The organism is Arthrobacter sp. NPDC090010 (assembly GCF_044748305.1).
GTDB lineage: Bacteria > Actinomycetota > Actinomycetes > Actinomycetales > Micrococcaceae > Arthrobacter_E.
The window spans coordinates 57,492-172,834 of record NZ_JBIVFT010000005.1 but is presented as its reverse complement, the minus strand read 5'-3'; the positions used below and the strand labels follow the sequence as shown (position 1 = coordinate 172,834).

Here is a 115,343-nt window from a genome sequence, read left to right as displayed (position 1 = left end):
GTCGGTGACGGCTTTTTCGACCTTGCGCGTCTGCCCGGGATTGGCCTGTCCGGCATTGACGACGTAGCTCATGACTGTGCCGTCCGGCGGATTGACTGGAACCGGGGTGGAAGCGTCGTTGCTTGCGGCGGTGGCCGCTCCTCCGGTGCCGGCCAGAAGCATCCCGAGGGATGCGACGGCACAGGCGACCGGGCGCAGCGGCCAGTGGCGGTTTTTCAACCTCATGGGTGAAGGTCCTCTCCAACGAGTGAGTGCCGGCCGATGGCCGGCGCAGGCGAGTGCCTGTCATCGTTTCTAGTCGCCGCTCCCAGGCTTTTCAATGGTTACTGAAGGATTCATTTCAGGAACCGGGCGTTAAATCCACCCATTCGGTCTGTCCGGGGACGAGTTCAGAGGCGCCCGCGCTGAGGGAGAGAACGGTCTGTTGTGCCTTCCGAAGGATTTCCAGGTCATCCTGGAACGCGATCCGGATGATCGCCCCGCTTGCACCGTAATCCGTGCCGGTGACGTGAAGACCCACCGCGCGGAGTTCGTTCTCCAGCTTCCCGGCCGAGGAGAAGCCTGCGGAGATCTCGCCGAGCCGGAGCCGCTGCCGGGTCACGAGAGCCGCGGCATCCACCGCCTGTGAGACCGAATCCGAGTAGGCCCTGACGAGGCCGCCGGCGCCCAGCAGGATGCCACCGAAGTACCGGACGACGACGGCGCACAGATCACTGAGATCCTGCACGCCCGGTGCCGTCTCGCGTCGGCTGAGCGCCTCGAGCATCGGGATGCCGGCGGTTCCTGACGGCTCGCCGTCGTCGTTCGACCGCTGGGTCATGCGATCGGGACCGAGGATGAACGCACTGCAATGGTGACGGGCGTCGTGAAACTCGCGACGCAACTCGGTGACCAGGGCCCTGGCCTCGTCCTCGCTGCTCACGCGTCGCAGGACTGTGATGAAGCGGGAGCGCTTGATCTCCAGTTCGTGGCGGAAATCCGGCCCGGCAGCGAGTGTCGTATAGCGCGTCGCGCGGCTCTCCTCGGCATGGGGCACCTGATCATCCTAGCCGCGCCGGTGGTTCGGCTCCGGCTCAGACGGTCAGAGCAGAGCACTGATGAAGGAACAATTGCAGTTCCTTCATCACCTGTGGGATCAAGGTCTCGTGGCCCGTTCCCGACAGCAGACGGTTCACCTGGCCCGTGCGTGCCAACTGGTGCGCGCTGATCCCTTGCTGGGCTGCCATCTGAGGCGCATGACCGGTGTCCCGGTGCACGATCATGCTCGCCCCTTCCAATGGCAACGGTGCGAGCCATGCATCGGCCGCTGCGATTGTGTGGCGTGCCGAGAACAGGGCCAGCGCGGCAGCGCCGCAACCTTGCCCCAGAAGCACGGTGGCTGTGGGAACCGTCGCTGCCCGCAGCTCGCCCAGACAGCGGGCGACCTCGCCGGCCAGCGCGCCGTTCTCCGCCCGGGCGGAGAGCTCTGCGCCCGAGGTGTCGACGACGGTGATGAGAGGCAATCCGAGTTCTCCCGCAAGGCGTATGCCCCGTCGTGCGCCGCGTAGGGCCGCCGGCCCGGGGGCGGTGGACGCTGAGCGGTCGTGCCCGACGATGAGGCAGGAACGTCCGGCGATACGGCACAGTGCCATGGCGATGCTGTCGTCCCGTTCTCCTGCTCCCGTGCCGCGCAGAAACACCGGAGAGGTGGTGGCGGCGAAGAGTTCCTGAAGACCGGGGCGGGTTGCGGCACGGGTGCTCAGGACGCAATCCCAGGGATCCGGCGGTCCGTCGACGGCGGTCTGTTCATCGGAGGGGAGTGACGCCGGGGAATCGTTGCCGTCCTGCCCCGGAACGAGACAGCTCAGCACGGCGGCGAGGTGATCTCTCAGCCCTTCCTCCTCGACCAAGGCGTCGAGGATGCCGTGCCGGTGGAGATTCTCGGAGGTCTGGATGTCGTGCGGGAAGGCGGCCCCGTTCAAGGCTTCCGTCACCCTAGGGCCGAGCAATCCGATGAGCGCCCCGGGCGTCGCCGTCGTCAGCTGGCCGAGCGAACCCCAGGAGGCGAAGGCTCCACCGGTGGTGGGGTGCCGGAGGTGCACCAGATAGGGCAGCCCCGACGAGCGATGCCGGTGAATGGCATCGACGACGTCGATCATCCGCAGGAAGGCCGGGGTGCCTTCCTGCATTCGGGTGCCCCCGGAGGACGGAAGGGCCAGGACGGGAAGGCGGTGAGCGGTGGCGTGTTCAAGCGCCGCGACGAGGCGCTGGGCCGCGGTGATGCCCAGCGACCCGCCCAGGAAGCGGAACTCGCTGGCCAGGACCACCAGACGATGTCCATCGAGACGGATCTCGGCGGTTGTCACCGCTTCGTCGCAGCCCGAGCCACTGGCCGCCTCCAGCAGTTCAAGGCGGTAGCCGGCATCGTGACCGTCATAATCGGCCGGCCGGTCCAAAACGCGGATGCTGTCTCGATCGGCGAGCGCGTCCAGGAAGCGCCCGGCGTCCCACCCCCTAGGCATGAGCGGCTTCCGGGGCATCGAGCCAGGCGCGGATGGCCGGACCATGCTGATCGAGGAGCGGGGGAGCCCCGTGCTCGGACCGGATGCGCTCCGTCTCGTCGGCAGCGAAGAACCGCAAGGGGGGACCGGGCAGCCGGACCGGCCCCAGACTTGCGTGGTCAACCTCGATGAGGAGGCCCTGGCTGAGCGTCTGCTCCCAGCTGTAGACCTGATCGAGCGACCGCACGCGTCCGGCAGGGATGCCGAGTGCGTTCAGTTTTCCCAGGAGTTCCACTGAGGTCCAATGAGAGAAGGTTTCCTCGATGAGCCGGACGAGGGCCGCCCGGTTGTGCACTCGGGAGCCGTTGTCCGCGAACTCGGGGTGGTCCGGATCGAGGGTGAAACCAGTGCAGAACGCCCGCCACAGTTTCTCGCTGCCCACGGCGATCTGGACGATTCCGTCGGCACAGGCGAAGGAGCCGTACGGGGCGATGGCCACGTGGTGGTTGCCTTCAGGGACCGGTACGACGCCCGCGACGGTCCAGCGGGTGCCTTGGAAGGCGTGAACTCCGACGGAGGCGGCCAGCAAGGAGGTGCGCACGATCTGTCCTGATCCGCTCGACGTCCTTTCGTGGAGGGCCGCGAGCACACCATAAGCGCCGTACATTCCGGCCAGGAGATCGGCGATGGGTGTGCCCGCCTTGATCGGCTGTCCGGCCGGCCCGGTGAAGGACATCAGGCCGGCTTCACCCTGCGCGATCTGGTCGTACCCGGCGCGCCCGCCTTCCGGGCCGTCGTGACCGAAACCCGTGATCGAGAGGGCCACGAGCGCGGGGTTGCGTTCCAGGAGGGTTCCAAGCCCCAGGCCAAGCCGTTCCAGAACACCCGTCCGGAAGTTCTCCACGAGGACGTCCGCACGGTCCACGAGCCGGAGAAGGACCTCGCGGTCTTCGGCCGATTTGAGGTCCAGGACGAGGGACTCCTTGTTCCGATTCGTGGAGAGGAAGTATGTGGACTCGGCGTCATGACCGGCTTGTCCTTTCACGAAGGGAGGGCCCCAGCCGCGGGTGTCATCCCCTCGGCCCGGAGTTTCGACCTTGATCACGCGGGCACCCAGGTCGCCGAGCATCATGGTGGCGTGCGGTCCGGCCAGTGCACGGGACAGGTCCACAACGAGCATTCCCGTCAGAGGACCACGCGAATTGCCTAATTGGTTCATTGGACTAGCCAATCGAGAAGCGTGAGGCCTGTCAAGTACCCTAGGGGTGTCGATAGGGGAGGAACAGTTGGACAGTCTGAAGCCGGTTGCGAGGCCGCGGCTCTATGAAACGGTGGCCCGTCAGATCGTCACCTGGATGTCGGATAACGAGGTTCGGCCCGGGGACCGGCTTCCTCCCGAGCGCGAGCTCGCCGTCAAACTCGGTGTCAGTCGGGCCACGATCAGTCAGGCGCTCGTGGCCATGGAGGTGGTCGGCGCCATCTCCGTCCGGCATGGCGATGGCGCCATCGTGACCTCCTTGTCGGCCGATGTGAAGCTTGTGGAAGCGATTCGGGAACACGCTCAACGCCTGCCGGACATCCTGGACGCGCGGGATGCACTGGAGAGCAAACTGGCCGCGCTGGCCGCGGAGCGACGCACCGAGGCTGACATGGCCGCCATTGATGCGGCACTGGATTTCATGCTGAGCGAGCTCGACGCCGGGGAGCGCGGCGTCGACGGTGATGAGCGATTCCATGCGGCCGTCACCCAGGCCGCGCATTCTCAGCTTCTGGCCAAGCTGATGGGAGAGATATCCGGGCTCATCAGGGAGACGCGGGTCGAGTCCCTCGGGCAACCGGGGCGCCCGCGCGAGTCGATGATCCAGCACCGGACGGTGGCTGAGGCGATCCGGGCGGGTGACCCGGCTCTTGCTGCCGCGGCGATGCATTCGCATCTCAGTGCGATCCGCAAGGGAAGGGCCCTGGGGGAGGGCTGACCGCATTTTCACAATGGTCCCGTTGACTGGCCGACGGGATCATTGTGATCTTGACCACGATCATGAGGGGCGGTATTACTTGATCAGTGGACAGTCCACTAGGTCATTGACGTAATGGTCGAGGCCTCCCCATAGTCAGAGGTCAATCCAATGTCAGTTTGGACGGGCGAGCATCGCCTGCGGCGCGGACTTCTCCAGCGATTCACCGCGCTCTGTGTTCGTTATGTTGAACGATTCATGCCGGACCCTTATCTGTTCGCTGTGCTTCTCACGATCCTGGTGGTGGTTCTGGTCGCGGTCCTGGTGCCAGGAGCGTCGGCGCCGGGAATGGTGACAGCCTGGTACTCCGGCGTCTGGGGGCCAAAGAACATCTTCACCTTCGCTCTGCAGATGGTGCTGATCCTGGTCACCGGTTACACGCTGGCGGAAGCGCCGGTGGTCAAGAGGGGGCTCAAAGCTCTCGCATCCAAACCGAAGAATCAGGTGCAAGGCGCCCTTCTGTGCTTCGCCGTAGGCTCCGTCTTCTGCCTGCTGAACTGGGGGCTTGGTCTGGTGGCGGGCGCACTTGTGGCGAAGGAGGTGGCGCGCCGTCTTCCTGAAGCTCACTTCGGCTATCTCATCGCCTCGGGGTACATGGGCTACATGGTGTGGACCCAGGGCTTCTCCTCGTCCATCGCCCTGGCCAACACGGATCCCTCCAGCCCCATCAACGTCATCCACCAGATGACCGGGAAACTCGTTCCCTTGGGCGACACCATCTTCCAGCCCTACAGCTGGGTTCCGGTGCTGGTGTCCATGGCGGTGCTCGGCCTCATGATCCGCAGGATGGCCCCCAGCGAAAGCCTTCAGGCCGATCCGGAACTCTTCGTCGAGCCCGAGCCGCCGTCCCGGGCGGCAGGACCCAGGTCCTTCGCCGAGCGGCTGGAGAACCTCTGGATCCTCAACGTGCTGCTCTTCGCCGCCGGCCTTTGGTACTTCATCCAGAGTGGATGGCAATTGAACATCGGTTCGATGATCATGCTCTTCACGGTGACGGGCGCCTTGCTTCACAAGACGCCCATCCGGTTCATCCGTGCCTTCGGAACCGCCGCGAAAGCGTCCGGGCCGCTGCTCCTGCAATACCCGCTGTACGGCGGGATCATGGGTCTGCTCGGCTATGCGGCGGTGAAGGACGGGCCATCTCTCGACGGCGTCCTGGCTCACGGAATCGTGGCGGGCTCCGATCCGTCGACCCTGCCTTTCATGACGTTCATCGGGTCGATCGTCATCTCGCTCTTCGTCCCTTCCGGAGGCGGCCATTGGGGGGTCCAGGGTCCTATCGCGGTTCATTCGGCACTGGCGATGGGTCAGGATTCTGCCGGGTATCTCGGGCTGATGTCCATGGCGGTGGCGTTCGGCGAGGCCATTGCGAACATGATCCAACCCTTCTGGCTGCTCCCGGCACTCTCCATCGCGAAGCTCAACGTCCGTCAGGTCATGGGTTACACGGTCATCGCGTTCCTGGTGGGTTTCGTCATCTTCGGCCTCGCGATCCTGGTGGCGCCTCATGTCATCTGAAACGCGCGATGCCCTGCTCCTTCGTGAGGGCTTCTCTCCCGTGACGGTCCTTGCCGAGCGTCTCAGGGCCGAGCCGGACGCCGTCGGCCCCTTCGTGAACGAGGTGCTCGACCATATCGCCGAGCGTGACGGTGCATTGCGCGCTTTCAGCCGGGTGCTGCCGGAGACCGTGCAGCGCCGTGCCGCAGCCCTGAGCGGGAGAGACGGCAGCTTGCCGCTGTACGGCGTTCCGGTGGGGGTCAAGGACTTGATCGACACGGAGGACGAAGTCACGGAGTACGGGTCCGCGCTGTACCAGGGGCACCGCCCGGAGCAGGACGCGGAGGTGGTGCGGCGCCTTCGCGGAGCGGGCGCGGTGATCGTCGGAAAGACGGTGACGACCGAATTCGCCCTGTTCAATCCGCCGGCGACACGGAATCCGCATGATCCTGCACGGACTCCTGGCGGATCCTCCAGCGGATCCGCCGCTGCGGTGGCCGCAGGGCTGGTTCCCGTAGCCCTGGGAACTCAGACCGCGGGTTCGGTGCTCCGCCCGGCCTCGTACTGTGGGGTCGTCGGATTCAAACCCGGGTTCAACGTTCTGGACAGGAGGGGTGTCCGGGAGCTGTCCCGCAGTTTCGACACTCTTGGCCTCTTCGCCCGTTCGGTCGAAGATCTGAAGCCGTTCTTCGACGCGCTCGGCGGCGGTGCCCCCGACGGATCCCGGCGCAGTCGGGGGCGGCCTCGGGTCGCGTTGGGATCGGGTGGCGCATGGTCCTTCCTCGACCCGGACTGCCGGGCGGTTGTCCGCGGCGCCGGTGACAGGCTCGCAGCGGCGGGCTTCGACGTCGTCGACTCGTCGGTCGACGGGTGGCTCGCCGAATTGGCGGGCGAGCAGTCCATCTTGATGGCCTACGAAGCGTGGCAGAGCCTGAAGCCGCTGGTCGAACGGGACGCCGAGGCCTTGTCACCCTTATTGCGGCGGTATCTGGAAGAGGGCGCCGGGATTCCCATGGACCGTGCGCTGGACGCCATGGTGCGTATCTCCCGGTGGCAATCGGAATGGGGAGCGCGGCTGGGCGGGGTGGACGCGGTCCTGATTCCAAGTGCGCAAGGGGAGGCTCCCCACGCCGCCGGCACCGGCGACCTCTTCCTTTGCCGCGCCGCCACGGCGCTGGGGGTTCCTGCGGTCAGCCTTCCCATCGGGTGCGGTCGACATGGGCTTCCCATCGGCGTTCAGCTGATCGGCCGCCGCGGGGAGGACTGGAGGCTGCTCGACCTCGCGGAGACGATGCTGCATCTCTTCGACGGACGGCCGGTGACTGCCTGACCGCTCAACCGAGGCCCTGCTTCAGCGGATGCGCGGCCAGAACCGTCGCAAGATGAGCAGCGAACGCTTCCGCCCACGTCTTCCGGTCGCCGGGCGGGGGCAGATGCACCTGGGCGTGACGCTGTCCGAGCACCGGGTGATCGATGGCCCGGAGCGTAGCGAAGTCATCCGTCTCCTGATCGAGCGCGAAGTGGCTGAGCAGGGTGGCGCCCGTTCCAGAGCGGACGAATTCCATGAGCACTCCGACGTGATCGGTTTCCATGGCGATCCGCGGCGTCAGTCCTTCCATGCCGACGGCCAGATCGAAGAGTTCCCGCTGTGTGATGCCCTGGGACGAAAGGGCCAGTGGGTACTCACAGAGCGCTGCCAAGGGGATCGGTTCGCCATACAGGCCCTCTCCCGTTTTCCGGGGCAGTACTGCGTGCGCCGGGGCGGGGAAGGACGCGAAGACGCTGATGTCACGGGGCGGAGCGATCGCGTAGACGGCGGCCACATCTGCTTCACCTTCCTGCACGCGATGGGTGGCGAACGCCGACGGCAGCACGGTCAGCCTGATGTCCACGTCGGGATGCTCCTGCTGAAACAGGCACAACGCCTCGGGGATCCTCCGGCGGGCGAGGCCCTCGCAACTGGCCACTCTGAGCACCTGACGCCGCGAGGTGCTGAGAGTGCGCAGCTCCTCGATCAGCCGGGCCCCTTCCTTGCCGGTCCTCCGGACGTGGCTGAGGAGCAGCCGGCCCGGTGCCGTGAGGTCCATGCCGCGGGCATGGCGTTCGAAGAGAGCCACCCCCATCTGGCGTTCCAGAGCTGCGACCTGCCGTGAGATGGCCGATGCCGAGACGTGCAGGGTGTCCGCGGCCACTGCGATGGATCCGGTCCGGGCGACCTCCTGGAAGTAGCGGAGCGAGGTCGGGAGAAGGTGCATGTCTCCATCAAAGGCCAAGGCGTGCGTTTTTTGCAACGAGATGACACAAAACGGCACTGGTTCACGCCACTCGTGGCACATAATCTGAGTCTCTGAACGGCGACGAATAGACGAAGGACTGAGGACCAATGGCGGACGAATTCGGTGAGATGGTGCGGGATCATTTCGACTCCGGACGTTTCTTTGCTGAGCTTTCACACAAGATCGCAGTCCCGACGGAAGTCTCCCATCTGGGCATAAACCTTGCATTGACGGCATACCTTGAACGCGTCCTGGCCCCTGAACTGGGCGAACTCGGTTTCGTGCACGAAGTCCATCCCGACTGGCGGGGCAGTGGCAACAGCTTCCTCATCGCCCGCCGCATGGAGGACCCGGCCGCCCCCACGGTGCTCTGCTATGGACACGGTGACGTGGTCAACGGGATGGCGGGTCAATGGGAGAACGGCCGGGACCCGTGGCGGCTGAGCGACGAGGACGGCAGGTGGTACGGGAGAGGAAGCGCCGACAACAAGGGGCAGCATCAGGTGAACCTGAGTGCAGTCAGGCTCTTGCTGGAGCGGCGCGGAAGTCTCGGCTTCAACCTCATCTTCCTCTTCGAAGGCGGCGAGGAGATCGGTTCGCCCGCACTGGACGAGTTCGTCCGGGAGCACCGCGAGGAACTGCGTGCAGACGTCATGATCGGCTCCGACGGCCCGAGGGTGGATGCGCGGACACCTACCCTGTTCCTGGGGAACAGAGGGGCGTACACCTTCAGGCTTACCGCGGACCTGCGGGCAGATGCCCTCCACTCCGGAAACTGGGGCGGGGTGCTGCGCAACGCCGCCACCACGGTGACCGGTGCGGTCGAATCGATCGTCGACGGTCAGGGGCGTCTGCTGGTGCCGGGTCTGCAGACGCCGCAGCAGTCGCCCGAGACGATGCTGGCGCTGTCCTCGCTCCGTTTCACTCCGGACCCCGAAGATCCGGAGCCGGATCTCGCCTGGTTCGATCCGCGCCTGGACCTCGCGGAACGGGTCTGGGGATCCAACGTCCTGGAAGTCCTCGCCCTGCAGGCGGGAGACGCCGACGATCCGGTCAACGCCATTCCTGGCCAGGCTACCGCCGTTCTCCAGCTCCGCTATCTCGCGGGGAGCGCCCGGGCGGAGTTCCCCGCGATCCTGCGGCAGTGGCTGGATGACCACGGTTACGGCATGGTCGAGGTCAGCGAGATCAACGACTTCCCGGCGAGCCGGACCGAGGTCTCAGACCCCTGGGTCGGCTGGGCTGTTCAGGTGATGCGTGAGGCCATCGGCAAGGACATCGCGGTGCTCCCCAACATCGGGGGATCCTTGCCGAACAAGGTCTTCGCGGAGACGCTCGGGCTGCCCACTCTCTGGGTGCCGCATTCCTATCCGGGGTGCCGCCAACATGCGCCGGACGAACACTTTCTCGAATCGATCGGTCGTGAAGGGCTCCTCCTCATGTGTGCGCTCTTCGACGGTCTCGGCCATTCCGGCAGGCATCCTGCCCCCATCAGCCTCGCTTCATCCGTGAGGACGAGTTCAAGGAGTCATCAGGCATGAAAACCCAGGTCAGCGCACCGCCCCTCACAGACCGTGAACTGGAGCTGCTTCACTCGGTTCCTGATGGGCTCTTCATCGGAGGCCAATGGCGTCCGGCCATCTCCGGGCGGACGTTCGACGTCGAAGATCCCGCGACAGGACGGATTCTCATGAGCATCGCCGACGCCGGGCCTGACGATGCTCTCTCGGCGCTCGATGCCGCCTCCTCGGCCCAGGACTCCTGGGCCCGTACGGCTCCGCGGGAGCGCAGCGAAATCCTCCGTGCGGCCTTTGACGGAGTGCTGGCCCGGAGCGAGGACTTCGCCCTGCTCATGACCCTGGAGATGGGGAAACCCCTGGACCAGGCACGGGGGGAAGCCGCCTACGGCGCCGAGTTCCTGCGCTGGTTCTCCGAGGAGGCCGTGCGCATCGCAGGACGGTTCTCCACTGCGCCCGACGGGCACAACCGATTCCTGGTGCAGAAGCGTCCGGTCGGACCCTGCCTGCTCATCACGCCATGGAACTTCCCGCTGGCCATGGCGACACGCAAGGTCGCCCCCGCCCTCGCCGCCGGATGCACGGTCGTCCTGAAGTCAGCGAACCTCACACCGCTCACCGCCCAGCTCTTCACCCAGGTGATGCAGGAGGCTGGAGTCCCGGCCGGAGTGCTCAACCTGATCCCGACGTCGACGGCGGGGGAGACCACCGGACCTCTGCTGAAGGACGAGCGCCTGCGCAAGCTCTCATTCACGGGTTCGACGACGGTGGGCCAGCGTCTGCTGGCCGCTTCGGCAGAGCGGGTGCTGAGGACCTCCATGGAGCTCGGCGGCAACGCTCCGTTCATCGTGTTCGAAGACGCGGACATCGATGCCGCCGTCGACGGGGCCATGGCCGCCAAGATGCGCAATATGGGAGAGATCTGCACCGCGGCCAATCGGCTGATCGTGCACCGTGGCGTGGTCGATGAGTTCTCCGCGAAGTTCTCCGCCAAAGTCGCGGCTCTGGTCACAGCCCGCGGTACGGAGCCGGGCGTCACCATGGGACCGCTCATCGACGGTGCATCCCTGGCCAAGGTCCACGGCTTGGTGACGGATGCCGTGGACCGCGGCGCCACGGTGCTCACCGGCGGTGCTCCGGTCCAGGGGCCGGGGTACTTCTACCAGCCCACGGTCCTGGCCGGACTCGCTCCCGACTCGCTGATTCTGGAGGAGGAGATCTTCGGCCCCGTGGCGCCCATCCTCACCTTCTCGGAGGAGGAGGAGGCCTTGCGCATGGCGAACGATTCCGACTACGGACTGATGGCGTACGTCTTCACCCGGGATGTCAATCGGAGTCTCCGGGTGGCGGAAGGACTGGAGACGGGGATGCTGGCGCTGAACGCGGGCAATGTCGCGAATCCCGCCGCGCCGTTCGGCGGGGTCAAACTCTCCGGGCTCGGCAGAGAAGGCAGCCACGAGGGGATCGAGGAATACCTGTACACCCAGTACGTGGGTGTGGCGGACCCGTACGCAGCCGGCTGAACCCACCATGCACGATGAGTGAAAGAGGAAAGACGATGTCAATGATTTCCACTCGGCGCTCGCCCCGGGATGGGGCTGGAGACCGGCACCGGATGCCGGTCAAGACCATCATCGCGGCCAGCGTGGGCAATGCGGTCGAATGGTTCGACTGGACCGTGTATGCCACGTTCGCCGTCTTCTTCGCGGGTCAGATCTTCCCCGGAACGGCGAGCGGCGCGTTGCTGGCCACCTTCCTCACCTACGCACTGGCCTTCTTCTTCAGGCCCCTTGGCGGCATCCTGATCGGACGCTTCGCCGACACGCGGGGACGCAAGGCCGGCATGTTGCTGACCATCACCCTCATGGCGGGAGGTTCTCTCCTGATCGCCGTCCTCCCGACCTTCCAGGCGGCCGGATGGTTCGCCCCGGCGCTGCTGTTCATCGCCCGGGTGGCCCAAGGGATCTCGCTGGGAGGCGAGGTGTCCAACGCCTCGTCCTATCTGGGCGAGATCGCACCGCCCGAGCGCCGAGGCAGATACTCCGCCTTCTTCTACATGTCCACCGGGTTCACCGTACTGCTGGCCTCCTTGCTCGGGGCGCTCATGACCACCGTGCTGAGCGCGGAAGCACTCGCGTCGTGGGGCTGGCGGGTCCCGTTCCTCATCGGAGCACTGCTCGGGCTGGTCGGGTTGTGGCTGCGACGCGACATGACGGAGTCTGAGAAGTTCGAGGAGGCCAGAACACTGGCCCAGAGCATCAAGCGGCCGCTCAGGGCCACTCTGAGCAAGCATCCTCGTTCCGTGCTCATCCTGGTGGCGCTGACGATGGTGGGGACGTTGAGCTACTACACGAATTTCTCTGCCTTGGCTCCTTATGCCATCACCTTCCGTGGTGCCGGAAAGGCCGAAGTCTTCTGGGCCCTGTCCCTGGCGACCGCCGTGTTCGTCGCTCTCCAGTATCCGATCGGTGCCTTGTCCGACCGCATCGGACGCAAACCGATTCTCATCACCATGACGGCGGGCACGGCGCTGTGCACCGTCCCACTGTCGCACCTGGTCGGTCCCGGCTTCGGCAACATGTTCGTGGTCTACCTCGTAGGGCTCGGCCTGTACGCCATGCACGCGGCCCTGAACCCGGCATTCGCCTCCGAGCTGTTCCCCACCCATCTGAGAGCCACCGGCATCGGGTCCTGGTACAACCTGACCGTCGCAAGCTTCGGTGGAACGGCGACCCTTGTGGTGACCTGGCTCGGTGGCCTGGGACTCGGACAGCTCTTCTTCTGGTACGTGGCCGTGGCTGCAGCGCTCGCATGCCTCGTGGTCGTCTTCGTGATGCCGGAGACCAAGGGCAAAGTGCTGGATTGAGTCTCCTTCTCCAGAACCCTGGAGAGGGCGGGCTAGGCTTGGAGGCATGCTGAGAATCGGCCTGACCGGAGGGATCGCGTCCGGGAAATCACTCGTCGCGACGCGATTGGCGGAGCACGGGGCGGTCCTGATCGACTCGGATGTGCTCGCCCGCCAGGTGGTCGAGCCGGGGACGCCGGGGCTCGCCGCAGTCCGTGCGGCGTTCGGTGAAGGCGTGATCGCTACGGACGGGTCCTTGGACCGTGCCGCGCTGGGCGCCCTGGTGTTCGCGGAGCCTGCTCAGCGTGCGCGGCTGAACGGCATCGTCCATCCCCTGGTGCGGGAGGCCGCAGCCCAGCTGGTCGCCACGTCGTCCCCGGAGGCCGTCGTCGTGCAGGACATTCCTCTGCTGGTCGAGACGGGACAGCAGGGCGACTTCGATGTCATCGTGGTGGTCGATGCTCCCGATGAGGTCCGGATCGCCCGCATGATGGAGCATCGTGGGATGGCGCGGGAGGACGCGCTGGCCCGGATCGCAGCGCAGGCGAGCCGTGAAGACCGCAATGCGGTGGCTCATGTGGTGCTCGTGAACGACGGCAGCCGTGAGGCTCTCCTGGAGCAGGTCGATGCGCTCTGGGCGAAGCTGCGGTCGAAAGCGGCCGCGGAGTAATTCCTGTCAGGGCGCAGTAGTACATTTGTTCTATGAGCCTCGCCCAGGAGATCAACCGTGTCGTGGCGCCTTTCGAGGTCGTCAGTGAATATCAGCCCGCAGGGGACCAGCCCACCGCCATCGCGGAGCTGACCGAGCGCATCCAGAACGGTGAGAAGGACATCGTGCTCCTGGGTGCCACCGGTACCGGCAAGAGCGCGACCACCGCCTGGCTGATCGAGCAGGTCCAGCGCCCGACCCTGGTTCTCGTCCAGAACAAGACCCTCGCGGCGCAGCTGGCCAACGAGTTCCGAGAGCTGCTGCCCAACAACGCGGTGGAGTACTTCGTCTCCTACTACGACTACTACCAGCCTGAGGCGTATGTGCCTCAGACGGACACCTTCATCGAGAAGGACTCCTCGATCAACGAGGAAGTGGAACGGCTGCGGCACTCCGCCACCAACACCCTGCTGACACGTCGGGACGTCATCGTGGTCGCCACGGTGTCCTGCATCTACGGACTCGGCACACCCGAGGAGTACATCGCGGGCATGGTGACGCTCCGCCGGGGGATGGAACTCAACAGGGATGATCTCCTGCGTCGCTTCGTGGCGATGCAGTACGCTCGCAACGACATCGACTTCCACCGCGGAACCTTCCGGGTCCGGGGTGACACCGTGGAGATCATTCCGATGTACGAGGAGCTGGCGCTGCGCATCGAGTTCTTCGGTGACGAGATCGAGAGCATCTACACACTCCATCCGGTCACCGGGGAGGTCGTCCGGGAAGAGACCGAGATGTACGTCTTCCCGGCGTCCCACTATGTGGCCGGCCCTGAACGGATGGGCCGTGCCATCACCGCCATCGAGGACGAACTCGCCGGGCGGCTGAAGGTCCTGGAGTCGCAGAACAAGCTCGTTGAGGCGCAGCGGTTGCGCATGCGCACCACCTACGACCTCGAAATGATGCAGCAGATGGGTTTCTGCAACGGCATCGAGAACTACTCGCGGCACATCGACGGCCGCGACGCGGGCTCCGCCCCGCATTGCCTGTTGGACTACTTCCCGGACGACTTCCTGCTGGTCATCGATGAATCGCATGTCACGGTTCCACAGATCGGCGCCATGTACGAAGGCGACGCGAGCCGTAAGCGGACTCTGGTGGAACACGGTTTCCGCCTGCCCTCGGCTTTGGACAACAGGCCTCTGAAGTGGGACGAGTTCCTGGAGCGGATCGGACAGACCGTCTATCTCTCGGCGACCCCCGGAAAATACGAACTGGGCAAGTCCGACGGCGTGGTGCAGCAGATCATCCGTCCCACCGGCCTGGTGGACCCGGAGATCGTGGTCAAGCCGACCAAGGGACAGATCGATGATCTGCTGGGGGAGATCCGGGACCGGGTGGAGAAGGACGAGCGCGTCCTTGTCACGACCCTGACCAAGCGCATGGCGGAAGATCTCACGGAGTACCTGCTCAGCCATGGCGTCAAGGTGCAGTACCTGCACTCCGATGTGGACACCCTTCGCCGTGTTGAATTGCTGCGAGAGCTGCGGCTGGGCACCTTCGATGTCCTGGTGGGCATCAACCTGCTCCGTGAGGGCCTGGACCTTCCCGAGGTCTCTCTCGTGGCGATCCTGGATGCCGACAAGGAAGGATTCCTGCGGTCTTCGACCTCGCTCATCCAGACCATCGGCCGCGCGGCCCGTAACGTCTCCGGTCAGGTCCACATGTACGCGGACCGGATCACCGACTCGATGGAGCATGCCATCGAGGAGACGAACCGACGCCGCGAGATCCAGGTGGCGTACAACCGTGAGCACGGCGTGGACCCGCAGCCTCTGCGGAAGAAGATCGCCGACATCACCGATCAGCTGGCCCGGGAGGATGCCGACACCCAGGAGCTTCTGGCCCGGACCAAGCCGAACAGCAAGGGGGCCAAGGCCGCTGCGGAGAAGGGGAACGCCACGGTTCGGCGCGACGGGCTTGCCGCCGCACCCGCCACCGAATTGGTCGGACTCATCGAGCAACTCACCGAGCAGATGCACTCTGCGGCAGGGGAGCTCCAGTTCGAGCTGGCGGCGCGGCTGCGCGATGAGGTCTCCGATCTCAAGAAGGAACTGCGCCAGATGCGGGCAGCAGGACACGCCTGAGTCGTGGCGGGGTCGAACTGGGATAGAATGGAAAACGAGTAGGGGAGTATCCCGCGTGCTCAGTCCGTCAACACGCAAGGCAATGGCGCCTCGCCGGGCTGTGCAGGTCCTGTCGCAACAGGGCCGGAGAGACTTACGGCGATTGTCCGTACCCTGCGAAAGGCACTATTGTGCTTGATCTTCCCGTTTGGTTCGAGGTTGGTTCCTTCATCGTCCTCGGCCTCGTTCTCCTGACCGATCTGCTTCTGGTCCTCAAGCGCCCGCACGAGCCCTCCATGAAAGAGGCCGGGCTCTGGGTCAGTTTCTACGTTCTCCTCGCCCTGATCTTCGCGGGGCTGATGTTCCTCTTCACCGGTCCCGAGTTCGGCAGCCAGTTCGTGGCGGGCTGGGTGACCGAATACAGCCTGAGCATCGACAATCTGTTCGTGTTCATCATCATCATGGCGCGCTTCTCGGTACCCAGGAAGTATCAGCAGGAAGCCCTCATGGTGGGCATCATCATCGCGCTGGTGCTGCGTGGCATCTTCATCCTGCTCGGGGCAGTGATCATCGAGCAGTTCTCCTGGGTGTTCTACATCTTCGGCGCCTTCCTGCTCTGGACCGCCTACAAGCAGGCCAAGGACGACAGCGAAGAAGAGGGCGAAGGCGGGGAGAACCGTCTGGTGGGCTGGTTCTCGAAGATCCTGCCGATGCACAACGAATTCAACGGTGGCAAGGCGACCATCAAGATCAACGGCAAGCGGCACTTCACCCCGATGCTGCTGGTGTTCCTGACCCTGGGCGTCACCGATCTGATTTTCGCCCTGGACTCGATTCCCGCGATCTTCGGGTTGACGCAGAGCCCGTTCATCGTCTTCACCGCGAACATCTTCGCTCTCATGGGCCTGCGGCAGCTGTACTTCCTCCTCGGCGGTCTGATGGAGCGCCTGATCTACCTCAAACACGCGCTCTCACTCATCCTGGGTTTCATCGGCTTCAAGCTGATCTTCCATGCGATGCATGAGAACGAGCTGCCGTTCATCAACGGTGGCCAGCACATCGAGTGGGCGCCGGACATCCCCACCTCCTTCTCCCTGCTGTTCATCCTGGGCACGATCTTCCTGGCCGTCGTCGCGAGCCTCGCGGTCTCCAAGAAGCGTGCCGGGAGGGAGCCGGAGGTGCATGAGATCAGCCGGACGGCCGATCGCGTGGCGCACCAGGCCGAGACGGTCGCGGCTGAGTCGACGAGCACTGAGTCGACGAGCACTGAGCCGATGAGCACTGAGCCGAAGGATGCCGGAACCACGGCTCCCGGGCAGACGACGCCGGCTGACGACGGGCATCGCTCCTGACCGAGCGGCACGAGCCGGAGTCGGACGCACGACGCCGGGCGGAGCATGAAGCTTCCGCCCGGCGTCGCGCTGTTTCCTGCAGCCGAAAGCTCAGGACTCGGGTGCCGCGTCCCGAGCCATGGTGAGGAGCCTGCGGAAGATGGCCTCGCCGTCGTCGGCGATACCGTCATGATGGAAGTCCGGGGTGACCCAGGTCTGAGTGCCGCGCACGGCGGCGGCGGTCTCGAGCGAGAGATCGTGGTCCACGAAGACGTCGTCCGCATAGACCGCAGCGGCAACCGGCACGGAGTTCCGGGCCAGGACCTCGCGATCGAAGAGCCGCGGCCAATCGGTTTTGCCGGCCAGGATGTGGGCGACCTCGGCCAGGGGCTGCAGGCTCGGATCCTGTTCGAAGAGCCAGGGGTAGATCATCTCACCGGTCAGCAGGACCTCGTCCGCATCGGGGGAGAACTGAGGGTTCTCCTGCAGCACGCGCCAGGCGGACCAGTCGCTGGCCTCGCCCTGGGCATAGATCGATTCGTGGATGGTGGCGTAGAGGGGGTTGCCGGCGAAATCGAGATAGGCCGGCAACTGTGCCAGGAACCAATCGGAGAGCCGATCGCCGTCCGGGGTGGTGATGAACGCCTTCTCCAGGAGGTAGTGCAGCGCATCGACGCGAGTGTTGCCGCCGAGGTACATGCCGAGCATCTGGAAGCGTTCCACGGTGAGCCGGTCGCCGCGAGGCAGATACTCGGGCACCTGGCGGAGGTGGTCCGCGATCCGGTTCACCGTCGCGCGGTCCTCGGGATACCAGCCGAAGTACTCGCGGTTGCGGGCTTCGATCCGACGGAAGGTGGCCCGGTAGACCCGGTCCGGCGAGCCGTGCAGTGGTGCCAGGCCGCCGGTGAGAAGAACCTCCCGGAGTGCTTCCGGCGCCGTGGAGAGGTAGGCGAGGGAGCACCAGCCCCCGAAGCTCTGTCCGAAGAGACTCCACTGGGCGACTCCGAGCGCCCGGCGGATGGCTTCGGCATCCGCCACGATGGAATCCTGCCGGAAATGACTGAGGTACTCCGCCTGGGCGGCCGCATCGCCGCGGGACGCAAGGGACTTGGCCTCGACGGGGGTGGACAGACCCGTGCCGCGCTGATCGAGCATGAGCACACGGAAATGCTCCGTGGCCGCTTTGGCCCATCCGCTCAGACCGGTCCAGCGATTGCCCGGGAAGCCCGGTCCGCCCTGGAAGAAGAGGAGCCAGGGCAGCTGCTCGTGCTGCTCCCGGCTCCGCCCGGATGAGCCGTACTCCCGGGCGAACACCTCGATCTGTTCGCCGTCCGGCTCTGCTGGGCGCAACGGCACGGTGAAGAAGTGATCGACCGTCCGGACTCCACGGAACTCGTGTTCCCCACCTTGACGATGGGCGCCCGGTACTGCCGACGCGGACTGTGCCTCGGCGGCGCTCATGCGGGCATCGCCGCCGAGTCCTCGCCCCGAGCTGCCGCATGAGGCGTGGAATCGAACAGGGCCCCGGCCGAGTGCAGGGCGTCGCCGCTGAGACGGAAGGTCGACCAGCCGTCCATGGGGAAGGCACCGAGCGAACGGTAGAACTCGATCGACGGTTCGTTCCAGTCGAGGACGCTCCATTCCATGCGTGCGTAGCCACGGCTCGAGGCCAGGCCTGCAAGGTAGGTGAGCAGTGCCTTGCCGTGCCCCTCCCCGCGGGCCTCCGGCTTCACGTAAAGGTCCTCAAGGTAGATGCCGTGGACGCCCTCCCAGGTGGAGTAGTTCAAGAACCACAGCGCGAAACCACGCGTCCGTCCGTGATCGTCCTCGGCAATGGCGGCGTAGACGGCCGGTATGCCATCGAAGAGGTGTTTCTCCAGCTCTTCCGGAGTGTTCCGGACGGCGTCGGGTTCCTTTTCATACACCGCGAGATCGACGATCATCTGGTGGATTGCGGGCACATCGGCACGGCTTGCTTCACGAATACGGCTCATGAGGATCAGCTTAGTGGGGCCGTCGCGGGCTCAGAGCCTGTTGACGTCGGAGACCTTGATGACGGCGCTTCCGCTCTCATCGGAGGCGGCCAGGTCCACGGAGGCTGAGATGCCCCAATCGTGATTCCCTGCGGGGTCCGCGAAGATCTGCCGCACCTCCCAGCTGCGCGCGCCCTCGGTGATGATGAGCAATTGCGGCCCCCGGGCATCTGCGCCGGTGCTGATGTCGTCGTGCTCATCGAAGTAGTCGTCCAGGGCGTCCTCCCAACGGTCGGCGTCCCAGCCTGCCTCGCCGTCGAGCTCTCCGAGCGCCTTGGAGTCCTCATCCGCGAAAAGCTCCACGCGGCGGAACATCTCGTTGCGCACCATGACTCGGAAGGCCCGGATGTTGTCGGTGAGCTTCGGAGGAGACGGAGGGATGATCGGATCCTCTGAGTGGTTCTGCGGGTGGGTCAGCTCTTCCCACTCGTCCAGCAGACTCGAGTCGACCTGACGGACCAGCTCACCCAGCCAGGCGATGAGATCCTCCAGATCCTCGCGCAGGGCATCCGAAGGGACGGTCTGCCGCAGCGCCTTGATCGCGTCGCTCAGATAGCGCAGAACGATTCCCTCACTGCGGGCGATCCCGTAGAACTGGACGAACTCGCCGAAGCTCATGGCCCGCTCATACATGTCCCGGACCACCGATTTCGGGGAGAGCTCGAAGTCGCCGACCCAGGGAGCCGCCCGGCGGTAGGTGTCGAAGGCGTCGAGCAGCAGTTCGGCCAGCGGACGGGGGTAGGTGACCTCGTCCAGAGCCTTCATCCGTTGTTCGTACTCGATGCCTTCGGCCTTCATCGCGGTGACGGCATCCGTCTTCGCCTTCTTCAGCTGGGCCGAAAGGATCTGGCGCGGCTGGTCCAGCGTGGACTCGATCACCGAGACGACATCCAGCGCATACGACGGCGACTCCGTGTCCAGGAGATCCAGCGCCGCCAGAGCGAAGGGGGAGAGAGGCTGGTTGAGGGCGAAGTTGTCCTGCAGGTGCACGGTCAGCCGGACCGTACGTCCGTCCCTGCCGCGTTCCCCCTCCGGGATGCGCTCCACGACCTCTGCCGCAAGCAGTTCGCGGTAGATGCCGAGCGCCTTGCGCATCAGCTCAAGCTGCCGCGGGCGGGGCTCGTGGTTGTTCTCCAGCAGATGCCGAGCCGCGGTGAAAGGATCGCCGGGCCGTTCCAGAAGGTTCAGCAGCATGGCGTGCGTGACGGTGAAGCTCGAACTGAGCGGTTCCGGAACCGAGTCCACGAGCCGGTTGAACGTCGGTTCGCCCCAGGAGACGAAGCCCTCCGGAGGCTTCTTCTTCACCACTTGGCGCAGCTTCTTCTGGTCGTCACCGAACTTCGCGACCGCCTTGGCCATCGACTTGGCGTTCTCGATCACGTGTTCGGGGGCCTGAACCACGACAGTGCCCGCGGTGTCGAAGCCCGCCCGGCCGGCCCGGCCGGCGATCTGATGGAATTCCCGCGCATTGAGCAGGCGTGTCCGCACGCCGTCGTACTTGCTCAGGGCGGTGAGCACGACGGTCCGGATCGGGACGTTGATCCCGACGCCGAGCGTGTCGGTCCCGCAGATGACCTTCAGAAGGCCGGCCTGTGCGAGCTGCTCCACCAGACGGCGGTACTTCGGCAGCATGCCGGCGTGATGCACCCCGATCCCGTGACGGACCAGTCGATTGAGCGTCTTGCCGAAGCCTGCGGAGAAGCGGAAGCCGGCGATCAGCTCCGCGATCCGGTCCTTCTCCTCGCGAGTGCACATGTTCACGCTCATGAGGGTCTGGGCACGCTCGATGGCCTCAAGCTGGCTGAAGTGGACCACGTACACCGGTACCTGCCGGGTCTCGAGGAGTTCCTCAAGAGTCTCGGGCATCGGCTTCAGGCCGTAGTAGAAGTGCAGGGGGATCGGGCGCTCGGCGGAGCTGACGGTGACGGTCGGGCGTCCGGTGAGTTCCGTCAGACCGTTCTCGAAGCGGGCGACGTCGCCCAGAGTCGCGGACATGAGCAGGAACTGCGCCTGTGGCAGCTCCAGCAACGGAACCTGCCAGGCCCAGCCTCGCTGCGGATCCGAGTAGAAGTGGAACTCATCCATGATGACCGCGCCGAGTTCCGCCTCGGAGCCTTCACGCAGGGCGATGTTCGCCAGGATCTCGGCGGTGCAGCAGATGATGGGGGCGTTGCCGTTGACCGACGAGTCACCGGTCACCATGCCCACGTTCTCGGCGCCGAAGATCTCGCAGAGCGCGAAGAACTTCTCCGAGACGAGAGCCTTGATCGGCGCCGTGTAGTAACTGCGCTGTCCGCGGGCCATGGCGTAGAAATGGGCGGCGATGGCCACCATGGACTTTCCGGAGCCGGTGGGCGTGGCGAGAATGACGTTGGCGCCGGTGGCGAGCTCCAGAGAGGCTTCGTCCTGAGCGGGATAGAGCGTCAGCCCCCTGGACTCGACCCATTCGACGAACGCGGTGTACGCGGCGTCGTCCGTGGAGGCGGACGCGGGCAGCAGTTCAAGGAGCTTCACCGTCTCAGCCTACCGGCCGCCCGCTGCGGAGCGCGGGCCGGCGGGCAGGCGCTGGGGTACGCTCGCACTGAGAGTTGACCCACACCCGCGCCCGCGGGTTTCTTCGGCAGGAGCGGCAATGACCCAGAGCGTTGAATGGGATCCGGTCAAGTACGTCCAGTTCGGAGACTACCGGGACCGCCCGTTCTTCGACCTCACACAGAGGATTCATGCCGAGTCCCCGCGGTTGGTCGTCGATCTGGGCTGCGGGCCGGGGAACCTGACCGCGACTCTGGCCGAGCGCTGGCCGGAAGCGGAGATCGTCGGAGTGGACTCCTCCGAGAGCATGCTGTCCACCGCGGCGGACCACGCGGCACGGCACCCCAAGCTGCGTTTCGAGCTGGGTGACATCTCTTCATGGGAACCGGGCGATGTCGACGTGCTGGTCTCGAACGCGGCCTTTCAATGGGTGCCGGGGCACGAGGCGCTGCTGGCGAAATGGTTCGACCGCATGCAGACCGGGTCCTGGGTCGCCTTCCAGGTGCCCGGGAACTTCGGGGCTCCTTCCCATGTCCTGATGCGGGAGCTGGCGGAGTCTCCGGAATGGTCCGGGAAGCTCGCCGGAGTGCTCCGGCACCGCGATGCCGTGTCCGAGCCGGCGGATTACCTCAGGATCGCTCTGGACGCCGGCTGGCAGGCGGATGCCTGGGAGACCAGTTATCAGCAGCTTCTGGCGGGTCCCGACCCCGTTCTGGAGTGGGTGCGCGGGACAGGCCTGCGGCCCGTTCTGGGTGCCCTGGGACCCGAGGACGCCGAACGCTTCGAAGCGGAGTACGCAGCGCGGTTGCGCACGGCTTACCCTGTGACCCCGCACGGGACCGTCTTCCCGTTCCGCCGGATCTTCAGCGTCGCCCACAAGGGCGTCCCGGCCGGGGCGGGTGAACGCTGAATGGCCGCGTTCCCCGGAAGCTGGCGGCCGAAGCAGGACAACGGCGTCGCACTGTTCGAGCAGATCAAATTGCGAGTGGTGGATCTCGCCGACGGCGGCTCGCTCCCGGCAGGCCAGCGGCTTCCTGCGGTCCGAGCCCTCGCCATGGAGCTCGACGTCGCCCCGCACACCGTGGCGCGGGCATACAAGGAGCTCGAAGCGGCCGCCGTCGTCGAGACCCGCGGTCGTCACGGTACCGTCGTGCTGCCCCGCGACGGAAGGCAGCAGCAACTCCAGGAAGCAGCTGCCGCCTTCGCTGAGGCCGCGCGCGGAGGGGGTCTCAGTCTCAAGGACGCCGTCCGTCTGTTCACGGCGGCCTATGAGGAGCGGGGCTGAGGTCGCTCCCTCAGAGTCCCACCGCGTTGTCGGTTCAGTCCGTCCGGCTGTCCACCGATGCTCTGAAGGCCGCGACGTCCGGACGCGCCCGCCAGGCCTCGGGCCCTTCCAGACGCCGGTACTCGACTCCCGCGGCGGCGAGGCGCTGAAGATGTCCCGCTTCCTCGTCGTCGCCCGTCAGGCGCTCGATGAAATCCTCGAACGCGGGTTTGTCCAGGCACCAGGCCACCTCCGCGAAGGCGCAGAGCCGCGGGAAGGCGTGGTAATCGCGTAGCCGCTGATCGGTGAGGTACTCGCTCCACAGCTGGGCCTGCACTCCCAGGACCCGGCCGCCGTGGAGCTCCTCCAGCCCGGACACGCGTGCCGGGGCTGGGTCGAAGGAATGGACCTTCTCGAGTGGCAATACCGGCCAGAAGGGGCTCGGTTCTCCGGCCAGATCGCTTTCCCGGTAGTCGAGGTAGGTGAACTCGTGCTGGGACACCACGGTGGGGTGGCCCGCAGTGAGACTGAGATCCACCGTGTCCGCTCCGAGCCAGGCGTTCACGACGGCCGTCCGGGGAAGTGCTTCTCCGATGGCCTCATGCCAGACGCCCATGCGACGGCCCCTCGATCCCAGGTGATCGCCGAGTCTGCCGAGGAACCAGCCGTGCAGCGAGCCGACGGAGCTCAGTCCGAGTTCCTCGGCCCGGGCGCGGATCGGGGCGGAGTTCTCCCAGCGGGTGTAGGGGACCTCGTCCCCGCCCAGGTGGATGGTGGGGGAGGGGAACACCTCCATGAGCTCGTCCAGAACGGTCCGGAAGAAATCGAGCGTCCGTTCCGAAGGGTCCAGGATGCAGTCACTGACGCCCCAGCGAGTGCTGACCTCGACCTCAGGGGCCTCGACGCCGAGGAACGGGTATGCGGCGATCGCGGCCACGCTGTGCCCGGGCAGATCGATCTCGGGAACCACGGTGATCCCGAGATGTCCCGCATGTTCGACGACCATGGCCAGTTCCTCCTGGGTGTAGAAACCGCCATGCGGCCGCCCGGCCATGAGTGCGTGTTCCAGCGCCGGGGTATCGAAGGCGACCGGCGTGTCGGCACGCCAGGACGCCACCTCGGTCAGACGGGGATAGGCCTTGACCTCGAAGCGCCAGCCTTGGTCATCGCTCAGGTGCAGTTGGAGGACGTTGAGCTTGTGGGCGGCCATCAGCTCGAGGAAACGGAGCAGTTCGCTCAGTGGCATGAAATGACGTGCGACGTCCAGCAGCACGCCTCGGTGGCCGAAACGCGGCTCGTCCTCGATGCTCAACGCGGGCAACGCCACCGGAGCGACGGAGTTCGGTCGTGCGGCGAAGGCGGTCACCCCGGCGAGCTGGCGCAGAGTCTGCCAGGCATGACGCACCCCGTCCAGATCCGACGCCGAGACCTCGATCCCGTCCCCGATGTCGAGGCGATAGGCCCCGTCCGCCAAGTCCTGGTCCATCAGCACTCTCAGATCCGGCCCACCGGATCGGCCGTCCGTCAGGACACAGCCGAGCCAGTCCTCGGCCTGATGACGCAGGAGCTGCCAGGCAGGATCCTTCGTGTCGACCTCGGTGAGGAACCCCAGCCGGGGCGGAACGGACAGGCTGTCCGCATGCTGACGGACGACGCGCGGGGCGGGAATGAGGGGAGGAAGCTGCACTGATGACCTCGCAGGTTCGGAAGTGATGGTGAACACCACCCTGCCACATGGGTGAGACATGGAAATTCGAACAGGTTTTCGATTAGCATGGCTTCGTGCCTCATGCCAGCGGTGAAGACCTCATGACCAAGACCGAGTCCCATCAGGGCCACGACGCGGTGCACCTCAACGGTGCCGGTGGCCAGGGACACCATCCCTCCTCGCGCCTGGTGGTGAAGGGCGCCCGCGAGCACAATCTGCGTAACGTGGATCTGGATCTTCCGCGCGATGCCATGATCGTCTTCACCGGTCTTTCCGGCTCAGGGAAGTCGTCCCTGGCCTTCGACACCATCTTCGCGGAGGGGCAACGCCGGTACGTCGAGTCGCTGTCCGCTTACGCCCGCCAGTTCCTCGGCCAGGTGGACAAGCCCGATGTCGACTTCATCGAGGGCCTCTCACCGGCCGTGTCGATCGATCAGAAGTCGACCAGCAAGAACCCCCGGTCAACGGTCGGCACCATCACCGAGATCTACGACTACATGCGTCTGCTCTGGGCACGCGTCGGACGTCCGCATTGCCCCATCTGCGGCGAGGAGGTCACACGGCAGACCCCCCAGCAGATCGTGGACCAATTGTTGGAGCTGTCCGAGGGGACTCGTTTCCAGGTGCTGGCCCCGGTGGTCCGGGGACGCAAGGGCGAATTCGTCGACCTCTTCAAAGAGCTGTCGGCGAAGGGCTTCTCCCGGGCGCGAGTGGACGGGGAACAGATCCAGCTCACGGATCCGCCCAAGCTGGGCAAACAGTACAAGCACACCATCGAGGTGGTCGTGGACCGTCTGGTGGTCAAAGACGGGATCAGGCAGCGCCTGACGGATTCCGTTGAGACGGCACTGGGTCTTGCGGAAGGCCGCGTGCTCGCCGACTTCGTTGACCTGGACGTGGACGACGACGGTCGCGTGCGTGCATTCTCCGAGAACCTCGCCTGCCCGAACGAGCATCCCCTCGCCATCGACGAGATCGAGCCGCGGTCCTTCTCCTTCAACAACCCCTTCGGCGCCTGCCCGGAATGCACCGGCATCGGCACGAAGCTTGAAGTTGACGAGGAACTGGTGGTGCCCAACTCCGAACTCAGCCTGAACGAGGGTGCCATCGCGCCGTGGTCTCTGGGAACGGCGACCCAGGAGTACTGGAATCACCTGCTGTCGGGGCTCGCGGACGAGCTGGGCTTCTCCATGGACACCCCGTGGGAGAAGCTCGACAAGGCCGTTCGCCAGACGGTGCTCAACGGCAAGGACCACAAGGTGGTGGTCCAGTACCGCAACCGCTTCGGGCGGGAGCGCAAATACAGCACCGGGTTCGAGGGTGTCGTGCAGTACGTGCACCGCAAGCACACCGAGACCGAATCGGACTTCGCCAGGGACCGCTACGAGGAGTACATGCGGCAGATCCCGTGCCCGGCCTGCAACGGCGCCCGTCTGAATCCAGCCTCCCTCTCCGTCCTGATCAACGGCCGGTCCATCGCCGAGGTGTGCGCCATGCCGATGCGGGACTGCGTGGACTTCCTCGGGAGCCTCGAGTTGAGCGCCCGCGAGGCCCAGATCGCTGCGCAGGTCCTCAAGGAGATCCACGCGCGGCTGACGTTCCTGCTCGACGTCGGGCTGGATTACCTCAATCTGGAACGTCCGTCGGGAACCCTGTCCGGTGGCGAAGCCCAGCGCATCCGCCTCGCCACTCAGATCGGTTCCGGTCTGGTGGGAGTCCTCTACGTCCTGGATGAGCCGTCCATCGGCCTGCACCAGCGCGACAACCGCCGCCTGATCGAGACGCTCACCCGGCTGCGCGGCCTCGGCAACACGCTGATCGTCGTCGAGCACGATGAGGACACCATCCGGGAAGCCGACTGGATCGTGGACATCGGCCCGGGAGCCGGTGAGCACGGCGGCCAGGTCGTGCACTCCGGCACCTACCGTGAGCTGCTCGCGAACACCGATTCGTTGACCGGTGACTATCTTTCCGGCCGTAAGGGCATCGCCATTCCCGGCAAACGGCGTCGCTATGACAAGAAGCGCGAGCTCGTCGTGGTCGGAGCCCGGGAGAACAACCTCAACGACGTGACCGCGAAGTTCCCGTTGGGGCTGCTGACGGCCGTGACGGGTGTCAGTGGTTCCGGCAAGTCCACGCTGGTCAACGAAATCCTGTACAAGGTGCTGGCCAACAAGCTCAACGGCGCCCGGCAGGTGGCCGGCCGGCATAAGAGGGTCGAAGGCCTGGAGCACCTGGATAAGGTGGTCCATGTCGACCAGAGCCCCATCGGCCGGACTCCGCGTTCCAACCCGGCCACCTACACCGGCGTCTTCGACAACATCCGCAAGTTGTTCGCCGAGACCACTGAGGCCAAGGTCCGCGGTTATCTGCCGGGTCGCTTCTCCTTCAACGTCAAGGGCGGCCGCTGCGAGGCCTGTTCCGGTGACGGCACCCTGAAGATCGAGATGAACTTCCTGCCGGACGTCTACGTGCCGTGCGAGGTCTGCCATGGTGCCCGCTACAACCGGGAGACTCTGGAGGTCCACTACAAGGGGAAGACGATCGCCGATGTGCTGAACATGCCTATTGAGGAAGGTGCGGAGTTCTTCGCGGCGTTCACCCCGATCGCGCGACACCTGAACACCCTCGTCGACGTGGGGCTCGGCTACGTCCGGCTCGGCCAGCCCGCAACGACCCTCTCGGGTGGTGAGGCGCAGCGTGTCAAGCTCGCGGCTGAGCTCCAGAAGCGTTCCAACGGACGCAGCATCTACGTTCTCGACGAACCGACCACCGGTCTGCACTTCGAGGACATCCGCAAGCTCCTGATGGTTCTGCAAGGGCTCGTGGAGAAGGGGAACACGGTGATCACCATCGAGCACAACCTCGACGTGATCAAGAGCGCGGACTGGATCGTGGACCTCGGTCCCAACGGCGGATCGGGAGGCGGAAGAATCATCGCCACGGGCACCCCGGAGCAGGTCGCCGAGACTGCGGGCTCGTTCACGGGCGAGTTCCTCGCGGAGATCCTCGACACCTCGTCCCGGAAGTAGTCCTGCCCGGGCATGTATTCTCCGATGCATACGCGGCCGTTCATACGTGTTTTCCGTCTCCGGACGGGGCATGAGAAACTACCTCGGTGACTCTCACTCGACCCGCCGTGATCTTCGACCTGGACGGGACTCTCGTAGACCCGGCGGGCGGAATCACGGGCGGTATCGCCCTGGCACTGACTGAAGCGGGGCTCCCCGTACCCGAGGAGACGGCTCTGCAGGCCATGGTTGGCCCGCGGCTGAGCCACGCTCTGCAGGAATTCGCCGGAGTTCCGGCGGACCGCGTAGAGGAGGTCATTGCTGCTTACCGACGGCATTACCGCTCTGCGGGCATGGCGGCCAGTCTGGTCTACCCCGGAATCCGCGAACTCCTGGAGCGCCTGAGGACCCAGGGTTTCGCGGTCGCAGTCGCGACTCAGAAGCCGCGGACGTTGGCGCGTGATCTTCTGGCACTCCACGGCCTCGCCGATGCCTTCGACACCATTCAGGGCTCGTCCGATGACGAGACCCTGGCTTCGGCCGAGGGGAGACCGTTGGGCAAGCGGGAGATCGTGGCGGCTGCCCTCGCCGAACTCGGCACGGACACGGCCATGATGGTCGGTGACAGGTACCAGGATGTCGAGGGTGCTTCGGCCAATGGCCTTGACTGTGTAGGGGTGAGCTGGGGCTTTGCTCTTCCCGGCGAATTGGAGCAGGCGGGGGCAGTCGCCGTCGTCGACTCCGCGCAAGAGCTTTTCGAGCAGCTGAACGGCACCCGCCGTTCGGAGGGTGCAGTGGTGGAGGGAGCCGACCATGGCCGTATTTGATGCAGTGCGCTTCACGACCCGGACCCTCATCAAGGGCTCCTGCCGGCCAACGGTCACGGGGCTGGAGAACGTGCCCACGGACGGCCCGTTCATCGTGGCACCCAACCACCTCTCGTTCTTCGACAGCGTCATCGTGCAGGCACTGATGCCGCGGCCCGTCGCTTTCTTCGCCAAGGCGGAGTACTTCACAGGGAAGGGTTTGAAGGGCAAGGCCATGAAGGCGTTCTTCGAATCCGTCGGATCGATTCCGGTGGAGCGCGGCGAGCAGGCCGCCAGCGTGCAAGCTCTCAAGACCCTTCTGGGCATCCTCGAGGACGGCAACGGCGTCGGCATCTACCCGGAGGGCACCCGCTCACGTGATGGTCTGCTCTACCGGGGACGGACCGGCGTCGGCTGGCTTGCGCTGACCACGGGCGCCCCGGTGGTCCCCGTCGGTCTGATCGGCACGGACAAGCTCCAGCCCGCCGACAGCAACGCCCTGAAACCCCAGCACTTCACGATGGTGGTTGGAGAGCCGTTGTACTTCGAGAAGACCGGCCCGGACCACTCGCTTCCTGCTCGTCGGCAGGCCACGGACAGGATCATGGACGCCATCGCAGCCCTGAGCGGCCAGGAGCGCGCCTCGGGCTACAACCAGACACGATCGGCGGAGTGACCGCCTGCAGGAACAAGGAGAGCCATGGCTGATCCGGCGAGCTACCGGCCGAAGCCGGGGGAGATCCCCACTGAGCCCGGGGTGTACCGCTTCCGGGATCAGCACGGCCGCGTCATCTACGTGGGCAAGGCCAAGAGCCTGCGCGCGCGGCTCAACTCCTATTTCGCCAAACCGGCGGGCCTGAGTCCGAAGACCTTTGCGATGGTCCATGCGGCGTCGAGCGTCGAATGGACGGTGGTCGGCAGCGAACTCGAATCCCTGCAACTGGAGTACACCTGGATCAAGGAGTTCAAACCGCGCTACAACGTGGTCTTCCGGGACGACAAGAGCTACCCCTACCTCGCCGTCACGATGGGCGAGAAGTTCCCGCGAGTGCAGGTCATGCGAGGGGAGCGGCGTAAGGGGACGAAGTACTTCGGACCCTACACGGCCGGGGCGATCCGGGAGACCATGGACACCCTCCTCCGGGTCTTCCCAGTGCGCAGCTGCAGCGCCGGCGTCTTCCGCCGGGCGGAGGCCAGCGGGCGTCCGTGCCTGCTCGGCTACATCGACAAATGCTCCGCACCCTGTGTGGGACGGATCAGCGAGGTGGACCACCGTGCGCTGGCGGAGGACTTCTGTGCGTTCATGGGTGGGGAGGCCACCCGGTTCCTCAACCGTCTCGAATCAGACATGAAGGCCGCCGTGGCCGAACTCAATTACGAGCAGGCGGCCAGGATCCGCGATGACATCGCCGCCATGCGCAAGGTCTTCGAGCGTAACGCCGTGGTGCTCTCCGATTCGACCGATGCCGACCTCTTCGCCATCCACGAGGACGAACTGGAGGCGTCGGTCCAGGTCTTCAACGTCAGAGGTGGACGCATCCGCTCCCAGCGTGGCTGGGTGGTGGAGAAGGTGGAGGACACCACTCCCGGCGAGCTCGTGGAACACCTGCTGCAGCAGGCCTACGGTGAGGAGGCCGGCAACACGGACCGGATCCCTCGCGAAGTCCTTGTTCCCGTGCTGCCGCCGGACACGCTCCAATTGGCCGAGTGGCTCAGCGGGCTGCGCGGCGCGCGCGTGGACGTCCGGGTCCCGCAGAGGGGGGACAAGGCCCAGCTTCTGGACACCGTGCGGGCGAACGCCGAGCAGGCACTGAAGCTTCACAAGACGCGCCGGGCAGGCGACATCACCACACGCTCCCTGGCGATCCAGGAGCTCCAGGAGGCCCTGGAGCTGGACGAGCCGCCGCTGAGGATCGAGTGCTTCGACATCTCCCACGTCCAGGGGACCAATGTGGTCGGCTCCATGGTGGTCGTGGAGGACGGTCTGCCGCGCAAGAGCGAGTACCGGAAGTTCACCATCACGGGCGCCGCCGCCCACGATGACACGGCAGCCATGGACGATGTGCTCACCCGGCGTTTCAAGGCTTACCTCAGGGACCGTGTGCACGTGCCCACGGACCTCGATGCTGCACCGGATGCCGACGGGGCCGAGACGGCCGCGGAGGACGCGGTGGGGACGGATCCTTCGGTTCCTGCGCAGCCTGGAAAGTTCGCCTACCCGCCCAACCTCGTCGTCGTCGATGGCGGCAAGCCCCAGGTGGCCGCCGCCCAGCGCGCGCTCGATGCACTGGGCATCACCGAGGTGACGGTGGTCGGACTGGCCAAGCGACTCGAAGAGGTGTGGATCCCGGACAGTGACTTCCCGGTCATCCTGCCACGGACCTCGCAGGGGCTCTATCTTCTGCAGCGCATCCGGGACGAGGCCCATCGCTTCGCCATCACCTTCCATCGTCAGCGGCGCGGCAAGGCCATGACGGTCTCGGCGTTGGACGGCGTGCCGGGCCTGGGTGAAAGCAAGCGGAAGGCGTTGCTGAGCCATTTCGGTTCGCTCAAGAAGATCAAGGCTGCGAGCGTCCAGGAGCTGACCGAGGCCAAGGGCGTCGGGACGGTGCTGGCCACCGCGGTGCACGCACATCTGCACAGTGCGGAGGCGCAGGAGACGGCGCCCGCGATCAACTACACCACGGGCGAGATCCTGGAACCGTAGCCTCCGGCGGGCACGCGGGCCGCGGAAGTTCGCTAGGCTTGAGAAGACCGCGGCATCGCGCCGGCGGCATCGCCAGCAGTGAGCAAGGAGCAGCAGATCCATGTCTGACGACCAAGTGACAGGCCCTGTGTCCGAGGAAGGGACCGACGTCCCCGTGGAGAACAACGCGGAACTGCTCATCATCACCGGGATGTCCGGGGCAGGACGCAGCACCGCTGCCGACGCCCTCGAGGACCACGGCTGGTACGTCGTGGACAACATCCCGCCGAAGATGCTGAACATGCTGACCGAGATCGTCTCGCACGCCGGGCCGGCGATTCCCAAACTGGCCGCCGTGGTGGATCTGCGCAGCAAGGGCCTCTCGGCCAACATCCTCGAGTCGCTCAGCACCCTGTCCGCGAGCGGTGTGAAGTACCGCGTCCTGTTCCTCGACGCCGCGGACGACGTCCTGGTGCGGAGGTTCGAACAGGGCCGCAGGCCTCACCCGCTCCAGGCCGGAGGCCGCATCCTGGACGGGATCTCCGCGGAGCGTGAGCTGCTGCGGGATCTCCGCCACAAGGCCGACATCGTGCTGGACACGTCCAGCCTCAACGTGCACGGTCTGGCCAACGAGGTCACGGAGCTCTTCGCCGAGTCCGGCCCTGTGGTGCTGCGTCTGAATGTCATGAGCTTCGGTTTCAAGTACGGCCTGCCGGTGGACGCCAACTACGTGGCCGACGTCCGCTTCCTGCCGAACCCTCACTGGGTGCCGGAACTGCGCCCGCACACGGGCCAGGACGCCGATGTGCGCGACTATGTGCTGGCTGCGGCCGGCGCGTCGGAGTTCCTGGACCGCTACGTCAAGGCACTGGAACCCGTGCTGGCCGGGTACCGCCGTGAGAACAAGCACTACGCCACCATCGCCGTGGGGTGCACGGGCGGCAAACACCGCTCCGTGGCCATGGCCGAGGAGATCTCCAAGCGCCTCGCCCAGCTTCCCAAGGTGACCGTCACCACGAGTCACCGGGATCTGGGGCGCGAGTAGTGTCGATCTTCACGGGGCAGCTCCCGCTGGTTCCCCCCGGGGGCCGCAAAGGAGCGCAGAAGGACGGCGGCCCCGCGGTGGTCGCCCTGGGCGGGGGCCATGGTCTCTCGGCCACGCTCGGCGCTCTGCGGCTGCTGACGACCTCTCTGACCGCCGTCGTGACCGTCGCCGACGACGGCGGTTCCTCCGGGCGGCTGCGCAAGGACTTCGGCGGCCTGCCGCCGGGGGACCTGAGGATGGCTCTGGCGGCGCTCTGTGATGACACCGACTGGGGCCGGACTTGGCGTGATGTGATGCAGCATCGTTTCAAGGGGCGTCCGGGAAGCAGCGGAGCCCTCGACGAGCACGCGATGGGGAACCTGCTCATCATCACGCTGTGGGAGCTGCTGGGGAATCCGGTGGACGGGCTCAAATGGGCCGGCGCGCTGCTGGGTGCGCGAGGCCAGGTCCTGCCCATGTCGACGGTCCCGCTCACGATCGAGGGGGACACCCACTCGATCGGGGAGGACGGCAGCACCGTGAGCCGGACCATCCGCGGCCAGGCCGAGTGCGCCGTCGCGGGCCGGCTCGACGATGTGAGACTTCTGCCGCAGAGCGCTCCGGCGTGTGCTGAGGCACTGAGCGCCATCGAGCTGGCGGACTGGGTGGTGCTCGGGCCGGGGTCCTGGTACACCTCGGTGCTGCCCCATCTGCTGTTGCCGGAGTTGAGGTCGGCCCTGGCCGGAACGGCCGCGCGCCGTGCTCTCGCCATGAACCTCACGACGGAGACGAAGGAGACGGCCGGCATGAGCGCCTCGGAGCATCTTCGCGTGCTCCGTAAACACGCGCCCGACGTCGGCTTCGACGTGGTCATCGCGGATCCCGGCTCGGTGGGGGACCGGGACGAGTTCATCGCGGAGGCCGGACGGCTGGGCGCCGAGGTGCATTTCGCCACGGTACGGAGTCCGCGCTCGGCGGCCGTGCACGACAGTCTGCGGCTGGCCACCGCGTATCACGAAGTTTTCAACGGGAAGTAGGAGCACGCGTGGCGCTGACGGCATCCGTCAAGGAAGAACTGTCCCGGCTCGAGGTGAAGAAGGTCTCGGAGCGGAAGGCGGAGGTCTCGGCCCTCCTGCGATTCGCCGGGGGACTGCACATCATCTCGGGCCGGATCGTGATCGAAGCGGAGGTGGACCTCGCGGCCACCGCGCGGCGCCTCCGGGCGGCGATCTTCGAAGTCTACGGTCATCAGAGCGAGATCATCGTGGTCTCCGGCGGAGGTCTGCGACGCGGCTCGCGTTATGTCGTGCGAGTGGTCGTCGACGGTGAGTCGTTGGCCCGGCAGACCGGGCTGCTGGATTCCCGGGGCCGGCCTGTGCGCGGGTTGCCTCCTGTGGTGGTGAACGGTTCGGCTGCCGATGCCGAGGCCGTCTGGCGGGGTGCCTTCCTGGCCCATGGTTCCCTGACCGAACCGGGGCGTTCTTCGGCACTCGAAATCACGTGCCCCGGTCCGGAGGCTGCCCTGGCGTTGGTGGGCTCCGCCCGTCGGCTCGGCCTCGCCGCCAAGGCCCGCGAGGTGCGGGGTGTGGACCGCGTCGTCATCCGTGACGGTGACACGATCGCGGCTCTGCTGACCCGTATGGGGGCGCACGACGCCCTCATGGTGTGGGAGGAGCGCAGGATGCGCAAGGAGGTGCGTGCCACGGCGAACCGGCTCGCGAACTTCGACGACGCGAATCTGCGCCGCTCGGCTCAGGCGGCCGTGGCCGCCGGTGCGCGCGTCGAGCGGGCCTTGCACATCCTGGGGGAAGACGTGCCGGACCACCTCAAGTACGCTGGGGAATTGAGGGTGGCACACAAGAACGCCAGTCTGGACGAGCTGGGCCGGCTGGCCGATCCGCCCATGACCAAGGACGCCATCGCCGGCCGGATCCGTCGCCTGCTGGCCATGGCCGACAAGCGCGCGATCGAGCTGGGGATACCCAATACCGAGGCGAATGTGACACCGGAGATGCTGGACGAGTAGACAAGCCCCCCGCCCGTCACATGAAGTAGTGCAAGGAAGCGTGGAATGACCACCTCTGCCACGGTGTTGTGCGAGGTGGGGTCCACACCCCATGGATTTCCGGGGCTCGTTCCCCGGATCGGCAACGAGTCACCACAGGACTCAACCTTACGAATATTGGAGGAATCAGTGACTGAGTACGTACTCCCCGAACTCGGCTACGACTACGCCGCGCTTGAGCCGAACATTTCGGCCCGCATCATGGAGCTGCATCACAGCAAGCACCATGCTGCGTACGTGGCCGGTGCGAACGCTGCACTGGCAGGCCTGGCCGAGGCTCGTGAAAAGGGCGACTTCGCCAACATCAACCGTCTCTCCAAGGATCTGGCCTTCCACACCGGTGGCCACATCAACCACTCCGTGTTCTGGAACAACATCTCCCCGGACGGCGGCGACAAGCCCGAGGGTGAGCTGGCCGCCGCGATCGACGACGCTTTCGGTTCCTTCGACGCCTTCCGCGCGCAGTTCACCGCCGCTGCTCTGGCGCTGCAGGGCTCCGGCTGGGCCTTCCTGGCCTACGAGCCCATCGGTGGCAACCTGGTCATCGAGCAGCTCTACGATCAGCAGGGCAATGTCGCCGTGGGCACCACCCCGCTGCTCATGCTCGACATGTGGGAGCACGCCTTCTACCTGGACTACGTGAATGTCAAGGCCGACTACGTCAAGGCCTTCTGGAACATCGCCAACTGGGCCGATGTCGCCAAGCGCTTCGAAGCCGCCCGCACGGGTGCTTCGGGCCTGATCACCCTCTCCTGAGGTCTGATTCCTCGACGTACGGAAGGGGCCCCGTCCTGATGGACGGGGCCCCTTCCGTAACATAAATCACATTTTCCGGGCCTTTCGAGCGCCCGCTTGCCCCAGGGGGACCCCCAGTCCGTAAGATGGATCACGGAAGGCCTCGTGCCTTCAGCAACGTGGCTGCGGGACCTTTCATCTGTAATTCTCTCTGCCCAACGACGTGCGGGGTCTTTATGTCGGAGCTGCTCCGACTCGATACGTGCGTCCTGGGGGCGCATGAAGGAGATTGCACAGTGACCACCCGTATTGGCATCAACGGCTTCGGCCGCATCGGTCGCAACTACTTCCGCGCGGCACTCGCACAGGGCGCGGACCTGGAGATCGTGGCCGTCAACGATCTGACCAGCCCCGAAACCCTCGCGCACCTGCTCAAGTACGATTCGGTCACCGGCCGTCTGGGCGTTTCCGTCGAGGTGGACAACGGCGACCTGGTGGTCGACGGCAAGCACATCAAGGTGCTGGCCGAGCGCGATCCCGCGAACCTGCCCTGGGGCGAACTGGGCGTCGACATCGTCATCGAGTCCACCGGTTTCTTCACCAAGGCCGCCGACGCCCGCAAGCATGTCGAGGCCGGCGCCAAGAAGGTGCTGATCTCCGCACCCGCCTCGGACGAGGACATCACCATCGTGATGGGCGTGAACGACGAGCTGTATGACAACGCGGCGCACACCATCATCTCCAACGCGTCCTGCACCACCAACTGCCTGGGCCCGCTGGCCAAGGCCATCAACGACGCCTTCGGCATCGAGCGTGGCCTGATGACCACGATCCACGCCTACACCGCGGATCAGAACCTCCAGGACGGCCCGCACCGCGATCTGCGCCGTGCCCGCGCCGCCGCGATCAACATGGTTCCCACCTCCACCGGTGCGGCCAAGGCCATCGGCCTGGTCCTGCCGGAGCTCAAGGGCAAGCTGGACGGCTACGCCATCCGCGTACCCGTTCCCACCGGCTCCGCCACCGACCTCACCGTCACTCTTTCCCGCGAGGTCACCGTGGACGAGGTCAACGCCGCGATGAAGTCCGCCTCGGAGTCCGGTCCGCTCAAGGGCTACCTGACGTACACCGAGGACCCGATCGTCTCCTCGGACATCGTGACGGATCCGGCGTCCTCGATCTTCGATGCCGGTCTCACCAAGGTGATCGGCAACCAGGTCAAGGTCGTCTCCTGGTACGACAACGAGTGGGGCTACTCCAACCGTCTTGTCGACCTGACCGAGCTCGTCGCCTCCAAGCTGGGCTAAGCTCTAAATCATGACGTCTCACACCCTCAACGAGCTCCTCGCTGAAGGTGTCCGCGGGCGGCACGTTCTGGTCCGAAGTGACCTGAACGTGCCGCTCGACGGCTCTTCAGTGACGGACGACGGCCGCATCCGCGCCTCCCTTCCGGTCATCCGGAAACTGGTCGACGGGGGTGCCCGCGTTCTCGTCTCGGCACACCTCGGTCGTCCCAAGGGCACGCCCGAAGCGAAGTACTCTCTGAAGCCCGCCGCGGACCGCCTGGCCGAGCTGGCCACCTTCCCGGTCAGCCTTGCGGCTGACACGGTGGGGGAGTCGGCACGCGAGCTGTCCGCCGGCCTGGCCGACGGCGAGGTGCTCGTCCTGGAGAACGTGCGCTTCGACGCCCGGGAAACCAGCAAGGACGACGCCGAGCGGCTCGCCTTCGCGCAGGAACTCGCCGCGCTGACCGGTGAGAACGGCGCCTACGTGGACGATGCCTTCGGCGCCGTCCATCGCAAGCACGCCAGCGTCTACGACATCGCCACGCTCCTGCCGTCCTACCAGGGAGATCTGGTGCGCACGGAGGTCGAGGTGCTGCAGAAGCTCACCGCGTCACCGGAACGCCCCTATGTGGTGGTTCTCGGCGGTTCGAAGGTCTCTGACAAGCTGGCCGTCATCGACAATCTGATCGGCAAGGCCGACACCCTCCTGGTGGGCGGCGGCATGCTGTTCACCTTCCTGGCAGCGGCCGGCCACAAGGTGGCCTCCAGCCTGCTGGAGGAGGACCAGATCCCCGTGGTCCAGGACTACCTGGCCCGCGCGGAAGCCGCTGGCAGCCGCTTCGTGGTGCCTACCGACGTCGTCGCGGCCAGCCGTTTCGCCGCGGACGCGGAGCATGAGATCGTCGCCGCGGATGCGATCGAGGAGAGCGCCTTCGGGGCCTCCGGGATCGGCCTGGACATCGGTCCTGAATCGGCAGCTGCTTTCGCTGATCAGATCAAGGGCGCCCGGACGGTGTTCTGGAACGGGCCCATGGGTGTCTTCGAGTTCGAGGCCTTCGCGGCCGGCACCCGTGCCGTCGCCCAGGCACTGACGGAGACCTCGGGCTTCACGGTCGTGGGCGGCGGCGACTCCGCGGCCGCGGTCCGCACCCTGGGCTTCTCCGATGACCAGTTCGGCCACATCTCCACCGGTGGCGGCGCCAGCCTGGAATACCTTGAAGGCAAGGAACTCCCGGGCCTGAGCGTCCTGGACCGCTGAGTCACGGGCCGGCGGAGGTCTGATCCTCCGCCGGCCTTCTCACACCCATATATTTCTCGTACCTCACGGAGGCCATTGTGACCACCCCCGCGCGCACCCCGCTCATCGCCGGCAACTGGAAGATGAACATGGACCACCTGCAGGGCATCGCCCTGCTCCAGAAGCTCGCTTGGACCCTGGAAGACAAGAAGCACGACTACGCCCGTGCAGAGGTGGCCGTGTTCCCGCCGTTCACGGACCTCCGCGGTGTCCAGACTCTCGTGCAGGGTGACGACCTCGACGTCGTGTACGGCGGGCAGGATCTGTCCCAGCACGACTCCGGGGCATACACGGGGGACATCTCCGGGGACTTCCTCGCCAAGCTCGGCTGCCGTTACGTCCTGGTCGGACACAGTGAGCGCCGCACCATCCACCAGGAGAGCGATGAGGTTCTCAACGCCAAGGTGCAGGCGGCCTACCGTCACGGGCTGGTTCCCGTGCTCTGTGTCGGCGAAGGGCTCGAGATCCGTCAGGCGGGCACCCACGTCGAGCACACGCTCGCGCAGCTCCGGGCCGGCGTCGCGGGTCTGACCCCTGAGCAGGGTGCCACCCTCGTCGTCGCTTACGAGCCCGTCTGGGCGATCGGCACCGGCGAGGTGGCCGGTCCGGAGGACGCTCAGGAGATGTGCGCAGCGATCCGCGCGGAGCTCGCCACGATCTTCGGCGCCGAGATCGCAGACCGCACGCGCCTGCTGTACGGCGGTTCCGTCAAGGCCGCGAATGCCGCCGCGATTCTGGGCCAGAACGACGTCGACGGCGTGTTGGTCGGCGGGGCGAGCCTGGACGCCGGCGAATTTGCTAACATTGTCAGGTTCGAGGAGCACGCCGGGGCCTGAGCCCGCGGCTTCCTCCACCACGACGCAGAAAGGCCGATGTGGGCGTTCTTCAAGTGATCCTGCAGATCCTCCTGGGTGTGACGAGTTTCCTCCTCACCCTGCTGATCCTGCTGCACAAGGGCCGCGGTGGCGGCCTGTCCGATATGTTCGGCGGCGGTATGACCTCCGGGCTGAACTCCTCCGGTGTGGCCGAGAGGAACCTGAACCGCTTCACCGTGATCCTGGGCGTGACCTGGGCCGTGGTGATCATCGGCCTCGGCCTGATCATGAAGTTCAGCGGCGCCGGTTCCTAGGAACCGTCTGAGCCTGCGAAGGCCTCCCGGCACGTGTGCCGGGAGGCCTTCGTCGTCTCGCAGGATATGCGAAGGGGCGGGAGCCCATGGCTCCCGCCCCTTCGCATATCCGTGCGGCTCGGCTCAGAGCCCGCGGGGCTCTTTGCGGATCAGCTTCTCCGGGACCTTTGCGGCTGCGGCCTCGTCGACCAGCCAGAGCGTCCTGTTGCGGCCTCGCGGACCCGCCGCGGGCACCTGGACGGTGCCGGCACCGGCGAGGGCCAGCCCGACCGCTCCTGCCTTGTCCTCGCCTGCCACGACCATCCAGACCTCATCGGCCGTATTGATGGCGGGGAGCGTCAGCGAGATGCGCTGCGGAGGCGGCTTGGGGGAGTCGTGCACACCGACCACGAGAGCTTCCTGCTCCCGGATGCCTGCCATCTCGGGAAAGAGCGACGCCACATGGGCGTCCGGTCCGACCCCGAGCAGCAGCACGTCGAAACGCGGCAGGGCGGGCGCCTCGTCCGGACGTGCATCCGAGACATCGGCGGCATGCTCCGCCCGGGCCGCCTCCGCGAGCCGGGCCGCATAGTCCGCTGCCGCCTCCTCGACCGTGCCGACGTCGTCCGTGGAAGCCGGAACATGCACCCGCGAAGGATCCACATTGAGGCTGTCGAGCAGGGCCTCGTGTGCCTGCACCGCGTTGCGATCGGTGTCCGCCGCAGCGACGAAACGTTCATCGCCCCACCAGAAGTTGACCTTCCGCCAATCGACGGCCGGTGCGGCCGCGGAAGCCGCCACCGCCCGCAGGGTACCGATGCCGACGGTTCCACCGGTCAGGACGACCGTCGCCTCGCCGAAGCGGTCTTGGGCATCCACCAGTTTGGTGACCAGCCGGGCCGCGATGGCCGCCATCAGCACCTGGGAATCCGGGTGGACGCTGACTCGGGGTTCCTGGGTCATTTCATGCGCTCCTTTGCACGATGCGGGGCAGTCCTTCGGTCAGGACCTCGCCGAAGACCTCGTCCGGATCCAAGCGGCGCAACTCCTCGGCCAGGCAGTCCTGAAGATTCCGACGCGGCAGGGAGATCCGTTGCAGCGGCTGGCCCGGCTGGGTCAGCTCGGCGACGGTCAGGCCGGGCCGGTGCAACTGCACGTCGCCCGAAGCCCGGCGGATCAGCACCCGGCGGATACCGGTGCCCGCGGGGTCCTCGACGATCGTCACGGGGACCTCGAAGGCCAGTCCAAGCCAGGAAGCGAGCAGCATCGTGCTGGCCGAGTCACTGGCGCCCTCGACCTCCAGAGCCGTGACAGGGGACTCATCGACCTGGTCGAAGGCCGCCGCCAGCTGGATCCGCCAATTGGTCAGGCGAGTCCAGGCCAGGTCGGTGTCTCCGGCCGCATAGGTGCGACGGATGTTCTCCAGCGCGGAGACGGGATCCGACTCGTTCGCCGAATCGGTGATGCGACGGTGGGCGATCCGTCCGATGGAGGTGCCCGAAGTGTCCTGCGGTGCACCATGGGGCCACCAGGCGACGATCGGGGCGTCCGGAAGCAGGAGCGCGGAGACGAGCGATTCGCTCTCTTGGGCGAGCCGGCCGAAGCCCCGCAGGACGATGACCTCGGAGGCGCCGGCGTCGCCGCCGACCCGGATCTCGCCGTCGAGACGGTCGGGACTGTCAGCCTCGCCCGCCGCCAGGACGATCACACGGCAGGGATGCTCCCTGCTCGCCTCATTGGCCGCCTGGATGGCTTCGTCTTCAAGCCCGTTCCTGGTGATGACGACCAGGGTCAGGACGCGTCCGAGGGCGATGACACCGCCCTGCTCACGCATCTTCGTGATCTCCTTGGAGATCTTGGATGTGGTGGTGTCGGGAAGTTCAACGATCATGGCCTTCTCCAGCTGCGTCCGTCCCGGGCGAGGAGCTCATCGGCGGAGGCCGGCCCCCAGCTTCCAGGAGCGTAAGGTTCAGGTTGCTCGGACAGGCTGGCCCAGTACTCCTCGAAGGGATCGAGGATCTTCCAGGACAGCTCCACTTCCTGGTGCCGCGGGAAGAGGGGAGGCTCGCCGAGCAGTACATCGAGGATGAGTCGCTCGTAGGCTTCGGGGCTGGACTCCGTGAAGGAGTGCCCGTAGCCGAAGTCCATGGACACGTCCCGCACCTCCATCTGGGTGCCGGGAACCTTGGAACCGAAGCGGATCGTGGCGCCCTCGTCGGGCTGGACGCGGATCACCACGGCGTTCTGTCCGAAGTCCTCGTCGCCGTTCTCGCGGAACAGCAGATTGGGTGCCTTCTTGAAGACGACGGCGATCTCCGTCACCCGGCGCCCCAGACGCTTGCCGGTCCTGAGGTAGAACGGTGCCCCGGCCCATCGACGGGTGTTGATGTCCAGACGGATGGCCGCGTAGGTCTCGGTGGTGGAGTCCGCCGGGATGCCGTCCTCCTCGAGGTAGCCCTGGACTTCCTCGCCGCCTTGCAGACCCCCGGCGAACTGGCCGCGCGCCGAGTGCAGCGAGAGGTCGTCCGGAAGCTTCACCGCGGCCAGAACCTTCTCCTTCTCGGCCCGGAGATCCTCGGCGTTGAAGGAGATGGGCTCCTCCATGGCGGTGAGGGCGAGCAGCTGAAGCAAGTGGTTCTGGATGACGTCGCGGGCGGCGCCGACGCCGTCGTAGTAGCCTGCACGGCCACCGGTGCCGATGTCCTCGGCCATGGTGATCTGCACGTGGTCCACGTAGTTGGCGTTCCAGATCGGTTCGAAGAGCTGATTGGCGAACCGCAAGGCCAGGATGTTCTGGACGGTCTCCTTGCCCAGGTAGTGGTCGATGCGGAACACCGAGTCCGGGGGGAAGACCGATTCGACGATGTCGTTCAACGCACGAGCCGACTCCAGATCGTGGCCGAAGGGCTTCTCGATCACGACACGGCGCCAGGTGCCGGGTTCGGCCTGAGCGAGGCCGTGCTTGGAGAGCTGGGTGCAGACCAGTTCGAAGGCCTTCGGCGGGATCGACAGGTAGAACGCGTGGTTGCCCCGCGTGCCCCGTTCCCGGTCCAGTTCCTCGATGGTGGCCTTCAGACGCAGGAAGGCATCGTCATCGTCGAACTCACCCTGGACGAAGCGGATGCCCTGGGAGAGCTGGTCCCAGACGCTCTGGTCGAAGGGGGTGCGGCAATGCTGTTTGACGGAGTCGAGAACCTCGGCCGCGAAGTCCTCGTCCTCCCACTGCCGGCGGGCGAAGCCCACCAGCGCGAAGCTGGGGGGAAGGAGCCCTCGGTTGGCGAGGTCGTAGACGGCGGGCATGAGCTTCTTGCGGGCGAGGTCGCCGGTGACGCCGAAGAGGACGAGCGACGATGGTCCGGCGATCCTGCTCAGACGGCGGTCCCGCGGATCCCGCAAGGGGTTCCTGGGACCGCCGGCCTGAGCGCCGGGTTCAAAGGTTGGCATGATGCGTGGTGAGCCTTAGCTGAGTGGGGAGGCGGGGCTTATGCGCCGAGCCGGCTGATGAGGTCGAGGAACTGGGCCACCCCCGCGGCCCGGTCCGTGAAGTGCAGACGCAGGACCGGCAGACCGTGCTCGGTCAGCACCTGCGCGTCGCCCGCCGCCTGAGCGGTGATCAGTTCTCCGAAGGTGAACGGCCGTTCCGGGATGGTGACATCCGTGGAGCTCGCCGCGGTGATCTGCAGGAAGACGCCCTGAGCGGGGCCGCCCTTGTGGAACTGACCGGTGGAGTGCAGGAAGCGTGGCCCCCAGCCGAAGGTCACCGGACGTCCGGTCGCGGCGACCAGCGGATTGCGGACGTCCGCGAGCTGCGGGTAGGCGATCCGGTCCAGATAAGCCTGGACGCTCACATAGCCGTCGTCACCGAGCCGTCCCAGCAGTGCCTTGAGTGCGGACTCGACGGTCTCGTTCACCTCGGCATCGGCCAGCCACTGACCACCGCGCACCTCGATGACCCCGTCCGTGAAGTCGGCGGGGACGGGTGCGGGCTGGGCATCGAGGAGACCGCGGGCAGCCACCTTGGCGGCTTCGACATCGGGCTGATCGAAGGGATTGATGCCGAGCAATCGCCCGGCGACGGCGACCGCGAACTCCCAGACGACCATCTGGGCGGCCAGGCCGCCTGCGATGGCCACCTCGTCACCGGTGGCCGCGGCGTCGTCGTCCTCCGAGGAGACCAGCCGCACCACGAGCACATCGGGCGCGTCCAAGGTGAGCTCCGGCGCGTCGGTGGGTGCGACGACGGGCAGCAGACCCCTGCCGATCTTCCCGGTGGACTCTGCGATGAGCTGCTCAGCCCAATCGGCGAAACCGACGATGCCGGAGCCGTTGTCGACGATCACGATCTTGTTGCGCAGGGGAGAGGTGCCGCCCAGTGCTGCGCCGAGAGCCAGGCCGATGTTGTCAGAGTCGTCCTCGTTGAGGATCTCCAGAGTCTCCTCGGCTTCGTCCAGCAAGGCTTCGACGTCCACGCCGGCCAGGCCGGACGGCACGAGACCGAAGGCCGTGAGGGCGGAGAAGCGGCCGCCGACGTTCGGATCGGCGTTGAAGACCGCCCGGTAGCCTGCCGCGCGGGCGGAAACGTCCAGCGGCGAGCCCGGATCGGTGACGATCACGACGCGCCGCTTGGCATCGATTCCCGCTGCCTCGAAAGCCGCCTCGAAGGTCCGCCGCTGGGAATCCGTCTCAACGGTCGAACCGGACTTGGAGGAGACCACCACGACCGTCTCCTGAAGGCGGTCGGCAAGTGCCGCCGCCACCTGCTCCGGATCGGTGCTGTCCAGCACCGTGAGCTCGACGCCTGCCGTCGCGGTGATCACCTCGGGAGCCAGCGAGGAACCGCCCATGCCGCACAACACGACGTGGGAGATCCCTTCGTCCTGCAGCTCCGCACGGAGGGCGAGGATCTCCGCCACGAGGGGTCTTGACACCGTAGGGGTCTCAACCCAGCCGAGACGGATCGCCGACTCGGACTCGGCCTCGGGACCCCAGAGAGTCGCGTCCTTGGCCAGGATGCGCGTTGCGACCCGGTCCTGGACCAACTCATCGATGTGACGGGACTTGGCATCTGCTGCCGCGCCGGCGGCGTCGTAGCTCAGGGTGCTCATGGACTTCTCAGCCTTCTTTGGGTGCGGTGTCGAGGGCGGCCTGGACGTCGGTGAGGAGTTCCTTCCAGCTGGTGACGAATTTTTCGAGGCCTTCGGTCTCGAGTTTGGTCACGACGTCGTTGTAGGAGATCCCGAGTTTCTCCAGGGCGTCCAGGGTGTTGTTGGACTCCTGGTAGGTGTTGGTGATGGTGTCGCCGGTGATGACGCCGTGGTCGGCGACGGCGTTCAGGGTTTTCTCCGGCATGGTGTTCACCACGTCTGTGGCGATGAGTTCGGTGACGTAGAGGGTGTCGGGGTAGGCGGGGTCCTTCACCCCGGTGGAGGCCCAGAGGGGGCGTTGGGGGCGGGCCCCGGCGTCGGCGAGCAGGCCCCAGCGTTCGGAGGAGAAGAGTTCCTGGTAGAGCTGGTAGGCCAGGCGGGCGTTGGCGAGACCGGCCTTGCCTTTCAGGGCGGTGGCTTCGTCGGTGCCCAGGGTGTTCAGGCGCGCATCGATTTCGGTGTCGACGCGGGAGACGAAGAACGATGCCACGGAGTGGATCGTGGACAGGTCCAGGCCCTTGGTCTTGGCTTGTTCCAGACCGTTGAGGTAGGCGTTGATCACGGCACGGTAGCGGTCCAGGGAGAAGATCAGGGTCACGTTGACGCTGATGCCCTCGGCGATGGTCGCGGTGATGGCTTCCAGGCCTTCCTGGGTGGCGGGGATCTTGATGTGGACGTTGTCGCGGCCGACTTTGGCGTGCAGTTCCTTGGCTTCGGCGATGGTCCCGGCGGTGTCCCAGGCCTTGCGCGGGTCGACTTCGATGGAGACGCGACCGTCGACACCGTCGGTGGCTGTGGCGAGTTCGGCGAAGACGTCGCAGGCGTCCGCGACGTCGGCGGTGGTGATTTCGAAGACGGCCTTTTCGGCGTCGGCCCCGGCGGCGGCGAGTTCAGCGATCTGGGTGGCGTAGTCCTGGCCGCTGGTGATGGCGGCTTGGAAGATGGACGGGTTGGTGGTGACACCGACGACGTTCTTGGTGGCGATGAGTTCTTGCAGGTTCCCGGTGTTCAGGCGTTTGCGGGAGAGGTCATCAAGCCAGATGGACACACCGGCGGTGGACAGTTCAGCTGTGGGAGTAGTCATGGGGTGTACTTAAACCTTCTCTGAATACGTGGGGTGTGGTTCAGGCGGTCGCGGCGGCGGCCAGGGATTCCTTCGCAGCGGCCGTCACGGCCTCAGCGGTGATACCGAACTCGGCGAACAAGGTCTTGTAATCCGCAGACGCACCAAAGTGTTCCAGTGAAATGGAACGTCCGGCATCCCCGACGAATTCCTTCCAGCCAAGGGCCAGACCGGCCTCGACGGAGACGCGCGCCTTGACCGCGGCAGGAAGCACGGACTCCTGGTAGCCGGCGTCCTGAGCCTTGAACCATTCGACGCACGGCATGGAGACGACGCGGGTCGGGATGCCCTCGTTCTGGAGGCTCTCACGGGCCTGGACGGCCAGCTGGACCTCGGAACCGGTGGCGATCAGAACGACCTCCGGTGCGACAGAAGCACCATCCTTGCTCGCGTCAGCCAGGACGTAACCGCCACGGGCCACCCCCTCGGCAGAGCCGAAGACGTCGCCGGAGGCGTCGCCTTCGCCGCGCTCGTAGGTGGGGATGTTCTGACGGGTCAGCACGATGCCGGCCGGGTGATCGTGCTGACCGAGCATGGTCTTCCAGGCGACGGAGACTTCATTGGCGTCGCCCGGGCGGACCACGGCGAGTCCGGGGATCGCACGCAGCGAGGCGAGCTGCTCGACCGGCTGGTGCGTCGGGCCGTCTTCGCCCAGACCGATGGAGTCGTGGGTCCAGACATAGAGCGAGGGGACGCCCATCAGTGCGCCGAGACGGATCGCCGGACGCTGGTAGTCCGAGAAGATCAGGAAGGTTCCCGAGAAGGCACGGGTGTGACCGCCCAGGGTGATGCCGTTGACGATCGACGCCGCAGCGTGCTCACGGATGCCGAAGTGCAGCACCCGGCCGTAGGGGTTGCCCTTCCATGCGCCAGTGGAACGGCGTTCGGGGATGAAGGAAGGCGAGCCCTCGATGGTCGTGTTGTTCGATTCCGCCAGGTCGGCGGAACCACCCCAGAGCTCGGGCATGACCGGGCCGATGGCGTTCAGGACCTTGCCCGACGCGGCACGGGTCGAGACATCCTTGCCGGCTTCGAAGACCGGGAGTGCGGAGTCGAGCCCGTCAGGCAGTTCCTGGCCGGCCATGCGCTCCAGAAGGGCAGCGCCCTCAGGGTTGGAGGCCTGCCACGCCGAGAACTTCTCGTTCCAGGCGGCGTGGGCCTCGGCGCCGCGATCGGCGACTTCGCGGGTGTGTGCCAGGACTGCGGGGTCCACCTCGAAGGACTTCTCCGGGTCGAAGCCGAGAACCTCCTTCAGCGCCTTCACCTCGGTGCCGCCCAGCGCGGAGCCGTGGATCTTGCCGGTGTTCTGCTTGTTCGGGGCCGGGTAACCGATGATCGTGCGCAGAGAGATGATGGACGGCTTGCCGGTCTCAGCCTTGGCGGCCAGCAGAGCGCTGTAGAGCTCCTGGACGTCCTCGACGTATTCGCCGGTCTTGGTCCAGTCCACGCGCTGGGTGTGCCAGCCGTAAGCCTCGTAACGCTTCAGGACGTCTTCGGTGAACGCGACGTCGGTGTCGTCTTCGATGGAGATGTGGTTCTCGTCGTAGATGACGACGAGATTGCCGAGTTCCTGAAGGCCGGCAAGGGAGGAAGCCTCGCTCGTGACGCCTTCCTGCAGATCACCATCGGAGGCGATGACCCAGATGTTGTGATCGAAGGGGGACTCGCCGGGTGCGGCGTCGGCGTCGAAAAGGCCCAGTTCGCGGCGCTGGGAGTAGGCGAAACCGACCGAGGACGCGAGTCCCTGGCCGAGAGGGCCGGTGGTGATCTCAACGCCCGCCGTGTGCTTGTACTCGGGGTGACCTGGCGTCAGCGAACCCCAGGTGCGCAGAGCCTCGAGGTCGGACAGCTCCAGGCCATAACCGGAGAGGAAGAGCTGGATGTACAGCGTCAGGGAGGTGTGGCCGGGGGAGAGGATGAAGCGGTCGCGGCCGATCCACTGGGGGTCCTTCGGATCGTGCCGCATCAGCTTCTGGAAGAGCAGGTACGCCGCCGGGGCCAGGCTCATCGCCGTGCCGGGGTGTCCGTTGCCGACCTTCTCCACCGCATCAGCGGCCAGAACGCGAATGGTGTCAACCGCACGCTGGTCGAGATCGGTCCAGGACAGTTGCTGTTCTTCCACTTGTGACACGTAAACCGGGCCCCTTCTCTTTGTGTCCTCGAGAGTGCGGCCACCCTGCAGGCCCTGTGCCAGGGGCACTGTTGTGGCGCCCGCCGGGAGATTAGTCCGCACCCTCGTTCACCATTGAATAACCAGCGGCTTCCAGTCCGGGACCCGGCGCGAATGCGCTGAGCCGGCTCGGGAAGCCGAGTTGAGATCAGCTTAGCCCGATCCGTCGGACTTCTGGTGGCATCCCTCTGATTAAGTGTGATTTATGCCAAAGATGAACGCTGCTTCCGTAGTGATGTCCAAGCTCACGGGGCGCCGGGTGCGCCTCGGGTCCCGACTTTCTCTATGCGCGGTAGAATAAACAGCGGGTCAGGACTGTGCGCTCCCCAGTGGGGCGGGTGCGGATGGCCTTTCATCAATCGCGAAGCAGAAACTAAGGTCAACGCAGCCGTGAGCACATCAGAACCCGCCATCCAGACGCCGTCATTGCCTCAGGGAGGCGGTTTCAGCCGCAAGCTCAAAGCGTATGTGGCTCTGACCAAGCCGCGGGTCATCGAACTTCTCCTGGTGAGCACGCTGCCGACCATGTTCTTCGCGCAGCGCGGCTTCCCCTCGATCGGCCTCATGGTGGCGACCATGGTGGGCGGCGCCTTCGCGGCGGGCAGTGCTGGGGCGTTCAACTGTTACATCGACCGCGATATCGACAAGGTCATGAAGCGGACGAAGAACCGTCCCCTGGTCACCGGTGAAGTGACGCCGCGTGAAGCACTGATCTTCGCGACCCTTCTGGGAATCGCCTCCATCCTGATCCTCTGGTTCGGAGCCAACGGCCTGTCCGCGCTGCTGGGCCTCGGAGCCATCTTCTTCTACGTGGTCATCTACACCCTGATCCTCAAGCGCCGCACGGCACAGAACATCGTCTGGGGCGGAGCGGCAGGATGCTTCCCGGTGCTGATCGCCTGGGCCGCGGTCCGCGACACGGTCGAATGGCCGGCGCTCGTGCTGTTCATGGTGATCTTCCTCTGGACCCCGCCGCACTACTGGCCGCTCTCCATGAAGTACGGCGAGGACTACCGTAAGGCTGAGGTGCCCATGCTCGGTGCCATCGCGGGGGCCAAGGTCGTCTCCGTTCAGGTGGTGCTCTACGCGTGGGCCATGGTGGCGTGCTCGCTGCTCCTCGTGCCGGTGGGCGGCGCGGGCTGGGTGTACACCGTCGTCGCCCTGCTTTCGGGTGCGTGGTTCCTGTGGGAGTCGCACTCCCTGTACAGCCAGGCCCAGCAGGAGAACGTGGACAACAAGCGGGCCATGAAGGTCTTCCACGGATCCATCAGCTACCTCACGGTGCTGTTCCTGGCACTGGCGGTCGACCCCTTCGTCGGTGCGCCGCTCATGTCCGGCTTCTGAGAAGCCCCATCACTCTGAAGTGACGAAGGCCCGGCCTGACGGCCGGGCCTTCGTCGTGCACACCTGATATGCCGACCGGACGCACGGAGGGCCCCGCCTTCCGGCGAGGCCCTCCGTATCGGGAGAGTACGTGCTTTATCAGGCCTTCGGGCTCCACCGGCCGATGTCGGCCAGGTTGGTCGCCGCGGCCATGAGCAGGGCGCCGACCACCATGTGACTTCCCACCAGAAGTGCCGGAATGCCGTTGTAGTACTGGATGAAGCCGATGGTCGCCTGCAGCAGGGTCACGAACAGCAAGATCAGGGCACCCGTGCGGAACGGGCCACGGATGCCGCCTCGGAAGGCGAGCACCACCGAGACGAGCACGCCTGCCGTCACGAGATAGGCCGGAACCGCGTGGAAGTGACTCACCAGATCCCAGTCGAGGTTGTTGCGCGGAGCATTGGCGTCACCGGCATGCGGTCCGGCGCCGGTGACGATGACCCCGAGCACCACGGCCAGCGCCGCGAAGAACGCGGTGGCGGCGGTGACCGGGGCCGCGGCACCCGGGAGGGGGGCGAGAGCACGTGTCATGAAGTGCCCCGTGCGCCCATAGGCCCGGTTGACGAGGAGCATCGCGAAGATCACGAGAGCCATGGAGACAAGGAAATGCAGACCGACGACCCACGGATTGAGCTGGCTGAGGACGGTGATGCCACCGATGATCGCCTGGGCGGGGATGCTGGCCAAAAGGCCGAGTGACAGGAGGAAGAGATCCTTGCGCTCTCGCCGGATCCGCCACAGTGCAACGAGCATGAGAAGGGCGATCAGCGCGAGAACGAAGGTCAGCGTCCGGTTGCCGAATTCGATGATGCCGTGAATGCCCATCTCCGGGGTGTTGACCAGGGAGTCAGAGGTGCACCTGGGCCAGGTGGGGCAACCGAGCCCGGAGGAGGTCAGACGCACCGCGCCGCCGGTGCCGATCAGGATCACCTGACCGACGAGTGAAGCGATGGACAAGCCCCGGACGCGGGAGTCCACCTCTGTCGGCAGCGACTGGACGAACCGGCCGATCAGGCCGTTCGTGCTGGTCCTCGTGTTCATGCGGATACCTCATCCATCGTCTTCAACTTCATCAATTCCATTTGAACCACTTCACCGCGAGTACACCGGCCACGGCCGTCCAGAGGAGCAGGACGATCACGGCGGTGAGGTCCACGGCGCCATGCTGCAGCGCCGCGCGCAGGGCGTCACCGAGTGCCCCGGAGGGAAGGAACGGGGCCACCTCTCCCAGCAGCCCGGGCAGTCGGCCGGGAGGAACCACGATTCCGCCGAGGGCGCCCAGAATGATCCACAGGAGATTGGTCAAAGCCAGGGTCGCCTCGGGGCGGACCGTTCCGGCCACCAGGAGACCCAGCGACGTGAAGGCCGCGGCGCCGAGCACCAGCAAGGGGACGGCGAGCAGCAGGCCACCCAGTGCGGGAGCCCAGCCGAGGATCAGACCGATGGCGGAGACCACCACCGTCTGCAGCACGAGGACTGAAAGGACGGCGATGACCTTCCCGGAAATCAGTCCGGCGCGGCCCAGGGGAGTCGTGGACAGGAACCTGAGAACCCCGTAGCGGCGGTCGAAGCCCGTGGAGATGCCCTGGCCGGTGAAAGCCGTGGACAGCGTGCACAGGGCGAGGACGCCCGGCACGGCTATGTCGATGCGGGTTCCGGGCAGTCCGTCGAGGAGAGGGGTGAAGCGCAGGGCGAACAACGCCATGAGCGGCATGATGATCGCGAGAACGAGCTGCTCGCCGTTGCGCAGCATGGTGATCGTCTCGTAGCGGCCCTGCGCCAGGATGCGGGCCGTCGTCGTTGCCGGGCGCTGGGCGCCATTCAGCGACGGGAGAAAGGGGGACTGGGTCTGACTCACTGCCGGTCTCCTTCCGCTGCGGCACCCGTATCGGCGCTGCGGGCTGCGATATCCAGGAAGACCTCTTCCAGGGTGGGCGTGGACATGGACAGTGCGCGGGGGAACACGTTCGCATCCTCCCAGGCCTGAGCGATGGCCTTGAGGTCTCCGGGAGCCGTGATGCCTTCGACCGAGTAGAAGCCGGGGCGGCCCTCGCGTATCCGCAGCGACTCCGGGAGGTTCAGGCTCAGGCCGGGGGCGGCTTCGAATTCCACCGTCCTGGAGTCGTCATCGTCACCGGACGGTCTGGCGAGCAGCTGCGGCACGGTCCCCTCGGCGACGATGCGTCCAGCATCCACGATGTAGACGTAGTCCGCCAGCTTCTCGGCGTCGTCCATCAGATGCGTGGTGAGGACGATGCCCATGCCGGCGTCGCGCAGCTCCTGGATGAGGCGGAAGACCAGCTGACGCGACTGGGGGTCCATGCCGGCGCTCGGTTCGTCGAGGAAAAGCACTTCGGGGCGGCCCACGAGTGCCGCAGCGAGGGCGAGGCGCTGCTTCTGACCGCCCGAGAGACGACGGACGTTCGTGCGGGCGAACTCGGCGATGGAGAGCCGCTCCACGAGGTCGTCGACAGGCCACGGGTCCTGGTACATCCGCGCCACATGACGCAGGAGCGGGATCGGATGCGCCGACGGCGGCAGCCCGCCGTCCTGGAGCATCACGCCGACCCGGGCGCGAAGAGCAGGGCCGGCGACGTCGGGGTCCTCGCCGAGCAGTTCGACGCTCCCCTCGGTGCGGCGCTGGAGCCCTTGGGCGCATTCCAAGGTGGTGGTCTTCCCGGCTCCGTTCACCCCCAGAAGTGCAGTGACCTCTCCGGCATGGGCGGTCATCGAGAGGCCCGCGACGACGCGCATCATGCGCCCGTCGAGGGCGGTGACTGGACCGACATCCTTGACAAGGGAGTCGATCACGAGGACGGGGGGAGCAGCGGATCGCACCATAGCATTCTACGTGAGGTAGAAGGGGTGGCCGACGGGGCCCGCGCAGCGGTCAGGGAACAGGTGTGACGAGGGTCTCTGGTCACAATCGACAGGTCAGCCTAGCCTTAGTGGAAGGCGGGAACTTATTTGATGATGATTGTGTTGTGTATTCCATGGACACTTCCACGAACGGGCAGCCCCGGAGCCTGAACGCGGACCCTGGCAAGGGTGCCGCTCAGACCGGTGTGCGCCCTGCGCGCGGATCCGCGCAGGGTTCCCTCGTCGAAGCCGAGGACCGCACCCGGGGCAAGGTGCGCGCCGCCGTGCTGGAACACGGCCCCATCAGCGCCGCTGAACTGGGCAGGCTGCTCGGCTACACGCCCGCCGCAGTGCGGCGGCACCTGGACCAGCTGGAGCGCGACGGCGTCATCGAGGTCAAGCGCATGGTCAAGTCGGGCGCCGGTGCAGGCCGGCCTGCGCGTCGCTACGTCATCAGCTCCCAGGGGCAGCAGCACTGGGGTGACGACTACCTGGACATCGCCAGGACGGCTCTTCAGGAGCTCGCTTCGCTGGGCGGGGAGGCTGCGATCGCGGCGTTCGCCGAGCGGCGTTTCGCAGAGATGGAAGCCCGCTACGCCCCCGCTCTGCAGGCTGCCGGGCCTTCCGTCGAGGAGAAGTCCAAGGCGCTGGTCGAGGCGCTCAATCAGGACGGCTTCGTGGCCAATGCGAATGTCCTGAGCATCCATCCGGTGAGCAAGAAACCTCTCCCGCCGCAGCTGACGGCTGTTCAGCTGTGCCAGGGGCATTGCCCCATTCAGAACCTGGCCGCCGAATTCCCGGTCTTCTGTGACAAGGAGACCGAGGCATTCGAGCGGCTGCTCGGTGTGGACGTGCGTCGTCTGTCGACTCTGGCCAACGGTGGCCACGTCTGCACCACTCACATTCCTACCGGACGCAACCACCAGCAAGAAAGGCCGTGATGACGGACCAACTAGCAGAAAAGCCAGTGGCTGAGGGTACGGTGATCTCCGAGATTCTGGAAAAGAACCCGGAGCTGCACGGTATCGGCAACTACGAATACGGCTGGGCCGACAAGGACGACGCCGGTGCGAACGCACGCCGTGGCCTGAACGACGACGTCGTCCGGGACATCTCTGCCAAGAAGAACGAACCCGAGTGGATGCTCGATCTCCGCCTGAAGGGCCTCAAGTACTTCGACCGCAAGCCCATGCCCGCCTGGGGCGCGGACCTCTCCGGCATCGACTTCGACAACATCAAGTACTTCGTCCGTTCCACGGAGAAGCAGGCCGGGTCCTGGGAAGAGCTCCCCGAGGACATCCGCAACACCTATGAGAAGCTGGGCATCCCGGAGGCTGAGCGCAGCCGCCTCGTGGCCGGCGTCGCCGCTCAGTACGAGTCCGAGGTCGTCTACCACCAGATCCGTGAGGACCTGGAGGCCCAGGGTGTCATCTTCCTGGACACGGACACCGCGCTCAAGGAACACCCGGAGATCTTCCAGGAGTACTTCGGCACCGTCATCCCCGTGGGTGACAACAAGTTCGCCTCGCTGAACACGGCGGTGTGGTCCGGCGGCTCCTTCGTCTACGTCCCCAAGGGCGTGCACGTCGAGATCCCGTTGCAGGCCTACTTCCGTATCAACACGGAGAACATGGGCCAGTTCGAGCGCACCCTCATCATCGCCGACGAGGACTCCTACGTGCACTACATCGAGGGCTGCACCGCCCCGATCTACACCTCGGATTCCCTCCACTCGGCCGTCGTCGAGATCGTCGTGAAGAAGGGCGCCCGCGTCCGCTACACGACCATCCAGAACTGGTCGAACAACGTGTACAACCTGGTCACCAAGCGCGCCATCTGCGAAGAGGGCGCCACCATGGAGTGGATCGATGGCAACATCGGCTCCAAGGTCACCATGAAGTACCCGGCCGTCTACCTCGTGGGCGAGCACGCCAAGGGCGAGACCCTGTCCATCGCCTTCGCCGGCGAAGGCCAGCACCAGGACACCGGTTCCAAGATGGTGCACATCGCTCCGAACACCAAGAGCTCCATCATCTCCAAGTCGGTGGCCCGTAATGGTGGCCGTGCCGCCTACCGCGGCCTGGTCCAGGTCCGCGAGGGTGCCAAGCACTCCGCCAACACGGTGCGCTGCGACGCACTGCTGGTGGACACCATCTCCCGCTCGGACACCTACCCGTACATCGACATCCGTGAGGACGATGTGCAGCTCGGCCACGAGGCGACCGTCTCGCGTGTCTCCGAGGAGCAGCTGTTCTACCTCATGTCCCGCGGTATGCCCGAGGACGAGGCCATGGCCATGATCGTGCGCGGCTTCATCGAGCCGATCGCCCGTGAGCTCCCGATGGAGTACGCTCTCGAGCTCAACCGCCTCATCGAACTCCAGATGGAAGGATCCGTCGGTTAATGACTGCCGAAGCAACTGAGAAGGCCCGCATCGGCGCACCGTCGATCGCCGGTTTCACGGAGGAGGGCGAGCAGCTCGTCTCCAGCAAGGTCGACCACAAGCACAATGACGGCACCACCGTCATGGCTTCCCGTGCCGAGCGTCTGACCAGCCATAACGTGGCCGACTTCGCCCTGCCTGACGGCCGGGAAGAGGAATGGCGTTTCACCCCCGTCCGTGAGCTGCTCCCGCTGCTCGAGGACGGCGCGTCCGACGACGACGCTTTGCGCACCGTCGTGGAGGCCCCGGAAGGTTTCCAGGCCGCTCCGCTGGCCATCGCCGAAGCTCCGCGCGGCACCACCCTGGTCCCCGCTGACCGGGCCGCAGCGGTGGCTTCCGCCAACGCGCCCGAGGCGCTGCACGTCGTCGTGCCCGTCGGTGCCGAGCCGGCAGAGCCGATCCGTGTGGTTTTGAGCGGTCAGGGCGCGGGCAAGCGTTCCAACAGCCACATCGTGGTTGAGGCCGGGGCGGGTTCCAAGTCCGTCGTGATCCTCGAACACGAGGGTTCCGCGAACCACAACGGCAACGTCGAGATCTTCGTGGGCGAGGCTGCGGAGCTCACCGTCGTTTCCGTGCAGCTCTGGGAAGACGATGCGCTGCATCTGGCCCAGCACGACGCCGTCGTGGCCAAGGAGGGCGTGTACAAGCACATCGCCGTGACCCTGGGCGGCAAGGTGGTCCGCCTGAACTCCAACGTCCGCTTCTCCGGCGAGCAGGCCGAGGCCGAGCTGCTGGGCCTGTACTTCGCGGACGCCGGTCAGCACCTGGAGCACCGTTCCTTCGTGGACCACAATGTGCCCAATTGCACCTCGGACGTGCTCTACAAGGGCGCGCTGCAGGGCAAGGGCGCACACACCGTCTGGGTGGGCGACTGCCTCATCCAGAAGCAGGCCGTGGGCACCGACTCCTACGAGAAGAACCAGAATCTGGTGCTGACCGACGGTTGCCGGGCGGACTCCGTGCCGAACCTGGAGATCGAGACCGGCCTGATCGCGGGTGCGGGTCACGCCTCCTCGACCGGCCGTTTCGACGACGAGCACCTCTTCTACCTCATGGCCCGTGGCATCCCCGAGGATGTCGCCCGCCGACTGGTGGTGCGCGGCTTCCTGAACGAGATCGTCCAGAAGATCAAGGTCCCCGCCCTCGAAGAGCGCCTCACCGAGGCCATCGAGAGCGAACTGGCCGCAGGCGACAACTAGGAGGAATGCAGTGCCGGAAACGCCGCAGGGGACCTTGGTGTGCAAGAGCACCGAGATCTCGCCCAAGCAGGCCCTCAGGGTCCTGATCGACGGTTACCCCGTAGCCGTGGTGAAGGACTCGATGGGGGAGATCCACGCCATCGGTGACACCTGCTCGCACGCCGACGTCTCCCTCTCGGAGGGTGATGTGGAAGGCTGCACGATCGAATGCTGGGGCCACGGCTCCCAGTTCGATCTGCGTTCCGGCCAGCCCCTCCAGCTGCCCGCTTACGATCCCGTCCCCGTCTTCGCCATCCAGATCGAGGGCGAGGACGTGTACGTCGACACCAGCAACGTTGTGAACGGCGCGCGGGTTCTCTAGATCCCGTCCGCGCAGTCAAGCTTCCAAGGAACAAGAAAGAACAGCATGTCTACTCTTGAAATCAAGGACCTGCACGTCAGCATTGAGACCGAGCAGGGCGAGAAGGAAATCCTGAAGGGCGTCTCCCTGGTCATCAAGACCGGCGAGACCCACGCCATCATGGGCCCCAACGGCTCCGGCAAGTCCACCCTGGCCTCCACCATCGCCGGGCACCCGCGCTACACCGTCACCAGCGGCTCCATCACCCTGGACGGTGAGAACGTCCTGGAGATGAGCGTGGACGAGCGCGCCCGCGCCGGCCTCTTCCTGGCCATGCAGTACCCGGTGGAGGTCCCCGGTGTGACCATGACCAACTTCCTCCGCACCGCCAAGACCGCCATCGACGGCGAAGCCCCGGCCCTGCGCACCTGGACCAAGGACGTCAAGGCGGCCATGGACCAGCTCCGCATCGATGCCGACTTCGCCCAGCGCAACGTCAACGAGGGCTTCTCCGGTGGTGAGAAGAAGCGCGTGGAGATCCTCCAGCTCGAACTCTTCAAGCCGAAGTTCGCGATCCTCGACGAGACCGACTCCGGCCTCGACGTCGACGCGCTGAAGGTCGTCTCCGAGGGCGTCAACCGCGCCCATGCCGGTGGCGAGATGGGCACCCTGCTCATCACCCACTACACCCGCATCCTCCGCTACATCAAGCCCGATTTCGTTCACGTCTTCGTGGACGGCAAGGTCGTGGAGCAGGGCGGCCCCGAGCTGGCCGACCGTCTCGAGGACGAGGGCTACGATCGCTACGTGGCCGGCGCCGGCACCGCCGCCGAGCCCGCAGCAGTCTGACCACCACCGCCATTCCCGGAAAGGGAGAGAAGATGACCGAAGTGAATGCGGCCAGGACAAGTCTTGAGGACATCGAAGAGGCCCTCAAGGACGTCATCGACCCCGAGCTCGGCGTCAACGTGGTGGACCTGGGCCTGCTGTACGGGCTCAAGTACTCCGAGGACGACGGCGCGCTGCTGATCGACATGACGTTGACGACGGCGGCCTGCCCGCTCACCGATGTGCTCGAGGAGCAGGTGGGCAAGGCTCTTGACGGTGTCGTGGACGACTGGCGTCTGAACTGGGTGTGGATGCCGCCATGGGGTCCGGAGCGGATCACCGATGATGGCAAGGACCAGATGCGCGCACTCGGCTTCAACATCTGAGTAGCGTGAACGACGACGGCGGCGGCCGGGAGAAATCCCGGCCGCCGCCGTCGTGTTGTGGCAGGTCTGCCGTGCGGGCGCCCGAGCTCTGCCCGTCCTTCCCGCTCCTTCCGGCGAGTCCGCTATCTGGGGCGCGAATCCGCTACCCGCGGTAGCTGATTCACGCCTTGCATAGCGGACTCGGCCGAGGGCGAGGCGAGGGCGAGGCGACCCGCACGATAAACGGCGTCCCAGGGGTGACCTCAGGGCTTGACGGTGTAGTGGCTCGTGATCGCGACCCGGTTGTATGCGTTGATGGTGATCGCGAGCCAGGAGACGGCGGAGATCTGTTCTTCGCTCAGGACCTGGGAGACGGGGACGTAGACCTCGTCGGGGACCTGATGCTCAGAGACGGTGGTGATCGCCTCGGTGAGGGTCAGGGAGGCTCGCTCGACGGCGGTGAAGTAGTCGCTCTCACGCCAGGCCGGCAGCACCGCGAGACGGTCCTGCGTCTCACCGAGCTTGACGGCGTCCTTCGTGTGCAGCTTGAGGCAGTAGGCGCAGCCGTTGATCTGGGAGGCCCGGATCTTGATGAGCTCGCAGAGCAGAGGGCTGAGGTCGGCGGCGGCAGCTGCCTTGGTGGCGGCCTTGCTCAGCTTCCCCAGGGCCTCGAAGGTGTCGGAATGGGCTTTGCTGATGTTCACTCGACGGTTCATGTCTGCATGGTAGCCGTGCTCACGGAGCCCGGACATCCCCCGGGCGGCTTATTCATGTGGAGTTCGACGACGGTTCAGCGCGAGCGCCAGGAGGACCACCATCGCGGCGATACCGAGGTCCAGCAGGGCGCCGGCGGTGAACTCGGCCTTCCCCGTGAAGCCGCCCGCCGTGCTGATTCCGCCGATCACGATCACCCCGAGTGACAAGGCCAGCTGCTGCACTGTGCCGAACAAGCCGCCGGAGAGGCCCGCGGCTTCCACCGGGATCTCCCGCACCACGGCCTGGGTGAGCGGCGAGAAGATGAGTGCCTGACCGGCACCGAGAAGGAGCAGACTGGGCTGCAGCAGCAGGGGCAACGCAGGGGACCATCCGAACAGGACGGTGCAGCTTATCGCCACAAGCGCCGCGGTCTGCAGCAGGACGCCCCAGAGGAGCGTCCGTTCGCCGAGACGGCGCTGGATACGGGCGAGGTTGAGCGAAACGATCGTGAACACGACGGCGAAAGGGAGCAGGAGCAGACCTGCGCCCAGCGGTGTCAGGCCGAGTCCTTGTTCCACGGCCCGCGGGATGACATAGAGGATGGCACCGTAGCCGGCGAAGAAGAGCCCGGCGGCGAGCAGGCCGAGCTGCAAGGGACGCAGCCTGAGGATGCTGGGCGGCAGAAGTGGAATGCGTCCTGATCGTTCGATCCTGTTCTGGTGCCTCCAGAGCGCCAGGAGCAGGACGCAACCGAGGAGAATCGCCGCGATCACCTGCCAGGGCCAGCCCAGGGACGGGCCGAAGGTCAGTCCGGCGGCCAGGAGCAGTAGACCGCCCCCGAGCTGCAAGGTGCCGGCGAGGTCGATGTCGACCGATTCGTGGGCGCTGCTGCGCGGCGCGAGGCCGGCGAGCACGATGGCCAGTACCGCGATCGCCGCGGCGAGCCAGTAAACGGCACGCCATCCGGACATCGCGCCGAACGACACACCCGCGAGTGCCCCTCCGGCGACCTGGCCGAGTGCGGCCCCGATTCCACCACTGGCTCCGAATGCGGAGACCGCCCGGACTCGTGCCGCCCCTGTGCTCGTCGCCTGGATCGTGGCGAGCACCTGTGGGGTGCACAGTGCGGCGCCAACCCCTTGCGCGATCCGGGCCCCGATGAGGACGGCCATGCTCGGTGCGAAGGAGCAGGCCAGCGCAGCCAGGAAGAACGCCGCCATTCCGACGGTGAACATCCGATGACGCCCGTAGCGGTCCCCGAGACGCCCTCCGAGGATGAGCAGGGCTGCGAAGGGGATGCCGTAGCCCGCGACGACGAGCTCCAGTTCGGCGTCGGAGGTGCCGAATTCCGTGTGCAGCTGTGACATCGAGACGGTGACGGCGTTGAAGGCGTAAGACCCGACCCCGGGCCCGAGCACGAGACCGAGATAGCGCCACGTGGGAGTGGCCTGCGGTGCTGCGGGGTGCAGATGTACTGCTCTGACTGTGGTCATGCGACTACTCTCGTCTCGTTCGGATCCTGGTGCCAGGAGCCTGCTTATCCTGGTACTGGGAGCACCTGCCTGGCGCTTGGGGTGACAGCCCTGACATGAGACGATCACGAAGGAGGAAGGCGGATGTCGATGGCGGATCGTCGCAAGGAGTTTGCTGATTTCCTGTGTTCCAGGAGGGCTCGTCTGCGGCCGGAGGATGTCGGTCTCGTCCGCGGTCCGCGACGGCGTGTCTCGGGCCTGAGGCGCGAGGAGGTCGCGCAACTGGCCGGGGTCGGATTGACCTGGTACACGTGGCTCGAACAGGGCCGGCCGGTGGCCGCATCCGAACAAGTGCTTGCATCAATCGCGCGGGCGCTGAGGCTCAGCGACGACGAACGGGACCACCTCTTCGCTCTGGCGGGTGTGGCGATTCCCGAACGTGCTCCTCTGAGGTGTGTGCACGACGCCCATCTCGAACTGCTCGCCAAGCTGATGCCGTTTCCCGCCGCGGCGCAGACGGCCCGCTTCGACATCCTCGCGTACAACCGTTCGTACCGGTACCTCTTCGGCGATCTTGACGAAATCCCGGTTGCTGAACGCAATTGCGCACGCCTGCTCTTCACCGATCCCGAGTGGCAACAGGCCTATTTCGACCTGGAACACGCCCAGGGCCGCATCGCTGCGAGGCTGCGTTCCTCGTACGGTCGCCACAGGGAGTACCCGGAGTGGCAGCGGTTCATCCAGGAACTCCAGGGATCCTCTCCGGCCTTCCGCGAACTGTGGTCCCGTGGTGAGGTGGCGAACGAGCGCAACTCGCTCAAGCGGATCCGTCATCAGCGACTCGGTGAGTTGCGGCTCAACATGACGAGCCTCTGGACCGACGAGACGCTCGGCACCCGGATCGTCTGGTTCGCTCCTGCCGATGCGGTGACCGCCGAGCGGCTCGATCGCCTGGCGAAGGTTTCGGCCGATCAGCCGGTGACGACGGCGGCGGCGTAGGCGCCCCTCGCCGTCGGGGGCGCGCTCTCGTACTAGACTGTTCGGTGGCTGGCTGTGGTCCCGTATGCCGCAAGTCATGAAGCCGCTACATGAATAGGAGACACCGTGTCAGAAGCCCAACAGATCACCCTCAGAGTCGATTCAGAAGAGACCCGGGTGACCACGGGGACCACCGGCGCGGAGCTCTTCTTCGAGCGGCGCGACGTCGTCGTCATGCGCGTGGACGGGGTCCTGAAGGACCTGGACCAGCCCCTGGAAGACGGCGCCGACGTCGAATCGGTCACCATCGGATCCCCTGACGGCCTCAACGTCCTGCGGCACTCCACCGCCCACGTCATGGCTCAGGCGGTCCAGCAGCTGCGCCCCGACGCCAAGCTCGGCATCGGGCCGTACATCAAGGATGGTTTCTACTTCGACTTCGACGTCGCTGAGCCGTTCACTCCCGAGGATCTCAAGGCCCTCGAGAAGATGATGCTGAAGATCGTCAACCAGAACCAGAAGTTCGTACGCCGTGTCGTCTCTCCGGAGCAGGCGCGCGAGGCCATGGCGCAGGAGCCGTACAAGCTGGAACTGCTCGGCAAGGCCGACTCCGCTGACTCCGCGGGCGAGGGCGTGAATGTCGAGGTGGGTGCCGGCGATATCACCGTCTACGACAATGTGGACCGCAAGAGCGGGGAGACCGTCTGGTGCGATCTCTGCCGCGGTCCGCACCTGCCCAATACCAAGCTCATCTCCAACGCTTTTGCCCTGACCCGTTCGTCAGCGGCCTACTGGCTGGGAGACCAGAACAACAAGCCGCTGCAGCGCATCTACGGCACCGCCTGGCCCACCAAGGAAGACCTCAAGGCCTACCAGGAGCGCCTGGCCGAGGCGGAGCGCCGCGACCACCGCAAGCTCGGCGCGGAGCTGGACCTGTTCTCCTTCCCGGACGAGCTCGGATCCGGCCTGCCCGTGTTCCATCCGAAGGGCGGCGTGATCAAGCGCGAGATGGAGGACTACGTCCGCCGTCGGCACATCGAAGAAGGCTTCGAGTACGTGGGGACCCCGCATATCTCCAAGGACGGCCTCTTCCACACCTCGGGCCACCTGCCGTACTACGCGGACACCATGTTCCCGGCCCTGCACGTGGACGAGGAACGGGACGAGGACGGCAACATCACCAAGCCTGGTCAGGACTACCGGCTCAAGGCGATGAACTGCCCGATGCACAACCTGATCTTCCGCTCGCGCGGACGTTCCTACCGTGAGCTGCCCTTGCGGCTCTTCGAATTCGGGCATGTCTACCGCTACGAGAAGTCCGGCGTGGTCCACGGTCTGACCCGCGTGCGTGGTTTCGCGCAGGACGACTCGCACTCCTACGTGACCAAGGAGCAGGCCCCGGCGGAGGTGGAGCACCTGCTCGGCTTCATGCTCTCGCTGCTGCGCGACTTCGGCATGGACGATTTCTACCTGGAGCTCTCCACCCGGGACCCCGAGTCGGACAAGTTCATCGGCAGCGATGAGCAGTGGGCCGAGGCCACCGAGGTGTTGGAACGCGTGGCGACCGAGTCCGGAGTCGAACTGGTACCGGACCCCGGTGGAGCCGCCTTCTACGGCCCGAAGATCTCGGTGCAGGCGAAGGACGCGATCGGCCGCACCTGGCAGATGGGCACGGTGCAGTACGACTTCAACCAGCCAGCACGCTTCGGCCTGGAGTACCAGGCTGCCGATGGCACCCGCCAGGAACCCGTGATGATCCATGCCGCCAAGTTCGGCTCGATCGAACGCTTCCTGGGCGTGCTGACCGAGCACTACGCGGGAGCATTCCCGGCGTGGCTTGCTCCGGTCCAGGTCGTCGCGATCCCGGTCGCTGAGGCCTTCAACGACTACCTCTACGACGTCGCCGCCAAGCTCAAGAAGCAGGGCATCCGCGTCGAGGTGGACTCCTCCAGCGATCGCTTCCCGAAGAAGATCCGTACCGCCAGCAAGGACAAGATCCCCTTCGTCCTCATCGCCGGTGGCGAGGACGCGGAGAACGGCGCGGTCTCGTTCCGCTTCCGTGACGGCAGCCAGGAGAACGGCGTCGCCGTGGATGAGGCCGTCCGCCGCATCGTCGAGGCCGTGAAGAACAGGACCAACCAGTAATGACGGAGTCCACAGGCGCCATCCCGGCGAACGGCGGTCAGTCCGCGGCAGATGAATCCGTCACGGATGACTTCCAGCTGGCCGGGGTGCCGGACGCGTTCCAGCGCCTGTGGACTCCTCATCGCATGGCCTACATCAAGGGCGGTCAGGAGCAGTTCGACCACCCGGACGCCTGTCCGTTCTGTGTCGGCCCGTCCCGCAGCGATGAGGACTCACTCATCGTGCACCGTGGCCGGCTCTGCTACGTGGTGCTGAATCTGTACCCGTACAACCCCGGGCACGTCCTGATCAATCCGTACCGGCATGTCTCCTTCTACACCGATCTCACAGTCGAGGAGACCGCCGAGTTCTCCGCTTTGACCCAGACGGCCATCCGCGTCCTGCGGAAGGTCTCCGGACCGGGCGGGTTCAACATCGGCATGAACCAGGGCAAGGTCGGGGGAGCGGGGATTTCCGAGCACCTCCACCAGCACGTGGTCCCACGGTGGGGAGGCGATGGGAACTTCCTGCCCATCATCGCCCAGACCAAGGCCATCACCCAGACTCTGGGCGAGGTGCGCGAACTGATGGCGCAGGCGTGGCCCGCTGATTCCGCACCCGACGGCGAGGACGGCTGACCCTCATGCTCAACCGTGGCGCGCGTGCTTTCTTCACGCGCCTCTTCACCCCGCTCGCAAAAGCCCTGCTGAAGGCCGGTATCGGGCCGGACACCGTGACGATCACGGGAACACTCGGAGCCGTGGTCTCGGCGCTGGTGCTTTATCCGATGGGGCAGCTGTTCTGGGGCACCGTCGCAATCACGGTCTTCGTCTTCTCCGACGTGGTGGACGGGATCATGGCCAGGCTGTCCGGCCGTCACAGCATCTGGGGGAGCTTCCTGGACTCCACCCTGGACCGCCTGGTGGACGGGGTACTGTTCGGCTCGGTGGCCTTCTGGTTCTTCACGGGTGGCGGGAACCCGGTCATCGGCGGCACCGCTCTGGCCTGCCTGGTGCTGGGAACTCTTGTCTCCTATGCGCGGGCCAAGGCCGAGTCACTCGGTTTCGAATGCAATGTGGGCATCGCCGAACGCGCCGAACGGCTCTTGGCGCTACTGCTCATGACCGGTCTGACGGGACTGGGCCTGCCAGAGGTCGTGCTGCTGGTGACGTTGCTGCTTCTGGCGGTGGCCTCGTTGATCACCATCGGCCAGCGGATGGCCACGGTGCACCGTCAGGCGTCGCAGCCCGCGAAATGACTCCTGCAGGACGTCATCCGTGAGGCACTCTGTTACGCGTGTTCTTCTCGGTCCTCGAGCCCCTGCTCCCGCGTAATAGACTTTGTTCTTAAGTGGTAGCAGCCACCGGTCGGGGGACATGCGTGGGGTTGACCGCATGTCCCGTGACGTACGTCTTTCTCTGATACCCATAGGGGTTTTTGTGTCTACAGCTGAACTGAACGGCGAAAACACCAACGGCAGCGCCGCCGATGCGAAGCAGCGAATCGTGACCGGCAGCAGCCGGGTCAAGCGCGGCATGGCGGATATGCTCAAGGGCGGCGTCATCATGGACGTCGTGAACGTCGAGCAGGCCCGCATCGCCGAGGATGCCGGCGCCGTCGCCGTCATGGCTCTCGAGCGCGTCCCCGCGGACATCCGCGCACAGGGCGGCGTGTCCCGCATGTCCGACCCGGACATGATCGACCAGATCATCGGGGCCGTGTCCATCCCGGTCATGGCGAAGGCCCGCATCGGCCACTTCGTCGAGGCCCAGGTCCTGCAGTCCCTCGGCGTCGACTACATCGACGAGTCTGAGGTTCTGACCCCGGCCGACTACGTCAACCACATCGACAAGTGGGCCTTCGACGTTCCCTTCGTCTGCGGTGCGACCAACCTGGGCGAGGCTCTGCGTCGTATCAACGAGGGCGCGGCCATGATCCGGTCCAAGGGCGAGGCCGGCACCGGCGACGTCTCCAACGCCACGGGACACATGCGCAAGATCCGTTCCGAGATCGCCAAGCTCTCCGCCCTGCCCGAGGATGAGCTCTATGTGGCGGCCAAGGAACTCCAGGCCCCGTACGAGCTGGTCAAGGAAGTCGCCGCGACCGGCAAGCTGCCCGTGGTGCTCTTCACCGCAGGCGGCATCGCCACCCCGGCCGACGCCGCCATGATGATGCAGCTCGGCGCCGACGGCGTGTTCGTCGGCTCCGGCATCTTCAAGTCCGGCAACCCGGCCCAGCGTGCCGCCGCCGTCGTGAAGGCCACCACCTTCTTCGACGACGCCGATGTCATCGCCAAGGTCTCCCGCGGCCTCGGTGAGGCCATGGTCGGCATCAACGTGGACGAGCCTGCGCGCTCCATCCAGTTCGCCGAGCGCGGCTGGTAGGCCTCCTCATTGAACGACGACGGCGGCCGGTCACCTTCGCGAAGGTGACCGGCCGCCGTCGTTCATCCATTGCTGCGTGGTTGTCGTTTTGAGCACTCAAAACGACAACCACGCAGCAATCGATGGGGGTGGAGGGGAGAACCGTCAGGCGAGGCCGCGGCGCTTCAGCAGGGGTGCGACGTCGGCGTCTCTGCCTCGGAAGGCACGGAAGCTCTCCAGCGGTTCACGGCTGTTGCCGCGGCTCAGGAGCTCTTCCCTGAAGTGCTCGCCGTTCTTCCGGCTGAGACCGCCGTTCTCGCGGAACCATTCGACCGTGTCGGCGTCCAGCACTTCGCTCCAGATGTAGGAGTAGTAGCCTGCGGCGTACCAGCCGCCCGCGAAGATGTGCTGGAAGTAGCCGGAACGGTAGCGCGGCGGGACCAGCTCCCAGGCCAGCCCCGCGCTCTCGAGCGAGGCCTGTTCGAACTGTTCGACGTCGTCGGGCACTCCGCCGGTGCCGAAGGAGTGCCAGGCCAGATCCAGCAGCGCCGCGCCCAGGTACTCCATGGTGCCGAAGCCCTGGCCCCAGAGGCTCGCATCGTCGAGCCGCTTGAGCACGGCAGGATCCAGGGGCTCGCCCGTTTCGTGATGCTTCCCGTAGCTCTCCAGCACCTCGGGGTCGAACATCCACATCTCGTTGACCTGGGACGGGTACTCGACGAAGTCCCGCGGGACATTCGCCCCGGAGAACCGCGGGTACTTCACCCGGGACAGCAGACCGTGCAGGGCATGGCCGAACTCGTGGAAGACGGTGCGCAGCTCATCCAGGGTCAGCAGGGCCGGCTCGCCTTCTGCAGGCCGGGCGACGTTAAGGGTGTTGAACACCACCGGGGACGTTCCGGCGAAGGTCGACTGCTCCACCAGAGAGTTCATCCAGGCGCCGCCGCGCTTGGACGGACGGGTGAAATAGTCACCCAGGAACAGGCCCAGGGGAGTGCCGTCCTCTTCGAAGACCTCCCAGACCCTGACATCCGGGTGGTAGGCCGTCAGATCGGTGCGTTCGGTGAAGCTGAGGCCGAAGAGCTTGCCCGCGGCGAAGAAGATGCCGTTCTCGATCACATTGTTCAGCTCGAAGTACGGGCGCAGGCCCTGTTCGTCCACCTGGAAGCGCTCGTTGCGGACGCGGTCGGAATGGAACTGCCAATCGGCGGCGGTCAGCTCACCTCCGGCGGAAGCGGAGAGGGCTTCGGCTTCGGCGCCCGCATTGGCCCGGGCCGCGGGTGCCATACGGTGGAGCATGTCCAGCACGGGGCGCAGTCCTGGTGCCGTCTGATTCTGGACGGCGAGCTCGGCGTAGTCGCTGAAGCCCAGCAGTTCCGCCTTCTCCGCACGCAGGCGCGCCTGTTCCAGGATGTTCGTGCGGACGTCCAAGGGGCCGTCCTGCACGCCGCGACCCGTGGAATTGCTCAGCAGCGTGGCGCGGGTACCGGGTTCCTCCAGAATGGAAAGCGCCGGCTGGCTGCTCGGCTGGATGAGGGGCACCAGATATCGCCCCTCGTGCCCGGCCTCCGCCGCGGACTGAGCAGCGGAACGGACGGCGTCGTCGTCCATGCCGCGCAGTTCAGCGGCCGTCTCCACGACCAGGGCTCCGGCGTTGACAGCCTCCTTCGCCTTCTGAGAGAACTCCGTGCCGAGGGCCGAGAGGCGGCTGTTGATTTCGCGGAGGCGTCCCTGACCGGCCTCGTCCAGGCCGATGCCGGCCAAGCGGAACACCCGGAGGTAGTCCTCCAGGAGGCGGGCGTCCTCACCGTCGAGGCCGGAGCCGTCGACCGCGGCGAAGCGGGTGTAGAGCGGGCCGTTGAGGTAGATCCCGTCCTCGTGCTCGGCCATGAGCTTGGTGATCTCGGTGTCCAACGCGTCGAGTTCCGCGCTGCCGTCGGCTCCCACCACGGTCTCGAAGGCACGTACGGCCCGGTCGAGTAGATCACCTGAACGCTCCATTGCGAGCACGGTGTTCTCGAAGTCGGCGGGCTGGGGGTTCGCAACGATGGCCGCGATCTCCTCGCGGTGCTCGTGGAGGCCTTGCTGAACGGCTTCCTGATAGTGCTCCGGACGGAGCTCCGCGAAAGGGGTCAGCCCATACGGCAGTGTGCTGGGCGCGAGGAGTGGATTAGTCATGAAACGACCATTTCACAGCTATGGCGCAGCTCACAAGAGCGACGCTCCTCGATGACAGAATGGGACGGAAAGGGGGCGTTCATGAGGATCGCTATCATCGGGGCCGGAATCGTGGGACTCACGGCCGCTGCGGGACTTTCCCGGCTGGGCTTGCGGCCAGAAGTGTTCGAGAAGGCACCCGCCGACACGGTCGCCGGGGCAGGCATCTCCTTGTTTCCTTCCGCGCGGAAAGCATTCGCCCGCCTCGGGCTGGCCGAGGGGTACGACTCCCTTCCGCACGGACCGGCAGCGGATCTCCGAACGGCCATGAGACGCCCGGACGGCTCGATCAGATTCGCCTTCCCGGCAGCGGTCAGGCCGGATGTCCGCATGCACCATCGTGAGGAGCTGAGAGACTTCCTGCTCGCCGAATGCGCCGGAGTGCGGTTCCACTGGGGCACCAGGGCCACCGTGCTCGACGACGGCGGTCCTCTGCGCCGGGCGGAACTCGCCACGGATCCGGGCGGAACCAGCCAATGGGATCTGATTCTCGCCGCGGACGGACTGCGCAGTCCCACCCGCACGATGCTGGGTCTGGACCCCGGCCTGAGATATACGGGCTACAGTGCGTGGCGCGGTGTGACGGCGGCGGCGATGGGCACTCAGGGCACGGCCGGTGAGGACTGGGGCGACGGGCAGCGTTTCGGCACCGTTCCGCTGGGGGACGGCCGCGTGTACTGGTTCGCCGTCACGTCGAGTCAGGAGGGCAGGACGGCGACGACACGAGGTTTCGGCAGCGAGCGGGAAGCCGCGCTGGCCGAGTTCCAGGACTGGTATCCGACGGCCCGTGGATTGATCGCGGGAACGGAACCCGGTGCGGTGCTCCGGCACGATCTCTATGACCTTCGTGAACCCTTGAACCGTTTTCACCGGGGGAGGGTCGCGTTGCTCGGCGACGCGGCGCATGCCATGACGCCCGATCTCGGGCGGGGCGCCGGAACCGGTCTGGACGATGCGGCCGAACTCGTCGGCTTGCTGAGGGCCTCTGGGGCGGGTGATCCGGATGGCGAGACAGTGAACCGGATCCTGAGCCGCTACTCTCAGCGGCGTGCTCCGCGGGCCGCGCGGATGCTGCTGGCCTCCCGCTGGATGGGCAGGCTGGCCCAGCGGCGTCGTGGCGATCGATGACTGACAGGACGGGAAAGGGCCCCGCCGGGTGATCCGGCGGGGCCCTTCGACGTGCTCGGCTCAGGCTTCGGTGACCACCAGGGACATCGGAGTCGCCTGCGAACCCTGACCCTGCGGGTTGTCCTTGAACATCCCGGCGATGGTCTCCGTGGGCAGTGCGGTGTCGTGACCCATGACGACGACGCCGAGGTCGTTGGCGTCCATGATCGCCACGCCGCCGAAGTTCTCCACGGCCTCTGCCGGGAGGGCGGCGCGAATGGAGGCGCTCAGGCTGCGGGCGACCCCTTCCGGATCCTTCGGGGCGAGCTTCACGGAATTGCTCGCGGCCCCGAGGCTGTACGGCGTCGCGCCGTCGATCGCATTGATGTTGTGTCCGACGACGTCGTAGAAGACGCCGCTCTTGCCCTGGAACTTGCCCACCACGGAGGCCAGCGCGGCCTTGACGATGAGGGGCAGGCCCACCTCGTTGATGGCGATCTGCATCGACCAGGGGCTGCCGAGTCCGATGCCGGCGGGCGTACGCGTCACGAACTTGCTGAGCACGCGGGCCGCAGGAGAGACCTTGATCTCCCAGACCGGGAAGGAACGGCCCTGGGTGATGGCCACGATCTTCTCACTCACCAGCAGATACCACTTGCGGCCATCGGCACGAGCTGCCTCGACGGCGGCACGGGCTTCGGCGGGCGCCGTATCGAGACCGGCGAAGAAACGCTCGGGGTACTGGGTCACGGCGGGTGCCAGCTCGGTGTCCTTGGCGAAGACCTGGGTCTGCAGCGGGAACCGCAGGAAGGCCGTCCCCGCGGACTCGATGGCCAATTCCTTGCCCGGGTTCGGCTCATAGTCGCTTTTGTTGAGCTTCACATCCGCCGGGGTCTCATCCTGGTCGATGAACTCGCGGAACCACAGTTCGACGTTCATGAGACGCCAGAACACCATGGTGTCGGCGTCGTTCTTGTCGTTGAGGTACTCCTCGAAAGCCGTCAGCACCGCTTCGCGATTCCAGTACGGCCGGTTGTAGAAGGAGTTGGACATGAAGATCTTGTAGATCCGCTCATTCATCAGCTTGAACCACTCCGCCTCCGGAGTGGTGAAACCGATCTTGTTGCGGCGGTTGCTGATCTTCTCCGGCAGCAGGCCGCGTGTGGCATCGCGCAGGATGCGCTTGTTCCAGCCGCCCTTGATGATGGCTTCGTCGGAGAGGCTGAAGAGGAACTTCACCACTTCCTTGTCCAGGAACGGCACACGGCCTTCCAAGGAGAAGCGCATGGTGTTCTTGTCCTCGTAGCGCAGCAGTGACGGCAGCGACTTGTGGAAGAGATCGTCGATCAGACGGAGCTTCATGTTGTCCGGGACGTTGCTGAACTTCTCACCGCGGTGCGCAGAGGTGAAGTCCTTGTTCAGCAGCTGCCCCATGCCGAGCTGCTTCTTGGCGGTCAGCTTCGACTTCAGGCGGAAGCGGCCCAGCCGGTAGAAGATGTCCAGGGACTGGCCCGCCTCACGGATGAGCGTGCGGTAGTCGCCGGCCTTCTTGAGCTGACGCAGGTAGGCGAAGTAGTACGGGATGTACCCGGCCATCATCTCGTCGGCACCCTGACCGTCCAGCAGCACGGTCACATGCTTGCTGGCCTCCTTCATGACGCAGTACTGCGCGTAGGGACCGGAGGAGATGATGGGTTCCTCCATGGTGCGGACGAAGTCGTCCAGGTCCTCGTTGAAACCTTCCGGCGTGGGCAGGATCTTGTGGGCCTGGATGTTGCCGCTGCACTTGGCGATCGCGGCGTCCGCGTAGTGCTCCTCATCGTTGATCGAGTTGGGGAACACGGCGCTGAAGGTGTTCTGCTTGGCGCCGATCGAATCGACGGCGTCGGCGTGCTCCTGCATCAGCTTGTTGATGGTGACCACCACTGCGGAGGAATCCAGGCCTCCGGAGAGGGCGGAACCGACAGGGACTTCCGACTTCAGACGCATCCGCACGGCCTCGGTGAAGCGCTGCCGGTACTCGTCGGTGACTTCCGGCGTGTACGGACGGTTCTGTGTGGAGAGCTCTTCGAGTTCCTGGCGCAGACGTGTGAACGTCTCGATCGTGAACCGGCCGGTGGCGTTGTCGATCGTCATCATCTCGCCCGGCATCAGCTTGTTCACGCCGGCGAAGAACGTCTCGGCGCTGTCATCGTGAATCCGGTACTGCAGGTAACGGTAGAGGATGCGCTCGTTCGGGGCGGCCTTCAGCTCGCCGGTGGCCAGGATCGGCTTGATCTCCGAGGCGAAGAGCACCTTCGGGGCTTCGTCCGTGCCTACATTGGCCCAGTAGAGCGGTTTGATGCCGAAGTGGTCGCGGGCGAGGACCGTGACATTGCGCTTCTTATCCAGGATGGCGAGACCGAACATGCCGTTGAAGCGGTCGAAAGCCTCGGTGCCCCACTGCTCATAGGACTGCAGCACCACTTCAGTGTCCGACTGGGTGCGGAAGCTGCGGCCCAGAGCTTCGAGTTCCGCGCGCAGCTCCAGGTAGTTGTAGACCTCGCCGTTGTAGACCAGCACGGTGTCGCCGTCGGCGCTGATCATCGGCTCCTGGCCGTGCGCGACGTCGATGATCGACAAACGGCGGTGCGCGAGTCCCACGTTCGCCTCGGTGAAGTAGCCCTCACCGTCGGGGCCCCGATGGACGATGCAGGCGCTCATGGCCTTGAGCATCTCCTCGTTCTCCCCAAAGCCGTGGTAACCGGCGATTCCGCACATACTGCGCACCTCTTCAATCGATAACAGGTCCTCACCCATGCTACTGGCTGAGCGGGCCCGGACCGGCGAGCGACGGAGGGTCGGGAAGGTCACAACTCGGCGGCCAGGGCGCATGTCCCCATGAGAAGGCCGGTGAGAGCCGCGTACTAAACTGTTGCAGTGCAGAATCCTCCCCATGACACCCCGCTCGTCGGCGTCCTGGCGCTCCAGGGCGACTTCCGCGAACACCTCCATGCGGCCGAGACGGTCGGCGCCCGTGCCATCGCCATTCGCCGGCCTGCCGAGCTCGCCGCAGTCGACGGCCTGATCATCCCTGGCGGCGAGTCGACCGCCATCGACAAGCTGGCCCGTGCGTTCGAACTCGCGGACCCCTTGAGGGAACGCATCGCCGAGGGCATGCCCGTCTACGGATCCTGCGCAGGAATGATCCTGCTGGCCGATCGGCTCCAGGACCCGACGCTGGATCTTTCGGGCCGTCCGCAGGGGACCTTCGGCGGCATCGACATGACCGTGCGGCGCAACGCCTTCGGCCGTCAGCGGGAATCGTTCGAGGTCGACCTCGACTTCGGTGGACTGGACTTCTCCGCGGGGCGTGCGGGCGACGGCGTCGCTCCCGTTCACGCCGTCTTCATCCGCGGGCCCTGGGTGGAAGAGGTCGGTGACGGGGTCGAGATCCTCGCCCAATTGCATCCCGACGAAATGCCCTCCGCGGCCACCGTCGATTCACGAGCTAGAATTGTTGCGGTTCGCTCTGGCAACGCGCTGGCCACGTCCTTCCACCCTGAGGTGACGGGGGAGCTGCGCGTTCACGAACTGTTCATCCGGATGATCAAAGGAGAAGCGTAGGCATGTCGGGCCACTCCAAATGGGCTACCACCAAGCACAAGAAGGCCGTGATCGACGGCAGGCGTGCCAAGGCGTTCGCCAAGTTCATCAAGAACATCGAGGTCGCATCGCGGATGGGCGGGCCGGATCTCTCCGGTAACCCGGCGTTGGACCTGGCCGTCTCCAAGGCCAAGAAGAACTCCGTCCCGAATGACAACATCGACCGCGCCATCAAGCGTGGTGCCGGTCTGACGGGCGAGGTCGTCGACTACACCGAGATCACCTATGAAGCCCGTGGTCCTCAGGGCTCCGCACTGCTCATCGAGTGCCTCACGGACAACAAGAACCGCGCAGCCTCCGAAGTCCGTCTCGCCATCACCCGTAACGGCGGCACCGTGGCCGACCCCGGTTCGGTGGCGTACCTCTTCACCCGTCGCGGCGTCGTCAGCCTGCCCAAGAACGGCCTGAGCGAGGACGATCTCCTCATGGCCGTCCTCGAGGCCGGTGCCGATGAGGTCAAGGATCAGGGGGAGAACTGGGAGATCCACTCGGAGCCCGGAGATCTGCAGCCGATCCGCGACGCTCTCAACGAGGCCGGCATCGAGTATGAGACCGATGAGGCCGAGTTCATCCCCTCCATGCAGGTTGAGCTGGATCTGGAAGGCGCCAAGAAGTTCCTGAAGCTCGTGGACGCCCTTGAGGAGCTGGACGACGTCCAGAACGTCTACACGAACGCCGACCTGAGCGAAGAAGTCCAGGCTCAGCTCGAGGCCGAGTAGTCATCGCCGTCGTTCTGGGGCCATGCGCATGAGCCTGCGCGTGCTGGGTGTGGACCCGGGCCTGACCCGTTGCGGTCTGGGTGTCGTCGACGTCGCGGGGGACCGGCGAGCCACCATGGTTGCGGTCTCGGTCGTCGGGACGTCAGCGGATCAGCCGCTGGATGCCCGCCTGCTGGTGATCGCCAATGCCATCGACGAATGGCTGGATCGGCACACCCCCGACGTCGTCGCCATCGAGCGGGTCTTCTCGCAGCAGAACGTCAGTACGGTCATGGGCGTCGCCCAGGTCTCAGGCGTGGTGATCGCGGCGGCCGCCCGCCGCGGCATTCCCGTCGCGCTGCATACGCCCTCCGAGGTGAAAGCGGCCGTGACCGGCAGTGGGCGGGCCAATAAAGAGGCGGTCACCAAGCTGGTCACCAAGATCCTCCGGCTCTCCGAGGCTCCTCGTCCGGCCGATGCCGCCGACGCCCTGGCCTTGGCGATCACCCACGCCTGGCGGGCGGGCAGCGGGGCCGCGGTCGCGAGTTCCGGACCCGGCCGGGACTCCCTGACGCCGGCGCAGCGTGCGTGGGCGGAAGCGGAAGCCCGGGCGCGGCGCGGACGCTGAGCTTCCGGGTGTCTTGCTAGGCTTTTCGTAGAAATGTTCGAATGGCAGACATCCTATTGAGGGGTTAACACACGTGATCAGCTCGCTCCGTGGCACCGTGGCGCATCTCGGCCTGTCCAGCGCTGTCCTGGAAGTCGGGGGAGTCGGCATGGCAGTGCAGGCCACGCCGCAGACGCTCTCCGCACTCCGGCTCGGCGAAGAGGCCAGAGTGAGCACGGCCTTGATCGTGCGGGAGGACTCGCTGACGCTTTTCGCCTTCGCCGACGACGACGAGCGTGAGGTCTTCGACATCCTCCTCACTGTGAGCGGGGTGGGCCCGAGGCTGGCGCTGGCGGTGCTCGCCGTGCTGGATCCCGAATCGATCCGGGTGGCGGCTCACACCGAGGACAGCAAGGCGTTCACCAAGGTCCCCGGCATCGGTCCCAAGGTCGCGGGTCGCATCGTGCTGGAGCTGAAGGGCAAACTGGTGCCGCATGGTACCGGCGAGTCCGGTCCCGTCGCGGTCGTCACGGCCGGGACGGAAGCCTGGAAGCCGCAGGTCGTTGAGGCGCTCAGCAGTCTTGGCTGGAGCGAGAAGGACGCATCGGCCACCGTGGATAAGGCGCTGAAGGACAGTCCCGGGTTGGCTGAACGAGGCGATGTCCCGGAGATCCTCCGCGCCACCCTGCGGTGGCTTGGCCAGGACGGTGCCAGGATGAGGGGCGGACGTGGCTGAGAACCCCTTGGTCGACGGCGGCGAAGAGCCTGAAGAGCGGGCCATCGAGGCCGCTCTGCGGCCCCGTCACCTCGATGACTTCGTCGGGCAGGGCCGGGTCCGGCGACAACTGAAACTGGTCCTTGACGCGTCCCGGCTTCGTGGCAAGAGCGCCGACCATGTGCTGCTGTCGGGCCCCCCCGGGCTCGGCAAGACGACCCTCGCCATGATCATCGCAGCCGAGATGAACGCCCCCTTGCGGATCAGCAGCGGCCCCGCGATCCAGCACGCCGGGGACCTCGCCGCGATCCTCTCCTCGCTCAGCGAGGGCGAAGTCCTCTTCCTCGATGAGATCCACCGTATGTCGCGGCCGGCGGAGGAAATGCTGTACATGGCCATGGAGGACTTCCGTGTGGACATCGTGGTCGGCAAAGGCGCCGGGGCCACGGCCATCCCGCTGGATCTCCCGCCGTTCACCCTGGTGGGGGCGACCACTCGCGCAGGCCTCCTCCCGGGGCCGTTGCGTGACCGTTTCGGTTTCACCGGTCATCTGGAGTTCTACACCGTCGAAGAGCTGGAACTCGTGCTGCGCCGCTCCGCGGGACTGCTGGACCTGAAGGTCTCCTCGGCGGGCTTCCACGAGATCGCCGGACGGTCCCGGGGTACGCCCCGTATCGCGAACCGCCTGCTTCGTCGTGTCAGGGACTGGGCTCTTGTGCACGGAACGGAACAGATCGATGCCCGGGCGGCCGGCGCGGCCCTCGATATGTACGAGGTGGATTCGCGTGGCCTGGACCGGTTGGACCGCTCCGTGCTGGAAGCGCTCGTGACCAAATTCGGCGGGGGACCGGTGGGCCTGTCCACCCTCGCGATCGCGGTGGGCGAGGAACCCGAGACGGTGGAGACCGTCGCCGAGCCGTTCCTGGTGCGTGAGGGATTGATGGGCCGTACTCCTCGGGGCCGGATCGCCATGGCGGCCGCCTGGACGCACTTGGGCTTCGCGGTTCCGGACGGTGTGTTCGGCCAGGAACAGCTCACGGCGGCGGGGCTGACGGAGGAGTCGTTCCAGCCGGTCCTGCTCGAAGACGAGGGACTGCTCTAGTCGGGCGCGTTGGCGCTTTCACCGTGCCCCAGGGTTTTCCCTTTAGACTGTTATGACGCCCGCCACCTCCGGGTGCGGGAACCGCATGTCTGAAACGCGACGAATGGAAGTGATCCGTGGATCCCACAATGCTCTTGATGCTGGCCGCCTTGGCGGTGCTCATGTTCCTCATGATGCGCAGGAACAAGAAGACGCAGCAGCAGCAGAAGGAGATGCAGTCCAAGTTCGGTCCCGGTGTGGATGTCATGACGAGCTTCGGCCTCTTCGGCACCATCCGCTCCATCGATGAGGAAGAGAACAAGGTCGTCCTGGAGCTCTCTCCCGGCAACCTGGCCACGGTGCACCGTCAGGCCGTCACCAAGGTCGTCGAGCCGCCGGTCCCTGCAGAGGCTGATGCCGATGCCGAGCCCGCGCTCACCGAGACCGTGGAGGCCCCCGCGCTCAAGGCGGACAGCACTCCCGACGTCGTCGTGCAGGATGAGAATGGACTCTCCGCTGAGAAGCTGGCGGCAGAGTCGCCCGAGGAGACGCTCAAGCGTCTCAACGGTGAGAGCAAGTAAGTAGACCCTGAACGTTCCCGTGGCTCTGCCACGCATCCCAAAGGATCCCATCAATGGCTAAGACCGGCCCCACAAGGGTGGCGCGCAGAACGCTGCTCTGGCTTGTCGCATTGCTCCTGGCCATGACCGCGGTCATGGCCGGAGGAGCACTCTCCGGCGCTTCAAGCTGGACCCCCAAACTGGCACTCGATCTCGAGGGCGGAACCCAGATGATCCTGGCGCCCAAGGTCGAAGGCAGTGCCTCGGTGAATGCCGATCAGCTCAACCAGGCGGTGGAGATCATCCGCCAGCGTGTGGACGGTTCCGGCGTCTCCGAGTCGGAGATCAGCACCCAGGGCGGCCGCAATGTGGTCGTAGCCATGCCGGGTACCCCGTCCAAGGAAACACGCGATCTGATCCAGGCCTCCGCGGACATGAACTTCCGCCCGGTCATCACCTCCGGTGCCGGAACCCCGGTGCCGGAGGCGCAGCGCACTCCCGCCAGCAAGATCCCGAAGCCGACCACTCCGAAGAACGCCAGCGACACCGCCTGGCTGACCGCGGATGTCGTCAAGGAGTTCGAGGCGATGGACTGCGCGTCCCTGGACAAGGGCGGGGCACAGCGCTCCGATCCGAGCAAGCCACTGGTGACCTGCCAGGCGGCCCAGGACGGTCAGCCCGCTGTGAAGTACGTGCTGGGTCCGGTCGAGGTCAAGGGCCAGGACATCGTCACGTCCTCCTATGGTCTTCAGCAGGGCCGCCAGGGCGCGGTGACCAACGAGTGGGCCGTCAACATCCAGTTCAACGATGAGGGCACCCGCGTCTTCAAAGACGTCACCCAGCGGCTGAACCAGTTCTACGTCCAGGCCGGCGGCGATTCGGGGACCGATCCGCGTTCCCAGTTCGCGATCGTTCTGGATGACAAGGTGCTCTCGGCACCGCGTTCCCTCGCGGTGATCACCGACGGGCGTCCGCAGATCACGGGCAACTTCACCGAGGCCAGTGCCAAGACGCTGTCCGATCAGCTGCGCTACGGAGCTCTCCCTATCAGCTTCGAGATCCAGTCCGAGGAGCAGATCTCCGCGACGCTGGGTGGCGAGCAGCTGAAGATGGGTCTGATCGCGGGTCTGATCGGTCTGATCCTGGTGGTCATCTACTCGCTCTTCCAGTACCGCGCCCTCGGTTTCGTGACCGTGGTATCGCTGCTGGTGGCGGGTGTCCTGACCTATCTGGCGATCACGCTGCTCGGCTGGGCGCAGAACTACCGGCTCTCCTTGGCCGGTGTGGCGGGCCTGATCGTGGCCATCGGGCAGACCGCGGACTCGTTCATCGTGTACTTCGAACGCATCCGCGACGAATTGCGCGAGGGCCGTGGCCTGGTGGCGGCCGTGGAGAACGGCTGGCGAAGGGCCAAGCGCACCGTGCTGGCCTCAAAGGCCGTGAACCTGCTCGCCGCCGTCGTGCTCTACTTCGTCGCGGTGGGCAATGTGCGAGGGTTCGCCTTCACGCTCGGCCTGACCGCCATCGCGGACCTCCTGGTCGTGTTCCTCTTCACCCACCCGACGCTGCTGCTTCTGGCCCGTACCCGCTTCTTCGGCGAGGGCCATCGCTTCTCGGGCCTTGATCCGAGAAGCCTCGGCGCGATCCCGTTGTACCGCGGTGCGGGCCGCATCCGCCGTCCCGACGAGCTCGAGCCGGTCGGCGCGGGCGCGCCGGCACGCAAGAGCGGTGCCCGGGCGGAGGCCGAACGACGGCTCACCATCGCCGAGCGCCGCCAGGCCGAACGTGAGGCCGCCCTCGGGGCGGACGAGTCCGGAAAGGACGGTCAGTGACCATGTCGACAGTCTTCGCACGTTTCGGCAACGAGCTCTACACGGGCAAGCGTTCCTACGACTTCGTGGGGCGCAAGAAGATCTGGATGCTCATCGCGGGCGCCCTGGTGGTGCTGTCCATCCTGGTTCCCGTGCTCAAGGGCGGGTTCAATCTGGGCATCGATTTCCGCGGCGGATCGGAATTCACGGTCTCCAAGGTCAAATCGACCGATCAGCGCCTCGGTGAGGACGCCGTCCGCCAGGTGGTTCAGGGTGCCGCTCCGCGCGTCGCCAACATCGCCGGTGACACCATGCGTATCCAGACCGACAAGCTCAGCGATCAGCAGACCTTGCAGCTCAAGGAAGGCCTGGCCAAGGCCTACGGTGTCGGCCCGGACCAGGTCACGTCCACCTTCGTGGGCCCGACCTGGGGCGCGGATGTGAGCCAGCAGGCTCTTATCGGTCTGATCGTCTTCGTCGTTCTGGCGGCGGTGCTCATGGCGCTGTACTTCAGAACATGGAAGATGTCTTTGGCGGCCATCGCGGGTATGGCGGTGACGCAGATCATCACGGCCGGCGTCTTCGCGATCAGTGACTTCGAGGTCACCCCGAGTGCCATCATCGGCTTCCTGACCGTGCTCAGTTATTCGCTCTACGACATCGTGGTGGTCTTCGACAAGATCCGTGAGAACACCGCGGACCTGGCGACCTCCACACGGCGGACCTTCGCCGACGAGGTCAACCTGGCCGTCAACCAGACCCTCGTGCGCTCCATCAACACGAGCATGGTGGCCGTCCTCCCCGTGGCGGCGATCCTGTTCATCGGAGCCGGGCTGCTGGGTGCTGGAACACTCCGGGACCTCTCGCTGGCGCTCTTCGTGGGCATCATCGTGGGCACGCTGGCAACGCTGTTCGTCGCTGCACCGCTCTACGCCTGGCTTCGCGAGGGCGAGGCATCCCTGAAGGCTCAGGCGGAGAAGGTCCGGCTGCGGCGCGACCGTGCTGAGGCCGTCGGCGCCTGATACCGCAGTGCTCCTCCACCGAGGGCCGCTTCCACCTGGTGTGGAAGCGGCCCTCGGTGCGTTTAAGCTGGTCGGGCGGCGTAGAATTGACGAATTAACTCCCTGGGGAAGGAACAACTGTGGTGGATGGTTCTGTATCGGGTCCCACACCGGATGAGCAGGGGCGGATCGCCGCGCCCGCAGCCGGGGACCCCGGGGAACCGTCGACGACGCTGGACGGTTCGCTGGAACCGGCACCGGGGCACACCGTGGTCGGCGTCCCCGTCGACAACTCGGCGGCCAAAGCCACCTTCCCCGGACGCCGCGAGCGGACCCTGTCCCGGCTGGCGCGCCTCACGGGCCGGGGCGGTTTGAGCTACTCACCGATCCTCGAACCCCTCATGCGGACGGTCCGGGTCAACAATCCCAAGGAAGACCTCGAATACCTCCAGAGGGCCTACGACACCGCGGAGTTCCACCACCGGGGTCAGAAGCGCAAGAGCGGTGATCCCTACATCACGCATCCGGTCGCGGTCGCAACCATCCTCGCCGAACTCGGGATGAGCGGCACCACCCTGGCTGCGGCCCTGCTGCACGACACGGTGGAGGACACCGAGTACACCCTGGACCAGCTTTCCAAGGACTTCGGCCCCGAAGTGGCGATGCTCGTGGACGGCGTCACCAAGCTGGACAAGGTCACGTACGGCGACGCGGCGCAGGCGGAGACCGTCCGCAAGATGGTGGTCGCCATGGCCAAGGACATCCGGGTGCTCATGATCAAGCTCGCAGACCGCCTGCACAATGCACGGACCTGGCGCTTCGTCTCCGCGGAGTCCTCGGCGAAGAAGGCCCGTGAGACGCTGGACATTTTCGCACCGCTGGCCCACCGGCTCGGCATGAACACCGTGAAGTGGGAACTGGAGGACCTGTCCTTCGCGGCCCTCTATCCACGGGTCTACGAGGAATTCGTCAGGATGGTCAGCGCCCGGACGCCGGAGCGCGAGGAACTGCTCAGCAGCATCCGGGAGACGGTGGCCGAGGAACTGCGGGAGTCCCGGATCAAGGCGACGATCACGGGCCGTCCCAAGCACTACTACTCGATCTACCAGAAGATGGTGGTGCGCGAGAAGGAGTTCGACGACATCAACGACCTTCTGGGCGTGCGCGTCCTGGTGGACACGGTCAAGGACTGTTACGCGGCGCTCGGCGCAGTGCATTCGCTCTGGAAGCCCATTCCGGGGCGTTTCAAGGACTACATCGCGATCCCGAAGTTCAACATGTACATGTCGCTCCACACCTCGGTGATCGGGCCCGGCGGCAGAACCGTCGAAATTCAGATCCGCACCCACGAGATGCACCGCAACGCGGAGTACGGTGTCGCGGCACACTGGAAGTACAAGCACCAGGCCCGGGCGGCTCAGGCCCCTCGCGAGGGTGAGATGGGCTGGCTGCGTTCCCTCGTGGACATGCAGCGCGAGACGGTGGATCCGGGGGACTTCCTGGACAGCCTGCGGCACGAGATCAGCACCAATGAGGTGTTCGTCTTCACTCCCAAGGGCGAGATCATGACGCTTCCTGCCGGAGCGACGCCCGTGGATTTCGCCTATGCGGTCCACACCGAGGTCGGGCACCGGACCATCGGCGCCCGGGTCAACGGCAAGCTCGTGCCATTGAACTCGGAGCTGAACCACGGTGACCGGGTGGAGGTCTTCACCTCCAAAGCCGAAGGTGCCGGACCCAGCCAGGACTGGCAGCACTTCGTCAAGAGCGCGCGGGCACGCAACAAGATCCGGCAGTGGTTCAGCAAGGAGCGCCGCGAGGAGTCCATCGAGAAGGGCAAGGAGATGCTCACGCGCGCGATGCGCAAGCAGAGCCTGCCCCTGACGAAGGTGCTCACCCCGGAGAACCTCGCCTGGCTTGCCGAGTCCTTCAAGTACGTCGACGTCGCCGGGCTGTACGCGGGGATCGGCGACGGTCACATCTCCACCCAATCGGTGATGGAGAAGGCGCTGGACCGCCTGACCGAACCGGAGGAACCCTCCGAGGAGGAATTCACTCCGGCGCGCACCCACACGCCGAGCGGGCGGGTGTCCGACGCCGGGGTGATCGTGCGCGGCGTCGACGATGTCTGGGCGAAGCTGGCGCGCTGTTGCTCCCCGGTCCCGCCGGACGACATCACCGGGTACGTGACCCGTGGCTCGGGGATCTCGGTGCACCGCAGCGACTGTCCGAACGTCCAAGCGCTCTCCTCGGAACCGGAGCGTTTTGTGGATGTGGAATGGGCGCCGACCCGCACCAGCATCTACCTGGTCCAGATCCAGGTGGAGGCGCTGGACCGCAAGAGTCTGCTGATGGACGTCACGCGCGTGCTCTCCGAGAACCACGTCAATATCCTGGAGGCGAGTGTCCACACCTCCAAGGAACGCCTTGCGATTTCGCGTTTCGCCTTTGAGATGGGCGATCCCAAGTATCTTGACCACATCCTCAACGCGGTCCGGAGGATCGACGGCGTCTTCGACGTGTACCGTACGGGCGGTGGGCAACGCCGCTGAACCGCGGTGCGGGCCCCTGCCGCCGGCGGGATCAGTGAAGGCAGGCATCGACCTTCTCCAACGCCGCGGAAAGCCGCTGGACTGGAACCGTGTGTTCCACCGCGAGACGGAGGATCCTCCAACTGATCCCCGCATCGGGGGAGTCGATGAGGCTCCGTAGCGTCGGCACCGCGAGCTCGGGCCTCAGAGCCGTCGCGACGTCGACGGCCGTTCTCAGCGGGGTGGTGACCAGCAGACCGCCCAGGCTCACCACGTCATGCGGGCCCAGCCGGCCTTCGTAGTAGTCCGCTCGCACCTTGCGCCGCAGACCGGAGACCCGGTGCCGCTGATCGACGAGGAGCACCGGCCGCAGCGGCTCCGCGGGATGCCCATGAATCCAGGCGGCGCTGAGCCGTCCGACCACGATCCGCTGCCGGAAGGCGAGAGGAATACGCTCGGCCAGTGCACGGGCCCTGGCCCTGGCGTCCACCACCGCTGTGCAGGGGACGTAGGCGTCCCGGGCCACCACTCTGAGCAGCCCGTCCAGCACCATGGCGTTGAGCTCGGCAGTGGAGAACGGCATGCCGGGCTGCAGCATGGCCTGACGCCCGCTGAACTGACTGACCGAATAGTCCATAGGGCCATCCTGCCTGCCTGGGCAGCCGGGAGGAACGCCCGTTTGCCGGCCTGTGGACAGCACGGACCCGCAGCACAGGGACACGCCGGGGGAGGGCTCCCGCTCACGCGAAAGGCCGCCGTCGTCCGGATGTCCGGATGACGGCGGCCCCCCAGTGCTTCAGCCTCGGCTCAGCGTTCGCTCAGCCGAGATCCTTGGCGGAGTTCTGCACGACCTCGAGCCACTGCTGACGTGCGGCCAAGGCGTCCTGGGCGGTCTTGATGGCCCGTGCGTCGCCCTTGCTCTCAGCGACCGACAGATCATCGCGAAGCCCGGCGATGGTCGCCTCAAGCTGCTCGATCATGCTGGTGCTCCGGGCCTTGGCCTCGGGATCGCTGCGGCGCCAGTTCTCTTCCTCGGCCTCGCGGACGGAATCCTCGACGCGTCGCATGGCTGCTTCGATCCGGCCCATGTCTGCCCGGGGGACGCGGCCCGCCTCTTCCCAACGGTCCCGGATGGACTGCAGGGACTTCTTCGCGGCGGCGAGATCCGAGACCGGTACGAGTTCCTGGGCCTCAAGGAGGAGCTGCTCCTTGACGGTCAGGTTCGCGGCGTAGCTCGCGTCGATCGCGTCATTGGCAGCCTGGCGCGCATTGAAGAACACGTCCTGAGCGGCCCGGAAACGAGTCCACAGGGCGTCGTCGTCCTTGCGGTTGCCGCGCGGCGCGGACTTCCACTGATCCATCAGGCGGCGGTACTCGCCGGCGACGGCACCCCAGTCGGTCGATTCCTGAAGCTGTTCCGCCTCGGCGATGAGCCGTTCCTTGACGGCCTTGGCCTCGGCGTTGTTCGAGTCGAGCTGGGAGAAGTACGCGCGACGGTGCCGGTCGAAGACCGTGCGAGAGGTGCGGAATCGCTTCCAGAGACCCTCTTCGACGCTCTTGGACAGGCGGATGCCGGACTTCTGAGCGGCCTTCCACGCATCGAAAAGCTCGTTCATGCGGGTGCTGGAGCTCTTCCACTGCGTGTTGGCAGGGTCCTGACCGGAGATCGCTTCAGCTTCCGCGACGATGGCCTCACGGGCTGCGAGTTCGGCGGCCTTGGCGGCGTCGTGCTCGGCCTTCTGCTCGCTCACCAATGCCTCGGCCTTGACATCCAACGCGGAGATGCGGTCCAGGGCACCGCGGATGTCACCGAGGACGTTGTGGGCCTCGAGCTGTTCGCGAAGATGCTTCAGGCTCGTCGGGATGTCACCGGCAGAGGCCCTGGCCTCGACCCGGCTCTCCAGCAGCGCGATCTGCGCGGCGATGTCCTCGAACTTCCGCGCGAAGTACGCCAGCGCTTCGTCTGCGGAGACTCCGGGGTACTGGCCCGCGACGTGCTCTTCGCCGTCGACGGTCACGAAGACATGGCCGTCACCTTCCACCCGCCCGAAGGCGCGCGCAGCCTCAAGGTCCACACTCGCCTCAGGGGCGTGCTGGGCCAAGGGCGCCACACCTGCTGCCTTGGGACGCGCGGCGAAGGCCGCAGGGCTGGGAGCCGCAGGCTGCGCGGCGGGGGCCACCGGAGTGGTGGCTTCGTCGGGTCGCTGACTGTCTGTCACCGCTGGAACTCTTTCCTTCGTTGGAATGTGCGCACTCCCCGGGCGCGCCGGGGATCAGAAATGCCGCTTCGGAAAAGCGGAATCACTTCAGAGTAAACGAGTCTATCGTTACTGCCGTGGCAGGGGGACCGTCCGTGGCGGATGTCCCGCCGGCCTTGACACCGGCGGCGGCCGCCTTCGTGACGGTGTCCAGGCCGCTCGTGACCTTGCCCATGACGGTGTAGCCGCCACCGTCGGTGGGAAGCACGCTGTCACGGTAGACGATGAAGAACTGTGTGCCGTTGCTGTAGGTACTGGTGGAACGTGCCACCGCGATCGTTCCCGCGGGGTACTTGCCGTCTGCCGGTGCGTTCTCCACCGGTCCCCACTGGAAGTTGGGGTCCGAGGCGCCCTTGCCGTCCTTGGAACCGCACTGAAGGACGTAGATGGACGCAGTGGTGAGGCGGTGACAGTTGTTGGCCTTGAAGAAGTCCTGGTCGGCAAGGGTCTTGAAGACGGAGACGGCCTGAGGGGCCTTGGAGCCGTCCAGCGTGACACCCAGTGCATGACCGTTGAGGGTCAGGGTGCCGTTGAAGGTCTTCCCTTTGGCGATGTCGGCGCTCGGGATGTTGCCGATGTTGCTGCCTTCGGCGGAAGGGCTGGCACTCGGCGTGTCAAGGCCGGCCTGCAATGCCGCATACTCCTGCGGAGTGGGGTTGCTGGAGAAGACCGTCAGCTGGAGTACGACGCCGAGGGCGACGGCGACCGCGCCCGCCCCGATGGCCAGGAGGTTGTCCCTGCGGCGGCGTTGCTGCTGAGCATCACGCAGCGAACGCCGGGCTTCCATCTGCCGTACCCTGCGGCGCTGTTCGCGCAGCTGGTCCTTGCTGCTAACCACCCAATGACCTCCTGGAGTGCCGTGTCCCGCCGCGCTGGTTCGTGCTGAGGCTCGACCACGGCTTAAACTGACTGACGCACCTAGTTTAGGCACGGCGCACCGCCCACCCGCGGACAAGCCGCACGTCGAAGGAGTTTCTCAGCATGGCACGCACCGCATCCCTGTCCGGATTCCCCGAGTGGCTTCCCCAGGAGCGTGTGGTGGAACAGCATGTGCTGGACACCCTGCGCCGCGTCTTCGAACTGCACGGCTTCGGTTCCATCGAGACCCGGGCCGTCGAGACGGTCGGTCAGCTCCTGCGCAAGGGGGAGATCGACAAGGAGGTCTACGGGCTCAGCCGTCTCCAGGACGACGACTCGGCCGCCAAGTCGGACCCCAACGCCCTCGCCCTGCACTTCGACCTGACCGTGCCGTTCGCCCGCTACGTGGTGGAGAACGCCGGCTACCTGGCGTTCCCCTTCCGCCGTTACCAGATGCAGAAGGTCTGGCGCGGTGAGCGCCCTCAGGAGGGCCGCGCCCGCGAATTCACCCAGGCCGACATCGATGTGGTGGGCGACGGCGAGCTGCCGTTCCGCTACGACGTGGAGATCGTCCTGGTGATTGCGGAAGCGCTCTCGGCCCTGCCGATCCCGGAATTCAGGCTGCGGGTGAACAACCGGAAGCTCTCCGAGGGCTTCTACCGCGGCATCGGCCTGGAGGACACCGCCGGCGTGCTGCGCAGCATCGACAAGCTGGAGAAGGTCGGCGAGGCGAAGGTTGCGGAGCTGCTGCGCACTGAACTCGGCGCCACGCAGGAACAGGCCGAGGCGGCGCTCAAGCTCGCCACGATCCAGACCACTGACACCTCCTTCGTGGAGCAGGTTCGCGCGCTCGGCGTGGAACACCCGCTGCTGGAGGAGGGGCTGACTGAGCTGGAGCAGGTGGTGGCAGCGGCGTCGTCACGCGCCCCGGGCAAGGTGGTGGCCGACCTCAGCATCGCCCGCGGCCTGGATTACTACACCGGCACCGTGGTGGAGACCGTCCTGGTGGGACACGAGCAGCTCGGATCCATCTGTTCCGGCGGCCGCTACGAATCCCTGGCCACCAAGGGCAACAAGACCTTCCCCGGAGTGGGCCTGTCCATCGGCGTCACCCGTCTGGTCTCCCGCATCCTGTCCCAGGAGTTCGCCGCCGCCAGCCGCAGCGTCCCGACGGCCGTGCTCGTGGCACTGAACGATGATGACTCCTGGTCCTCCGCGCAGGACGTCGCGGCGCAGCTGCGGGCCCGTGGCATCGCCACGGAGGTTGCCGCGAAGGCGGACAAGTTCGGCAAGCAGATCAAGTTCGCCGACCGCCGGGGCATCCCGTTCGTCTGGTTCACCGACGCCGAAGGAACCCACCAGGTCAAGGACATCCGCAGCGGGGAACAGCTCGAGGCGGACCCGGCCGTGTGGACTCCGTCCGAAGAGGACCTCCGCCCGCAGGTCATCGCACGCACCGCCGGATAGGCGCACCGGCCGCGCCCGGTGAGAGCCGTTCGGGGTACCGGGTAAAATCGTCACATCAGATCGGGATTGATCCGCGATCCCCAGAGTTTTCCCGCCCGGGAGGCGCCATCCGCGTATCCGGGGGAAGAATCCGCTCCACTCGAAAGGAATGCTGTGCTGCGCACACATGACCTCGGCTCCCTGCGAGCTGAGCACATCGGACAAACCGTCACCCTGGCAGGCTGGGTCGCCCGCCGGCGCGACCACGGCGGGGTTGCCTTTGTGGACCTGCGTGATGCCTCGGGCGTCGCCCAGGTGGTGGTGCGTGAGGAAGAGGTCTTCCACGGTCTGCGCAACGAGTTCGTCCTGCAGGTGACGGGAACCGTGGAGCGGCGTCCGGAAGGCAATGAGAACCCGGCCCTGGCGACCGGTGAGGTCGAAGTCATCGCCGAGACCGTCGTCGTGCTCAACACGTCAGAGCCGCTGCCGTTCCAGATCGACGAACACGTCGAGGTCGGCGAGGAAGCCCGTCTCAAGCACCGCTACCTGGACATGCGCCGTCCCGTGCTGTCCCGCAATCTCCGTCTCCGTTCCGAGGCCAGCCGTGTGGCGCGCGAGGTTCTTCATACGGACGGCTTCCTGGAGATCGAGACCCCGACCCTCACCCGGTCCACCCCCGAGGGCGCCCGCGACTTCCTGGTGCCGGCCCGGCTCGCCCCCGGCTCCTGGTACGCCCTGCCGCAGTCGCCGCAGCTCTTCAAGCAGCTGCTTCAGGTGGGTGGTTTCGAGAAGTACTACCAGATCGCCCGCTGCTACCGTGACGAGGATTTCCGCGCGGATCGCCAGCCGGAGTTCACCCAGCTGGACATCGAGGCCAGCTTCGTCGACCAGGACGACATCATCGCGCTCGGCGAGAAGCTCGTGGTCGCCCTGTGGAAGCTCATCGGAGTGGACATCCCCACGCCGATCCGCCGCATGCCCTACGCCGAGGCCATGGCCAAGTACGGCTCGGACAAGCCGGACCTGCGCTTCGGCCTCGAGCTGACCGAACTCACCGAGTTCTTCAAGGACACCAACTTCGGCGTCTTCAAGGCGCCGTACGTGGGCGCCGTCGTCATGCCCGGTGGCGCCTCGCAGCCCCGCCGTACGCTGGATGCCTGGCAGGAATGGGCCAAGCAGCGCGGTGCCAAGGGCCTTGCGTACGTGCTCATCAAGGACGACGGCGAGCTGGCCGGCCCTGTGGCCAAGAACCTCACCGATGCCGAGCGAGAGGGCCTCGCGGCCGCCGTCGGCGCCTCCAACGGCGACTGCATCTTCTTCGCCGCCGGTGAGAAGAGCGCCTCCCGTGCGCTGCTCGGTGCCGCCCGCGTCGAGATCGGCCACCGCACCGGACTGGTCCAGGACGGCGAATGGGCGTTCGTCTGGGTCGTCGACGCGCCGATGTTCGAGCCGGCCGCAGCCGCAGTGGCGTCCGGTGACGTCGCAGTGGGCGCCGGCAAGTGGACGGCTGTGCACCATGCGTTCACCTCGCCGCGTCCGGAGTTCATGGACACCTTCGACACCGACCCGGAGTCGGCACTCTCCTACGCCTATGACATCGTCTGCAACGGCAGTGAACTGGGCGGCGGATCGATCCGTATCCACCAGCGTGACATCCAGGAGCGAGTGTTCGCGGTCATGGGTCTGAGCAAGGAAGAGGCCGAGAGCAAGTTCGGGTTCCTGCTGGAAGGCTTCAAGTACGGCGCTCCGCCGCACGGCGGCATCGCCCTGGGCTGGGACCGTGTGGTGTCCTTCCTGGCGGGCGCCGAGTCCATCCGTGACGTGATCGCCTTCCCCAAGTCCGGTGGCGGCTTCGATCCGCTCACGAGTGCTCCGGCACCGATCACGCCGCAGCAGCGCAAGGAAGCCGGTGTCGACTTCAAGCCGGCGCCCAAGGCCGCCAAGCCGGAAGACGGCGAAGAGACGGCCGCGGTCTAACCGTTCCGTGTCTGATCTGACCACCGTCTCAGGCCTGGTCACGCTGCAGAACGCGGCGTGGCCGGGCCTGACGACGTTCGACACCGGGTCCTGGCTGTACCGCACGGCGTCCGGCGTGACGCAGCGGGCCAACTCGGTCTGGCCGTACGCACCCGTGGAGTCCCTGGACGCGGCGATCCGCGAGGCTGAGCAGTGGTACCGGGGCCGACGGCAGCCGGCGCTCTTCCAATTGACGTCCTCCCCGGAGGACGCCGCCCTGGATGAGCGGCTCGAGGAACTGGGCTATCGCGTCCGTACTCCCACGATGTTCATGGTCCGCGGAGGAGCCGGGACTCTTCCGGTGCCCTCGCACAGCGTGGAGCTGTATCCCGAACCGGTCCGGGACTGGTTCGATGCCTGGTGGCTGACCAGCGGGCACGGCGGGCCCCAGGACGCCGACACCGCGCGGGCGATCCTGGAACGGGGCCGGTCCAGCTACGCCCTGGTCCGTGGCGGGGACGGCGGGGTGGTGGCCGTGGGCCAGGCGATCCACGTAGGAACACTCTCCGGGATTTACGGAATGGTGACCCGGGAGGCTCGCAGACGCCAGGGCCTGGCCCGTTCCATCGTGAGTTCTTTGGTGAACGCCGTGCCCGGAGGGGACGGTTTCTGGCTCAGTGTGGCTCGCTCCAACACGGGCGCCCAGGCGCTCTATCGCTCGCTCGGTTTCCGTGAGGCGGGGGAGTACTGGTACCGCAGCGCCCCTCCCACCAGAGCTCTGGGCGCCTGCTGAAACGGCGCTCGGCAGTATTCTCCGCATCAGGGCCCGGCGCCGACGGTGCCGGGCGCGTGCGGTACTAGGCTTGGGGCATGGCCGATCTCTTTTCCCAGGACGACGCCGGAGAGTCCCCACTGGATGAGAACGGCCGCCCTGCATACACGATGGCACCTCTGGCGGTGCGGATGCGTCCACGTACCGTCGACGACGTGGTCGGGCAGCAGCATCTCCTCGGCCCGGGGCAGCCACTGCGGACGCTGGCGGAATCCTCCGGGGAGCCGTCCGCGGTAGGACCTTCCAGCATCATTCTCTGGGGCCCTCCGGGGACCGGCAAGACGACCCTGGCCCATGTGATCGCGAACGCCCCCGGCAGGAAGTTCGTGGAGCTCTCCGCGATCACGGCGGGAGTCAAGGATGTGCGGCGGGTCATGGACGAGGCGCTCCAGCGCCGGGACCTGCATCGGCAGGGCACGGTTCTGTTCCTCGATGAGATCCACCGTTTCAACAAGGCGCAGCAGGACGCCCTGCTGCCAGGGGTTGAGAACCGCTGGGTGATCCTCGTCGCCGCCACCACCGAGAACCCCTCATTCTCGGTGGTGTCGCCGCTCCTTTCGCGTTCCATCCTCCTGACGCTCAAGCCGTTGCAGGAGACGGATATCAAGGGCCTGCTGGAACGGGCCATCCGTGATGAGCGAGGCCTGGGCGGCAAGATCGACGTCGACGCCGATGCGCTCGATTACCTGGTGCGGATCGCGGGCGGGGACGCGCGGCGCGCCCTGACCTCCTTGGAGGCTGCGGCCGGCGTCGCACTGGGGGAGGACAACGGCGAACGGTCGGTGCTGCATCTCGCGCAGGCGGAACAGGCCATCGACAAGGCTTCGGTCCGCTATGACCGGCAGGGTGATCAGCACTATGACGTGATCAGCGCCTTCATCAAGTCGATCCGTGGTTCGGACGTCGACGCGGCTTTGCACTATCTGGCCCGCATGATCGAGGCGGGGGAGGATCCGCGGTTCCTGGCCCGGAGGATCATCATCTCCGCCTCGGAGGACATCGGCATGGCGGACCCGACGGCTCTCCAGACCGCTGTGGCCGCCGCCCAGGCGGTGCAGCTGATCGGCATGCCGGAGGGCCGCATCATGCTGGCCCAGGCGGTGGTCCATCTCGCAACGGCTCCCAAGTCGAACGCCTCGTACATGGCGCTGGACCAGGCGATCGCGGATGTCCGTTCCGGAAAAGGGACCGATGTCCCCATGCCGCTGCGGGACGCCCATTACCCGGGGGCCAAGGGGCTCGGGCACGGCAAGGGCTACATCTACGCCCACGATGCGCCCCATTCGATCGCGCCGCAGCAGTATCCTCCCGATGATCTGGTGGGCCGGGACTACTACGAGCCGACGCACAACGGTGCTGAGCGCGAGATCAGCGCACGGCTGGAGCGCCTGAGGGGGATCGTCCGCGGACAGGGCTGATCGGGCATCCGTCGTGCTAAGATTAGAGATCGTCTGGCAAGGTCCTGCCTGAAGTCTGTCCTCCTGTCGTCAGGAGGTGGATTGCGTTCTGGACCCAGCAGCACGGCCGCGGTTTGCCGATGCTCTCCACACGGGAGGCCAGTTAACACCACGAAAACCGCATCATTGGAAGGACACAAGTGGCTAACAGCACTCGTGCTCGCCGTCAGGCCCGCCTTTCGCGGTCCCTCGGCATCGCCCTGACTCCCAAGGCCGCCAAGTACATGGAGCGCCGTCCCTACGGCCCCGGTGAGCATGGCCGTGCCCGCAAGAAGCAGGACTCCGACTACGCCGTGCGTCTGCGTGAAAAGCAGCGTCTGCGTGCTCAGTACGGCATCCGCGAGGCGCAGATGACCCGCGCCTTCGAGGAAGCCAAGCGCACCAAGGGCCTGACCGGTGAGAACCTGGTCGAGCTCCTGGAAATGCGTCTGGACGCCCTGGTGCTCCGTGCAGGCTTCGCCCGCACCATCGCCCAGGCCCGTCAGCTCGTGGTGCACCGCCACATCATGGTCGACGGCGCCCGCGTGGACCGCCCGTCGTTCCGCGTGGCCGAGGGTCAGCTGATCCACGTGCACCCGCGCAGCATCCCGATGGTTCCGCTGCAGCTCGCCGCTGCCGGCGCCCACCGCGACGTCCTGCCGGCCGTTCCGGCCTACCTGGACGTCAAGCTCGAGGCCCTTCAGGCGCGCCTGGTGCGTCGCCCGAAGCGTGCTGAGGTTCCCGTGACCTGCGAAGAGCAGCTCGTCGTGGAATTCTACGCTCGCTAAGAGTTCCTGGAGAGAGCCCGTGGCCCTGGCCGCGGGCTCTCTCTTTTTCCGCCTGGCATCGTCCTCCGGCGGTCACCGCTAAGGTAGGACAAGCGCATGCCCACGATCCACAAGGAGAAAAGTCATGAGTGGCGGTGACATCGCCGGACTGGTGGCAGCCGGTGTCTTCCTGCTGTTGGTCCTGTTCCTCGCAGTGCCGATCCTCAAACTCGGGAAAGTTCTCGATGAGGTACGGCACTCCATCAAGGACCTCAGCGACGGCGCCCAGCCGTTGATGACCGAGGTGACCGCAACGGTCTCCACCACCAATGAGCAGTTGAAGAAGGTGGACGGGATCTCCAACAACGTCGCCGACGCGACGGCCAATCTCTCGGCGCTCTCCTCGCTGGTTTCCGCGACCGTGGGCAGCCCCCTGATCAAGGTCGCGTCCTTCAGCTACGGTGTCCGCTCCGCGCTTTCGGCGCGCAAACAGGGTGGCAGCCGGCCTGCCGGCCGACGCAGCCGTTGAAAGGGAGGCATCTGTGATGAAGAGGATTCTCTGGTTGTCCGTGGGCGCCGCGATCGGCGTCATCGTCGTTCGCAAGGTCAATGACGCCCGTGGTGCCATCGGCCCGGAAGGGCTCAACCGTGCCGTCGGCCGTCTTGCCGACAGCGTCTACCATTTCGCCGATCAAGTCCGTGACGGCATGAAGGAACGCGAGGACGAGCTGCGTGCCGCCCTGGCACTGGATGAGAAGCGCCCCTGAATAGGCAGTGAACCGCTGAATGCCGACCGGGACGTCAGACCCGGGAACAGCGGTCCGGGATTCGCCCTCGTGGCGGCCCGGGAGGCACAATTGAACGCGGCGGATGCACGATCCGCCAGTACGCAACGCCGGGCATGGCCCGGAAACGCCGAAGGGACAGACACTTCCTCATGAAGTCGCAGGAGATCACCAAGCGCTGGGTGGATTTTTTCGTCAGCAAGGGCCACACCGCCGTGCCATCGGCGTCGCTGGTCTCGAGCGACCCCAGCCTGCTCTTCACCGTGGCCGGCATGGTGCCGTTCATCCCGTATCTGACCGCGCGTGAGGTACCGCCGTACAGCCGTGCCACGAGCGTCCAGAAGTGCATCCGCACGGGCGACATCGAAGAGGTCGGCAAGACGGCGCGGCACGGCACCTTCTTCCAGATGTGCGGCAACTTCTCCTTCGGCGACTACTTCAAAGAAGACGCGATCAAGTTCGCCTTCGAACTGCTCACCAGCTCCGTGGAGGCCGGCGGTTACGGGCTGCCTTCGGAGAAGCTGTGGGTCACCGTCTACGAGGACGATGACGAGGCCCGCGAACTTTGGCTGAAGAACACGGGCATCCCTGCGGAGCGCATTCAGCGGATGGGCAAGGAGGACAACTACTGGTCCACCGGCCAGCCCGGCCCGGCAGGCCCCTGCTCGGAGATCTACTACGACCGTGGCCCGGCCTACGGCATCGAAGGCGGCCCGGCCGCCGACGACAACCGGTACGTGGAGATCTGGAACCTCGTCTTCATGCAGTATCAGATCGAGAACGTCCGGTCGAAGGTCGAGTTCGACATCGTGGGCGAGCTGCCCAAGAAGAACATCGACACCGGTCTCGGCATGGAACGTCTGGCCATGATCCTCCAGGGCGTCGAGAACATGTACGAGACCGACCAGGTCCGGCCGGTCATCGACAAGGCTTCCGGGCTTTCCGGCCGGGAGTACACCTCGGCCGAGAGCGCCGACGATCCGCACCACACCGATGACGTGCGCATGCGCGTGGTGGCCGATCACGTCCGTTCGGCTCTGATGCTCATCGCCGACGGCGTCACGCCGTCGAACGAGGGCCGTGGCTACGTGCTGCGCCGTCTGATCCGCCGGGCCGTGCGTTCGATGCGCCTGCTCGGTGTCGAGGAGGCCTGTCTGCCCGAGCTGCTGCCCGTCTCCCGCGACGCCATGAAGGGCGTCTACCCGGTGGTTGAGCTGGAGTTCGACCGGATCTCCCGTATCGCCTACGCCGAGGAGCGGGCGTTCCTCCGTACGATCGCTGCGGGCACCGCGCGGCTGGATGAGGCTGTCACGCAGGCCAAGGCCGGCGGCTCTTCCCTTTCCGGTGAGGAGGCCTTCACCCTGCACGACACGTACGGCTTCCCGATCGACCTCACGCTCGAGATGGCTGAAGAGGCCGGCGTCGCCGTGGACGAGGGGCAGTTCCGCGCACTCATGCAGGAGCAGCGTCAGCGTGCGCAGGCGGATGCGAAGTCCAAGAAGGGCGGCCATGCCGATCTGACGGTCTTCCGCGAGGTCCTGGCCGGGGGCGAGACCGTCTTCACCGGTTATGACGAGCTGGAGAGCGAGTCCCGGGTGCGGGCCTTGCTGAGCGGCGGTTCGCTGGCCGGACACGCGTCCACCGGTGACGAGATCGAACTGGTGCTCGCCGAGACCCCGTTCTACGCCGAAGCCGGCGGCCAGGCCGCCGACACGGGTCTGATCACCGGCGACGGTTTCGTGGTGGAGGTTCTGGACGTCCAGCGTCCAGTCAAGGGCCTCTCGGTGCACAAGGCGGTCGTCCGTGAGGGCGAGATCGCTTCCGACGCACTGGTGCACGCCGCTGTCGACGCCGAGCGCCGTCACGCCGGCGAGCAGGCTCACACCGCCACCCACCTGGTGCACGCGGCACTGCGTCAGATCCTCGGCCGCGAGGCCACCCAGCGCGGTTCCTTCAACAAGGCCGGCTACCTGCGTTTCGACTTCGCCTGGGGCGAGCAGCTCTCCAACGCCACCAAGAGCGAGATCGAGGAGGTCACCAACCTGGCCATCCGCAACAACTTCCGGGTGGACACCAAGGTGATGGGCCTGGACGATGCCAAGGCTCTCGGAGCCATGGCGCTCTTCGGCGAGAACTACGGCAGTGAGGTGCGCGTCGTGGAGATCGACGGCGCCTGGTCGCGCGAACTCTGCGGTGGCACCCACGTGGCCTCCACCTCGCGGATCGGCACGCTGAATCTCCTCGGCGAGCAGTCCGTGGGTTCCGGCAACCGTCGCGTCGAGGCTTTCGTGGGCATGGAGGCCTTCCGCCACTTCGCCGCGGAGCGCGCGCTGGTGACAGAGCTCAGCGAGATGTTCAAGGTGCCGTCCAACCAGCTCAGCGAGCGGATCGGTGCGACTCTGGGCAAGGTCAAGAGCCTTGAGAAGGAATTGGAGCGGTTGCGCAAGGAGCAGCTCGCGGCCCAGGCCTCGTCGATGCTCGCCGCGGCCGTCGATGCCGGAGGCGTGAAGGTCATCGCGCACGACGCCGGCCAGATCGGCGGTGCCGACGATCTCCGTTCGCTCGCACTGGACCTCCGCACCCGCCTCGGCAGCGAAGCCGCTGCTGTGGCCGTCGCCGGCGAGTCCGGCGGGCGTCCCGTCATCCTCGTGGCCGTGAACGATGCGGCGCGTGCCGAGGGGGTCAAGGCCGGTGCCCTGGTCCGCCTCGCTGCGGGAATCCTCGGTGGCGGTGGCGGCGGCAAGGACGACATCGCCCAGGGCGGTGGCACCGACGCAGGCAAGATCGCAGCGGCGCTGGCCGCCGTCGTCGACGCCATCCGTACGCGCTAGCCCGTATGGACGAGCAAACGCCTGATCCCCAGCCGGAAGCGCCTCGCGGCGTCCGGCTGGGGATCGACGTCGGCATGGCCAGGGTAGGGGTGGCGGTCAGCGATCCCGACGGCATCCTGGCCACGCCGTTCAAAACGCTGCAGCGTGATGCGAAGAAGAATTCGGACATCGCGGTGCTCGTCAGGCAAGCGCAGGAACGCGAGGCCCGCTGGGTTTTCGTGGGTCTTCCGAGGACGCTTCGAGGTGGCGAGAGCTCCTCGACCCGGATGGCAGTGGACTACGCGCAGTTGTTGGCGGATCGGCTGGCCGAGGCTGGGCAGAACGCCTATGTGGCCCTGGTCGACGAGCGTCTCAGCACTGTAACGGCGCACCGAGCACTGCACGAAGCTGGAGTCGACAGCCGGGAACACCGTAAAGTGGTTGACCAAGTGGCGGCTGTCAACATCCTTCAGCAGGCGCTTGACATGCAGAAACGCCACGGCGCAGAAGTGGGGACGCGCGTGAGTGCCCGGGAGTTCCGTGGCACGGTGAATGACGGAGGCACCCAGAGTTGAGCACGGAGAACAGCGGCCCCACGGACTCCGGCGTCCCACAGAACGAGGGCATGCCTCTGACCCGCCGTGAGCTGAGAGCGCGGGAGCGGATGCTGGCCGAGCGTCGCGAGCAGGAACGCGCGGCACGTGCTTCGGCTCCTTTCGACCAGGAACTCGAGGAATTGCCGCGCGGCAATCCTGAAAAGCCTGCGGAAACCCGAGACACGCCGGCCGCCAGGCAGCCCGCTGCACGCGACTCCGAGGCCACGCCCGGCCTCCCGCAGCAGTCGGTTCCCGTGTCACGCCCGTCAGAGCCGGCGAAGGGACAACCCGCCGAGCCGCATCAGCTGCGCCGCCCGCGCGATGTCCGCCGTGCCTCTGAAGACCAGACGGAGGCTCCGGCCGTCCAGCCCGCCGCCGTGCAGGGTCCGGTTCCTCCGGCGTCGTCCGCGCCGTTGGATGAGCCACGCACTGCACGGATCTCTCCGGTTCCCGCGGCATCCCATGCGCAGCACTTCTACCCGGCCCCGGAACCGGGACGCCTGGCTCCACGGGCTCACGGTCACAAGACGGCCACCGGACAGCATCCCATCGTGGAAACCCGGCCCGGCAGCACGACCGAGCCTCAGACGGCGGCGGCCGGCACGGTCACCGAGGAACACCACGGCCTTCATGAGGCGGCGCCGGACCACAGCTTCCATTTCCTGCATTCGGCAGAGCCCGAGCAGGAACCCGTCCACCCGGGCAAGACCGCGTTCCACGAGGAATCCGCCAGCCCGCGTAAGCATCGTCGCTTGCGAGGCTGGATCGCAGTGCTCCTCTCCCTCCTGCTGGTGGGAGGTGGCGGATTCGCCGCCGTTCAGGTCATCGGCCCGAGTCTGGGCTGGAACCGGGTCACCGATTTCCCGGGCCCGGGCACCGGAAGCGTGGCCATCGACGTCCCTGAGGGCTCGTCGGTCACGCAGGTGGCCAATTCTCTCAAGGACGCCGGAGTGGTGGCCGATGCCGGCACCTTCACGAAGGCCTTCGCCGCGGCGGAGGTGACTCTCCGTCCCGGCAAGTACACCTTCAAGGAAGGCATGCGTGCCTCGGATGCCGTCACGGTCCTCTCCGGCGGCGGCAATGACAAGGTCTCCTACGTGGCCCTCTCGGCGGGCCTGCGCGTCAACGAATCCCTGGACGCCATCGCCAAGGGCACGGGACTGGCGCTGAAGGATCTTCAGGCCCTCAACAGCAAGCCGGCCCAATTCGGGGTGTCCACCAAGGCGAAGAACCTGGAGGGCTACCTCTTCCCGGGCGAGTACCGCTTCCCGCTCGGGGCCACGGCCAAACAGGTCATCGCCGAGCTCGTCAAGGGCACGCAGGACGAACTGAAGTCGCAGGGCATCACGGATCCGGACAAGCAGTACCAGAGCCTCACCATTGCCTCGATCGTGCAGGCCGAAGCGGGCCGCGCGGACTACCCGACTGTTGCCGGCGCCATCATGAACCGCCTGCAGCACAACCCGGAGACGCTCGGCTACATCCAGTCGGACGCCACCGTGACGTATGGTCTCGGACGGAAGAGCTATGAGCTCACCGCGGAGGAGAAGGCGGACAAGAGCAATCTGTACAACACCTACGCCAACCCCGGCCTGCCGGTGGGCCCGATCGGTTCGCCCGGCAAGCTGGCCATCGATGCGGCGGCGCACCCCAAGTCCTCGGACTACCTGTACTGGGTGACGATCAACCTCGACACGGGCGAGACGCGCTTCGCGGCCACCCTGGCGGAGCACAACAAGAACGTTCAGCTCTACCAGAACTGGTGCAGCGCCAACGCCGGACGCTGTCAATGAGCCGTCGCGCGGCGGTCCTCGGCCACCCGATCTCGCACTCGAAGTCGCCACTGCTGCACCGCGCGGCATACCGGGAACTCGGCTTCGACGCCGACTACACGGCCATCGACGTGGATGTGGAGGACTTGCGCGGCTTCATCGCGGAGGTCCGCCGGGATGCATCCTGGTGCGGGCTGTCGGTGACCATGCCGTTGAAGAAGGCCATGACGCTCGAGGTCGACGAATGTGTCGGTGCGGCGGCCGAGCTGGGCGTGCTCAACACGGTGACCTTCGGGCACGGACCCACCGGACCCAGGCTGACGGGCCACAACACCGATGTCATGGGGATCGTGAACGCCTTGCGGCACGCGTCCGGCCTGGACACTCTGCACGGGGCGGACGCCCCGGCGACGCTCGGCCGGAAGTCCGCGGTCCTGGGCGGCGGAGGGACCTCCGCCGCCGCGATCGCCGCCCTGGCGCGGCTGGGGCACGAGACGGTCCGGCTCTTCGTGCGAGACACCGCACGGGCCGCCGAGGCTCACCGGGCCGCTGAGGCCTGTGGCATCCGCCTGGAGGTCCTGTCGTACGACGGCGCGGCAGAACGCCTGGGGGAGTCCGACATCGTCATCTCCACCTTGCCGCCGCGGGCTGCGGACCCCCTGGCCGCGGCCCTGGACCAGGGCGTCTTCGGCACGGAGCTGCGCCCTCTGCTCCTGGACGTCGCCTACGATCCGTGGCCCAGTGCTCTGGCCGATTCCTTCGCGCGTCAGGGCGGGATCGTGGTCCCAGGACTGGAGATGCTGCTGTACCAGGCCGTCGAGCAGGTGCTTCTTTTCACCGGTGCCGGAGCCGACTCGGCTGCCCGCGTCATCGATGTGATGTGTGACGCAGTGAACGCGCCCCGACGCGGATGATCCGTTCCCAACATGGCAGGATGGAGCTATGTTTCGTTGGTTAACCGCTGGTGAATCCCATGGCCCTGCGCTGGTCGGGATCGTAGAAGGCGTCCCTGCAGGAGTCGAGCTGAACAGCGAGGACGTCCGTGACGCCCTCGCCCGCCGTCGTCTCGGCTATGGCCGCGGCGCGCGCATGAAGTTCGAGCAGGACGAGGTCACCATCATCGGCGGTGTCCGGCACGGCCTGACTCAGGGCGGCCCTGTGGCCATCCAGGTCGGCAACACCGAATGGCCCAAGTGGGAGCGGGTCATGTCCTCCGACCCCGTGGACCCCGAGGAACTGGCGACGTCCGCCCGCAACGCGCCTCTCACCCGCCCGCGTCCCGGTCATGCCGACTTCACGGGCATGCAGAAGTACGGCTTCGCCGAGGCCCGCCCCGTCCTGGAACGTGCCAGCGCCCGCGAGACCGCCACGCGTGTCGCGCTCGGCACGGTCGCGGCCAAGTTCCTCGCTCAGCTGGGCATCGGACTGATCAGCCACACCACGGCCGTGGGGACCGTATCGGTTCCGGATGGCACCGCGCTGCCGCGTCCTGAGGATCTCATCGCCCTCGACGCCGACCCGCTGCGCTGCTTCGACCGGGCGACGTCGGACGCGATGGTCGCCGAAGTCGACGCGGCACACAAGGAGGGGGAGACCCTCGGAGGTGTCGTCGAAGTGCTCGCGTACGGCCTTCCGCCGGGGCTCGGCAGCTACGTCCACTGGGACCGTCGTCTGGATGCACGGCTGGCCGGCGCGCTGATGGGCATTCAGGCCATCAAGGGCGTCGAAGTCGGCGACGGCTTCGCGACCGCGGCCCGGCGGGGTTCCGCCGCCCATGATGAAATCGTCAAGGACGAGAGCGGACGTATCGCCCGGGTGAGCAACCGCGCCGGCGGCATCGAAGGCGGCATGAGCATCGGTACCGTGCTGCGGGTACGGGCGGCCATGAAGCCGATCGCCACCGTGCCGCGGGCGCTGCAGACCGTGGACGTCACCACCGGTGAGGCCGCGAAGGCCCATCACCAGCGTTCGGATGTCTGTGCGGTTCCGGCCGCGGGCGTCGTCGCGGAGGCGATGGTCGCACTGGTCCTGGCCGAGGCCGTGCTGGAGAAGTTCGGAGGGGACTCCGTCGCCGAGACCCGGCGCAATCTCCAGCAGTACCTGGCCGCCATCCCGGAGGAGCTCGGCTCCTCCGGCAACTGACACCGCAGGGAGCCCAGATGCCTTTGGACAAGGCTCACGAGAGAATCGCGATCGTCCTGGTCGGCCCCATGGCCGCCGGGAAGAGCGCCGTCGGCCGTGCCCTCGCTGCATTGCTGCAGGGGGAGTACGTTGACACGGACGAGGTCTTCGTCCAGGAGAACGGTCCCATCAGCGACTTCTTCGAAGCGCGCGGAGAGGAAGCATTCCGTGCTCTGGAGGCCGAGGTCGTGGCGCGTGCCGTGGCCGGTGACATCGCCGTGTCCCATCCGGAAGCCCCCAGGATCGTCTCTCTCGGAGGCGGTTCTCTGGGCTCCGAACGGTCCCGTGAGGCCATCGCCTCCTCGCACGTCGTCTACCTTGAGGCGGACCTGGCCACCGTGTTGCCGAGAATCGCCCGCGACACCGGCCGCCCCATGCTCACCGGCGACGCCGCGGAACGCTGGCTGGCCCTTTTCGACCAGCGCCGGCCACTTTACGAGGCCGTGGCGGACCTCACGGTGGATGTACGGCACGGCAGCCCCGAGGACTTCGCATTGCAGATCGCCCGGGCGCTCGAAACGCCCGGAACCCCAGCAAAGGAGGGCACAGAGTGACTCAGCCCGAAACCATCATCAAGGTGACCGGATCCCGCCCGGAGGACAACTACGACGTCGTGGTGGGCCGCGGTCTGCTCGCCCAGCTGCCGCAGCGGCTGGGGGAGCGCGTCAAGCGAGTCCTGGTGATCCACCCGCGGGCTCTGCGTCTGACGGGCGACGCGGTCCGCGATGAGCTTGAGAACGCGGGCTTCACCGCGGTCACCGCCGAGATCCCGGACGCCGAGGAGGGCAAGCACATCCAGGTGGCCGCCTTCTGCTGGCAGGTCCTGGGTCAGAACGACTTCACCCGGAGCGACGCCGTGGTGACGGTGGGCGGCGGAGCCGTCAGCGATGTGGGAGGCTTCGTCGCGGCGACCTGGCTGCGCGGTGTGCGGGTCATTCACATGCCCACCAGTGTTCTGGGCATGGTCGATGCGGCCGTCGGGGGAAAGACCGGCATCAACACGGCCGAGGGCAAGAACCTGGTGGGCGCGTTCCACCCTCCGGCGGCGGTCCTGGCGGATCTGGACACCCTGGCCACGCTGCCCCGCAATGAACTGGTCTCCGGACTGGCCGAGGTCATCAAGTGCGGTTTCATCGCCGACCCGCGGATCCTGGAATTGCTCGAAGAGCACGGACAGGACGTGCTGGATCCGGCGTCTCCCGTGCTGCGCGAACTGATCGAGCGTTCGATCGCGGTCAAGGCGAAGGTGGTGTCTGAGGATCTCAAGGAATCCGGGCTGCGGGAGATCCTCAACTACGGGCACACCCTCGGGCACGCCATCGAACTCAGCGAGCGCTACTCGTGGCGACATGGCGCCGCGATCTCCGTCGGCATGGTGTTCGCGGCGGAGCTCGCGCGCAGCGTGGGCCGCCTCAGCGACGCCGACGCCGACCGGCACCGGGCCATCCTGGAGAGCTTCGGCCTGCCTACGAGCTACCGCAACGACCGCTGGGCGGCGTTGCTGGACGGTATGCGCCGCGACAAGAAGTCCCGCGGCGATCTCCTGCGATTCGTCGTCCTGGACGGCATCGGCAAGCCGGGTCTGCTGGAGGTGCCCGACACCTCCCTGCTCTTCGCCGCCTACCAGGAGGTGGCCGACGCATGAGTGAGCTGGCCTCGGACACCTCGGAATGGCCCGAATCGGGGTTCCCGGGCATCAAGGTGAACCCCTTGACCCGGCGTTGCGAAGTGGTCGATGAGGACCTGGTCGATCAGACGCTGGCCGGCGACACGCGTCCGTGGGCCGAGGTGTTCGTGCTGATGGTGCGGGGCCGGGGGAATGAAGCCGCCGAGCTGCTCGCCGAAGCCCGCATCGTGGCCCCGGAATCGTACGAGTTGCTCCTGCTGGACACCGAGATCCTGTACACCCGGGGTCGCTTCGAGGCCGCCTTCGAGAGGCTCAGGCGCCTCCTTGCGCAGTACCGGGGCACCGATCATGAAGCGGAGATCTTGCAGCATCTCGGCAACACGTACTTCAGTTCCGGGGACTTCGCCCGGAGCGCCGACGCCTTCGAACAGGCGTTGGAACTGCGGGTCGCGGCGCACGCCAGCCCGGAGCTGATCTACTCCTCGACGGTCGCTCTGCAACAGGCGAGGCATTCCCGCGAACAGGCCTGATCGAGCCCGTGCCCGGGGCACCGTGTGCGACACGGTAGAATGGTTAACGGTTTTTTGACAATTAAGGGCTGGACGCGTCTTCCCGGCGCCCCGGCTGGCATCGGGAAAGAGGCTGCAGTGGCAACCACGAACGACATCAAGAACGGTACGGTCCTCAAGCTGGAGGGCAACCTCTGGAACGTCATCGAATTCCAGCACGTGAAGCCGGGCAAGGGCGGCGCCTTCGTCCGCACCAAGCTGCGCAACATCCTCTCCGGCAAGGTGGTCGACAAGACCTTCAACGCCGGCCTGAAGATCGAGACCGCCACGGTCGACCGTCGTGACTACACGTACCTGTACCAGGACGGCGTCGACTACGTCTTCATGGATGTCCAGGACTACGACCAGCTCACCGTGACGCCCGAGATCGTGGGCGATGCCAAGAACTTCATGCTGGAGAACCAGCAGGTCATCATCGCCATGCACGACGGCGCCCCGCTGTACCTCGAGATGCCTGCCAGCGTCATCCTCGAGATCACCTACACCGAGCCCGGCCTGCAGGGCGACCGCTCCTCCGCGGGCACCAAGCCCGCCACCGTGGAGACCGGTTACGAGATCCAGGTGCCCCTGTTCCTGGAGCAGGGCACCCGCGTCAAGGTCGACACCCGCGACGGCAGCTACCTGGGTCGGGTCACCGACTAGTGAGTGCCCGCGGCAAGGCCCGGAGCAGGGCCCTCGAGATTCTGTTCGAAGCCGAGCAGCGTGCTGTCACGCCGTATTCGGTCATCCAGGAGCGCCGCCTGCACACTGAGCAGACCATCAACCCGTACACCGTCGAAGTGGTCGAGGGCGTGACTGCTTTGCAGGAGACGATCGACGAGTTCCTGACCACCTATGCACAGGGCTGGACCTTGGACCGCATGCCGAATGTGGACCGCGTCATCCTGCGCATCGGAACCTGGGAACTGCTGTACAACGAGGAAGTCCCGGACAGTGTCGCCGTCAGCGAGGCCGTGAGTCTCGCCCGGACGCTCTCCACGGACGATTCTCCCGCCTTCATCAACGGCCTGCTGGGCCGGTTGAAGGAACTGAAGCCCACGCTGCTGGCCTGAGCCGGCAGCGACGACGACGGCGGCCCACCCCGGCAAGGGGTGGGCCGCCGTCGTCGTCAAGCGGCTGTTGTGCCGCGGACTCAGCCTGCGACGACGCCGCGGAGTTGTCCCAGGCGATCCAGCAGCCGGTGCTCGTCCTGCTGCAGGCGCACCAGGTCTCGCCCGCTGAGGATCCGTTGCCGGGTGTACGCCAAAGCGGTGGCGGTGCGGATGAGATCCCGCATCGGCTTCTGACGGCCCCATTGCGATGCCCAGTGTTTGGCCGCCCGGCGTCCCGAACCGGTGGCGAACAAGCCGACCTCCGCCCAGGTGAGCCAGCCCGCAGCGGCGTATTCGCTCAGCCGCGCACGGGTGAGTTTCGCCTCGGCGACCCGGAGAAGGATGAATCCGACGACAGCCAGGAGGAAGAGCGGCATCTGGATGACGATGTAAAGCCAGAGGAAGTCCTCGCCCATGCTGTTCCACTGGTGATGCAGGAACATCGCAGGGAGCAGTCCGACGAAGAAGGCGGCCACGGTGAGGCCCCGGCTCCAGCGACGTGCAGCGAACCCCATCAGCAGGCCCGTGGTGCCGGTGAACAGGGCATGGGCGAAGGGGGAGAGGATGCCGCGCAGGAACACGATCGTCCAGAAAGTCTGCCCTGCACCCTCCTCCTCGACGTAGATCCGGCCGAAATAGAGGATGTTCTCGGTGAACGCGAAGCCCGCCGCGATCGTGAAGGCATAGACCAGTCCGTCCACCGGGCCGTCGAAATACTTCCTGGCGAGCAGTGCCAGCAGCAAGAGACCGAGGGACTTGGAGAACTCCTCCACGATGGGCGCCTCGACCGTCGCGAGGAACGTCTGCAGATCGTCCTTGGTGGATCCTTCAGGTGCCAGCGTCAGAAAGAACGGCTGGATGATCACGGTTGTGGCGACGGCCACGGTGGCGCCCCAGAGCAGCGCGAACAGCAGGAGTTTACGGGGCTCCGGTTCCCAGCGGTCCATGAAGTAGACGGCTGTGAGAACGATCGCCAAGGGGATCAGAGAGGCGAAGAACCCGCCGAGGAAGCCCTGGCCGCCGACGTTCGAGAGCAGCAGGGGCAGGACCAGCACCAGGCTCAGGAAGGCGAGGACGCCGCCGATGATCATCAGCGTCAACGTGGCCGGGTTGATGTTGCGGTGTACGCGGGCTCCTGCCAGCAGCCGGGGATCCTGGAAGGGATAAGCCGCGGCCTGTTGATACTGCGGGGCCGGCTGATGCGGGAAAGGCTGCTGCCAGCCCTGTCCTGAGGGCGCGTTCTGCGGGGTGGCATGCTGGAAGCCCTGGGGTCCGGCCTGCCAGTACCCCTGCTGCTGCCACCCTGGGTTCGGGTTCCAGGCCTGGTCCTGCTGCCAGCCTCCCTGCTGGGGCCACTGATCCTGCACGGGACTCTGCTGAGGCAATGGCAGCTGAGGCAACGGCGGTGCGCCCGGGACGGTGGCACCAGGCTGAGTGTAGGAGTCAGGATCGACCCGCCCGATCCAGCTCGGGTTCAGGCTCTGCTCGTCCGGAACAGGGCTCGTCGGGGCACCGGGTCCCGGTTGTTGCCAGAATCCAGGCTGCTGGCCGGGAGAGCCCGAAGGGTCGTGGAATGGAGTGCTCATGGTGCTCCCATGCTATTGAGTCCTCCTCCTGCGGGCCAGCGGGCACAGTGTTCCGGGCGTGCCGTTCCGGGTGGGGCGGATCACTCCGGGAGGGGTCTGAGGCGCCCTGAGGAAGGCCGTCCGTGTGATAGATTTTGGAGCGCAAGAATCCTTTTTTAATTCCGTCCTGTGAGGCGGGGAAAGGGGAGAGAGGCATGACTGACGCCACCAGTGCATCATCTGCCGGGACCGGCTCCCAGCGCGTCGTCCTCAATTCCGATGACATCGACCGTGCCATGACGCGGATCGCCTTTGAGATCATCGAATCCAACAAGGGAACGCAGGATCTCGTTCTCCTCGGCATCCCTCGCAGGGGATATCCCCTCGCCCAGCGCCTGGCCCGGAAGATCGCCGACGCCCAGCCCGGCTTCGACGCCCAGGCAGCCCTCGGTCAGCTCGACGTCACGATGTTCCGGGACGATCTGGCCCGGCAACCCACCCGCTCGCCTCTTCCCACCCAGCTGCCCAAGAGCGGTCTGGACGGCAAGGTCGTGGTGCTCGTGGACGACGTCCTGTACTCCGGCCGCACCATCCGGGCAGCCCTCGACGCGCTGGTGGATCTCGGCCGGCCGCGGGTCGTGCGTCTTGCCGTGCTGGTGGACCGCGGTCACCGTGAACTCCCCATCCGTGCCGACCATGTCGGCAAGAACCTGCCCACGGCCAGCAGCGAGAAGGTGAGGGTCCACCTCAGCGAGATCGACGGCTCCGTGGACGAAGTCGTGATCGAGGCCCGCGCATGAAGCATCTTCTCTCCACTCAAGACCTCAGCCGCAAGGACGCCCTGGACATCCTCGACACCGCCGAGGAGATGGCGCAAGTGGGCCAGCGTGAGGTCAAGAAACTTCCGGCCCTGCGCGGCCGGACCGTGGTGAACCTCTTCTTCGAAGACTCCACCCGGACCCGGATCTCCTTCGAAGCGGCTGCCAAGCGGCTCTCGGCCGACGTCATCAATTTCTCCGCCAAAGGCTCCTCCGTGAGCAAGGGCGAGTCGCTGAAAGACACCGCCCAGACCCTGGCCGCCATCGGAGCCGACGCCGTCGTGATCCGTCACTGGGCGTCCGGAGCCCCGCAGCGTCTGGCCAACACGGACTGGATCGAAGCCAAGATCCTGAACGCGGGCGACGGGACACACGAACACCCGACTCAGGCCCTCCTCGACGCTTTCACCATGCGCAGGCACTGGGCCCGCCTGGCGGGCGTCGCCTCCACGGGCACGGATCTGAGCGGCATGCGTGTCGCCATCTCCGGGGATGTGCTGCACTCCCGTGTGGCCCGTTCGAACGTCTGGCTGCTCAGGACGCTGGGAGCCAGCGTCACCCTCGTCGCACCGCCCACCCTGCTGCCGGTCGGCGTCGAGAGTTGGCCGTGCGAGGTCAGCTACGACCTCGACGCCACCCTGGAGATGGGTATCGACGCCATGATGATGCTGCGGGTGCAGAGCGAACGGATGAACGCCTCCTTCTTCCCCTCCGCCCGTGAGTACTCCCGGCGCTGGGGTTTCGACGATTCCCGTCTTGAGGCCTTGGACCGGCACGGGCTGAAGGACACGATCATCATGCACCCGGGTCCCATGAACCGCGGTCTGGAGATCTCCTCGGCCGCCGCCGACTCACCGCGGTCCACCGTCCTGGATCAGGTCAGCAACGGCGTCTCGGTCCGGATGGCATCCCTGTATCTCCTGCTCGCAGGAGGCCGGGAGGCCGAGCAGAACACCACCCATGCAGCCACGGAGGGAATCCCCGCATGAGCACCCAGAACCATCTCATCACCTCCGTCTCCCTGCTGGGCGGCGAGCCCCAGGACATCCTTCTCGCCGACGGCGTCGTGGCTGCGCTCGGTGCCGGAGCCTCAGACCATCCCGCCGCAGCCGATGCCACGGTGATCGACGGCAGCGGCCTGGTGGCACTGCCAGGCCTGGTCGACGTCCACACCCATCTGCGCGAGCCGGGCCGGGAGGATGCGGAGACCGTCGAGACCGGCACCCGGGCCGCTGCACGCGGCGGATACACCGCAGTCCACGCGATGGCCAACAGCTCGCCGGTGGCGGACACCGCGGGCGTCGTCGAGCAGGTCCACCGTCTCGGTCAGGACGCCGGATGGGTGGACGTCCGTCCGGTCGGTGCCGTGACCGTGGGGCTGGCCGGTGAACGCCTGGCAGAGCTGGGCGCGATGGCCGAGTCCCGGGCCGAGGTCCGGATGTTCTCAGACGACGGCATCTGTGTGCACGATCCGGTGCTCATGCGTCGCGCGCTCGAGTATGTCAAGGCGTTCGACGGCGTCATCGCACAGCATGCCCAGGAGCCGCGCCTGACGGAGGGCGCCCAGATGAACGAGGGCGAGGTCTCGGCGGTTCTCGGTCTCGCAGGCTGGCCCGCTGTCGCGGAGGAGAGCATCATCGCCCGCGACGTGCTCCTGGCCCAGCATGTGGACTCGCGTCTGCATGTCTGCCACGTCTCCACGGCAGGAAGCGTCGAGATCATCCGCTGGGCCAAGCAGCGCGGCATCAAAGTCACTGCGGAGGTCACACCGCACCACCTGCTGCTGACCGATGAGCTGGTCCGCAGCTACGATCCGGTCTACAAGGTCAACCCGCCGCTGCGCACCCAGGAAGACGTGCTGGCGCTGCGGCAGGCGCTGGCCGAGGGCGTCATCGACGTCATCGGTACGGATCACGCCCCGCATCCCAGCGAGCACAAGGAATGCGAGTGGGCACAGGCCGCCATGGGCATGACCGGCCTTGAGACCGCGCTGTCCGTGGTGCAGCACACCATGGTGGAAACGGGACTCATGGGCTGGGCCGATGTAGCACGGGTCATGTCCGAGGCGCCCGCCGGGATCGGACGGCTTTCGGACCAGGGGCGGCCCGTGGCCGTCGGAGAGCCGGCCAACCTGGTCCTGGTCGATCCGCAGGCCCGCTGGACCGTGGACGGCTCCGCGATGGCCACCAAGGGGCGCAACACCCCGTTCCAGGGGATGGAGCTGCCGGGCCGGGTCCGCGCGACCTTCTTCCATGGGCACCCGACCGTGCTGGACGGCGAGCTGAACACGCCTCGCCGTCCCTCCGAGGCCTGAGCCGTGGACAAGATCCTGCCGGGCGTGGCCATGCTGGCCGTCGCCGCCCTCGTGATCGTGCTGCTCTTCATCGGCTGGCGGAACAGGCGACGACGTCAGGACGCCCTGGAGCCGCTGCCCGCCGTCCCTGAACTCGGTGAGCCGCAGCTCGCCGTCGTCGGACAGTACGTCACGACGACGACCGAGGGAGACTGGCTGGACCGGGTGGCCGCCCATGGCCTGGGTATCCGGAGCCAGGCCGGGATCGCCGTTCACGACGCGGGAGTGCTGATCAGCCGGCCGGGCTGCGAAGAGCTCTTCATCGCGGCAGATGCGCTCCAGGAGATCCGGCTGAGCAGCGGCATGGCCGGGAAGTTCCTGGGCAAGGACCGGATCCTGGTACTGAGCTGGCGACTGGGCGACAACGTCCTGGACACCGGCTTCCTGCCCCGGAACGAAGCCGACACAGAACCACTGCAACAAGCCGCCGAGCGGCTCCTGGGCCAGGCCGCGGCCTGAACCCCACACCTATTCGAGATGACAGACCACACTCCAGCGAACACAGAGGACACAGTGAGCATTCAAACGCCTGAGGCGAGCACCGGCGCAGCAGTTCTCGTCCTTGAAGACGGCCGCATCTTCCGCGGTCAGAGCTACGGTGCAGTAGGCACCACCCTCGGTGAAGCGGTCTTCACCACCGGCATGACCGGTTACCAGGAGACCATCACCGACCCCTCCTACGCCCGGCAGATCGTCGTGCAGACGGCACCCCACATCGGCAACACCGGCGTCAACGGCGAGGACGCCGAATCGCGGCGTATCTGGGTGGCCGGGTACGTCGTCCGCGACCCCGCGCGACGTCCCTCCAACTGGCGCAGCGAGGCGAGTCTGGACGAGGAATTGGTCCGGCAGGGCATCGTGGGCATCCAGGGCATCGACACCCGCGCGCTGACCCGTCATCTGCGTGAGCACAAGACCATGAGGGCCGGCATCTTCTCCGGCGAGGCGGCGCAGGCGAGCGACGCCGAGCTGCTCACCGCCGTGCGGGACAGCCAGCCGATGGAAGGCTCCCGTCTGGCCGAAGAAGTCAGCATCGACGAGGCCTACACGGTGGAACCGTCCGAGCACGGCTGGGAGGGGGAGCCCCGCTTCACCATCGCGGCCATCGACCTCGGCATCAAGGCCATGACTCCTCAGCGCTTCGCCGAGCGCGGCGTGCGAGTGCATGTCCTGCCGGCCACTGCGAGCCTGGAGGACGTCAAGGCCGTCAACCCGGACGGTTTCTTCATGTCCAACGGCCCGGGCGACCCCGCCACGGCGGACGCCCAGGTCAGCCTGCTGCGCTCCGTGCTGGATGAGAAGCTGCCGTACTTCGGCATCTGCTTCGGCAACCAGATCCTCGGACGCGCCCTCGGCTTCGGCACCTACAAGCTGAAGTACGGCCACCGGGGCATCAACCAGCCCGTCATGGACCGTCGGACCGGCAAGGTGGAGATCACCTCGCAGAACCACGGCTTCGCCGTGGACGCCCCCATGGAAGGCGCCAGCCAGGCACCTGAAAGCCGTTTCGGACGCGTCGAGGTCAGCCACGTGAGCCTGAACGACCAGGTGGTCGAAGGACTCGCGTGCCTGGACATCCCGGCCTTCTCCGTGCAGTACCACCCTGAGGCCGCATCGGGTCCCCACGATGCCGCCTACCTGTTCGACCGCTTCATCGAGCTCATGGAAGCCCAATCGGCTGTTCCAACCCAGAGCACCAAGTCCACGACCAACGACAAGGACGCCTGAGCATGCCCAAACGTACCGACCTCAAGAGTGTCCTCGTCATCGGCTCCGGACCGATCGTCATCGGTCAGGCCGCCGAGTTCGACTACTCCGGGACGCAGGCACTGCGTGTGCTGAAGGAGGAGGGCCTGCGGGTCATCCTCGTCAACTCCAACCCGGCCACCATCATGACGGACCCCGAGTTCGCCGACGCGACCTACGTCGAGCCCATCACCCCCGAGGTGGTGGAGAAGATCATCGCCAAGGAGCGCCCGGACGCCGTGCTGCCGACCCTCGGCGGCCAGACCGCGCTGAACACCGCCATCGCACTGGACAAGAACGGCGTGCTCGCGAAGTACGACGTCGAGCTGATCGGCGCCAACATCGCCGCCATCGAGCTCGGTGAGGACCGCGAGAAGTTCAAGGGCGTCGTGGAGCGCTGCGGCGCCGAGAGCGCCAAGAGCCACATCATCCACACCATGGAGGAGGCACTGACGGCGGCTGATGACCTCGGCTATCCGATGGTGGTCCGCCCGTCCTTCACCATGGGCGGCCTGGGGTCCGGCCTCGCCTACAACGAGAATGATCTGCGCCGCATCGTGGGCCAGGGCCTCCAGTACAGTCCCACCAGCGAGGTGCTGCTCGAAGAGAGCATCCTCGGCTGGAAGGAGTACGAGCTGGAGATGATGCGCGACAAGAACGACAACGTCGTGGTCGTCTGCTCCATCGAGAACTTCGACCCGGTCGGCGTGCACACCGGCGACTCCATCACGGTGGCGCCGGCGCTGACCCTCACGGACCGCGAGTACCAGAAGCTGCGCGATGTCTCCATCGCCGTCATCCGTGAGGTGGGCGTCGACACGGGCGGCTGCAACATCCAGTTCGCCGTCAACCCGGAGACCGGCCGCGTGGTCGTCATCGAGATGAACCCGCGTGTCTCGCGCTCCTCGGCCTTGGCGTCCAAGGCCACGGGCTTCGCGATCGCCAAGATCGCCACGAAGCTCTCCCTGGGCTACACCCTGGACGAGATCCCCAACGACATCACCCAGAAGACTCCGGCCAGTTTCGAGCCGACCCTGGACTACGTCGTCGTCAAGGTGCCCCGCTTCGCCTTCGAGAAGTTCCCCGCAGCGGATCCGACCCTGACCACCACCATGAAGAGCGTCGGCGAAGCCATGGCCCTTGGCCGCAACTTCACCGAGGCCCTGCAGAAGGCCCTGCGCTCCCTGGAGCAGAAGGGCGCCTCGCTGGACTTCAGCCCGGTTCCCGAATGGGAGGTGGAGGAACTCATCGAGAAGGCCAAGCGCCCGACGACCGAGCGCCTGCACCAGGTGCAGCGCGCCCTGCTGGGCGGTGCCACGGTGGAGCAGCTCTTCGAGGCGACCAAGATCGACCCGTGGTTCCTGGACCAGCTCCAGCTGCTCAACGAGGTGTCCACGGACATCCGTAAGAGCGAGGCCCTGACCCCGGAGATGCTGCAGCTGGCCAAGCGTCACGGCTTCTCCGACGCGCAGATCGGCTCCCTCACCCACAACAGCGAAGCAGTGGTCCGCGGCGTCCGCCAGGCGCTGGGCATCCGTCCCGTCTACAAGACCGTGGACACCTGTGCTGCGGAGTTCGCCGCGTACACGCCGTACCACTACTCGTCCTACGACGAGGAGGACGAGGTGGGCCTGCACGCCAAGCCGTCCATCATCATCCTCGGCTCCGGCCCCAACCGCATCGGTCAGGGCATCGAGTTCGACTACTCCTGCGTCCACGCCTCCATGGCGTTGCGCAAGGCCGGCTACGAGACCGTGATGATCAACTGCAACCCGGAGACGGTCTCCACGGACTACGACGTGTCCACCCGGCTGTACTTCGAACCGCTGACCCTTGAGGACGTCCTCGAGGTCATCGCCGCGGAGGAGCGCACGGGCGGCGTCATGGGCGTGTTCGTGCAGCTCGGCGGTCAGACCCCGCTGAAGCTCGCACAGGAACTGGCCGACGCCGGTGTGCCGATTCTCGGCACGCAGCCGGAGGCGATCGATCTCGCGGAGCACCGTGGCGCCTTCGCCAATGTGCTCGACCGGGCAGGTCTCGTCTCGCCGAAGAACGGCACCGCGGTGTCCTTCGAGGACGCCAAGAAGGTGGCCGATGAGATCGGCTATCCGGTCCTGGTGCGCCCGTCCTATGTGCTCGGCGGCCGTGGCATGGAGATCGTCTACGACGAAGCGAACCTTCTGCGCTACATCACCAACGCCACGGAGATCACCCCGGATCACCCGGTGCTCATCGACCGCTTCCTGGAGGACGCGGTGGAGATCGATGTGGACGCCCTGTTCGACGGCAAGGACATGTACCTCGGCGGCGTCATGGAGCACATCGAGGAAGCCGGGGTGCACTCCGGCGACTCCGCCTGCGTCCTGCCGCCCATCACCCTGGGCGCCACCGTCGTGGAGCGCGTGCGTGAGGCCACCCGTGCCATCGCGGAGGGTGTCGGCGTGCGCGGCCTGATCAACATCCAGTTCGCGCTGGCCTCCGACGTCCTCTACGTTCTTGAGGCGAACCCTCGCGCTTCGCGCACGGTTCCCTTCGTCTCGAAGGCGACGGGTGTCCAGATGGCCAAAGCCGCGGCCCTGATCGGCGCCGGCGTGACCATCCATCAGCTGCGCAGCGCCTACAAGATGCTGCCGGAGGAGGGCGACGGCGCGAACCTGCCCCTCGAGGCTCCTGTTGCGGTGAAGGAGGCCGTGCTGCCGTTCAGCCGCTTCCGGACCGAGGACGGCCACGTCGTCGACTCCCTGCTGGGCCCGGAGATGCGTTCCACGGGCGAGGTCATGGGCATCGACAAGCACTTCGACACCGCCTTCGCCAAGAGCCAGGCCGGCGCCAACAACCCGCTGCCGCGAGAGGGCCGCGTGTTCGTCTCGGTGGCGAACCGGGACAAACGCGCCGTGATCCTCGCGGTCAAGCGCCTCTCCGACCTCGGCTACGAGATCGTCTCCACCGGCGGCACTGCGGATGTTCTGCGCCGCAACGGCATCCAGGCCACCCTGGTGCGCAAGGTCGCCGAAGGCCAGGGTGCCGGTAAGGGCGAGAACACCATCGTCGACCGCATCGTGGCCGGTGAGATCGACATGGTCTTCAACACGCCGTCCGGTGGCGAGGCCCGTGGTGATGGTTACGAGATCCGTGCCGCGGCCACCTCGATCGGCATCCCGTGCATCACCACGGTGGCGGAGTTCAACGTGGCCGTGCAGGCCATGGAGGCGATCCGTACCTACGAATGGGATGTGACCAGCCTGCAGGAGCATGCTGCGGTGCTCGCGGCGGTGCGCAATGGCTGACCAGACCACGACGAATCGCCGCTCCGCGTCGGCGGGCGCCGGTTTCGGTGCCCGCCTGGCGGAGGCCATGGCCTCCCTCGGGCCGCTCTGCGTGGGTGTCGACCCGCACCCTGGTCTCCTGGAGGCCTGGGGGCTGGAGGACTCGGCCGCGGGGCTGAAGGAGTTCTCCACCCTGGTGCTGGAGGCGGCCTCCGGTCGTGTGGCCGCCATCAAGCCTCAGGTGGCGCTCTACGAGCGGCACGGCTCGGCGGGCCTGGCCGTGCTGGAGACATTGCTGGCGGATGCCGCGTCGGCTGGTGTGCTGACGATCGCCGACGCCAAGCGCGGTGACATCGGTTCCACCATGGCGGCCTATGCGGACGCCTGGCTCTCGCCGTCGTCGCCGCTGGCCGCTGATGCGGTGACTCTGAGCCCGTACCTCGGATTCGAGTCGCTGCGTCCCGCTCTGGACTTGGCTGCGGCTCACGGCCGGGGTGTCTTCGTACTGGCGCTGACCTCGAACCCTGAGGGCGCCGGGGTGCAGCACGTCGGGGGAGAGGCTTCGGTCGCCCGTCGCATCGTCGAGGCCGCCGCAGCGGAGAACGACGGCGTGACGCCCCTGGGCTCCGTCGGCCTCGTGGTCGGGGCGACGGTCGGTTCCGCCTTGGAGGAACTGGGCATCGACCTGGCCGGGCTGAACGGGCCGGTTCTCGCGCCGGGGCTCGGCGCGCAAGGCGCGACGGGGGAGGACCTGAAGCGCACTTTCGGTGCCGCCTACCCACAGGTGCTCGGAACGTCCAGCAGGGACATCCTGAAGGCCGGGCCATCCGTTCCGGCGCTCGTCTCCGCCATCGGCCGGACCCTGGAGGGACTGCGCTGAGAACGACGCGCAGAGCCGTGTAACACCATGTCAGCCAGGAGGCCACCGGAATCGGTGGCCTCCTGGCTATGGTGCCGGGACTCACTTTCCGGTAGGTTCGCATCAACCGTCAGTTGCATCCGTGGCCGCGGATGCCGGAAGGTGGGAGAAGCCATGAGTCTGCGAGTCCTGACCAGCACGGAGCGAAGCGCCGCCCTAGCCAAGGCGGCTGCGGCACGCCAGACGCGCGCCCGTCTCAAGGAAGCCCTTAAATCCGGCGAGCTGACGGTTCCCCAGGTGCTGGAACAGGCGGAGCAGGATCCCGCCATCGCCCGCCTGAAGGTCTCCGAACTGCTTGAAGCGTTCCCTGGCATCGGCCGGGTCCGTTCGCAGACGATCATGACCCAGTTGCGGATCGCCGCGTCCCGCCGGGTGAGGGGCTTGGGCGTGCACCAGCGCAAGGCCCTGATAGATTTTCTCGAAGAGAAATAGCCCAGGCGGCCCACGGGCGGCCTATGACCAGAGGAATCCGTGAGCTCACTTTCCGGCCTCACCGTGCTTGCCGGCCCCACCGCCGTCGGCAAGGGCACGGTCTCCACCTATATTCGTGACAACTACCCTCAGGTCTGGCTGTCCGTTTCAGCCACGACTCGTCCTCCTCGTCCCGGGGAGCAGGAGGGGACCCACTACTTCTTCAAGTCGCCGGAGGAGTTCGACCGGCTCGCGGGCGACGGGGAGTTCCTCGAATGGGCCGTGGTGCACGGGGTGAACCGGTACGGCACGCTGCGCAGCACCGTCGAGGCGGCATTGGCCGACGGCAAGCACGTACTGCTGGAGATCGATCTGCAGGGCGCACGCCAGGTGAAGGCGGCCGTCCCGGACGCACGCTTCGTGTTCCTGGCACCGCCGAGCTGGGACGAAATGGTCCGCCGCCTGGTGGGCCGTGGCACGGAAACCCCTGAGGAACAGCAGCGTCGGCTGGAAACCGCTAAACTGGAACTTGCTGCCGAGCCGGAATTCGATCACACCGTGGTCAATGACGACGTCCGGAGGGCGGCGGATGAACTTGTCCAGCTCATGGGTTTGACTCCGAACCCTCGCTGAGAAGCCACCATTGAGCGGAACCTGCCCGGCGGGCTCCGCACCGGATCCTTGCCGAGGACCCGGGACGATTGAACGAGAAGATCCTGGAGAACACCGTGTCCACCAACCTTGAGGGCATCATCAACCCGCCGATCGACCAGCTGCTCGAAGCGGCTGATTCGAAGTACGGCCTGGTCATCTTCGGTGCCAAGCGCGCGCGCCAGATCAACGCCTACTACGCGCAGCTGAACGAAGGCCTCTTCGAGTACGTCGGTCCGCTCGTCGAGACCCGTATGAACGAGAAGCCGCTGTCGATCGCACTGCGCGAGATCAACGAGGGCCTGCTCGAGTGCAAGCCGGCCGAGGTTCCGGCCGAAGACGCCGAGTAGTCCAGGCACCAGGTCAGGAAGACGCGCATGCGGATCGTCCTTGGCGTCGGAGGAGGGATTGCAGCCTTCAAGGTTGCATCCCTCCTCCGTCTTTTCACCGAAGCCGGCCACCAGGTCACCGTCGTGCCCACGGAGGCGGCGTTGAACTTCGTGGGGCAGGCCACCTGGGAGGCGCTCTCCGGCAGACCCGTGAGCACGTCCGTCTTCGATCACGTGGATCAGGTGAACCACGTCAGGCTCGGCCAGGAGGCTGATCTGGTGGTCGTGGCCCCGGCCACGGCGAACATTCTCGCCCGTGCCGCACACGGACTGGCGGATGACCTGCTCGGCAACACGCTTCTGGTGGCCACCTGCCCGGTGCTGTTCGCGCCGGCCATGCACACGGAGATGTGGCGGCATGCAGCGACACAGGCGAATGTGGCGACTTTGCGGAGCCACGGTGCTCATGTCCTGGATCCCGACGTCGGCCGACTGACCGGCAAGGACAGCGGTCCGGGCCGGCTTCCCGAGCCCCAGGCCATCTTCGCGGCCGCACTGGCGCTCGTGGAGGACCCCGCCCGCGCGGTACATCACGCCGAGCGGCCTCTGGCAGGCCGTCATGTTCTGGTCTCAGCAGGGGGCACTCAGGAGCCCTTGGACCCTGTGAGGTTCCTGGGGAACCGGTCCTCCGGCAAGCAGGGCATCGCCCTCGCCGCTGCGGCGCGCGACGCCGGGGCTCAGGTCACGCTGGTCGCGGCACATATCGAGGTTCCGGTGCCGGCCGGCGTCGAGCTGGTCCGGGTCGGCACGGCTGAAGAGTTGCGCCAGGCCATGATCGAGCACAGCCCGGCCGCCGATGCCGTACTCATGGCGGCCGCCGTCGCAGACTTCCGCCCGGCGGAACGGTCCGGGACGAAGATCAAGAAACGTGCCGAGGGGACCGACCCCGTGATCGAGCTGGTCCGCAACCCGGACATCCTCGCCGAGCTGGTCCGGCTCCGGCATGCAGACGCGCGCCAGCAGCTGATCCTCGGCTTCGCCGCCGAAACCGGTGATGATTCGGGCAGCGTCCTGGAGTACGCACGGCAGAAGCTCGAAAAGAAGGGCTGTGACCTCCTCGTGGTCAATCACGTAGGGGAGGACAAGGTGTTCGGCCAGGACGTCAACTCGGTCGAGATCCTGTCCCGTTCGGACCGTGAGATGCAGCACGTCGAGGGATCGAAGAACGCGGTTGCGCGCGCCGTCGTCGAGCGCGTGGCGGCCGAACTGGCCGATTGAACCGACCGATTGAACCCTGGCACCGCCTGACCGTTCTGTCCACATATCGTCATGTGCGCGGCGAAGCGGCTCGGCGAGGCCGGTAGAGTGTACGGGTGACCTTTGCCATGCAGAATTCTTCGCACACCGGCCTCCGGCTGTTCACCTCCGAGTCCGTCACCGAGGGGCACCCGGATAAGATCTGCGACCAGATCAGTGACTCGATCCTGGACGCCCTGCTCGCCGCAGATCCCGAGTCGCGGGTGGCCGTGGAGACCATGGCCACCACCGGCCTGGTGCACGTCGCCGGCGAGGTCACCACGGACGCCTACGTCGAGATCCCGCAGATCGTGCGTGAGACCATCCTGGGCATCGGTTACGACTCCTCGGCCAATGGCTTCGACGGTGCACGCTGCGGAGTATCGGTCTCCATCGGTCAGCAGTCCAATGACATCGCCGACGGCGTGTTCAACTCCGTGGAGGCCCGGGAGGGCCGCACCTCGGATGACTACGATCTGCAGGGTGCCGGCGATCAGGGCATCATGTTCGGCTATGCCAGCGATGAGACCGCCACGTACATGCCGACCCCGATCTGGCTGGCCCACCGTCTCTCGGAGCGACTGACCGAGGTCCGTAAGAGCGGCGAACTGGCTTACTTGCGCCCGGACGGCAAGACCCAGGTCACGGTGGGCTATGACGGGGACAAGCCCGTCTCGGTGGAGACGGTCGTCATCTCCAGCCAGCATGCCGAGGACTCCTCGCTCGAGCAGCTGCGCTCCGATCTGGCGAACCACGTGATCACTCCGGTGCTCGCTGCGGCCGAACTGGACACCTCCTCGGCGCGCAACATCCTCAACCCCGCGGGCAAGTTCATCATCGGCGGCCCTGTGGGCGACGCCGGTCTGACGGGCCGCAAGATCATCGTGGACACGTACGGCGGCTTCGCGCGCCACGGCGGTGGCGCCTTCTCCGGCAAGGACCCGTCGAAGGTGGACCGCTCGGCCGCCTATGCCATGCGCTGGGTGGCGAAGAATGTCGTGGCCGCCGGTCTGGCCCGTCGCGCGGAGATCCAGATCGGCTACGCCATCGGACAGGCCCGCCCCGTGGGCATCTATGTGGAGACCTTCGGCACCGAGACGGTGGACCCCGCACGGATCAGCGCGGCCATCGGGGAGGTCTTCGACCTCCGCCCCCGCGCCATCATCGACGCCCTCGATCTCAAGCGCCCGATCTATGCCAAGACGGCCGCTCACGGGCACTTCGGCCGCGAGGATCCGGATTTCACCT

The 115,343-nt window shown here is 66.3% G+C and carries 100 protein-coding genes (2 of these 100 cut by a window edge); 74 read left to right on the top strand and 26 right to left on the bottom strand.

What is annotated here, in order from left to right:
- From ACIPXZ_RS09895 to ACIPXZ_RS09880, 4 genes are all read right to left on the bottom strand, one after another.
- A protein-coding gene (locus ACIPXZ_RS09895) for a S8 family peptidase (RefSeq protein WP_400593141.1) crosses the window boundary here: on the bottom strand, nt 1-225 show its start. The gene continues 1,281 nt to the left of window position 1, outside the view; the window shows 225 of its 1,506 coding nt (coding positions 1-225); its start codon is at nt 223-225; its stop codon lies beyond the left edge, outside the window.
- Between the two features lie 115 nt (nt 226-340).
- A complete protein-coding gene (locus ACIPXZ_RS09890) occupies nt 341-1,036 on the bottom strand; it encodes an IMPACT family protein (protein ID WP_400593138.1) in 696 nt (231 codons plus the stop codon).
- Nucleotides 1,037-1,073: 37 nt separating this feature from the next.
- Nucleotides 1,074-2,501, bottom strand: a complete 1,428-nt coding sequence (locus ACIPXZ_RS09885; RefSeq protein WP_400593135.1) for a carboxyl transferase domain-containing protein — start codon at nt 2,499-2,501, stop codon at nt 1,074-1,076.
- Nucleotides 2,494-3,660, bottom strand: coding sequence for a CaiB/BaiF CoA transferase family protein (locus ACIPXZ_RS09880; protein ID WP_400593132.1), 1,167 nt, complete (start codon nt 3,658-3,660; stop codon nt 2,494-2,496). Before ACIPXZ_RS09880 ends, ACIPXZ_RS09885 begins: the two co-directional genes overlap by 8 nt.
- 106 nt (nt 3,661-3,766) lie before the next feature.
- Here ACIPXZ_RS09880 and ACIPXZ_RS09875 point away from each other — a divergent pair, with 106 nt between their 5' ends.
- The 3 genes from ACIPXZ_RS09875 to ACIPXZ_RS09865 all read left to right on the top strand — a co-directional run bounded on the left by ACIPXZ_RS09875 (nt 3,767) and on the right by ACIPXZ_RS09865 (nt 7,322).
- Entirely contained in the window at nt 3,767-4,456 is a 690-nt protein-coding gene (locus ACIPXZ_RS09875) for a FadR/GntR family transcriptional regulator (RefSeq protein ID WP_400593129.1), read from the top strand.
- 150 nt (nt 4,457-4,606) lie between these two features.
- Nucleotides 4,607-6,013 carry a TIGR00366 family protein gene (locus tag ACIPXZ_RS09870; protein WP_400593126.1) on the top strand — a complete coding sequence of 469 codons (1,407 nt, stop codon included), beginning with the start codon at nt 4,607-4,609 and terminating at the stop codon, nt 6,011-6,013.
- Nucleotides 6,003-7,322 (top strand): amidase, encoded by a 1,320-nt coding sequence (locus ACIPXZ_RS09865; protein ID WP_400593123.1) that lies wholly within the window; start codon nt 6,003-6,005, stop codon nt 7,320-7,322. The genes ACIPXZ_RS09870 and ACIPXZ_RS09865 overlap by 11 nt, the downstream gene beginning before the upstream one ends.
- Before the next feature lie 4 nt (nt 7,323-7,326).
- Here ACIPXZ_RS09865 and ACIPXZ_RS09860 read toward each other — a convergent pair whose 3' ends face one another.
- On the bottom strand, nt 7,327-8,247 hold the full coding sequence (locus ACIPXZ_RS09860; protein WP_400593120.1) for a LysR family transcriptional regulator: 921 nt from the start codon (nt 8,245-8,247) through the stop codon (nt 7,327-7,329).
- A 128-nt stretch (nt 8,248-8,375) separates the two neighbouring features.
- Between ACIPXZ_RS09860 and ACIPXZ_RS09855 the strand changes: the two genes are divergently transcribed.
- The 6 genes from ACIPXZ_RS09855 (at nt 8,376) to ACIPXZ_RS09830 (ending at nt 16,760) form a co-directional block, all read left to right on the top strand.
- Nucleotides 8,376-9,809 carry a M20/M25/M40 family metallo-hydrolase gene (locus tag ACIPXZ_RS09855; protein ID WP_400593117.1) on the top strand — a complete coding sequence of 478 codons (1,434 nt, stop codon included), beginning with the start codon at nt 8,376-8,378 and terminating at the stop codon, nt 9,807-9,809.
- Complete coding sequence (locus ACIPXZ_RS09850; protein WP_400593114.1) at nt 9,806-11,308, top strand: NAD-dependent succinate-semialdehyde dehydrogenase; 1,503 nt, start codon at nt 9,806-9,808, stop codon at nt 11,306-11,308. Before ACIPXZ_RS09855 ends, ACIPXZ_RS09850 begins: the two co-directional genes overlap by 4 nt.
- A gap of 41 nt (nt 11,309-11,349) precedes the next feature.
- Entirely contained in the window at nt 11,350-12,651 is a 1,302-nt protein-coding gene (locus tag ACIPXZ_RS09845; protein ID WP_400593111.1) for an MFS transporter, read from the top strand.
- A 46-nt stretch (nt 12,652-12,697) separates the two neighbouring features.
- A complete protein-coding gene (coaE, locus tag ACIPXZ_RS09840; RefSeq protein ID WP_400593108.1) occupies nt 12,698-13,300 on the top strand; it encodes a dephospho-CoA kinase in 603 nt (200 codons plus the stop codon).
- A gap of 32 nt (nt 13,301-13,332) precedes the next feature.
- Nucleotides 13,333-15,429, top strand: a complete 2,097-nt coding sequence (gene uvrB, locus ACIPXZ_RS09835) for an excinuclease ABC subunit UvrB (protein ID WP_400593105.1) — start codon at nt 13,333-13,335, stop codon at nt 15,427-15,429.
- 170 nt (nt 15,430-15,599) lie between these two features.
- Nucleotides 15,600-16,760, top strand: coding sequence for a TerC family protein (locus ACIPXZ_RS09830; protein ID WP_400593102.1), 1,161 nt, complete (start codon nt 15,600-15,602; stop codon nt 16,758-16,760).
- A gap of 90 nt (nt 16,761-16,850) precedes the next feature.
- Here the strand turns inward: ACIPXZ_RS09830 and ACIPXZ_RS09825 are convergent, their stop codons facing one another.
- From ACIPXZ_RS09825 to ACIPXZ_RS09815, 3 genes are read right to left on the bottom strand one after another with little or no spacing between them, the layout of a single operon-like run.
- Nucleotides 16,851-18,200, bottom strand: a complete 1,350-nt coding sequence (locus tag ACIPXZ_RS09825; RefSeq protein WP_400593099.1) for an alpha/beta fold hydrolase — start codon at nt 18,198-18,200, stop codon at nt 16,851-16,853.
- Nucleotides 18,197-18,733 carry a GNAT family N-acetyltransferase gene (locus ACIPXZ_RS09820; RefSeq protein ID WP_400593097.1) on the bottom strand — a complete coding sequence of 179 codons (537 nt, stop codon included), beginning with the start codon at nt 18,731-18,733 and terminating at the stop codon, nt 18,197-18,199. The genes ACIPXZ_RS09825 and ACIPXZ_RS09820 overlap by 4 nt, the downstream gene beginning before the upstream one ends.
- Nucleotides 18,734-18,763: 30 nt before the next feature.
- Nucleotides 18,764-21,286: a DEAD/DEAH box helicase gene (locus tag ACIPXZ_RS09815; RefSeq protein ID WP_400593094.1), complete on the bottom strand. Its 2,523-nt coding sequence runs from the start codon at nt 21,284-21,286 to the stop codon at nt 18,764-18,766.
- Between the two features lie 118 nt (nt 21,287-21,404).
- Between ACIPXZ_RS09815 and ACIPXZ_RS09810 the strand changes: the two genes are divergently transcribed.
- Nucleotides 21,405-22,214, top strand: a complete 810-nt coding sequence (locus tag ACIPXZ_RS09810; RefSeq protein ID WP_400593092.1) for a trans-aconitate 2-methyltransferase — start codon at nt 21,405-21,407, stop codon at nt 22,212-22,214.
- Nucleotides 22,215-22,589: a GntR family transcriptional regulator gene (locus ACIPXZ_RS09805; protein ID WP_400593089.1), complete on the top strand. Its 375-nt coding sequence runs from the start codon at nt 22,215-22,217 to the stop codon at nt 22,587-22,589. It abuts the gene before it with no gap.
- Between the two features lie 34 nt (nt 22,590-22,623).
- Here ACIPXZ_RS09805 and ACIPXZ_RS09800 read toward each other — a convergent pair whose 3' ends face one another.
- Nucleotides 22,624-24,255 (bottom strand): beta-N-acetylhexosaminidase, encoded by a 1,632-nt coding sequence (locus tag ACIPXZ_RS09800; RefSeq protein ID WP_400593086.1) that lies wholly within the window; start codon nt 24,253-24,255, stop codon nt 22,624-22,626.
- 122 nt (nt 24,256-24,377) lie between these two features.
- Here ACIPXZ_RS09800 and uvrA point away from each other — a divergent pair, with 122 nt between their 5' ends.
- From uvrA to secG, 12 genes are all read left to right on the top strand, one after another.
- On the top strand, nt 24,378-27,308 hold the full coding sequence (uvrA, locus tag ACIPXZ_RS09795) for an excinuclease ABC subunit UvrA (protein WP_400593355.1): 2,931 nt from the start codon (nt 24,378-24,380) through the stop codon (nt 27,306-27,308).
- 86 nt (nt 27,309-27,394) lie between these two features.
- Nucleotides 27,395-28,114, top strand: coding sequence for an HAD hydrolase-like protein (locus tag ACIPXZ_RS09790; RefSeq protein ID WP_400593083.1), 720 nt, complete (start codon nt 27,395-27,397; stop codon nt 28,112-28,114).
- Complete coding sequence (locus ACIPXZ_RS09785; RefSeq protein ID WP_400593080.1) at nt 28,101-28,769, top strand: lysophospholipid acyltransferase family protein; 669 nt, start codon at nt 28,101-28,103, stop codon at nt 28,767-28,769. The genes ACIPXZ_RS09790 and ACIPXZ_RS09785 overlap by 14 nt, the downstream gene beginning before the upstream one ends.
- Nucleotides 28,770-28,793: 24 nt before the next feature.
- Complete coding sequence (uvrC, locus tag ACIPXZ_RS09780; protein WP_400593077.1) at nt 28,794-30,800, top strand: excinuclease ABC subunit UvrC; 2,007 nt, start codon at nt 28,794-28,796, stop codon at nt 30,798-30,800.
- 100 nt (nt 30,801-30,900) lie between these two features.
- A complete protein-coding gene (rapZ, locus tag ACIPXZ_RS09775) occupies nt 30,901-31,824 on the top strand; it encodes an RNase adapter RapZ (RefSeq protein WP_400593074.1) in 924 nt (307 codons plus the stop codon).
- Complete coding sequence (gene yvcK, locus ACIPXZ_RS09770) at nt 31,824-32,840, top strand: uridine diphosphate-N-acetylglucosamine-binding protein YvcK (protein WP_400593071.1); 1,017 nt, start codon at nt 31,824-31,826, stop codon at nt 32,838-32,840. Before rapZ ends, yvcK begins: the two co-directional genes overlap by 1 nt.
- An 8-nt stretch (nt 32,841-32,848) precedes the next feature.
- The gene (whiA, locus tag ACIPXZ_RS09765) at nt 32,849-33,829 is read left to right on the top strand and encodes a DNA-binding protein WhiA (RefSeq protein WP_400593068.1); all 981 of its coding nucleotides are present in this window, start codon (nt 32,849-32,851) and stop codon (nt 33,827-33,829) included.
- A 168-nt stretch (nt 33,830-33,997) separates the two neighbouring features.
- Nucleotides 33,998-34,624, top strand: coding sequence for a superoxide dismutase (locus ACIPXZ_RS09760; RefSeq protein ID WP_400593065.1), 627 nt, complete (start codon nt 33,998-34,000; stop codon nt 34,622-34,624).
- A gap of 275 nt (nt 34,625-34,899) precedes the next feature.
- Nucleotides 34,900-35,910, top strand: a complete 1,011-nt coding sequence (gap, locus tag ACIPXZ_RS09755; protein ID WP_400593062.1) for a type I glyceraldehyde-3-phosphate dehydrogenase — start codon at nt 34,900-34,902, stop codon at nt 35,908-35,910.
- Nucleotides 35,911-35,920: 10 nt separating this feature from the next.
- A complete protein-coding gene (locus ACIPXZ_RS09750) occupies nt 35,921-37,147 on the top strand; it encodes a phosphoglycerate kinase (protein WP_400593059.1) in 1,227 nt (408 codons plus the stop codon).
- A 74-nt stretch (nt 37,148-37,221) separates the two neighbouring features.
- Complete coding sequence (gene tpiA, locus ACIPXZ_RS09745; protein WP_400593352.1) at nt 37,222-38,022, top strand: triose-phosphate isomerase; 801 nt, start codon at nt 37,222-37,224, stop codon at nt 38,020-38,022.
- Between the two features lie 38 nt (nt 38,023-38,060).
- Nucleotides 38,061-38,315 carry a preprotein translocase subunit SecG gene (gene secG, locus ACIPXZ_RS09740; protein WP_400593056.1) on the top strand — a complete coding sequence of 85 codons (255 nt, stop codon included), beginning with the start codon at nt 38,061-38,063 and terminating at the stop codon, nt 38,313-38,315.
- A 123-nt stretch (nt 38,316-38,438) separates the two neighbouring features.
- On the opposite strand, the gene pgl is transcribed toward secG, so the two are convergent.
- The 6 genes from pgl to tkt are packed head-to-tail and all read right to left on the bottom strand — an operon-like array spanning nt 38,439 to nt 46,683.
- On the bottom strand, nt 38,439-39,257 hold the full coding sequence (gene pgl, locus ACIPXZ_RS09735) for a 6-phosphogluconolactonase (protein WP_400593053.1): 819 nt from the start codon (nt 39,255-39,257) through the stop codon (nt 38,439-38,441).
- 1 nt (nt 39,258) lies between these two features.
- Nucleotides 39,259-40,185 (bottom strand): glucose-6-phosphate dehydrogenase assembly protein OpcA, encoded by a 927-nt coding sequence (locus ACIPXZ_RS09730; protein WP_400593050.1) that lies wholly within the window; start codon nt 40,183-40,185, stop codon nt 39,259-39,261.
- Nucleotides 40,182-41,738, bottom strand: coding sequence for a glucose-6-phosphate dehydrogenase (gene zwf, locus ACIPXZ_RS09725; RefSeq protein ID WP_400593047.1), 1,557 nt, complete (start codon nt 41,736-41,738; stop codon nt 40,182-40,184). The genes ACIPXZ_RS09730 and zwf overlap by 4 nt, the downstream gene beginning before the upstream one ends.
- A gap of 38 nt (nt 41,739-41,776) precedes the next feature.
- Nucleotides 41,777-43,399 (bottom strand): glucose-6-phosphate isomerase, encoded by a 1,623-nt coding sequence (locus ACIPXZ_RS09720; RefSeq protein WP_400593044.1) that lies wholly within the window; start codon nt 43,397-43,399, stop codon nt 41,777-41,779.
- A gap of 7 nt (nt 43,400-43,406) precedes the next feature.
- Complete coding sequence (gene tal / locus ACIPXZ_RS09715; protein WP_400593041.1) at nt 43,407-44,522, bottom strand: transaldolase; 1,116 nt, start codon at nt 44,520-44,522, stop codon at nt 43,407-43,409.
- Between the two features lie 40 nt (nt 44,523-44,562).
- Complete coding sequence (gene tkt / locus ACIPXZ_RS09710) at nt 44,563-46,683, bottom strand: transketolase (RefSeq protein ID WP_400593349.1); 2,121 nt, start codon at nt 46,681-46,683, stop codon at nt 44,563-44,565.
- Nucleotides 46,684-47,121: 438 nt separating this feature from the next.
- Between tkt and ACIPXZ_RS09705 the strand changes: the two genes are divergently transcribed.
- The gene (locus ACIPXZ_RS09705) at nt 47,122-48,075 is read left to right on the top strand and encodes a heme o synthase (protein WP_400593038.1); all 954 of its coding nucleotides are present in this window, start codon (nt 47,122-47,124) and stop codon (nt 48,073-48,075) included.
- Between the two features lie 138 nt (nt 48,076-48,213).
- On the opposite strand, the gene ACIPXZ_RS09700 is transcribed toward ACIPXZ_RS09705, so the two are convergent.
- Genes ACIPXZ_RS09700 through ACIPXZ_RS09690 form a run of 3 tightly spaced genes read right to left on the bottom strand, consistent with a single transcriptional unit; the run spans nt 48,214 to nt 50,955 of the window.
- A complete protein-coding gene (locus tag ACIPXZ_RS09700) occupies nt 48,214-49,158 on the bottom strand; it encodes a heme A synthase (RefSeq protein WP_400593035.1) in 945 nt (314 codons plus the stop codon).
- Nucleotides 49,159-49,189: 31 nt separating this feature from the next.
- Entirely contained in the window at nt 49,190-49,975 is a 786-nt protein-coding gene (locus ACIPXZ_RS09695; RefSeq protein WP_400593032.1) for an ABC transporter permease, read from the bottom strand.
- Entirely contained in the window at nt 49,972-50,955 is a 984-nt protein-coding gene (locus ACIPXZ_RS09690) for an ABC transporter ATP-binding protein (protein WP_400593346.1), read from the bottom strand. Before ACIPXZ_RS09690 ends, ACIPXZ_RS09695 begins: the two co-directional genes overlap by 4 nt.
- Before the next feature lie 146 nt (nt 50,956-51,101).
- Here ACIPXZ_RS09690 and ACIPXZ_RS09685 point away from each other — a divergent pair, with 146 nt between their 5' ends.
- The 6 genes from ACIPXZ_RS09685 to ACIPXZ_RS09660 are packed head-to-tail and all read left to right on the top strand — an operon-like array spanning nt 51,102 to nt 56,172.
- Nucleotides 51,102-51,917 carry a helix-turn-helix transcriptional regulator gene (locus ACIPXZ_RS09685; protein ID WP_400593029.1) on the top strand — a complete coding sequence of 272 codons (816 nt, stop codon included), beginning with the start codon at nt 51,102-51,104 and terminating at the stop codon, nt 51,915-51,917.
- Nucleotides 51,917-53,380, top strand: a complete 1,464-nt coding sequence (gene sufB, locus ACIPXZ_RS09680; RefSeq protein ID WP_400593026.1) for a Fe-S cluster assembly protein SufB — start codon at nt 51,917-51,919, stop codon at nt 53,378-53,380. Before ACIPXZ_RS09685 ends, sufB begins: the two co-directional genes overlap by 1 nt.
- On the top strand, nt 53,380-54,618 hold the full coding sequence (gene sufD, locus ACIPXZ_RS09675) for a Fe-S cluster assembly protein SufD (protein ID WP_400593023.1): 1,239 nt from the start codon (nt 53,380-53,382) through the stop codon (nt 54,616-54,618). The genes sufB and sufD overlap by 1 nt, the downstream gene beginning before the upstream one ends.
- Nucleotides 54,619-54,628: 10 nt before the next feature.
- The gene (locus ACIPXZ_RS09670; RefSeq protein ID WP_400593020.1) at nt 54,629-54,979 is read left to right on the top strand and encodes a non-heme iron oxygenase ferredoxin subunit; all 351 of its coding nucleotides are present in this window, start codon (nt 54,629-54,631) and stop codon (nt 54,977-54,979) included.
- A gap of 45 nt (nt 54,980-55,024) precedes the next feature.
- Entirely contained in the window at nt 55,025-55,807 is a 783-nt protein-coding gene (sufC, locus tag ACIPXZ_RS09665; protein ID WP_400593017.1) for a Fe-S cluster assembly ATPase SufC, read from the top strand.
- A 32-nt stretch (nt 55,808-55,839) separates the two neighbouring features.
- The gene (locus ACIPXZ_RS09660; RefSeq protein ID WP_305995113.1) at nt 55,840-56,172 is read left to right on the top strand and encodes a metal-sulfur cluster assembly factor; all 333 of its coding nucleotides are present in this window, start codon (nt 55,840-55,842) and stop codon (nt 56,170-56,172) included.
- Between the two features lie 242 nt (nt 56,173-56,414).
- Here the strand turns inward: ACIPXZ_RS09660 and ACIPXZ_RS09655 are convergent, their stop codons facing one another.
- Nucleotides 56,415-56,867, bottom strand: coding sequence for a carboxymuconolactone decarboxylase family protein (locus tag ACIPXZ_RS09655; protein WP_400593014.1), 453 nt, complete (start codon nt 56,865-56,867; stop codon nt 56,415-56,417).
- Between the two features lie 48 nt (nt 56,868-56,915).
- Nucleotides 56,916-58,340, bottom strand: coding sequence for an MFS transporter (locus tag ACIPXZ_RS09650; RefSeq protein ID WP_400593011.1), 1,425 nt, complete (start codon nt 58,338-58,340; stop codon nt 56,916-56,918).
- A gap of 123 nt (nt 58,341-58,463) precedes the next feature.
- On the opposite strand from ACIPXZ_RS09650, the gene ACIPXZ_RS09645 reads away from it, so the two are divergent.
- The 5 genes from ACIPXZ_RS09645 to pdxS all read left to right on the top strand — a co-directional run bounded on the left by ACIPXZ_RS09645 (nt 58,464) and on the right by pdxS (nt 63,805).
- Nucleotides 58,464-59,318 (top strand): helix-turn-helix transcriptional regulator, encoded by an 855-nt coding sequence (locus tag ACIPXZ_RS09645; RefSeq protein WP_400593008.1) that lies wholly within the window; start codon nt 58,464-58,466, stop codon nt 59,316-59,318.
- A 105-nt stretch (nt 59,319-59,423) separates the two neighbouring features.
- Nucleotides 59,424-61,442 (top strand): threonine--tRNA ligase, encoded by a 2,019-nt coding sequence (gene thrS, locus ACIPXZ_RS09640; RefSeq protein ID WP_400593005.1) that lies wholly within the window; start codon nt 59,424-59,426, stop codon nt 61,440-61,442.
- Nucleotides 61,442-62,059 (top strand): HIT family protein, encoded by a 618-nt coding sequence (locus ACIPXZ_RS09635; protein ID WP_400593002.1) that lies wholly within the window; start codon nt 61,442-61,444, stop codon nt 62,057-62,059. The genes thrS and ACIPXZ_RS09635 overlap by 1 nt, the downstream gene beginning before the upstream one ends.
- A 5-nt stretch (nt 62,060-62,064) precedes the next feature.
- Nucleotides 62,065-62,679, top strand: coding sequence for a phosphatidylinositol phosphate synthase (gene pgsA / locus ACIPXZ_RS09630; RefSeq protein ID WP_400593000.1), 615 nt, complete (start codon nt 62,065-62,067; stop codon nt 62,677-62,679).
- Nucleotides 62,680-62,875: 196 nt separating this feature from the next.
- Nucleotides 62,876-63,805: a pyridoxal 5'-phosphate synthase lyase subunit PdxS gene (gene pdxS, locus ACIPXZ_RS09625; RefSeq protein ID WP_400593343.1), complete on the top strand. Its 930-nt coding sequence runs from the start codon at nt 62,876-62,878 to the stop codon at nt 63,803-63,805.
- Nucleotides 63,806-63,949: 144 nt separating this feature from the next.
- On the opposite strand, the gene ACIPXZ_RS09620 is transcribed toward pdxS, so the two are convergent.
- On the bottom strand, nt 63,950-65,962 hold the full coding sequence (locus tag ACIPXZ_RS09620) for a M3 family metallopeptidase (protein ID WP_400592998.1): 2,013 nt from the start codon (nt 65,960-65,962) through the stop codon (nt 63,950-63,952).
- A gap of 81 nt (nt 65,963-66,043) precedes the next feature.
- Here ACIPXZ_RS09620 and ACIPXZ_RS09615 point away from each other — a divergent pair, with 81 nt between their 5' ends.
- The gene (locus ACIPXZ_RS09615) at nt 66,044-67,129 is read left to right on the top strand and encodes an FAD-dependent monooxygenase (protein ID WP_400592995.1); all 1,086 of its coding nucleotides are present in this window, start codon (nt 66,044-66,046) and stop codon (nt 67,127-67,129) included.
- Nucleotides 67,130-67,189: 60 nt separating this feature from the next.
- Here the strand turns inward: ACIPXZ_RS09615 and asnB are convergent, their stop codons facing one another.
- Nucleotides 67,190-69,868: an asparagine synthase (glutamine-hydrolyzing) gene (gene asnB, locus ACIPXZ_RS09610; RefSeq protein ID WP_400592992.1), complete on the bottom strand. Its 2,679-nt coding sequence runs from the start codon at nt 69,866-69,868 to the stop codon at nt 67,190-67,192.
- Between the two features lie 159 nt (nt 69,869-70,027).
- Here asnB and pdxT point away from each other — a divergent pair, with 159 nt between their 5' ends.
- The 9 genes from pdxT to ACIPXZ_RS09565 all read left to right on the top strand — a co-directional run bounded on the left by pdxT (nt 70,028) and on the right by ACIPXZ_RS09565 (nt 79,778).
- On the top strand, nt 70,028-70,714 hold the full coding sequence (gene pdxT, locus ACIPXZ_RS09605) for a pyridoxal 5'-phosphate synthase glutaminase subunit PdxT (protein ID WP_400592989.1): 687 nt from the start codon (nt 70,028-70,030) through the stop codon (nt 70,712-70,714).
- Between the two features lie 2 nt (nt 70,715-70,716).
- A complete protein-coding gene (locus tag ACIPXZ_RS09600) occupies nt 70,717-71,472 on the top strand; it encodes a YebC/PmpR family DNA-binding transcriptional regulator (protein WP_400592986.1) in 756 nt (251 codons plus the stop codon).
- Nucleotides 71,473-71,500: 28 nt separating this feature from the next.
- The gene (ruvC, locus tag ACIPXZ_RS09595; protein ID WP_400592983.1) at nt 71,501-72,079 is read left to right on the top strand and encodes a crossover junction endodeoxyribonuclease RuvC; all 579 of its coding nucleotides are present in this window, start codon (nt 71,501-71,503) and stop codon (nt 72,077-72,079) included.
- 73 nt (nt 72,080-72,152) lie between these two features.
- Entirely contained in the window at nt 72,153-72,794 is a 642-nt protein-coding gene (gene ruvA, locus ACIPXZ_RS09590) for a Holliday junction branch migration protein RuvA (protein ID WP_400592981.1), read from the top strand.
- Nucleotides 72,787-73,875 (top strand): Holliday junction branch migration DNA helicase RuvB, encoded by a 1,089-nt coding sequence (gene ruvB, locus ACIPXZ_RS09585; protein WP_400592978.1) that lies wholly within the window; start codon nt 72,787-72,789, stop codon nt 73,873-73,875. Before ruvA ends, ruvB begins: the two co-directional genes overlap by 8 nt.
- Nucleotides 73,876-74,003: 128 nt before the next feature.
- Entirely contained in the window at nt 74,004-74,435 is a 432-nt protein-coding gene (gene yajC / locus ACIPXZ_RS09580; protein WP_400593340.1) for a preprotein translocase subunit YajC, read from the top strand.
- Between the two features lie 53 nt (nt 74,436-74,488).
- Nucleotides 74,489-76,246: a protein translocase subunit SecD gene (gene secD / locus ACIPXZ_RS09575; protein ID WP_400592975.1), complete on the top strand. Its 1,758-nt coding sequence runs from the start codon at nt 74,489-74,491 to the stop codon at nt 76,244-76,246.
- A 2-nt stretch (nt 76,247-76,248) separates the two neighbouring features.
- A complete protein-coding gene (gene secF / locus ACIPXZ_RS09570; RefSeq protein ID WP_400593337.1) occupies nt 76,249-77,247 on the top strand; it encodes a protein translocase subunit SecF in 999 nt (332 codons plus the stop codon).
- A gap of 380 nt (nt 77,248-77,627) precedes the next feature.
- Complete coding sequence (locus ACIPXZ_RS09565; protein ID WP_400593334.1) at nt 77,628-79,778, top strand: RelA/SpoT family protein; 2,151 nt, start codon at nt 77,628-77,630, stop codon at nt 79,776-79,778.
- A 31-nt stretch (nt 79,779-79,809) separates the two neighbouring features.
- On the opposite strand, the gene ACIPXZ_RS09560 is transcribed toward ACIPXZ_RS09565, so the two are convergent.
- The 3 genes from ACIPXZ_RS09560 to ACIPXZ_RS09550 form a co-directional block, all read right to left on the bottom strand.
- A complete protein-coding gene (locus ACIPXZ_RS09560; protein WP_400592972.1) occupies nt 79,810-80,394 on the bottom strand; it encodes a hypothetical protein in 585 nt (194 codons plus the stop codon).
- 181 nt (nt 80,395-80,575) lie between these two features.
- The gene (locus ACIPXZ_RS09555) at nt 80,576-82,003 is read right to left on the bottom strand and encodes a DUF349 domain-containing protein (RefSeq protein WP_400593331.1); all 1,428 of its coding nucleotides are present in this window, start codon (nt 82,001-82,003) and stop codon (nt 80,576-80,578) included.
- A 55-nt stretch (nt 82,004-82,058) separates the two neighbouring features.
- Entirely contained in the window at nt 82,059-82,853 is a 795-nt protein-coding gene (locus ACIPXZ_RS09550; protein ID WP_400592969.1) for a peptidylprolyl isomerase, read from the bottom strand.
- A gap of 143 nt (nt 82,854-82,996) precedes the next feature.
- Here ACIPXZ_RS09550 and hisS point away from each other — a divergent pair, with 143 nt between their 5' ends.
- From hisS to nusB, 17 genes are all read left to right on the top strand, one after another.
- Entirely contained in the window at nt 82,997-84,340 is a 1,344-nt protein-coding gene (gene hisS, locus ACIPXZ_RS09545; RefSeq protein WP_400592966.1) for a histidine--tRNA ligase, read from the top strand.
- 153 nt (nt 84,341-84,493) lie between these two features.
- Nucleotides 84,494-86,296, top strand: coding sequence for an aspartate--tRNA ligase (gene aspS / locus ACIPXZ_RS09540; protein WP_400592963.1), 1,803 nt, complete (start codon nt 84,494-84,496; stop codon nt 86,294-86,296).
- Between the two features lie 7 nt (nt 86,297-86,303).
- Nucleotides 86,304-87,068: a GNAT family N-acetyltransferase gene (locus ACIPXZ_RS09535; RefSeq protein WP_400592960.1), complete on the top strand. Its 765-nt coding sequence runs from the start codon at nt 86,304-86,306 to the stop codon at nt 87,066-87,068.
- Nucleotides 87,069-87,145: 77 nt separating this feature from the next.
- The gene (locus ACIPXZ_RS09530) at nt 87,146-88,525 is read left to right on the top strand and encodes a replication-associated recombination protein A (protein ID WP_400592958.1); all 1,380 of its coding nucleotides are present in this window, start codon (nt 87,146-87,148) and stop codon (nt 88,523-88,525) included.
- A gap of 179 nt (nt 88,526-88,704) precedes the next feature.
- A complete protein-coding gene (gene rpsD, locus ACIPXZ_RS09525; protein ID WP_400592955.1) occupies nt 88,705-89,331 on the top strand; it encodes a 30S ribosomal protein S4 in 627 nt (208 codons plus the stop codon).
- Between the two features lie 124 nt (nt 89,332-89,455).
- Complete coding sequence (locus ACIPXZ_RS09520) at nt 89,456-89,839, top strand: DUF948 domain-containing protein (RefSeq protein ID WP_400592952.1); 384 nt, start codon at nt 89,456-89,458, stop codon at nt 89,837-89,839.
- Nucleotides 89,840-89,855: 16 nt separating this feature from the next.
- Complete coding sequence (locus ACIPXZ_RS09515; protein ID WP_400592949.1) at nt 89,856-90,077, top strand: DUF6167 family protein; 222 nt, start codon at nt 89,856-89,858, stop codon at nt 90,075-90,077.
- Between the two features lie 170 nt (nt 90,078-90,247).
- On the top strand, nt 90,248-92,926 hold the full coding sequence (alaS, locus tag ACIPXZ_RS09510; protein ID WP_400592947.1) for an alanine--tRNA ligase: 2,679 nt from the start codon (nt 90,248-90,250) through the stop codon (nt 92,924-92,926).
- A gap of 5 nt (nt 92,927-92,931) precedes the next feature.
- Nucleotides 92,932-93,480, top strand: coding sequence for a Holliday junction resolvase RuvX (gene ruvX / locus ACIPXZ_RS09505; protein WP_400592944.1), 549 nt, complete (start codon nt 92,932-92,934; stop codon nt 93,478-93,480).
- The gene (mltG, locus tag ACIPXZ_RS09500; protein WP_400592941.1) at nt 93,477-95,294 is read left to right on the top strand and encodes an endolytic transglycosylase MltG; all 1,818 of its coding nucleotides are present in this window, start codon (nt 93,477-93,479) and stop codon (nt 95,292-95,294) included. Before ruvX ends, mltG begins: the two co-directional genes overlap by 4 nt.
- Nucleotides 95,291-96,187, top strand: a complete 897-nt coding sequence (locus ACIPXZ_RS09495; protein ID WP_400592938.1) for a shikimate dehydrogenase — start codon at nt 95,291-95,293, stop codon at nt 96,185-96,187. The genes mltG and ACIPXZ_RS09495 overlap by 4 nt, the downstream gene beginning before the upstream one ends.
- Nucleotides 96,188-96,215: 28 nt before the next feature.
- The gene (gene aroC / locus ACIPXZ_RS09490) at nt 96,216-97,415 is read left to right on the top strand and encodes a chorismate synthase (protein WP_400592936.1); all 1,200 of its coding nucleotides are present in this window, start codon (nt 96,216-96,218) and stop codon (nt 97,413-97,415) included.
- Between the two features lie 17 nt (nt 97,416-97,432).
- Entirely contained in the window at nt 97,433-98,008 is a 576-nt protein-coding gene (locus tag ACIPXZ_RS09485; protein WP_400592934.1) for a shikimate kinase, read from the top strand.
- The gene (gene aroB, locus ACIPXZ_RS09480) at nt 98,005-99,099 is read left to right on the top strand and encodes a 3-dehydroquinate synthase (protein ID WP_400592932.1); all 1,095 of its coding nucleotides are present in this window, start codon (nt 98,005-98,007) and stop codon (nt 99,097-99,099) included. Before ACIPXZ_RS09485 ends, aroB begins: the two co-directional genes overlap by 4 nt.
- On the top strand, nt 99,096-99,611 hold the full coding sequence (locus ACIPXZ_RS09475; RefSeq protein ID WP_400592929.1) for a tetratricopeptide repeat protein: 516 nt from the start codon (nt 99,096-99,098) through the stop codon (nt 99,609-99,611). Before aroB ends, ACIPXZ_RS09475 begins: the two co-directional genes overlap by 4 nt.
- Nucleotides 99,612-99,728: 117 nt before the next feature.
- The gene (gene efp / locus ACIPXZ_RS09470) at nt 99,729-100,292 is read left to right on the top strand and encodes an elongation factor P (RefSeq protein ID WP_400592926.1); all 564 of its coding nucleotides are present in this window, start codon (nt 99,729-99,731) and stop codon (nt 100,290-100,292) included.
- Nucleotides 100,292-100,702 (top strand): transcription antitermination factor NusB, encoded by a 411-nt coding sequence (gene nusB, locus ACIPXZ_RS09465; protein ID WP_400592923.1) that lies wholly within the window; start codon nt 100,292-100,294, stop codon nt 100,700-100,702. Before efp ends, nusB begins: the two co-directional genes overlap by 1 nt.
- Nucleotides 100,703-100,782: 80 nt before the next feature.
- On the opposite strand, the gene ACIPXZ_RS09460 is transcribed toward nusB, so the two are convergent.
- On the bottom strand, nt 100,783-102,327 hold the full coding sequence (locus ACIPXZ_RS09460) for a PrsW family glutamic-type intramembrane protease (RefSeq protein ID WP_400592921.1): 1,545 nt from the start codon (nt 102,325-102,327) through the stop codon (nt 100,783-100,785).
- Nucleotides 102,328-102,521: 194 nt separating this feature from the next.
- Between ACIPXZ_RS09460 and pyrR the strand changes: the two genes are divergently transcribed.
- The 12 genes from pyrR to metK all read left to right on the top strand — a co-directional run.
- Nucleotides 102,522-103,106 carry a bifunctional pyr operon transcriptional regulator/uracil phosphoribosyltransferase PyrR gene (gene pyrR, locus ACIPXZ_RS09455; RefSeq protein ID WP_400592918.1) on the top strand — a complete coding sequence of 195 codons (585 nt, stop codon included), beginning with the start codon at nt 102,522-102,524 and terminating at the stop codon, nt 103,104-103,106.
- The gene (locus ACIPXZ_RS09450) at nt 103,103-104,113 is read left to right on the top strand and encodes an aspartate carbamoyltransferase catalytic subunit (RefSeq protein ID WP_400592915.1); all 1,011 of its coding nucleotides are present in this window, start codon (nt 103,103-103,105) and stop codon (nt 104,111-104,113) included. Before pyrR ends, ACIPXZ_RS09450 begins: the two co-directional genes overlap by 4 nt.
- Nucleotides 104,110-105,438, top strand: coding sequence for a dihydroorotase (locus ACIPXZ_RS09445; protein WP_400592912.1), 1,329 nt, complete (start codon nt 104,110-104,112; stop codon nt 105,436-105,438). Before ACIPXZ_RS09450 ends, ACIPXZ_RS09445 begins: the two co-directional genes overlap by 4 nt.
- A gap of 3 nt (nt 105,439-105,441) precedes the next feature.
- A complete protein-coding gene (locus ACIPXZ_RS09440) occupies nt 105,442-105,936 on the top strand; it encodes a hypothetical protein (protein ID WP_400592909.1) in 495 nt (164 codons plus the stop codon).
- A gap of 18 nt (nt 105,937-105,954) precedes the next feature.
- Nucleotides 105,955-107,205 (top strand): glutamine-hydrolyzing carbamoyl-phosphate synthase small subunit, encoded by a 1,251-nt coding sequence (carA, locus tag ACIPXZ_RS09435; protein ID WP_400592907.1) that lies wholly within the window; start codon nt 105,955-105,957, stop codon nt 107,203-107,205.
- A 2-nt stretch (nt 107,206-107,207) separates the two neighbouring features.
- Nucleotides 107,208-110,510, top strand: coding sequence for a carbamoyl-phosphate synthase large subunit (gene carB, locus ACIPXZ_RS09430; protein ID WP_400592904.1), 3,303 nt, complete (start codon nt 107,208-107,210; stop codon nt 110,508-110,510).
- Nucleotides 110,503-111,369 (top strand): orotidine-5'-phosphate decarboxylase, encoded by an 867-nt coding sequence (gene pyrF, locus ACIPXZ_RS09425; protein WP_400592902.1) that lies wholly within the window; start codon nt 110,503-110,505, stop codon nt 111,367-111,369. The genes carB and pyrF overlap by 8 nt, the downstream gene beginning before the upstream one ends.
- 153 nt (nt 111,370-111,522) lie before the next feature.
- Nucleotides 111,523-111,840 (top strand): integration host factor, actinobacterial type, encoded by a 318-nt coding sequence (gene mihF, locus ACIPXZ_RS09420; RefSeq protein WP_400592899.1) that lies wholly within the window; start codon nt 111,523-111,525, stop codon nt 111,838-111,840.
- A 39-nt stretch (nt 111,841-111,879) separates the two neighbouring features.
- Complete coding sequence (gene gmk / locus ACIPXZ_RS09415; RefSeq protein ID WP_400592896.1) at nt 111,880-112,452, top strand: guanylate kinase; 573 nt, start codon at nt 111,880-111,882, stop codon at nt 112,450-112,452.
- A gap of 95 nt (nt 112,453-112,547) precedes the next feature.
- Nucleotides 112,548-112,820, top strand: coding sequence for a DNA-directed RNA polymerase subunit omega (gene rpoZ, locus ACIPXZ_RS09410; protein WP_400593328.1), 273 nt, complete (start codon nt 112,548-112,550; stop codon nt 112,818-112,820).
- 27 nt (nt 112,821-112,847) lie between these two features.
- Complete coding sequence (gene coaBC / locus ACIPXZ_RS09405; RefSeq protein WP_400592893.1) at nt 112,848-114,077, top strand: bifunctional phosphopantothenoylcysteine decarboxylase/phosphopantothenate--cysteine ligase CoaBC; 1,230 nt, start codon at nt 112,848-112,850, stop codon at nt 114,075-114,077.
- A 107-nt stretch (nt 114,078-114,184) separates the two neighbouring features.
- Nucleotides 114,185-115,343, top strand: the 5' portion of a protein-coding gene (gene metK / locus ACIPXZ_RS09400; protein WP_400593325.1) for a methionine adenosyltransferase. Its footprint extends 50 nt past the window's final position; 1,159 of the gene's 1,209 nt are visible here — the first part of the coding sequence; it begins with the start codon at nt 114,185-114,187; its stop codon lies off the right edge, out of view.

What these genes read in the sequence shown, in the direction of transcription:
- ACIPXZ_RS09885 (WP_400593135.1), bottom strand. Translation starts at nt 2,501, where the DNA reads ATGCCTAGGGGGTGGGACGCCGGGCGCTTCCTGGACGCGCTCGCCGAT.
- ACIPXZ_RS09880 (WP_400593132.1), bottom strand. Translation starts at nt 3,660, where the DNA reads ATGCTCGTTGTGGACCTGTCCCGTGCACTGGCCGGACCGCACGCCACC.
- ACIPXZ_RS09870 (WP_400593126.1), top strand. Translation starts at nt 4,607, where the DNA reads ATGTCAGTTTGGACGGGCGAGCATCGCCTGCGGCGCGGACTTCTCCAG.
- ACIPXZ_RS09865 (WP_400593123.1), top strand. Translation starts at nt 6,003, where the DNA reads ATGTCATCTGAAACGCGCGATGCCCTGCTCCTTCGTGAGGGCTTCTCT.
- ACIPXZ_RS09860 (WP_400593120.1), bottom strand. Translation starts at nt 8,247, where the DNA reads ATGCACCTTCTCCCGACCTCGCTCCGCTACTTCCAGGAGGTCGCCCGG.
- ACIPXZ_RS09855 (WP_400593117.1), top strand. Translation starts at nt 8,376, where the DNA reads ATGGCGGACGAATTCGGTGAGATGGTGCGGGATCATTTCGACTCCGGA.
- ACIPXZ_RS09850 (WP_400593114.1), top strand. Translation starts at nt 9,806, where the DNA reads ATGAAAACCCAGGTCAGCGCACCGCCCCTCACAGACCGTGAACTGGAG.
- ACIPXZ_RS09845 (WP_400593111.1), top strand. Translation starts at nt 11,350, where the DNA reads ATGATTTCCACTCGGCGCTCGCCCCGGGATGGGGCTGGAGACCGGCAC.
- coaE (WP_400593108.1), top strand. Translation starts at nt 12,698, where the DNA reads ATGCTGAGAATCGGCCTGACCGGAGGGATCGCGTCCGGGAAATCACTC.
- uvrB (WP_400593105.1), top strand. Translation starts at nt 13,333, where the DNA reads ATGAGCCTCGCCCAGGAGATCAACCGTGTCGTGGCGCCTTTCGAGGTC.
- ACIPXZ_RS09825 (WP_400593099.1), bottom strand. Translation starts at nt 18,200, where the DNA reads ATGAGCGCCGCCGAGGCACAGTCCGCGTCGGCAGTACCGGGCGCCCAT.
- ACIPXZ_RS09820 (WP_400593097.1), bottom strand. Translation starts at nt 18,733, where the DNA reads ATGAGCCGTATTCGTGAAGCAAGCCGTGCCGATGTGCCCGCAATCCAC.
- ACIPXZ_RS09810 (WP_400593092.1), top strand. Translation starts at nt 21,405, where the DNA reads ATGACCCAGAGCGTTGAATGGGATCCGGTCAAGTACGTCCAGTTCGGA.
- ACIPXZ_RS09805 (WP_400593089.1), top strand. Translation starts at nt 22,215, where the DNA reads ATGGCCGCGTTCCCCGGAAGCTGGCGGCCGAAGCAGGACAACGGCGTC.
- uvrA (WP_400593355.1), top strand. Translation starts at nt 24,378, where the DNA reads ATGACCAAGACCGAGTCCCATCAGGGCCACGACGCGGTGCACCTCAAC.
- ACIPXZ_RS09785 (WP_400593080.1), top strand. Translation starts at nt 28,101, where the DNA reads ATGGCCGTATTTGATGCAGTGCGCTTCACGACCCGGACCCTCATCAAG.
- uvrC (WP_400593077.1), top strand. Translation starts at nt 28,794, where the DNA reads ATGGCTGATCCGGCGAGCTACCGGCCGAAGCCGGGGGAGATCCCCACT.
- rapZ (WP_400593074.1), top strand. Translation starts at nt 30,901, where the DNA reads ATGTCTGACGACCAAGTGACAGGCCCTGTGTCCGAGGAAGGGACCGAC.
- ACIPXZ_RS09750 (WP_400593059.1), top strand. Translation starts at nt 35,921, where the DNA reads ATGACGTCTCACACCCTCAACGAGCTCCTCGCTGAAGGTGTCCGCGGG.
- pgl (WP_400593053.1), bottom strand. Translation starts at nt 39,257, where the DNA reads ATGACCCAGGAACCCCGAGTCAGCGTCCACCCGGATTCCCAGGTGCTG.
- ACIPXZ_RS09730 (WP_400593050.1), bottom strand. Translation starts at nt 40,185, where the DNA reads ATGATCGTTGAACTTCCCGACACCACCACATCCAAGATCTCCAAGGAG.
- zwf (WP_400593047.1), bottom strand. Translation starts at nt 41,738, where the DNA reads ATGCCAACCTTTGAACCCGGCGCTCAGGCCGGCGGTCCCAGGAACCCC.
- ACIPXZ_RS09720 (WP_400593044.1), bottom strand. Translation starts at nt 43,399, where the DNA reads ATGAGCACCCTGAGCTACGACGCCGCCGGCGCGGCAGCAGATGCCAAG.
- tal (WP_400593041.1), bottom strand. Translation starts at nt 44,522, where the DNA reads ATGACTACTCCCACAGCTGAACTGTCCACCGCCGGTGTGTCCATCTGG.
- ACIPXZ_RS09700 (WP_400593035.1), bottom strand. Translation starts at nt 49,158, where the DNA reads ATGAACACGAGGACCAGCACGAACGGCCTGATCGGCCGGTTCGTCCAG.
- sufB (WP_400593026.1), top strand. Translation starts at nt 51,917, where the DNA reads ATGACGGACCAACTAGCAGAAAAGCCAGTGGCTGAGGGTACGGTGATC.
- sufD (WP_400593023.1), top strand. Translation starts at nt 53,380, where the DNA reads ATGACTGCCGAAGCAACTGAGAAGGCCCGCATCGGCGCACCGTCGATC.
- sufC (WP_400593017.1), top strand. Translation starts at nt 55,025, where the DNA reads ATGTCTACTCTTGAAATCAAGGACCTGCACGTCAGCATTGAGACCGAG.
- ACIPXZ_RS09660 (WP_305995113.1), top strand. Translation starts at nt 55,840, where the DNA reads ATGACCGAAGTGAATGCGGCCAGGACAAGTCTTGAGGACATCGAAGAG.
- ACIPXZ_RS09655 (WP_400593014.1), bottom strand. Translation starts at nt 56,867, where the DNA reads ATGAACCGTCGAGTGAACATCAGCAAAGCCCATTCCGACACCTTCGAG.
- ACIPXZ_RS09650 (WP_400593011.1), bottom strand. Translation starts at nt 58,340, where the DNA reads ATGACCACAGTCAGAGCAGTACATCTGCACCCCGCAGCACCGCAGGCC.
- ACIPXZ_RS09645 (WP_400593008.1), top strand. Translation starts at nt 58,464, where the DNA reads ATGTCGATGGCGGATCGTCGCAAGGAGTTTGCTGATTTCCTGTGTTCC.
- ACIPXZ_RS09635 (WP_400593002.1), top strand. Translation starts at nt 61,442, where the DNA reads ATGACGGAGTCCACAGGCGCCATCCCGGCGAACGGCGGTCAGTCCGCG.
- pgsA (WP_400593000.1), top strand. Translation starts at nt 62,065, where the DNA reads ATGCTCAACCGTGGCGCGCGTGCTTTCTTCACGCGCCTCTTCACCCCG.
- ACIPXZ_RS09620 (WP_400592998.1), bottom strand. Translation starts at nt 65,962, where the DNA reads ATGACTAATCCACTCCTCGCGCCCAGCACACTGCCGTATGGGCTGACC.
- ACIPXZ_RS09615 (WP_400592995.1), top strand. Translation starts at nt 66,044, where the DNA reads ATGAGGATCGCTATCATCGGGGCCGGAATCGTGGGACTCACGGCCGCT.
- asnB (WP_400592992.1), bottom strand. Translation starts at nt 69,868, where the DNA reads ATGTGCGGAATCGCCGGTTACCACGGCTTTGGGGAGAACGAGGAGATG.
- ACIPXZ_RS09600 (WP_400592986.1), top strand. Translation starts at nt 70,717, where the DNA reads ATGTCGGGCCACTCCAAATGGGCTACCACCAAGCACAAGAAGGCCGTG.
- ruvC (WP_400592983.1), top strand. Translation starts at nt 71,501, where the DNA reads ATGAGCCTGCGCGTGCTGGGTGTGGACCCGGGCCTGACCCGTTGCGGT.
- yajC (WP_400593340.1), top strand. Translation starts at nt 74,004, where the DNA reads ATGCTCTTGATGCTGGCCGCCTTGGCGGTGCTCATGTTCCTCATGATG.
- secD (WP_400592975.1), top strand. Translation starts at nt 74,489, where the DNA reads ATGGCTAAGACCGGCCCCACAAGGGTGGCGCGCAGAACGCTGCTCTGG.
- secF (WP_400593337.1), top strand. Translation starts at nt 76,249, where the DNA reads ATGTCGACAGTCTTCGCACGTTTCGGCAACGAGCTCTACACGGGCAAG.
- ACIPXZ_RS09565 (WP_400593334.1), top strand. Translation starts at nt 77,628, where the DNA reads ATGCGGACGGTCCGGGTCAACAATCCCAAGGAAGACCTCGAATACCTC.
- ACIPXZ_RS09560 (WP_400592972.1), bottom strand. Translation starts at nt 80,394, where the DNA reads ATGGACTATTCGGTCAGTCAGTTCAGCGGGCGTCAGGCCATGCTGCAG.
- hisS (WP_400592966.1), top strand. Translation starts at nt 82,997, where the DNA reads ATGGCACGCACCGCATCCCTGTCCGGATTCCCCGAGTGGCTTCCCCAG.
- ACIPXZ_RS09530 (WP_400592958.1), top strand. Translation starts at nt 87,146, where the DNA reads ATGGCCGATCTCTTTTCCCAGGACGACGCCGGAGAGTCCCCACTGGAT.
- ACIPXZ_RS09520 (WP_400592952.1), top strand. Translation starts at nt 89,456, where the DNA reads ATGAGTGGCGGTGACATCGCCGGACTGGTGGCAGCCGGTGTCTTCCTG.
- ACIPXZ_RS09515 (WP_400592949.1), top strand. Translation starts at nt 89,856, where the DNA reads ATGAAGAGGATTCTCTGGTTGTCCGTGGGCGCCGCGATCGGCGTCATC.
- alaS (WP_400592947.1), top strand. Translation starts at nt 90,248, where the DNA reads ATGAAGTCGCAGGAGATCACCAAGCGCTGGGTGGATTTTTTCGTCAGC.
- ruvX (WP_400592944.1), top strand. Translation starts at nt 92,932, where the DNA reads ATGGACGAGCAAACGCCTGATCCCCAGCCGGAAGCGCCTCGCGGCGTC.
- ACIPXZ_RS09495 (WP_400592938.1), top strand. Translation starts at nt 95,291, where the DNA reads ATGAGCCGTCGCGCGGCGGTCCTCGGCCACCCGATCTCGCACTCGAAG.
- aroC (WP_400592936.1), top strand. Translation starts at nt 96,216, where the DNA reads ATGTTTCGTTGGTTAACCGCTGGTGAATCCCATGGCCCTGCGCTGGTC.
- ACIPXZ_RS09485 (WP_400592934.1), top strand. Translation starts at nt 97,433, where the DNA reads ATGCCTTTGGACAAGGCTCACGAGAGAATCGCGATCGTCCTGGTCGGC.
- ACIPXZ_RS09475 (WP_400592929.1), top strand. Translation starts at nt 99,096, where the DNA reads ATGAGTGAGCTGGCCTCGGACACCTCGGAATGGCCCGAATCGGGGTTC.
- ACIPXZ_RS09460 (WP_400592921.1), bottom strand. Translation starts at nt 102,327, where the DNA reads ATGAGCACTCCATTCCACGACCCTTCGGGCTCTCCCGGCCAGCAGCCT.
- pyrR (WP_400592918.1), top strand. Translation starts at nt 102,522, where the DNA reads ATGACTGACGCCACCAGTGCATCATCTGCCGGGACCGGCTCCCAGCGC.
- ACIPXZ_RS09450 (WP_400592915.1), top strand. Translation starts at nt 103,103, where the DNA reads ATGAAGCATCTTCTCTCCACTCAAGACCTCAGCCGCAAGGACGCCCTG.
- ACIPXZ_RS09445 (WP_400592912.1), top strand. Translation starts at nt 104,110, where the DNA reads ATGAGCACCCAGAACCATCTCATCACCTCCGTCTCCCTGCTGGGCGGC.
- carA (WP_400592907.1), top strand. Translation starts at nt 105,955, where the DNA reads ATGACAGACCACACTCCAGCGAACACAGAGGACACAGTGAGCATTCAA.
- carB (WP_400592904.1), top strand. Translation starts at nt 107,208, where the DNA reads ATGCCCAAACGTACCGACCTCAAGAGTGTCCTCGTCATCGGCTCCGGA.
- pyrF (WP_400592902.1), top strand. Translation starts at nt 110,503, where the DNA reads ATGGCTGACCAGACCACGACGAATCGCCGCTCCGCGTCGGCGGGCGCC.
- mihF (WP_400592899.1), top strand. Translation starts at nt 111,523, where the DNA reads ATGAGTCTGCGAGTCCTGACCAGCACGGAGCGAAGCGCCGCCCTAGCC.
- coaBC (WP_400592893.1), top strand. Translation starts at nt 112,848, where the DNA reads ATGCGGATCGTCCTTGGCGTCGGAGGAGGGATTGCAGCCTTCAAGGTT.